The following is a 115343-nucleotide window of genomic DNA, read 5'->3' as shown; positions in this document are numbered from 1 at the left end:
GGTGGCGGCGAGCCAGGCGCGGGCCGTGTGGAAGGCGCGCTCGGCGAAGCCCGCTCCGCCGGGATGGCCGTCGTAGACGAAGACCGTCGGGAGGAGGGTGTCGGGGTGGAGGGGAATGGAGACTCCGCCGATGTCCCAGCGGTCGCAGGTCGCGAAGAGGGGCAGCATGCCGATGGAGGCGTGCTCGGCGGCGTGCAGGGAGCCGCCGAGGATCTCCGGGCTGATCCGGGCCTCGTCGAGCTGGTCCTCGGTGACCGTCCACCACACCGCGCGCGTGCGGAGCGTACGAGGAGGGAGGTCGAGTTTCGTCTCGCCCAGTACTTCACCGGTGATCAGACGTCTGCGGAGGAAGGAGACCACCTGGTTGGTGACCTCGACCGAGCCGTAGCAGAGGCGGCCGGAGCCCCAGGGGATCTCGGTGTCCGTCTCCAGGATGGAGATCGACGTGGTGTCGCGGGCGACCGTCGAGTACGGCGGGTCGGCCTGCTCGACCAGGGCCACCGAGGCCTCCAGGTCGAAGGAGCGCACCAGGTAGGTGCGGCCCTGGTGCAGGTGGACCGCGCCCTCGTGGACGGTGGAGTGCGCGGCGGCCGCGTCGACCGTGCCGAGCAGGCGCCCCGTGCCGGCCTCCACGACCTGCACCGGCGACCCGCCCGAGCCACGGATGTCGGTCAGGTCGGCGGCCCGTTCCCGGCGCGTCCAGTGCCAGGCCTTCGTCCGGCGGCGCAGCAGCTTCGCGGCCTCCAGCTGCGGCAGCAGTTCCGCGCAGGCGGGGCCGAAGAGCTCCAGGTCCTCCTCGGTCAGCGGAATCTCCGCGGCGGCGGCGCACAGGTGCGGGGCGAGGACATAGGGGTTGTCGGGGTCGAGGACGGTGGATTCCACCGGTTGGTCGAACAGGGCCTCGGGATGATGGACGAGGAAGGTGTCCAGGGGGTCGTCGCGGGCGACCAGGACCGCCAGGGCGCCCTGCCCGGAGCGGCCCGCGCGGCCCGCCTGCTGCCACAGGGACGCGCGCGTGCCCGGGTAGCCGGCGATCACCACCGCGTCCAGGCCCGAGACGTCCACGCCCAGCTCCAGGGCCGTCGTGGCGGCGAGGCCGAGGAGCTCGCCGGAGTGCAGGGCGCGTTCCAGGGCGCGGCGCTCCTCGGGGAGGTAGCCGCCGCGGTAGGCCGCGACACGCCCGGCGAGGGAGCGGTCGACCTCGGTCAGCCGCTCCTGCGCGATGACCGAGATCAGCTCGGCGCCGCGCCGGGAGCGGACGAAGGCGACCGAGCGGACGCCCTGGACGGTGAGGTCGGTGAGCAGGTCGGCCGTCTCGGCGGTGGCGGTACGCCGTACGGGTGCGCCCTTCTCGCCGTGCAGCTCGGTGAGCGGGGGCTCCCACAGGGCGAAGACGAGTTCGCCGCGCGGGGAGGCGTCGTCGGCGACCTCGACCACCGGCAGGCCGGTCAGCCTGCGGGCGGCGACGGCGGGCTCGGCGGCGGTCGCTGAGGCCAGCAGGAAGACGGGCGAGGCGCCGTAGCGCGCGCACAGCCGGCGCAGCCGGCGCAGCACCTGGGCGACGTGCGAGCCGAAGACGCCCCGGTAGGTGTGGCACTCGTCGACGACGACGTACTTGAGCGACTTCAGGAAGGAGGACCAGCGGGGGTGGGAGGGCAGTATGCCGCGGTGCAGCATGTCGGGGTTGGTGAGGACGTAGTTGGCGTACTGGCGGATCCACTCGCGTTCCTCGAAGGGCGTGTCGCCGTCGTAGACCGCCGGGCGGACCGCCGTGCCGAGGGGTTGTGAAAGTTCCTTCACCGACCGGCACTGGTCCGCCGCGAGCGCCTTCGTGGGGGACAGGTACAGGGCGGTGGCGCCGCGGCCGTTGGGGGCCTCGGAGCCGTCCAGGAGGGCGGAGAGGACGGGGACGAGGTAGGCGAGGGACTTGCCGGAGGCGGTGCCGGTGGCGACGACCACCGAGTCGCCGTCCAGGGCGTGCTCGGCGGCCAGCGCCTGGTGGGCCCAGGGGTGCTCGATGCCGCACGTCTGCACGGCCGCGATCACTTCCGAGCGAATCCGGTCAGGCCAGACGGCATGGCGACCCGCGCGCGGGGGCAAGTGCTCCGTATGAGTGATGCGCGCAGACCGGCTCGGCCCGGAGGCGAGCCGGTCCAGGACCGTGCCCGGAGACGGGCGCGATGCCGGGTCAGCCGGGGATCGATCGGATCGGTGATTCTTGGCCATCGGCACCGAGTGTGTCACTGGCTTGACGGACAATGGAGCCAAGGCGTCGTGCACGCCTGCCGGTAAGTGATTGAATGCCATCGCGGCTGGCGATGCGTCCCGGGGGCCGCAAGCCGAGGTGTCCCGAGGGGCGACCGCTCGATAGCAAGGTGCTGGAGGATCCGTGGACCTGTCCCTGTCGACCCGTACCGTCGGCGATCGTACGGTCGTCGAGGTCGGTGGCGAAATCGATGTATACACCGCGCCCAAGCTGCGCGAGCAGTTGGTCGAGCTGGTGAACGACGGGGCGTTCCACCTCGTCGTCGACATGGAGGGCGTGGACTTCCTCGACTCCACCGGACTCGGCGTGCTGGTCGGCGGCCTGAAGCGCGTGCGTGCCCACGAGGGCTCGCTGCGCCTGGTCTGCAACCAGGAGCGCATTCTCAAGATCTTCCGCATCACCGGCCTCACCAAGGTGTTCCCGATCCACACCTCGGTCGAGGAAGCGGTGGCGGCCACCGACTGACCCCTGGGCCGTCCGTGGGTCCGGGCCGGTGGGTCCGGACGCCGGTCGACCCCGCCCCGGGCCGGTGGGTCCGGGGCACGGAAGTTCATCAGGGGGTGCGGCTTTCGGCGGCCCCGCCTCCGCACCGCACGCCCGTAAGTCGCGAGGGGGATGCATGGCCACCGTCGAACTCCGCTTCAGCGCGCTGCCCGAGCACGTCCGGACCGCCCGGCTGGTGGCGGCAGCGGTGGCGCGCAGGGCCGGAGTGGACGAGGCCGCCCTGGACGAGGTCCGGCTCGCCGTGGGCGAGGCCTGCTCCCGTGCCGTGGGGCTGCACCAGGTCAATGACATCACCGCACCGGTGAAGGTGGCGCTGATCGAGGAGGAGAAACAGTTCTCCATCGAGGTCGGCGACGAGGCCCCGCACGCCGTGCCCGCCGAGCGGGTGGCCGGCGGAGCCGCCGCGGACGCCGACGTGGAGGCCGAGGAGGACGAGATGGGCCTCGCGGTCATCAGCGGCCTCGTTGACGACGTGAAGGTCACCACGGGCCAGAACGGCGGCCTGATCCGCATGTCCTGGCCGACCGTTCCACCGGCCACCGAACTCGTCTGAACCCGGCCGCGCGGCGCCGAGACCGCCCCGTACCACTCCTGGAGGGCCCTGCTGAGCAGGGCCTTTCTTGTTTTTTCCAGCACTCCGGGAATTCGTGAAGCAATTCACGATCAATAGCCCGATAATTCGATCAAGCATCAATGTGGCCGTCAATGCCTTTGGGGCGTTACCTCTTTCGGGTTCCGTGGCGTGTCCTCGATCATTTGCTGAAGTGGGCACGAAGGCCAATTCTGTTTACCGTCCCCTGTTTAGATCACTCGGGGGTACCTACAATCCGTCCACATCTTGAGCTCAGCCCAAGCGTCAAGGAGGACGAATGGCGGGGCTTTCTACCCCTCATCAGTTGGGCCACCCCACATCCCTCGCAGCCGCGGTCCTGACCGACGACAACCGGATCATCGTGGCGGTGATCGCGGCCGTGGCCCTGGCCGCGCTGGCGGTCGCGGGCGTCCTGGTGCGCCAGGTGCTGGCGGCGGGCGAGGGCACCGACAGCATGAAACAGATCGCCGAGGCGGTCCAGGAAGGCGCCAAGGCGTATCTCGCCCGGCAACTGCGCACGCTGGGTGTTTTCGCCGTCGTCGTGTTCTTCCTGCTCATGCTGCTGCCCGCGGACGACTGGAATCAGCGTGCCGGACGATCCGTGTTCTTCCTGATCGGTGCCGCGTTCTCGGCGGCCACCGGTTATATCGGCATGTGGCTCGCCGTGCGCAGTAATGTGCGCGTCGCCGCCGCGGCCCGGGAAGCCACTCCGGCCCCGGGCGAACCGGAAAAGGATCTCACCACCGTCTCGCACACCGCGATGAAGATCGCATTTCGCACGGGCGGCGTCGTCGGCATGTTCACGGTGGGTCTCGGCCTGCTGGGTGCCTCCTGTGTGGTGCTGGTGTACGCGGCCGACGCGCCGAAGGTGCTGGAGGGCTTCGGCCTCGGCGCCGCCCTGATCGCGATGTTCATGCGTGTGGGCGGCGGCATCTTCACCAAGGCCGCCGACGTCGGCGCCGACCTGGTCGGCAAGGTCGAGCAGGGCATTCCGGAGGACGATCCGCGCAATGCCGCGACCATCGCCGACAACGTGGGCGACAACGTCGGAGACTGTGCGGGCATGGCGGCCGACCTCTTCGAGTCCTACGCCGTCACCCTGGTGGCCGCGCTGATCCTCGGCAAGGCCGCCTTCGGCGACTCCGGACTCGCGTTCCCGCTGCTGGTTCCGGCCATCGGCGTCGTCACCGCCATGATCGGCATCTTCGCGGTCGCCCCGCGGCGCGCCGACCGCAGTGGCATGACGGCGATCAACCGCGGCTTCTTCATCTCCGCGGTGATCTCCCTGGCGCTGGTCGCGGTCGCGGTCTTCGTCTACCTGCCCTCGAAGTACTCCGACCTCGACGGCGTCACGGACGCGGCGATCCGGGGCAAGGACGGCGACCCGCGGATCCTCGCCCTGGTGGCGGTCGCCATCGGCATCCTGCTCGCCGCCGTCATCCAGCAGCTGACCGGCTACTTCACCGAGACCAACCGCCGCCCGGTCCGGGACATCGGCAAGACCTCCCTTACGGGCCCGGCCACCGTCGTCCTGTCCGGCATCTCGGTCGGCCTCGAATCCGCCGTCTACACCGCGCTGCTCATCGGCCTCGGCGTCTACGGCGCGTTCCTGCTCGGCGGTACGTCGATCATGCTGGCGCTGTTCGCGGTCGCCCTGGCCGGCACCGGCCTGCTCACCACGGTCGGTGTGATCGTCGCCATGGACACCTTCGGACCGGTCTCCGACAACGCGCAGGGCATCGCCGAGATGTCCGGCGACGTCGAGGGCGCGGGCGCCCAGGTGCTCACCAACCTGGACGCGGTCGGCAACACCACCAAGGCCATCACCAAGGGCATCGCGATCGCCACGGCCGTGCTCGCCGCGTCGGCGCTGTTCGGGTCGTACCGCGACGCGATCACCACCAACGTGCAGGACGTCGGGGCGAAACTCAGCGGTCCGGGCTCGCCGATGAGCCTGTCGCTGGACATCTCGCAGCCCAACAACCTCGTCGGCCTCATCGCGGGCGCGGCGGTCGTGTTCCTCTTCTCCGGACTGGCCATCAACGCCGTGTCGCGGTCGGCCGGTTCGGTGGTCTTCGAGGTGCGGCGGCAGTTCCGCGAGAAGCCAGGGATCATGGACTACACGGAGAAGCCCGAGTACGGCAAGGTCGTCGACATCTGTACCAAGGACGCCCTGCGAGAGCTGGCCACGCCCGGTCTGCTCGCCGTCATGGCGCCGATCTTCATCGGGTTCACGCTCGGCGTCGGCTCGCTCGGTTCCTACCTCGCGGGCGCGATCGGCGCGGGCACGCTGATGGCGGTGTTCCTCGCCAACTCCGGTGGTGCCTGGGACAACGCGAAGAAGCTGGTGGAGGACGGTCATCACGGCGGCAAGGGCAGCGAGGCCCACGCGGCCACGGTGATCGGTGACACGGTCGGCGACCCCTTCAAGGACACCGCGGGGCCGGCGATCAACCCGCTGCTGAAGGTCATGAACCTGGTCTCGCTGCTCATCGCGCCCGCGGTGATCAAGTTCTCCTACGGCAGCGACAAGAGCATCGGCGTAAGGATCGCGATCGCGGTCCTCGCGCTTCTGGTGATCGTGGTCGCGGTGTACGTGTCCAAGCGGCGCGGCATCGCCGTCGGCGACGACGACGAGAGCTCAGAGCGGGTCGCCAACTCGGCGGATCCGGCGGTGGTTTCGTAGGCCGTCCACGGAGGGCCTGCTCAACGGGTGGGCGGGTGGCGCGTACTGACGCGCCGCCCGCCCGTTCGCGTGTGTGGGCTCGCCCACGCCGTGAGCCTTCTCTCTCTTGGTGCATAGAGTCGCAAAATCGCACTTATAGTGCGTTCGGTGGCGGAGGCCCTCGGTCCGCCGTGTAGATTCCGTGGGCCGAGAGCCATGGAAGGGACCAATCCGGTGAACAAGAAGCTCGCGGCCGCACTGTCCGGCGGTGCGGTACTGGTAGTGGCGCTGTCGGGATGCAGCAGCAAGGACAGCGGCCCCGACCCCAAGCTGGTCGCCTGGGCCAAGTCGGTGTGCGACGCGGTGCCCGCGCAGGACGCGAAGATCCGGGCGGCGAACGCCTCGATCGCCAAGATCGCCACGGACAGCAACCTGCCGCCCAAGACCGCCAAGACCACGTACGCCCAGGCCTTCCAGGACATGGCCGACGGCTACAAGGCGATCGCCGCCGCGATCAGCGGCGCCGGGACGCCGCCCGGGGTGGACGGCGGTGCCAAGAAGCAGCAGGACGCCGTCAAGAACCTCAACAGCCTCTCCGCGTCGTACGCCGACCTGAAGAAGCAGGTCGACGGGCTCGACACCAAGGACCAGGGCAAGTTCGCGAAGGGTCTGCACGAGGTCGCCGACCAGACCAAGCAGATCGGCGAGCAGAGCAGCAGCGGCACGGCCGCGCTGAAGCGGCTGGAGGAGGGCGACGTCAAGGAGGCGATCGCCAAGCAGCCCAGCTGCAAGGTCAACGCGTCTCCGTCGGCGGCGACCGGCTGACAGCGGCGGACTCCCACGGGCGCACATGGTGGGCACCCACTGACACCGGCGCACGGCCCGCGCTGCGGCGGCCTCCGGCTGCCCTCGCGGGCCACAATGGGGGGCGTGACTGACTCAGGCCCCGCCCTCCTGCCCGCCTCCGACCGGCCCGACGTCGCCGCACGCCTGCGCGACGCCCTGCTCTCCGCCTCCTTCACCGCGGACGGCCTGCTCGACCTGCTCGGCGCCCCCGCGTACGCGGCGCTGGCCCGCAGCGAGACCGTGCCCGCGCTCCGGGCGACCCGCGGCGACACACCGCTGGAGACGCTCGTCCGGCTGTTCCTGCTCCAGCAACCGGTGCCCCACGCGCGCGTGGCGGCCGTTCTGCCGGTCGAGGACGCCCTGGAGGCCGGCTGGCTCAGGCGCACGGGCGGCGACGAGGTGGCCGCGACCGTGGACGTACGGCCCTACGGCGGCCCGGCGGGCGAGGACTGGTTCATCGTGTCCGACCTCGGCTGCGCGGTCGGCGGCGCGGGCGGCATCGGACAGCGCGAGGAGAGTGTCGTCCTGGGCGTCGGCGGCGCCTCCACGACCCTCGCCGGCATCACCGTCCGCACGCCCGTCGCCGCCGCGCTCGACCTCGGCACCGGTTCCGGCATCCAGGCGCTGCACGCCGTCCAGCACGCGACGCGCGTGACGGCCACCGATCTCAACCCGCGCGCGCTGCACATCACCGCGCTCACCCTCGCGCTCTCCGGGGCACCCGCCGCCGATCTGCGCGAGGGCTCGCTGTTCGAACCGGTCCGGGACGACGAGACGTTCGACCTCATCGTGTCCAACCCGCCCTTCGTGATCTCCCCGGGCGCCCGGCTGACGTACCGCGACGGGGGAATGGGCGGGGACGATCTGTGCCGCTCGCTCGTTCAGCAGGCGGGGGAACGGCTGAACGAGGGCGGGTTCGCGCAGTTCCTCGCCAACTGGCAGCACGTCGCAGGGGAGGACTGGCAGGACAGACTCAGGTCATGGGTGCCGCGCGGGTGCGATGCCTGGATCGTGCAGCGCGAGGTGCAGGACGTCACGCAGTACGCCGAGCTGTGGCTCCGGGACTCCGGTGACCACCGCGGGGACCCGGCGGAGTACCAGGCGCGGTACGACGCCTGGCTCGACGAGTTCGAGGCGCGCAAGGTCAAGGCGGTCGGCTTCGGCTGGATCACCCTGCGCAAGACGGGCGCGGCCGAGCCCACGGTCACCGTGGAGGAGTGGCCGCACCCGGTCGAGCAGCCCCTCGGGGAGGCGATCCGGGCCCACTTCGACCGCCTCGACTACCTCCGGGAGCACGACGACGCGGCCCTGCTGGAGGGCTACTTCAAGCTGGCCGCCGAGGTGGTCCAGGAGCAGGTCGGGCTGCCCGGCGCCGAGGACCCGGAGCACGTGGTGCTGCGCCAGCACCGCGGGATGCGCCGCGCCACGAAGGTCGACACGATCGGCGCGGGCTTCGCGGGCGTGTGCGACGGCACGCTGAGCGCCGGCCGCATCCTGGACGCCATCGCGCAACTCGTCGGCGAGGACCCCGTGTTGCTGCGCGACCGCACGCCGGCGCAGATCCGGCTGCTGGTGGAGCAGGGCTTCCTGGAGCCCGCGGGGTGAGTCGGGTCCGGTGCCTGGAGCCTGCGGGGGTGAGGCGGGTGCGGCGCCTGGGGCCCGCGGGGTGAGGTGGGTCCGGCGCGCGAGTCGGGCCACGGTCGCTCCGGCCGTCGTATCCGGGATCCCCGCGTCGTCGTAGCCGCGCCCGGATCATCGTCGTATGACGATGGCACGGGCCCCCGGCACGCCGCCGCCGGGAAGACGGCCGGAAAAATTCGGACGCCGGGTCCGGCCCGGGCTGCGTTCGGTCGTACGTTCGATGACGCCTCGGTCTTCCGTTCACCCCGATGTCGCCCGCCCGTCTCCCGCGCGTGCCACCCTCCCGCACGGGAGACGGGCGGACGACGCGGAAGGGGCGGGCGCGGTGGAGAGCGGACCGGCGATCTTCGCGGGAGTGGTGTTCGCCCTGTTCGGGGGCGCTCTGCTGGTGTGGACCGGCACTCGGGTCCGGCGGCACGAGCCGGTCGCCCAGGGTGTGAACCAGGTCGCATCGGCCACCCTCGCCGGCGCCGTCGGAATCGTCGCGCTGGGGCTCGGCGCGTACTGCCTCACCCGCCTCTGACGTCGGCGGGCGTGATTCCGCCCGGGTCAGGGGAGCACCACGCTCCGGACATGGGGCGAAGACCTGCCGTGCGGTCCGGGCGGCAGGAATGCCGGTAGTCGGGTTACCGTTCGAGTGGCCGTTGTGGGCTTTTCCCGTTTGACACGGGGGCGGGATGTACCGTCACACTCCGCAGCGTCACACGAGCCAGAAGCACGCCGCGACCCCGGGACCAAGGCCCTGGGGAGGCCACAGCGTCGACCGGAGAGAAGAGCGAAGTTGTCCCCGACCAGCGAGACCGCACAGGGCGGCCGCCGACTCGTCATCGTCGAGTCGCCTGCCAAGGCGAAGACGATCAAGGGCTACCTCGGCCCCGGCTACGTAGTCGAAGCGAGCGTCGGGCACATCCGTGACCTTCCCAACGGCGCCGCGGAGGTGCCCGAGAAGTACACCGGCGAGGTCCGCCGCCTCGGCGTGGACGTCGAGCACGACTTCCAGCCGATCTACGTGGTCAACGCCGACAAGAAGGCGCAGGTCAAGAAGCTCAAGGACCTGCTGAAGGACTCCGACGAGCTGTTCCTCGCCACCGATGAGGACCGGGAGGGCGAGGCGATCGCCTGGCACCTCCAGGAGGTCCTCAAGCCGAAGATCCCCGTCAAGCGGATGGTCTTCCACGAGATCACCAAGGACGCGATCCGCGAGGCCGTCGCCAACCCGCGCACCCTCAACCAGAAGCTCGTCGACGCCCAGGAGACCCGCCGCATCCTCGACCGCCTCTACGGCTACGAGGTCTCGCCGGTCCTGTGGAAGAAGGTCATGCCGCGCCTGTCGGCCGGCCGTGTCCAGTCCGTCGCCACGCGACTCGTCGTGGAGCGGGAGCGCGAGCGCATCGCGTTCCGTTCCGCCGAGTACTGGGACCTGACGGGCACCTTCGCGACCGGCCGCGCGGGGGACTCCTCGGACCCGTCGTCGCTGGTCGCCCGCCTGCAGACGGTCGACGGCAGGCGGATCGCGCAGGGCCGCGACTTCGACTCCCTCGGGCGGCTCAAGAGCGAGAACACCCTCCACCTCGACGAGGCGAACGCCCGCGCCCTCGCCGCCGCGCTGGAGAACACGCGCTTCTCCGTGCGTTCCGTCGAGTCCAAGCCGTACCGCCGCTCGCCGTACGCCCCGTTCCGTACGACGACGCTGCAGCAGGAGGCCAGCCGCAAGCTCGGCTTCGGCGCGAAGGCGACCATGCAGATCGCGCAGAAGCTGTACGAGAACGGCTACATCACGTACATGCGTACGGACTCCACGACGCTGAGCGACACCGCGATCGCCGCGGCCCGCGCCCAGGTCACGCACCTCTACGGCGCGGAGTACCTGCCGGACGCCCCGCGCACGTACGCCGCCAAGGTCAAGAACGCACAGGAGGCCCACGAGGCGATCCGCCCCTCGGGTGATCGTTTCCGCACGCCCGCCGAGACCGGCCTCACCGGTGACCAGTTCAAGCTCTACGAGCTGATCTGGAAGCGGACCGTCGCCTCTCAGATGAAGGACGCGACCGGGAACAGCGTGACCGTGAGGATCGGTGGCACCGCCGCCGACGGCCGGAACGTCGAGTTCACCGCCTCCGGCAAGACGATCACCTTCCACGGCTTCCTGAAGGCCTACGTCGAGGGCGCCGACGACCCGAACGCTGAGCTGGACGACCGCGAGCGCCGGCTGCCGCAGGTCGCCGAGGGTGACGCGCTGGCCGCCGAGGAGATCACGGCCGACGGCCACGCCACCAAGGCCCCGGCCCGCTACACCGAGGCCTCCCTGGTCAAGGAGCTGGAAGAGCGCGAGATCGGCCGCCCGTCGACGTACGCGTCGATCATCGGCACGATCCTCGACCGCGGCTACGTGTTCAAGAAGGGCACGGCCCTGGTGCCGTCCTTCCTGTCCTTCGCCGTGGTCAACCTCCTGGAGAAGCACTTCGGGCGGCTCGTCGACTACGACTTCACCGCCAAGATGGAGGACGACCTCGACCGCATCGCCCGCGGCGAGGCCCAGTCCGTGCCGTGGCTGAAGCGCTTCTACTTCGGCGAGGGCGTCGACAACGGCAGCGCGGCCGAGGCCGGCAACGGCGACGGCGACCACCTCGGCGGCCTCAAGGAGCTCGTGACCGACCTGGGCGCGATCGACGCCCGCGAGGTGTCCTCGTTCCCGGTGGCCAACGACATCGTGCTCCGTGTCGGCCGCTTCGGCCCCTACATCGAGCGCGGCGAGAAGGACACCGAGGAGCACCAGCGCGCCGACATCCCGGCCGACCTGGCACCGGACGAGCTGACCGTCGAGCTGGCCGAGAAGCTGCTGGCCGAGCCCAGCGGAGACGTCGAGCTGGGTACCGACCCGGACTCCGGCCACGCGATCGTCGCCAAGAAGGGGCGTTACGGCCCCTACGTCACCGAGGTGCTTCCCGAGGGCACGCCGAAGACCGGCAAGAACGCGGTCAAGCCGCGCACCGCCTCCCTCTTCAAGTCCATGACGCTGGAGACGGTGACCCTCGAGGACGCGCTCCGGCTGATGTCGCTGCCGCGCGTCGTCGGCACCGACGCCGACGGTGTGGAGATCACCGCGCAGAACGGCCGCTACGGCCCGTACCTGAAGAAGGGCACGGACTCGCGTTCGCTGCAGTCCGAGGACCAGCTCTTCACGATCACGCTGGAGGAGGCCCAGGCGATCTACGCCCAGCCGAAGCAGCGCGGTCGGGCCGCCGCCAAGCCGCCGCTGAAGGAGCTGGGCGAGGACCCGGTCTCCGGCAAGCCGGTCGTGGTCAAGGACGGCCGCTTCGGCCCGTACGTCACCGACGGTGAGACCAACGCGACGCTGCGTTCTGGCGACAGCGTCGAGGCGATCACCCCGGAGCGCGGCTTCGAGCTGCTCGCCGAGAAGCGTGCGAAGGGGCCCGCCAAGAAGACGGCGAAGAAGGCCACCGCGAAGAAGACGGCTCCGGCGAAGAAGACCGCCGCCAAGAAGACGGCGGCGAAGAAGACGACGACGGCCGCCAAGAAGACCGCTGCGAAGAAGACGACGGCCGCCGCGAAGAAGACAGCGGCCTCCAGCACGGAGGACTGAGGCGCGGAGGGCTGAGGCGCGGAGGCACGGAAGGCAGAGGCGCGGAGGCACGGAAGGCTGAGGCGCGGAGGCACGGAAGGCTGAGGCGCGGAGGGCTGAGGCTCGGACTCGGGCTTCGCGAGTGCGCGCCTCGGCATCGCTTTGGTGTCGGGGTGGGCTCGGGTCCGGGTGACCGGGGCCGTGGTGTCGGTGGCTGCCGATAGGCTGAACGCATGACGCGAGCCGAGCAGCCAACGGCCCCCACCACCACACCGGACGACGCCCTGGTAGCGGATTCCCGCGAGCGCGCCGTCCGTTCACTGCTGCGCCGACCCGAGCTGAGGCGCCTGTGGAGCGCACAGCTCGTGAGCGGTGTCGGCGACGCCCTGGCGCTGCTCGTGCTGGTCGTCCTCGTCCTTCAGGCGGCCATCGCCGAGGGGTCGTTCGGCGGGGGCTACCGAGGCGTGGCGTTCGCAGTGGCGACGGTCTTCGCCGCGCGCGTCCTCGCCACCCTGCTCTTCGGCGCCGTCCTCCTCGGCCCGCTGAACACGCTCACCGCCCAGGACGGCCCGCTCGACCGCCGCTGGACGATGGTGGGCGCCGACGGCCTGCGCGCCGCGCTGCTGATCGTCGCGCCCCTGTGGATCGACTGGACCCCGGACAACGCGCTCGCCGTCCTGCTGGTCACCGCCTTCGTCGCCGGTGTCGCCGAGCGGCTGTGGACGGTGTGCCGGGAGGGCGCGGCCCCCGCCCTGCTGCCCGCGCCGCCCCCGGAAGGCGCGACGGTACGGCCGCTGCCGGACCACCTGGACGCCCTGCGCCGCCTCGCGCTGCGGACCAGCTTCCTGGCCGTCCCGCTGGCGGCGGCCACCCTGGTCGTCGCCGGCCTGCTCAACAACCTGCTCGGCACCGGCGTCGCCTGGTTCGACCAGCACCACGCCGCCCTCGGGTCGTACGTGGCGGCGGGGCTGTTCGCCGCGTCCCTGTCCGTGCTGACCGCCCTGGAGCTGCCCGGCACCCGCACCCCCCGCGCGCGGTCCCCGCTGGAGGGCCTGCGCCGCCCGCGCACCGGCACCGGCGTCGACAAGGGCCGTACGGGCGCCGTCCCGCTGCTCGTCACCGCCAGTGCCGCCGTGGCCGGCGCCATCGCGGCCGCCGTCGCCGTGTGCGTGCTGCACGCCACCGACCTGGGCGGCGGCCCGGTGCTCTACGGCCTGCTGGTGCTCGGCCTGACCGGTGGCGTCGCCGTCGGCATCCGTACGGCGCCCGCACTGCTGCCCTCGCTCTCTCGCCGCCGGCTCCTCGCCCTCGCGATCGCCTTCACCGGTGTCGCCCTGCTGGCCGCCGGACTGGTCCCGGACGTGACCACCGTCCTGCTGATCGTCACGCTGGCCGGCGTCGCCGCGGGCGTGGCCGCGAACACGGGACACGCCCTGCTCGACCAGGAGACCGAGGAATACCGCAGGGCGCGCGTCACCGAGCACCTGCACGCGGTGGTGCGGGTCTTCATAGCGCTCGGCGCGCTGGTCGCCCCCGTGGTCGCCGGGCTCATCGGCCGGCACCGCCTGGAGAACGGCAGGTTCGTCTTCGCTCACGGCGGCGCCTCGTTCACGCTGATGCTGGTCGGCGCGCTGCTACTGCCGGTGGCCGTGCTGGTGCTCGCCAAGGTCGACGACCGCTCCGGGATCCCGCTGCGGCAGGACCTCAAGGACGCGCTGCTCGGCGGCGACGACCCGGTCACCGCCCCGGCCGCGACCGGATTCTTCATCGCCCTGGAGGGCGGTGACGGCGCCGGCAAGTCCACCCAGGCCGAGGCCCTCGCGGAGTGGATCCGCGCCAAGGGCCACGAGGTCGTGCTCACCCGCGAGCCGGGCGCCACCCCCGTGGGCAAGCGGCTGCGCTCGATCCTGCTGGACGTGTCCTCGGCGGGCCTGTCGCACCGCGCGGAGGCGCTGCTGTACGCCGCCGACCGGGCCGAACACGTCGACACCGTCGTACGGCCCGCCCTGGAGCGCGGCGCGGTCGTCATCTCGGACCGCTACATCGACTCGTCCGTCGCCTACCAGGGCGCCGGACGCGACCTGTCCCCGACCGAGATCGCCCGCATCAACCGCTGGGCGACCCACGGCCTCGTCCCGCACCTCACCGTCCTGCTGGACGTCTCCCCGGAGGCCGCCCGCGAGCGGTTCACGGAGGCCCCGGACCGCCTGGAGTCGGAGCCGGCCGAGTTCCACGCGCGCGTGCGGGCCGGTTTCCTCACCCTCGCCGCCGCCGACCCCGGCCGCTATCTGGTGGTCGACGCCGGCCAGGACCCCGAGGCCGTCACCACCGTGATCCGTCATCGGCTCGACACCGTGCTGCCGCTCTCCGAGGCCGAGATCAAGGCCCAGGAGGAGGCCCGGAAGAAGGCCGAGGAGGAGGCGCGCCGCAAGGCCGAGGAAGAGGCCGCCCGCAAGGCCGAGGAGGAGCGGCTGGAGCGCGAGCGCCAGGAGCAGCTGGCCCGGCTGCGCGCCGAGGAGGAGGAGCGCAAGCAGCGCGAGCTGGAGGAGGCGCAGCGCCGCGAGGCCGAACGGCAGGCGGAGGAGGCCCGGCGGCGTGCCGAGGAGGCGCACCGGCGTGCCGAGGAGGAGCGCAAGCGGCTGCTCGCGGAGGAGAAGGCCCGCGCCGAGGAGGAGGCCCGCCGCAGGGCCGAGGAGGAGCGGCGGCGCAAGCAGGCCGAGGAGGAGGCCCGGCTGCGCGCCGAGGCCGAGGCCCTGCGCCTGGAGAAGCAGCGCCGGGCCGAAGAGGCTCTGCTGCGTGCCGAGCAGGCCCGCCGGCAGGCGGCCGAGGCCGCGTCGGCGGCCGACGCGGCGGCCCGCCGCCCGGGCGCACCGCAGTCGGCGGTACCGGGTGTGACCCCGGACGCGGCGACCGTGCCGGCGCCGGTGGTCTCGCCCGGCATGGGGGAGCCAGACCGCCCGCGCAGGCCGGAGGCCTCGGCGGGTGCGGAGGAGACGGTCCCGACGCCGGTCGTGTCCCCGGGTACGGACGAGACGACGGTGCTGCGGCCGGTGCGCGAGGAGCGGGACGCGGACGCCAAGGACGCCGAGAGCGACACTGGCGCCCAGAACGACACGAACGCCGCCGGCCGGGGTGGGACGGACCCGAGAGGCGGGGCGGATCCCGACTCCCAGGTGACGGCGGAGCTGCCGCAGCCGCCGGACGCCCCGGGCGCGGCGGACGAGACCACGGTGCTGCCGTCGGTCACCCCGGGTGCCGCCGACGAGACGACGGTGCTGCCGCCTGTCTCGGACACGGCCGCCGACGAGACGGCCGTGCTGCCGCCGGTGTCCCCCGGCGCCGCCGACGAGACCGCCGTACTGCCTCCCGTGCGGGGCGAGGCGCCGACGGACCGGGTACCGCAGGGCTTCTTCCGGGACGAGCGGCCCGCCGCGGGTCCTGACGGCTCCGAGGACCGCACCCGCGAGATGCCCCAGCTCGGCGCCGACGGCAGGCCCCGGCGCCGTCCGCGCCCCGACTGGGCCGAGGAGACCCCGCTGGACGACCTGCCGTCGCTGGCGGACGAGCTGCTGGGCTCGTACGACGAGCGGGAGTACGGCGACCACGAAGACCCGGACCGCCGGGGGAGGGGCCGGGGCCGACGCGGCTGAGCGAGGACACCGGGCGGTGCCCGTCGGAGCGATCGAAGGCTTCGGCGGGCGCCGCTCTGCGTCCGGGTGGGTCTTGGCGGATCCGGGCGGGTCCTGGCAGGGCCGGCGGGACTGAGCACCGCGCGGGACGCCGGGCAGGTCCTGTTGGTCCTCGCTGTCAGTGCCCACCCGCACAATGGATCCCGGAACACGGAATGTGACGGAAGGGCGGCGTGACCCATGAGCGTGTGGGACGACCTCGTCGGGCAGGAGAAGGTGAGCGCGGTGCTCGAAGCAGCCGCGCGGGACGCCGACGCCCTCGTCACGGCCGCCGCGGCGGACGAGCCGCTGCCGGAGGCGTCGAAGATGACGCACGCCTGGCTGTTCACGGGCCCGCCCGGCGCGGGGCGGAACCAGACGGCGCGTGCCTTCGCCGCCGCCCTGCAGTGCGTGAGCCCCGACCGTGCCCTCGGCGGAGCCCCTGGCTGCGGCTTCTGCGACGGCTGTCACACCGCGCTGCTCGGCACCCACGCGGACGTCACCACGGTCGCCGCCGTGGGCTCCGAGATCCTGGTCAAGGACATGCGGGACACGGTCCGCAAGTCGTTCACTTCCCCGGCGAACGGCCGCTGGCAGATCATCCTGGTCGAGGACGCCGAGCGGCTGAACGAGAAGTCGGCCAACGCCGTCCTCAAGGCCGTGGAGGAGCCCGCCCCCCGCACGGTCTGGCTGCTGTGCGCCCCCTCCATCGAGGACGTCCTGCCGACCATCCGCTCCCGCTGCCGCCACCTGAACCTGCGCACGCCCACGGTCGCCGCCGTCGCCGACATGCTCGTACGTCGCGACGGCATCGAGCCCCAGGTTGCCGAGGCGGCCGCTCGCGCCACCCAGGGCCATGTCGACCGGGCCCGCCGCCTCGCCACCGACCCGGCGGCCCGCGAGCGCCGCGCCGCCGTGCTCAAGCTGCCCCTGCGCCTGGACGAGGTCGGCGCGTGCCTCAGGGCGGCCCAGGAGCTGGTCGACGCGGCGTCCGAGGACGCCAAGCAGCTCGCCGAGGAGATGGACGGCAAGGAGACGGAGGAGCTGAAGGCGGCGCTGGGCGCGGCCCAGGGCGGCCGGCTGCCGCGCGGTACGGCGGGCGTGATGAAGGACCTCGAGGACATGCAGAAGCGCCGCAGAACCCGCACACAGCGCGACAGCCTGGACGTCGCCCTCGGCGACCTCACCGGCTTCTACCGCGACGTCCTCGCCCTCCAGCTCGGCTCCCGCATCGCGCTCGCGAACGAGGACGCCGAGGACGCCCTGGCGCGGATCGCCCGCGGCAGCTCCCCGGAGTCCACCCTGCGCCGCATCGAGGCGATCGCCGCCTGCCGAGAGGCCCTGGACCGCAACGTGGCCCCGCTGCTGGCCGTGGAGGCGATGACGATGGCCCTGCGGGCGGGCTGAACCGAGGCCTGCGGGGGAAGTGACCCGAGGCTTGCGGGCGGGCTGGAGCCGAAGTCTGCGGGTGGGGTGAGCCGAGGCTTGGGGGCGGCTAGAGCCAAGGCCGGCGGGCGGCCTGGGCCGAGGTCTGCGGGTGGGGTGAGCCGGGCGTACGGTGGTTGACGCACGGCGTCCCTCGTACGAGGCCACCGTCCGTACGTTCGGCATCCATCCCATCGCCCAGGGTTACGCTCGCCTGATGCAGACCAGGCCATCGCCCCGCCGCTCCGCCCGGCCCCCGCGGACGCTCCGGACGCCCCGGATCGCTCCGCTCGCCGGGATGCTCCGCGCCCCCGGACCCCGTCCGACCCCGACCCGTGCCCGCACCCGCGCCACGGCGCGCGTCACGGCGGCCCTCCTCGCGGCCGCCGCGCTGCTGGTGTCCGCGTGTTCCTCCGGGTCCTCCGGGAGTTCGAGCACGTCGGCCGGCGGGACGGCGGAGGCGGCGCTGGCCGCGCTGCCGCCGGCGACACCGTCGGCGCTCGCGCCGTACTACAAGCAGAAGCTGAGCTGGCACAGCTGCGGTGCCCCTGGCTTCCAGTGCGCGACGATGAAGGCGCCGCTCGACTACGCCAAGCCCGGCTCGGGGGACGTCAAGCTCGCCGTCTCCCGCAAGAAGGCGACCGGCAAGGACACCCTCGGCTCGCTGCTGGTGAACCCGGGCGGCCCGGGCGGCTCGGCGGTGGCCTATCTCCAGCAGTACGCCGGCATCGGCTACCCGGCCGAGGTCCGCGCCGGCTACGACATGGTCGCGGTGGACCCGCGGGGCGTCGCCCGCAGCGAGCCCGTCGAATGCCTCGACGGGCACGGGATGGACACGTACACGCAGACGGACGTCACCCCCGACGACCAGAAGGAGACGGACGCGCTGGTGGGCGCGGACCGGACGTTCGCCGAGAGCTGCGGTGCGCACTCGGCGCGGCTGCTGCGGCACGTCTCCACCGTCGAGGCGGCGCGTGACATGGACATCCTGCGGGTGCTGCTCGGCGACAAGAAGCTGAACTACGTGGGCGCCTCGTACGGCACGTTCCTCGGGGCGACGTACGCCGGGCTGTTTCCGCAGCGGGTGGGGCGCATGGTGCTGGACGGGGCGATGGACCCCTCCCTCGACGCCCGCAGGCTCAACCTGGGCCAGACGGCAGGCTTCGAGACGGCGTTCCAGGCGTTCGCGAAGGACTGCGTACGGCACTCCGACTGCCCGCTCGGCGGCAGGGGCACGACACCCGCCCAGGTCGGCGACCACCTCAAGGCCTTCTTCCGCAAGGTCGACGCCCACCCCCTCCCGGCGGGCGACGCGGGCAAGCGCAAGGTCGGCGAGTCGCTGGCCACCACCGGGGTGATCGCGGCGATGTACGACCAGGCCGCCTGGGAACAGCTGCGCGAGGCGCTGACCTCGGCGATGAAGGACAACGACGGCGCCGGCCTGCTCGCCCTCTCCGACAGCTACTACGAGCGGGACGCGAGCGGCCGCTACAGCAACCTGATGAGTGCCAACGCGGCCGTGAACTGCCTGGACCTGCCGCCGGCCTTCACTGGCCCCGAGCAGCTGAAGAAGGCCCTGCCCGCGTTCGAGAAGGCGTCCCCGGTGTTCGGCGACAGCCTGGCCTGGGCCACGCTGAACTGCACGTACTGGCCGGTGCGGGCCACGGGTGAGCCGCACCGCATCGAGGCGAAGGGCGCGGCCCCCATCGTGGTGGTCGGCACCACCCGCGACCCGGCGACCCCCTACCCCTGGGCCCAGTCCCTGGCCGCCCAGCTCTCCTCGGGACGCCTGCTCACGTACGTCGGCGACGGCCACACCGCCTACGGCCGCGGCAGCGCCTGCATCGACTCGGCGATCGACACGTACCTCCTCCACGGCACCCCACCGGCCCGCGGAAAGCGCTGCTCCTGACTCTCCCCGCCGGCCCCGGCCCCCTGGGCGCCGGGGCTGGTACGAAGCACCCCCGGAAACTGTGTAGACTTACCGACGTTGCTGATCGCACCATAGTGCGGACAGCGTGCCGCTTTAGCTCAGATGGCCAGAGCAACGCACTCGTAATGCGTAGGTCTCGGGTTCGAATCCCGAAAGCGGCTCCGGCGAAGGCCAGGCCACGTAGTTCGTGGCCTGGCCTTTTGGTTTTCTTGATCGAGCTTGGTCGAACTTCGTCGACCGGACCCGATCGAAGGCACGCGAGCGTCTCGGCCTGGTCGGCGGTCGCTCCAGCGTGCCGAAGAGGGTGGCTCAACGTGGGAAGCCGTGCCGGCCGCCCACGTGCGGGCGCACCTAGTGCCGGCGAAGCCCAGGGGCGACCAGCACGGCCATGCCAACACCGCGCGTGGCGGTGACGGGCAGAGGCAGGGGAAGGTCGCGGGCGTCCGGCCGGGCGCCGGCCGGCTTCGCTCCGTCGAGCGCCGGCGGCGGTGCGGTCTCGCAGGCGGTCCGCGCGATCTCCGCCTTCACTTCGGTGTCGGTGGCGGGCAGATTCGGGTCGGTGGCGGACATGCAGGTGTGGTTGGCGGACATGTTCGAGTCGGCGGTGAACACGTACGGGTCGGTGGTGAACGGGTACCGGCGGGTGATGCTCATGCGGCACCTCCCGGCCTCGGCCAACCGCGGGCGCGGTAGCAGCCCTGAGGAGTGACGATGTGGCTCATGGGGTGGTGATCTCCGTTGCTCTCCGTCGTTCTCCGGCTTTCCTTCGACGCTGTCGGTGCAGGTCAGCTTGTTGGTACAAGCTGATGAAGTAATCCTCTCGCGACGCACCGTGAGCAGTCAAGGATTCCGGTACCACCTGTACCAACAAGTTGCACGACTGGGTCATGATGGCGACATGAACAAGCAGCCGAAGTATCGGCAGGTGGCCGACGTCCTGCGTCGCGAGATCGTGGACGGCGTGCACGCACCGGGATCGCGGCTGCCCTCCGAGAGCGAGCTGCAGCAGCGTTTCGGCGCCTCCCGGAACACCGTCCGCAGCGGGCTGAGCCTGCTGGTCGGCGAGGGGCTGATCACGTCCAGCCAGGGGCTGGGATACGAGGTCAGGTCGCACGAGGTGTTCGAGCTGAACGCGTCACGCTTCGAGAACCTGACCTTTCCGTACAACGGCGACGCGTACAACACGGACGTGACGAACGCGGGCCGGCGCCCGCACCAGACCTGCCGCGTCGAGATGCTGCCGGCCTCCGCGGAGGTGGCCGAAAGGCTCAGGGTCCCGGCGGGTACGACGACCGTCCTGCGGTTCTGTCACCGCTATGTGGACGACGCCCCCTGGTCCACCCAGGCGACCTACTACCCGTCCTGGCTCGTGGAGGAGACGCCCCGCCTCGCCGAACCGGGAGACATCGACGAGGGAACGACGCGATACCTGGCCGACCGGGGCATCGCGCAGGTCGGGTACTTCGACGAGATCGCGGCCCGCATGCCGACGCCCGAGGAGGCGCGCCTGCTGGAGATCGGCGCCGGCGTCCCGGTGCTGCTCTGGACGCGCACGGGCTACTCGGCGGACCGGCCCGTCCGCTGCACCGTCACGACGTTCCGGGGCGACCTGAACCGCATGACCTACGAGATCGGCGAACTGTCCGCCCGGAGCGAGAACGAGCCGCAGTGAGACCACGGTGAGAATCGTCCCCGCCGAGCCCGAGGACGTCTCCGCGCTGCTCGCCTTCCGCGAGGAGGCGGCGGCGTGGCTGTCGCGTCTCGGCACGGATCAGTGGCAGCGTCCGTACCCTGCCGCCAAGCTCCTGGAGACGATCGAGGCCGGGACCGTCTTCATGGTGAGGGACGACGACGTCACCGTCGCGACCATCACGCTGACTCCGGAGGCGGAGGACGGGCTGTGGTCCGAGCGGGAACTCGGCGAAACGTCCCTCTTCGTCAACAAGCTCACCGTGGCCCGTACGCACGCCGGCCGGAACCTCGGCGGACGGCTCCTGGACTGGGCCGGTGACCGGGCGTTCCGCGGCGGCGTCAAGTGGCTGCGGCTGGACGCCTGGACGACCAACGAGGGTCTGCAGGAGTACTACCGGCGTCAGGGATTCGCGCACGTCCGGACGGTGCGTGACGGCGTCGCGGTCAACGGCGGGCCGCGTGTCTCGGGGTGGCTGGCGCAGCGGGCGACGCGGCCCGCCGAGCACGGCTTCGCCGAGGAGCCGGTGGGCAAGGAGCCGAGTGGCCGATGGGCAAGGAAATGTGTGGACAAAACCTGAGCAAAAGGGCGTCCAAATGAATGGGCGTCAGGCGAACCGGCGGATCTGAGGCAACATCTTGGTGAACGGCGAGCACCCCGTGGTCAGGGCGGGGTGCCGCCGCCGGCCGGATGGGGTGAGGGACATGGCGCAGCCGAGGATCGCCGTCGCCGTGGTGACCATGGGCAACCGGCCCGCCGAGGTCGACGCCCTGCTGGAGTCCGTGGCCAAACAGGACGTGGCTCCCGACCGGATCGTGATTGTCGGCAACGGCTGCCGGCTGCCCGAGTTCGCCCGACGGCTCTCCCTGCCCGGCGAGGTCACCACCATCGACGTCGAGGAGAACCTGGGCTGCCCGGGCGGCCGGAACGTCGCCCTCGCCCGGCTGCGCGCGTACGGCGACATCGACGTGGTCGTGGAGCTGGACGACGACGGGCTGCTCGTCGACGCCGACGTGCTGCGGCGGGTGCGCGAGCTGTACGCGGCCGACCCGCGCCTCGGCATCGTCGGCTTCCGTATCGCCGACGAGCACGGGGAGACCCAGCAGCGGCATGTGCCGCGCGTGGGCAAGTCCGATCCGATGCGCGGCGGCTACGTCACCGGCTTCCTCGGCGGTGGCCACGCCCTGCGCATGGAGATGCTGGCCGAGACCGGGGACTGGCCCGACGCGTTCTTCTTCGCGCACGAGGAGACCGATCTCGCCTGGCGGGCCGCCGACGCCGGCTGGAAGATCCGCTACGTTCCCGAGCTGCTCCTCCAGCACCCCAAGACCTCGCCCGCCCGGCACGCCATCTACTACCGCGTCAACGCCCGCAACCGCGTCTGGCTCGTCCGGCGTCGGCTTCCCCTGCCGCTCATCCCGGTTCACCTCGGCGTGTGGACCCTGCTCACCCTCGCCCGCACCCGGTCGGCGGCGGGGCTGCGGGCCTGGTTCGGCGGGTTCGTGGAAGGACTGCGGGAGTCGGCCGGGGAACGCCGGCCCATGCGCTGGCGGACGGTGTGGCGGCTGACCCGCCTGGGACGCCCGCCTGTCATCTGAGTGGGTGGCGAAGGGCGACGGGAGAGTCGCGGGTCACCGAACTGGTCGCCGGGCCGGTCACCGGGCTCGTGGGCGCGGGACGGGGCCCCGGTCGTTCACCTCCGCCGACCGGGGCCCGATGGACGCCCCCGGATCCGGTCTGCGGCGACACTCCCCCGAGTTACGCGATATTCGCGCGCGCCGTCGGACCGGATCCGATGGAATGATCACACCAGGACCCACCAACGGATCGCTAACATGTGGCCAATGGTTCGTCCGTCGGTCGCGGACCGGTTGGCCGGAAGTCGCCCGTCGGCGACGGTGACAGGCCCGGACCCTAACGGAATCCGGCCCCGACCGGCAGAGGGCGGATGGCGGAAATCCGCTGAGGAAGGGCGGAATTCCGCCAGGAACGGTGGACACCCGTCCGCCGCGGAGCACGGTCGGACAGGGCCGCGCGGAGAGGCTGGAGCGGCGTGATGCGGCGGTGCGAGCTGCGGTTCGGACTGCTGGGACCGCCCGTCCTGTACGACCGACAGCCGTACGGGATTTTGTACGACACCTCCCGCCATCCCGCCTTCGACGCCGGCTCCGCCGCTGCCTCCGAGGGCACCCCTGTCACCCCTGTCACCCCCGGCACTCCCGATACCCCCGACCAGCTCGTCCGGTCCATCGGCAGCCCCAAGGTGCGCGCGCTGCTCGCCGCGCTGCTGCTGGAGGCCGGCCGGGTCGTGTCGGTCGAGTCACTCAAGGACGCCCTGTGGGGCGGGGCGCCGCCGGTCTCCGCGCAGGCGTCGCTGCACAATCACGTCGCCCGGCTGCGCCGGCTCCTCGACGACTCGGAGCGGCTCAGGGCCGTACCACCCGGCTATCTGCTGCGAGTCGACGACGGCGAGCTGGACGTGCACGTGTTCGACGCCGCAGTTGCCGAGGCGCGGGCCGCGCATGCCCGCCGGGACTGGGCGGGCGTCGTACGCGCCTGCACCGGCGGACTGGCGCTCTGGCGCGGCACACCGCTCAGCGGACTGCCCGCGGACTTCGGCGGCTACGCCCTCGTGCAGCGCCTGTCGGAGGCGCGGCTGCTCCTGCTGGAGTGGCGTTACGACGCCGAACTCGCCCTGGGCGGGGCCCGGCTGACCGGGCTCGTGCCCGAGCTGGCGGCACTCGTCGCCGAGTATCCGCTGCGCGAGCCCTACCACCGCCAGCTGATGCTCGCCCTCCACCGCACCGGCCGCCAGGCCGAGGCCCTCGCCGTCCACCGCGACCTGCGCACCCGCCTGATCGAGGAACTCGGCATCGAGCCGGGCCCGGCCGTCCGCGACGCCCACATCGAGGTACTCCGCGACTCGGTACCACCGCTGAACACCGACCAAGGAGCGGAGAGCAACCCCGCCCCGGAAGTGGGCACCCCCCACAACGCACCCGAACCCCTCCGGGCCCCGACCACCGACAACACCCGCACGCCCGCAGCCGATTCGCTGACTCACCTCGCTCCCGCACCCGCCGACGGCGATTCCAACCCACAGGAGCCACACGCACCCGACGGCGAAACTGTCATGGGTGGCGCGGGTGCGAAATCCATCCCAGCCGAAGGCCGCGCAACCCCCGCCCCCGCCCAACTCCCCCCACCCCCGGCCAACTTCACCGGCAGAGCCACCGAACTCGCCGCCCTGCAGCAAACCCTCACCGTCGGCGGAAACCATCTCGCCGTGATCAGCGGCATGGCCGGCATGGGCAAAAGCGCCCTCGCCCTGCACGCCGCCCACACCCTGCGGAACCGTTTCCCCGACGGCCAGCTCTACGTCAAACTGCACGGCGCAACCCCCGGAGTGGCCCCCCTCACCCCCGCCCAGGCTCTCTCCGCCCTCCTCCGCGACCTCGGCGCCGAACCCCGCACCATCCCGGAACACCCGGACGCCGCCTCCGCGTTGCTCCGCTCGTTGCTCGCCCCGGCCCGCGTCCTGCTGGTCCTGGACGACGCGGCGAGCGCCGCCCAGGTACGACCCCTGCTCCCGGCCGGACCCGGCTGCGCGGTGATCGTCGCCAGCCGCTCCCCGCTGGCCGCCCTGGACGGCGCCCGCCGCTTCCCGCTCGGCCCGCTGACCGGGGAGGACAGCGCCGCGCTGCTGCGCGCGGTGAGCGGACGCGAGGGACTCGACGCGGGCCATGCGCTCGTCGAGCTGACCGGCAGGCTCCCCCTCGCGCTGCGCGTCGTCGCCGCCCGGCTGGCCGCCCGCCGCGCCCTCAACCCGGATGTACTGGCCGGTCAACTGGCCGCCACGGAGGGCCGGTTGCACCACCTGGAGTACGACGACCTGAGCGTCCGCCGCTCCCTCGCGGTCGCCCATGACGCCCTTGCCGCCGCCGAACGGGAGGCCGACCGGGACGCCGCCCTCGCCCTGCGCCGCCTCGGCGCGCTCGACCTGCCGACCTACGGCGCCCCCCTGGTCGCCCGCCTGACCGGCACCGACGAACGCCGTGCCGAGGCCGCGCTGGACCGCCTGGTCGACGTGGCCCTGCTGGAGGAGACGGCGTACGGCCGCTACACCCCCCACGACCTCGTCCGCGACTTCGCCCGCGAACTGGCCACCACAAACCCGAAGCCCGCCGCCGACCTCCCCATCTCCACCGACCTCCACACCCCGACCGGCTCCGGCTCCCCGGGCCCGGCCCCCACCGGCCCCGACACGCCGGGCCCCGCCCCCACCGACCCCGATCCCGAGCTCGCCGCCCTCCGCTGGTTCGCCGCCGTCGCCGAGCGGGCTCTCGTCGCCATCGTGGAGCCCGGGCTCGACCAGGACGACCGGCGGCGGCCCACCTCCGCCCAGCCCCCGGAGCACGCCGCGGACGTGGCGGCCCTGCGGCACTTCCACTCCGCGGAGGAGGCGTTCGCCTGGGGGGACGTGGAGCTGGAGAACATCGTGGCGCTCGTGGAGCGCAACGCGGACACGACCGACGAGTGCCGGGCCGCGTACCTCTCCACGCTGGTCCGGCTGTTCTTCCCGTATGCGCGGCGCAGCGGCCGGGTCGCCGAGATGGAGGTGCTGGGGCAGTCCGCGCTGGGCGCGGCGCGGCGGCTCGGGGACGCTGCGGCCGAGGCGTACGCGCTGAGCGACCTCGCCGGCGTGCACTTCCTGACCGGCCGGCAGAACGACGCCCTCGCCCTCACCGACCAGGCCCTGGACATCTGGCGCCGACTCGGCATCGTCTCCTGGATCCGGCGCTGCCTGAACAACCGGGGCCTCCTGCTGGAGGGGCTCGGTCGCTTCGCGGAGTCCGGGGACGCGCTGCGGCAGAGCCTGGAGTACTCCCGGCGGCTGGACGATCCCTACGGCGAGGCCGTCACCCACAGCCACCTCGGCAACCTCTACGAGCACACCGACCCGCGCGCCGCCATCGAGCAGCACCGGCGTTCACTGGCGATCGGGGACGCGATCGGCGCGGTCATCGTCCAGCACTCGGCGCACTGCAACATCGGCTACGCCCATCTCAGCCTCGGCGAACCGGCGGCCGCCGCCCAGCACTTCGAGGAGAGCCTGCGCATCCTCGGCGGCCACGGCGACTGGCACGGCGAGTCCCAGACCCGGCTTGGCCTGGTCCGCGCGCTGCGGCAGCTGGGGGAGACCGAGCGGGCCACCGGCGAGTGCGCCGAGCTGCTGCGCCGGGCCGACGCCCGCGCCGACCGCTACATCGGCGGTCTCGCCCGCCACCAGCTCGGTCTTCTCCTGTGCGAGCAGGGGCGCCGGACGGAGGCGCAGGACGCCTGGCGCGCGGCCCTCGCGGCGCTGGACGGCACCGACGAGCAGGCGCTGCTGGAAGAATTGCGGGCTCTCCTGGACGGCTGAACTCCACCCCGGGGCGGTTCACTTGGCGTCGGCATAGCACTCCACCACCGCCGTCGTGAACGGGAACCGCACCGGTGTCTCGCCGAAGGTCAGCCGGCCGGCGAGGTCGGCGGCCTCCCGGATGGCCCGTACGACCGTGTCGGCCTCCTCGGCGGGACAGTGCACGATCACCTCGTCGTGCTGGAAGAAGACCAGCTCGGCCGCGAGGTCCGCGCAGGCCCGGCGCAGCGCGGCGAGCAGCAGCAGGGCCCAGTCGGCGGCGCTGCCCTGCACCACGAAGTTCCGCGCGAAGCGGCCCCGCGCGCGGGAGTTGGTGGACGCGTAGCCCGGGACCCACCCCTGGTCGTCCCCGTGACCGTCCTGCCGGCCGGAGTCGTCCGTGCCGACGGGGATGCCCGCCTCCTCCGCCGCGTCCTCGCCCGTCCCTGCGGCGGGCGGGCAGGTACGGCCCAGCCAGGTCCGCACGAGCCGGCCTTCCTCGCCTGCGCGCGCGGCCTCGTCCACGTAGGCCACCGCCTTGGGGAAGCGGCGGCGCAGCGCGGCGAGGTTCTTCAGGCCGTCGCCCGAGGTCTGGCCGTAGACCGCGCCGAGCACGGCGAGCTTGGCCTGGTCACGGTCGCCGGAGAAGGCGCGGTCGGAGACGGACTGGTAGAGGTCGCTCGCGCGGCCGGCCACTTCCATCAGCCCGGGGTCGCGGGAGATCGCCGCCAGGACGCGCGGTTCCATCTGGTCGGCGTCGGCCACGACCAGTCGCCAGCCGGGGTCGGCGACGACGGCCCGCCGGATCACCTTGGGGATCTGCAGCGCGCCCCCGCCGTTGGTCACCCAGCGCCCGGTGACCGTGCCGCCGGCGTGGAACTCGGGCCGGAAGCGGCCGTCGCGCACCCAGTCCTGCAGCCAGGACCAGCCGTGCGCCACCCAGATGCGGTACAGCTTCTTGTACTCCAGCAGGGGAGCGACCGCCGGGTGGTCGATGGACTGGATCTCCCAGCGGCGGGTCGAGGTGACCTTGATCCCGGCCTGCGCGAAGGCCTTTATCACGTCGGCGGGCAGGTCGGGCCGCACGCGCCGGCCGAAGGCCGCCGAGACCTCGTCCGCCAGCTCGGCCAGGCGGCGCGGCTCGCCGCCGCCCGCGTACCGCTCGCCGAGCAGGTCGCGCAGCAGTTCCCGGTGGACCTCGGTGCTCCAGGGCAGGCCCGCGCGGTTCATCTCGGCGGCCACCAGCATGCCGGCCGACTCGGCCGCGGTCAGCAGCCGCATTCGGTCGGGGTGGGCGGTCTTCTCGTGCCGCCGCAGCTGGTCGGCGTAGACGGCGAGGAGGTCCGCCAGGGGCAGGCGGGTGCCGGTCGGTTCGAACAGCGGGGACTGGGCGCCCGGTTCGGCCGAGCGCTGCGGCGGGTCGGGCGGTACGGGGCCGCCGCGGAGGCGGGCCAGGGCGGCGGCGGCCGAGCGTGGCTCGCCGTACCGGCCCTCGTGGCCCAGCAGGAGTGTCTCGGCGTCCTCGATGTCGTAGCACCGCTCCACTCGCACCCCCGTGGCGAGCAGACGCGGGTAGACATCGGCGGTCGACCGCCACACCCAACGCGTCACCTCCGGGCGGCTCCGCACCGCCCCGGCGAGATCGCTCTCGCGCCGCACCGGTCCGGCGGGCAGCCCGTCCGGACCGAGGGGGGCGACGTCCACGCCACCGTCCTCGGCCGGAGCGAGCGCCCACCGGTCGGCCATGTCCACGAGTGTGGCAGGCGGGTCTGACAATGGCCCCGACCTGCGGTTTCACCGAGAGGGGCGCCAGTTCGGCGGGGTCATGGTTCCGGGACCGTCACAGTGCTCAGTCCTGCGAGCCGTCCGTCGCCGACTCCTCGGCTGCCACCTCCGGTGCTCGGGGCGGCCCTCGGGGTTGCCGGCGGCCAGGGCCTCGTTGTGCGCGGCCATGACCACGTTCCGCGCGAGCGGGGTGCAGCGGCTGAAGCCCTGGCTGGGGTCGAGGTCGACCGACTCCCTCGGGACGAACCGCTTCTGCGCCGCCTGCCGGGTCACGCCCATGCTCTTGAGGCGCGGCCCTACGGCCGCGTGTGCTCGTACATCACCACCATCACGCCATGTACCGGCTGATCCGCCCCGTCCTCCTCCGTCCCGTCGAGCAACTCGGTCAACGCGTCCCGCAGTTGCCGCGCCCGGTCGTCGCTCAGGCGTAGATGGCGGAGGCCGAGGAGGTGCTCGGCGGGGGAGCGGTCCAGCTCCTGCGCGACCGCGCCGAGCAGTGCCGCCGTACCGGCCGGCTGCGGCTCGGCGACCCGCAGGCGCCGGCCCGTGCGCCGGTAGCGGTGCTCGGTGCCGCCCCGGACCTGCCGGGTGTCGGTGATGTGCACGAGCCCCGCCGCGTGCAGCACCTTCAGGTGGTGCGCCACGCTGCCCTTGGCCACCCGCAGCCGCACCGCCAACCGGCTGATCGTGGACGCCTCGTGGGTCAGTGCGAACAGCAGCCGCTGGCGCAGGGGATGCGCGAGCGCGGCGAACTGTTCGGGTGTGGAGATGTCCAGTACGCCGTCGCCGTCGAGGTGCGGTTCCGGCGCGCCTTGTTCCGTCATGCGCTAAGCGTCTAATTATCTTGACGCTTTGGCAAGCCCGGTGCTCTACTCCCCGTCATGACGACACTGACGCCCAGTTCCGTTCCAACTCCCGCCCCGGTCACCGACGTTGCCGCCGTCGTCGAGGAGACCGCCCGTCTTGTCACCGAGCACTACGTCTTCCCGGAAGTCGCCGGCCGCATCGCCGCCCTGCTGCGTCGCCGTCTCGCCGAAGGGGCGTACGAGACCGACGTCGCCGAGGAACTCGGCGCCAAGCTCACGGCGGACCTCCAGTCCGAGAACAACGATCTGCACCTGTGCCTCAAGTACCACCCCGAGCCGGTGTCCCCGGAGCAGGGCGAGGCCACCATGGCCGCCATGCGCCGCCGGTTCGACGCCTCCCTGGGCGGTGTCCCGCGCGTGGAGCTGCTGGCCGGCGGGACCGCCCTGCTCGAACTGGCCCCCGCGCTCTTCCCGCTCGCCTGGGCGGCCGAGCCGCTCTCCGCCGCGCTCACCCTGGTCTCGCGCGCGGACCGCCTGGTCCTGGACCTGAGGGGTAATGCCGGCGGTGATCCGGAGACGGTGGCCTTCGTGTGCAGCTACCTGCTGGACGAGCGCACGCACCTGAACACCCAGTACGCGCGCGTGGGGGAGCGGTACGACCAGTTCTGGAGCCTGCCGTACGTCCCGGGCGCCCGCTTCGGCGGCACCAAGCCGGTGTACGTGCTCACCAGCGCGAACACCTTCTCCGCCGCCGAGGAGCTGAGTTACAACCTCCAGCAACTGGGCCGCGCCACGATCGTGGGGGAGACCACCCGGGGTGGCGCGCACCCGCGCGAGGGCTGGACCGTCCACCCGCACCTGGAGGCCTCGATCCCGGTCGGCCGCTCGATCAACCCCGTCTCCGGCACCAACTGGGAGGGCATCGGCGTTCGCCCCGACGTCCCCTGCTCGGCCGCCGAGGCCCTCGACCGCGCCCTGGAGCTGGCCGCCGGCGCCTGACCGCCCCGGCGGTTGTCCACAGGGTGTGGACGGCCGTCGCCCGACTGTCGGTGCCGCGTGGCACGATCGACAGCGTGACCAGCACTGCCAGCACCGTCGAGCGGGCCTTCCGGGCCGCCATCTACGACGACACCGACTCCGGACTCGACACGGGCGCGTCCCTGCTCGCCTCCGACCCCGCCGCGGACACCGAACTCGCGCGGCGGGGCGAGGAGTTCGTGGCCACGGCCTGGCAGCGCGGCTGGCAGCCCGCCGACGTCGTACGGCTGGTGCGGCGCGAGCTGGACGACGTCCATGTGCGCCTCGCCGCCGCGCTGATCCGCGCGCAGGCGGGCCGGGACCGTGCGCGCGGGCGCCGCTGGGCCGCCCAGCTCGACGCCCTGGAGGAACAGGCGGCGGCTCCCGCGCGCGGAAGCGACCGCTTCTCGCACGCCACCGCCGTCCTGGAGCTGTACCGCCTGCTGCTGCGCCTGCCCGCTCTGGAGCCCCTGGAGGAGCCCCGTCACGCCCCCGGCCCCGGCGCCTCCCGCATGCTCACCCGCATCCGCGCGCTGCTCGCCAAGGCCGAGGCCACCGGCTACCCGGAGGAGGCCGAGGCCCTCACCGCCAAGGCGCAGGAGCTGATGGCCCGGCACAGCGTGGACGAGGCGCTGCTCGCCGCGTCGGCCCCCGCGCCGGACGCGCCCGGAGCCTGCCGGATCGGCGTCGAGCCGCCGTACGAGCAGGCCAAGGCCGTGCTGCTGGACGCGGTCGCCCGCGCCAACCACTGCCAGGCGGTGTGGAACGAACCGCTCGCCTTCTCCACGGTCGTCGGTTTCGAAGCCGACCTGGAGGCGGTCGAGCTGCTCTACACCTCGCTGCTGGTGCAGGCCACGCATGCGATGACCAAGGCGGAGGCCGCCCAGAGAGCCGGGGGCCGCAAGCGCACCAAGACCTTCCGCCAGTCGTTCCTCGCGGCCTACGCCCACCGCGTCGGCGACCGGCTCGCGGCCGCCGCCGAGACCCAGGTGACCCAGGACCTGCTGCCGGTGCTGGCCACGCGCGCGATAGCCGTCACCGACCGCCTGGAGCGCATGTTCCCGCAGACCACCACGACCCGGCTGCGCGGCGTGAGCGACGCGGCCGGCTGGACGGAAGGCGCCCGGGCGGCGGACGAGGCCCAGGTCAAGGCCCGGCCCAGACTGCCGTGAGGCCGCCCCCGACCTGATCGGTCCTCGACCTGATCGGTCCCCGACCTGGTCAGTCCCCGACCTGGCCGATCCCCAAGGACCGGCTTCCGGCCTCCGGGTCAGTCCCCGACCTGCTGGAAGGCGCTGACGGAGGCGTCCGGAGTCGTCGGGGAGCCCTTGGTGGCGACAGGGCCGTACGACCACGGGAAGCTGCGGGCGGACTTGGCGCCGGGCAGGGCGATCTTCACGGTCTTCGCCTCCAGGCTCGCCTTGTCGCCCGCCTTGCCGCGCACATAGCTGATGGTGAAGGACGCCGAGTCCCCCTTGGCGAGCTTCAGCTTCTGAGCCTTGGCGCCCTGCTGCACGGGCACGGTGACCTCGGCGGTGCCCGTGTTCAGCACCGCGCTCGGGAACTTGTCCAGGGTGCAGGGGGTGCTCTGGTTGGTGATGCTGACGGGCACCTCGCCCGTGTCGCCGGCGGCCGGGGCCACGCTCGCCGACCCGATCTGCACCGACACCCCGCCGATCTCGCAGACGGAGCTGCTCTTTCCGTTCTTGCCGCCGCCGCTGTCGTCGCAGGCGGTCAGCAGGAGGGCGGCGGCGAGAGCGGTGACGGTGAGCGGAATGGCGCGCATGAGCAAGTCCCATCGAGGTCGTGACGGTCTCCTCGCATCATGGCGCCTGCGCCCGCCCCACGATCACGCGCCCCTCCCGAATCACCGGTTCGGGCCCGCAGCGGCGGCCCGGAGGATCACTGGCCGAGGTCGGTCGGCAGCCCGGAAGGCAGCTTGCCGCCCTCCGCCTTGGTGTACGTCTCCTGGCCGAGCTTCCCGGACCAGGTCACCTTCAGGCCGCTCGCGGATACCGAGTCGACCATGCCGCTGACCCGGTTCTTGCTGCCGTCCGTGCAGGTCAGATGGATCATCTGCATGCCCGCCTCCATGCCCGCGGTGCCGCTGCACACGGTCCCGCCGGTGGCGAAGAGGCCGGCCTGCTTGCCGTTGATCACCAGGGCGACGACCTTGCCGCTGCTGGTGGTGACCCAGCTGCCCTGGAGCTTGTCGGAGGCGCCCGTCACGGTGCCGGACCCGTCGGCCGAACTCGCGGTGGACGTGGGGGCCGCGGAGGGCGAGGAGTTCTTCCTGGAGTCGCCCTTGGAGTCGCCGCCCCCGCTGCACGCGGTCAGCGCCAGCGCGCCCACCAGCCCCGCGGCCGCGGCAGCGGTCCGCACCCTTGCAGTCGCCGTAGTCACGTCACGCTCCCAGCTGTCGCCGTTCCCTCTGGCCCGGAGGGTCCGCAGCAAGCTACCAGCCGTCGGCCGGAAGACCTCCGCAGCCCGAACGGGAAACCGTCGCGAGCGTGCTCACGCCGGTTCACCGGGTCGAGGTGACGCACCTCCCACAGAACAACTATTGGCAATGGGATTCATTTTCAGCTAATATCGCCGGCATGGCACGCAACGAACTCCGCCCGGTCACCAAGCTCCGGTCCACGGCCGGAACCGGCTTCACCTACGTGACCCGCAAGAACCGCCACAACGACCCCGACCGCATGACCCTGCGCAAGTACGACCCGGTCGTCGGCCGGCACGTCGACTTCCGAGAGGAGCGCTGAGGCGCCGCCGGCGCACGCAGGTGAGGCAGCCATGGGTAGGCAATCCCCTACGTTTGACGCGTAGGGGATTGCCTACCTATTCTTGAGGCATGGCCATCACACACGCCTCGTTCGTCACGCTTCCCGTCTCCGACCAGGACCGCGCCCTGCGCTTCTACCGGGATGTCCTCGGCTTCACCGTCACCGCCGACCGGGACATGCCCCAGGGGCGCTGGCTGCAGGTGGCCCCCGAGGGGGCCCAGACCGTCTTCACACTCTCCGGGCCGGGCATGGGCGGTTTCGAGCCCGGCTCCGCGCGGGGGATCATGTTGGTCACGACCGACGTCGACGCGGACTGCGCCCGGCTCACCGAAGCCGGGATCCCCGTGCAGGGACCGGACGAGCTGCCCTGGGGGCGGATGGCCTCCTTCACGGACCCCGACGGCAACGGTCTGATGCTGCTGACGGAGAAGGAAGGCTTCTGACCGCTCCATGAACGGTACGGGTACCGCCGCCGAGGACCGTGTCTTCGCCGCGCTCGCCAACGCCACCCGCCGCGAGGTGCTGCGGCTGCTGCGCGAGCGCGGGCCGCAGCCCGTACAGGCACTCGCCGACCACTTCGACATGCGCCGGCCCAGCCTCTCGGAACACCTCAAGGTGCTCCGGGAGGCCGGTCTCGTCTCCGAGCAGCGCTCCGGCCGGCAGCGCATATACCGTCTGGAGGCGGCCCCGCTCGCCGACGTCCAGGACTGGCTCCATCCGTACGAGCGGTTCTGGCGCGACCAGCTGAAGGGCCTCGGCGATCTGCTCGACCGCATGCCCGACGATGACCAGCCATGAGCACACCACCTGCGCCCGAAGCGGATGACGACCTGACCACCATCCGCGTCGACCAGTTCTTCCCGCACCCTCCCGCCAAGGTCTGGCGCGCCCTGACCGAGCCCGAACTGCTCACGTCCTGGCAGATGCCCGGCGCCGAGAACTTCCGGCTCGAGGTCGGGCACACCTACCGGATGACCTCGGTCCCGCGTCCCAACACCCGCTTCTCCGGCGTCGTCGACGTGCGGGTCCTGGCCTACGACACCGGCCGGATGCTGTCCCTCCGGTGGGCCGACGCCGATCCGGCCAATCCCACGGACTGGACCATCACGTGGACCCTGGAACAGGAAGGGCGCGGAACGCGTCTCTTTCTAGTGCACCAAGGATTCGATCCGGACGATCCGGCGCAGATGATGGCGCGGAAGATCATGGGCGGGGGCTGGAGGGGGCATGTGCTGCCGTCTCTGGGGCAGACGCTGGAACGGCTTCGGTAAAGCGGACGTCAACCCTGTAACCGTGGGAACACCCCCCGTGCACGTGCATCTGCTCATGCATCTGCACATGAACAAGGTTATGATCCAGGTCAGTTGAGCACAGCATCTATGGCCACATCAGCCAGTGCACCACCGGGGAGCGACCTGTGGACCGCGACGTTGACAGCGTGTACGGGGGGTACGACGTGTACAACGGCATGGCTGCCACGCAGCTGGACGGAGTGGCCTGGCAGAAGAGCAGGCACAGTAACTCGCAGGGGTCCTGCGTGGAGTTCGCGAGACTGCCCGGCGGCGACGTGGCCGTGCGCAACTCGCGCTTCCCGGACGGACCCGCGCTCGTCTACACGCGCGCGGAGATCGAGGCGATGCTCCTCGGCGTCAAGGACGGCGAGTTCGACCACCTGATAGCGAGCTGACACCCTCGCCCGGGCCCCGGGCCCGGCGGCAAAGCCCGTGGTGAAGGCTGGTGGCAACGATGTCCAGAGGACGGCGTGTCCCGTACGGGCCTCGTGGCGACGCGCGTAGATCGGTGACGCACGCCTGTGCCGTACGTCCTCAGTCGACCGGCCCCAGCCGGAACAGCGCCCAGACCACCTTGCCGCTGAGCGTCCCCGCGAGCGGGTGCCAGCCCCAGCTGTCGGCGAAGGAGTCGACCAGGAACAGGCCGCGCCCGGACTCGGCCGAGAAGTCGTCCGAGTCGCGCGGGACCGGGGACTCGTGGCTGGGGTCGCGCACCGCGCACACCAGCCGCCCGGTCCAGCGCATCAAGTGCAGCCGTACACACGGCGGTTGGTCGGCATCACAGGCCGCCTCGGCGGGCAGTGCATGACGTAGGGCGTTGGTGACGAGTTCCGAGACGACCAGGCATATGTCGTCGAAGTGGTCACCTGTGTCCCACTGGTCCAGGGTGTCCCGGGTGAAGCGCCGGGCCTCGCGCACCGCTTCGTAGCGGGCGGGCAGAGCACAGGAGGCGGCATCGGAGACGGCCGAGGGGTCCAGCGGAGGAAGGCCCTGCCGTAACGGCTTGAGCATGGTCGATCCATTCGTCCCCATGCGAGGCACTCCCGGGAATTCGCGGTCGTAGCGATGCAGCGGTGGCGCGGGACCATGGTTTCGGATGCGAAGAGCAGATGCAAGGGCAGATGCACGTGCACGCGACCGAATTGGCCCTGACCGTACCGCTTCTTGGCCATTTTTTCCGCCATCTTCATCCTCCTGTTCGCCAGAGGTCAGGACCTCTTGCAGGCAGAAACGGCCGACCTCTTTCCGTTTCCGTAACCGCACGAGTACTGCTCGAAGTGTTTTAGTGGCAGACTTCGGGCCCTGAAGACGGTTGGGGAGGCTGGCGAACGTGAGCGCGGGAGAGCCCGGATCGGTGGTGCGGCGCATGCTGCTCGGCTCGCAACTCAGGCGACTGCGTGAGGCACGGGGGATCACGCGCGAGGCGGCGGGATACTCCATTCGCGCCTCCGAGTCGAAGATCAGCCGGATGGAGCTGGGCCGGGTGAGCTTCAAGACCAGGGACGTGGAAGACCTTCTGACGCTGTACGGCATCAACGACGAGGCCGAGCGCGAGTCGCTGCTCTCCCTCGCCCGTGAGGCCAACGTGGCGGGCTGGTGGCACAGCTACACCGACGTGCTGCCCAGCTGGTTCCCCACCTATGTGGGCCTGGAGGGCGCCGCCTCCCTCATCCGCGCGTACGAGGTGCAGTTCGTGCACGGCCTGCTTCAGACGGAGGAGTACGCCCGCGCGGTGGTCCGGCGCGGCATGAAGGGCGCGAGCACGGCCGACGTGGAGCGGCGGGTCGCGCTGCGCATGGAGCGGCAGAAGCACCTGCTCGCCCCCGACGCACCGGAGTTCCACATCGTGCTCGACGAGGCCGCGCTGCGCCGGCCGTACGGCGACCGCGAGGTGATGCGCGGCCAGCTCCAGCACCTGATCGACATCTCCGGGCGGCCCAACGTACGGCTGCAGATCATGCCGTTCGGCTTCGGCGGGCACTCCGGCGAGAGCGGCGCCTTCACCATCCTCAGCTTCCCCGAGTCGGACCTGTCCGACGTGGTCTACCTGGAGCAGCTGACCAGCGCGCTCTACCTCGACAAGCGCGAGGACGTCGCCCAGTACGAGCAGGCGCTGAAGGAGCTGCAGCAGGACAGTCCGGGCCCGGACGAGAGCCGTGATCTTCTCCGAGGTCTCCTTCAACTCTCTTGAAACACAAGTACGATGACGCGTGATCAGCACTGACGTGGATCTGGTGTCCGCTAGCGATTGAGGGATCACATGTCGTCCTACTTCAACGACCTGGCCCAGCAGTACATCGACGGTGAGTGGCGCCCGGGCACCGGTTCCTGGGACGTCATCGACTTCAACCCGTACGACGACGAGAAGCTGGCCTCGATCACCGTGGCCACCGTCGACGAGGTCGACCAGGCCTACCAGGCGGCCGCCCGCGCCCAGAAGCAGTGGGCCGAGACCAACCCCTACGCCCGGCGCGCGGTCTTCGAGAAGGCGCTCAGGCTGATCGAGGACCGCGAGCAGGAGATAGCCGACCTGATCATCGCGGAACTCGGCGGCACGCGCGTGAAGGCGGGCTTCGAGCTGCACCTCGCCAAGGAGTTCCTGCGCGAGGCCGTCCACCTGGCGCTGCGTCCCGAGGGCAGGATCGTGCCCTCCCCGATCGACGGCAAGGAGAACCGCGTCTACCGGGTCCCGGTGGGCGTCGTGGGCGTGATCAGCCCGTTCAACTTCCCGTTCCTGCTGTCGATCAAGTCGGTCGCCCCCGCGCTCGCCCTCGGCAACGCCGTGGTCCTCAAGCCGCACCAGAACACCCCGATCGCCGGCGGCACCCTGGTCGCCAGGATCTTCGAGGAGGCCGGCCTGCCCGGCGGCCTGCTCAACGTCGTCGTCACCGACATAGCGGAGATCGGCGACGCCTTCATCGAGCACCCGGTCCCCAAGGTCATCTCCTTCACCGGCTCCGACCGGGTCGGCCGGCACGTCGCGACCGTGTGTGCCAGGAACTTCAAGCGCTCGGTGCTCGAACTGGGCGGCAACAGCGCGCTGGTGGTCCTGGAGGACGCCGACATCGACTACGCGGTGGACGCGGCGGTCTTCAGCCGGTACGTCCACCAGGGCCAGGTCTGCATGGCCGCCAACCGGGTGCTCGTGGACCGCTCGGTCGCCGACGAGTTCACCGAGAAGTTCGTCGCCAAGGTGAAGTCCCTCAAGGTCGGCGACCCGCGCGACCCGGAGACCGTCATCGGCCCGGTGATCAACTCCGCGCAGGCCAACGCCATTTCGGGCGCCGTCGAGCAGGCGCTCGCCGAGGGCGCCACGGCCCTGGTGCGCGGCGCCACCAACGGCAATCTGGTCGAGCCCAGCGTGCTCACCGACGTCCCCGCCGACTCCGCCCTGCTCGAACAGGAGGTCTTCGGCCCGGTCGTCTTCCTCGTCCCGTTCGACGGCGAGGAGGAGGCGGTCCGGATCGTCAACGACACCCCGTACGGCCTCAGCGGTGCCGTCCACACCGGTGACATCGAGCGCGGTGTGGCCTTCGCCAAGCGGATCGACACCGGCATGTTCCACGTGAACGACGGCACCGTGCACGACGAGCCGATCGTCCCCTTCGGCGGTGAGAAGCACTCAGGTCTCGGCCGGCTGAACGGCGAGACGACCCTGGAGGCCTTCACCACGATCAAGTGGATCTCGGTCCAGCACGGCCGCAGCCGCTTCCCGTTCTAGGCCTCTCCCTGCCTCTCCCTCATCTCTTTCCTTCGCCTTTCCCTCGTCTTTCCCGTCCGCGCCGGGCCCTTGCGGACAGAAGCTGACCGCAAGGGCCCGTAGCGTCGTCGGTGTCAGGGGGGAAGCCCCTGGGAGACCCGACGAAAGGCGGCCGGTCATGGTCACGCACGTGGCGGCGGAGGCGCAGGGTGACGAGCGCGGAGCGCTGCTCGCGTTCATCGAGGAGCAGCGCGGCGGGGTCCGCAGGGCGCTGCTCGGACTGACCGAGGAACAGGCCCGCACCCGTCCCAGCCCGAGCGAGCTGTCGCTCGGCGGACTGCTCAAGCACGTCGCCGAGGTCGAGCAGAGCTGGATCGCACGGGCGAAGCAGGAGCCTCCGGCGGTCCGGCGCGACGAGTCGAACTGGCACGAGTGCTTCCGGCTGGCCGAGGGCGAGACGGTCGCCTCTCAGCTCGCGTACTGGGAGCAGGTCGCCGCCGAGACGGAGAAGTTCATCCGCTCCGCGCCCAGCCTGGACGAGACCTTCCCGCTGCCGCCCGACCCCTGGTTCCCGCCGGAGGGCCGCGTCTCCCTGCGCTGGGTGTGTCTGCACCTGATCCGCGAGACGGCCCGGCACGCCGGCCACGCCGACATCATCCGCGAGTCCCTGGACGGGAAGACCGCGTTCGAACTCGTCGCCCTGGAGCAGGCGGGCTAGGCCCTGTCGTCTGGATCAGGCCGGCTGTGAGGTACGGCGCCTTCCAGCCGACCCGAGCGGGGTCTGGTGCGTGCAGCTGCAAGGCGGAGGAGGGAGTCGACGCGGAGCGTCGGCGAGTGACGACAACGCCGCAGATGGGCGTGCCAGGCCCCGCGACGCCGGGATGATCCAGATGACAGGGCCTAGCCGTACGGCAATAACCTGGCCGCATGTCAGCGATCCGTCTCCTCGTGCTCGGCGCGGTCCGCCAGCACGGGCGGGCCCACGGCTACCAGGTCCGGGGCGACCTGGAGTACTGGGGCGCGCACGAGTGGTCCAACGCCAAGCCGGGCTCGGTCTACCACGCCCTGAAGCAGATGGCGAAGCAGGGGCTGCTGCACGTGCACGAGACCGCGCCGTCCACGGCCGGGGGCCCGCCGCGCACCGAGTACGAGATCACGGACCGGGGGACCGAGGAGTACTTCCGGCTGCTGCGCGAGGCGCTCGTCTCCTACGACCAGAGGACGGACGTGAAGTCGGCGGCGATCGGCTTCATGGTCGACCTGCCGCGCGCCGAGGCGGTGGCACTCCTGAAGGAGCGGATCCGGCGGACCGAGGAGTGGCGCTCCACCGTCACCGAGCACTACGTCCCCGAGGACGGCCCCGAACAGCTGGGCCACATCGGCGAGATCATGAACCTCTGGGTCCACACGGCCGATGCCGAGGCCGAGTGGACCCAGGGACTGATCGGGCGGATCGAGGGCGGGGCGTACACCTTCGCCGGCGAGGGCGAGCCGTTCGTCGGCGTCCTGGGCGAAGGCGAGGAGAACCCGTACGCGAGGGGGGAGCGGCATCCGGAGGACGACCGCTGACGACGCCCCGACGGTGGAGGAGGCCGGTCGCCTAGTGGTGGAATCCGGTGGCCGCTTCCTTGTCGTGGGTCAGGGGATGCGGCTGCCGGCGCAGGTCCGGCAGCAGGCGGGTCAGGTCCTCGACGAACAGGTCGGCGAGGTCGTGCGAGAAGCCGTTGCGGCACACCACGCGCAGCACGGAGAGGTCCTCCCGCTTCGGCGGGAAGGTGTACGCCGGGACCAGCCAGCCGCCCTCGCGCAGCCGCCGGGAGACGTCGAAGACGTCGTACGACGACACGTGGTCGGCGATGGTGAAGGCGAACACCGGGAGCTGGTCGCCCCTGGTGAGCAGCTTGAAGTCGCCGAGCGCCTCGACCCGCGCGGCGAGCGACATCGCCACGTCCCGGGTCGACTGCTGCACCGCGCGATAGCCCTCGCGGCCCAGCCGCAGGAACGTGTAGTACTGGGCGACCACCTGGGCGCCGGGGCGGGAGAAGTTGAGCGCGAAGGTCGGCATGTCACCGCCCAGGTAGTTGACCCGGAAGACCAGCTCCTCGGGCAGCGCCTCCTTGTCCCGCCACAGCGCCCAGCCGACGCCCGGGTACACCAGGCCGTACTTGTGCCCCGAGGTGTTGATCGAGGCCACGCGCGGCAGGCGGAAGTCCCACGCCAGGTCCTCGTCCAGGAAGGGCGCCACCATCGCCCCGGAGGCCCCGTCGACGTGTACCGGAATGTCGAGGCCCGTGCGCTCCTGGAGGGCGTCCAGGGCCGCGCACAGCTCGGCGATCGGCTCGTACGACCCGTCGAAGGTCGAGCCGAGGACGCCGACGACCCCGATGGTGTTCTCGTCGCACAGCTCGGCCGCCGCCTGCGGATCGAGGTGGTAGCGGTCGCCCTCCATGGGGACCAGCCGGGCCTCCACCTCCCAGAAGTTGCAGAACTTCTCCCAGCAGACCTGGACGTTGATGCCCATGATCAGGTTCGGGCGCGCTCCCGGATAGCGGTCGGTGTTGCGCGCGGCCCAGCGCCGCTTGAGCGCCATCCCGGCGAGCATGCACGCCTCGCTGGACCCGGTCGTCGAACAGCCGATGACGGCCGACGGGTCCGGCGCGTTCCACAGATCGGCGAGCATCGCCACACAGCGCCGCTCCAGCTCGGCGGTCCGCGGGTACTCGTCCTTGTCGATCATGTTCTTGTCGCGGCACTCCGACATCAGCACCCCGGCCTGGGGTTCCATCCAGGTGGTGACGAAGGTGGCCAGGTTCAGCCGGGCGTTGCCGTCCAGCATCAGCTCGTCGTGCACCAGTTGGTACGCCGTCGTCGGCGGCAGCGGCGCGTCCGGGAGCCGGTGGGTGGGCGGCGCCTCGGTCATCCCGCCGACCGGGTTCGCCTCCCCGAAGAACGGGTTGACGGACATCGGTCGCGCTTCGTGCTTCGCGGGTCCTTTGTGCAGGGCCATGGATGTGCCTCCAGAGGGATTCAGCGGATCGCGGTGCCGTCCGCGCGCAGTTGCATCTGCGGCCGCCCGGTGACCAGCAGCCAGGCCGGCAGCGACGCGATGCACAGCAGGGCCAGAACGGCCGGCGAGGCGACCAGGACGGCCGCGGTGAACAGGCTCACCCAGCCCTGGCGGGTGATCGCCAGAAGCATGCCCAGGACACCCGTCGCCACCCCCACCGAGGGATGGACGGCGGGAACCAGGGCGTGGGCGCACAGGCCCAGGGCGGCACCGATGAACACGGACGGGAAGATGCGCCCGCCCCGGAAGCCGCAGGACGCGGCGACGAGCAGCGCGGCGAGCTTCACGACGGTCAGCACGGCGAACTGGCCGGCCGAGCGGCCCTCGGGGTCACGGGCCAGCTCCCCGATCTCGTTCAGCCCCTTGAAGAGCGTCAGATGGCCGCCGACGGCCGCCAGCGCGCCCAGGACGGCCCCGCCCGCCGGGAGCATCAGCATCGGGTGCCGCAGCCAACGGAAGGCCCGGTGGACGTACGGGAAGGCGTACACGGCGCACATGCCGAGCACCGCGGCCACCGAGGCGATCACCAGGGCCGCCAGCGCATCACCCCAGCGGGGGTGACCGAAGGGCGGCAGGCCCAGGTCGAACGTCGGATGGGCCACCAGGGTGGTCGTCAGGGCGCCGACCGCGCCGGCCGTCAGCGGGGCGAACAGGTTGTCCCACAGCCGCCCCCGCATCGGCTGCCCGGCCAGCGCCTCGGAGATGACCAGCGCGGCCGCCACCGGCGTGCCGAACAGCGCCCCGATCGTGCCCGCCTCGGCCAGCGCCGGCCACAGGCTGTCCGCCGCCCGGGGCAGGAGCCGCCGGCCCAGCCACACCGCGAGGGCGACGTTCACGGCGATGATCGGGTTCTCCGGCCCCAGGCTCGGCCCGCCGGCCAGCATCAGCCCGGTCGCCACCACCAGCCCGGGGAGCACGACCGGCGGCAGGACGCGCGCGTCGAGCCCGAGGCAGGCCGGGTCGGGACCGGCGTGCCCCGGCACCTTCCAGACCACCAGGCCGACCGCGACGCCGGTCGCGATCAGCATCACGAACATCCACAGCACGGAGTACCGGCCGACCCCCAGCGCGTCCGGCACGGGCCCCCACAGCACGTGCTGCAGTTGTTCCGCCGCCGCGCTCACCCCGACGAAGACCAGGCTGGCCGCGACCCCCACGGCGACGGCGGGCAGGATCAGCGGGAGCAGCGCCCGTGCCGGGGCCGTCGGAGCGGTCGGGGGCGGCGGCTGCGCGGAGTCCTGGGCCACGGGCTCACCATAAGCGGACAAAAGGCACGAAACATCCGGAAGGAAATGCGACTTGCACCTCACGTGGCGTGAGGCCTCAGCGTGGAGGTCGTACCGACGACGAAGGAGCGGAAAGTGAGCTACTCCGTGGGACAGGTCGCGGGGTTCGCCGGGGTCACGGTGCGCACTCTGCACCACTACGACGAGATCGGGCTGCTCGTGCCCAGCGAGCGCACGCACGCCGGCCACCGGCGCTACGCGGACGCCGACCTCGACCGGCTGCAGCAGATCCTGTTCTACCGGGAGCTCGGCTTCCCGCTCGACGAGGTCGCCGCCCTGCTCGACGACCCGGAGACGGACCCGCGGGTCCACCTGCGCCGCCAGCACGACCTGCTGACGGCCCGGATCGAGAAGCTGCAGAAGATGGCCGCGGCCGTGGAGCACGCCATGGAGGCACGCACGATGGGCATCAATCTCACCCCCGAGGAGAGGTTCGAGGTCTTCGGGGACGAGGACCCCTTCAAGGAGGAGTACTCCGAGGAGGCGGAGCAGCGCTGGGGCGACACCGAGGCGTGGGCCGAGTCCCAGCGCCGGGCCGCGCGCTACACCAAGGAGGACTGGAAGCGGATGAAGGCCGAGGTCGACGGCTGGGGCGAGCGATACGTCGCCCTGGTGGCCTCCGGCGCCCCGGCGACCGGCGAGGCCGCCATGGACATGGCCGAGGAGCACCGGCAGCACATCAGCCGCTGGTTCTACGAGTGCCCGCCCGGGATGCACCGCTGCCTGGGCGCGATGTACGTCGCCGACGAGCGCTTCAAGGCGTACTACGACGCGATGGGCGAGGGTGTCGCCGAACACCTCAGCGAGTCCATCGCCGCGAACGCCGACCGGCAGACGGCCTGATCCCAGGCCCGGGATCCGGCGGTCTGGCCCGGAGTGGGAAGCGACTTCAGATACCGCCGTAGTCATCGAGTACCTGGCTCACAGCTTCGCCCCGGTTGTCGCACAGTGCATCCCGGGGTCACCCGTGGAACCTGGGGCGGCCACATCGCGTTGATAGCGTTGTGCGGCAGCCGACGTTCAGCCGCCGCAGCCGCCCTCGTCCCCCCAGGAGCCCGGACCCGTGATGACACTCGCCCTCGGCCCGAGCTGGCTCGATCCCAACTATCTGCTCGACACGTACAGCATCTGGGGTCTGCTGCTCATCGTCTTCGCCGAGTCCGGCCTGCTCATCGGCTTCTTCCTGCCGGGTGACTCGCTGCTGTTCACCTGTGGACTGCTGATCACGTCCGGGGACCTGGACTTCCCGCTGTGGGGTGCCATCGCCCTGATCTGCCTCGCCGCGATCCTCGGCGACCAGGCCGGCTACATGTTCGGCAAGAAGGTCGGCCCGTCCCTCTTCAACCGCCCGGACTCCCGCCTCTTCAAGCAGGAGAACGTCACCAAGGCGCACGAGTTCTTCGAGAAGTACGGCCCGAAGTCCCTGGTCCTGGCCCGCTTCGTGCCGATCGTGCGCACGTTCACGCCGATCATCGCCGGCGTCAGCGGCATGAAGTACCGCTCGTTCCTGATCTTCAACGTCATCGGCGGCTGCCTGTGGGGCGCCGGTGTCACCCTGCTCGGCTCCTGGCTCGGCAACATCGACTTCGTCAAGAAGAACATCGAGGCGATCCTCATCCTGATCGTCCTCGTCTCAGTCGTCCCGATCGCGATCGAATACCTCCGCGCGCGCGGCAAGAACAAGAAGGCCGCGCAGGAGACGCCGCAGCCGCCCCGGCAGGAGACCCCTCAGCCTCCCCAGCAGCCCGTGTACCAGCAGCAGCCGCCGGTCATGGACGACGCGACGACCCAGCTGCGCCGCATCGAGCCGGAGGACCCCTACCAGCAGCAGTACCAGCCGCAGCAGCCGCAGCAGTACGAGCAGCCGTATCAGCAGCAGGACCAGCAGTACTGGAATCAGGGCTACGACAACCAGTACTACGACCAGCAGCAGCAACCGCAGCAGGCGTACCCGCAGCAGCAGTACGACCAGAACGGTTACCCGTACGACCACCGTCACCAGTGACGACCCGGGGCGCGGGGCCACCCGAGCTCCAAGACGGCGCCCCGCTCAGAACCCGCGGGTGCGCTTCGCGGCCTTCCGCTTGCCGGCGGAGCCGACCCGCAGGGTCAGCCGGGAGATCTCCGACCCCAGGTTGACCCCGATGGCGATGGCCATCGCCAGGGACGCGGCCTTGGCCAGCGACACCAGCCCCTTGTCCACCTCGTTCTGGGCGATGGACAGCAGGCCGAAGTACGTGGCCGAACCGGGCAGCAGCGGCCCGATCGCGGCCGTCGTGTACGGCAGCGCCGACGCGAACCGGTACCGCGACAGCAACTGCCCGAACAGCCCCACCAGTCCCGCCGCCACCGCCGTGGACGCCACCGGCGAGAAGTTCGCGGCGTAGTGCATCGCGCCGTACACCGACCACGCGACGCCTCCGTTGAGCGTCACCCACAGCACGGTGGACCGTTCCTGCTGCAGCAGCACCGCGAAGGTCAGCGACAGCACCATGGAGGCCGCGATCTGCACCAGCGGCCGCTCGTTGATGATCAGCGCCGCGTCCGGGTTCAGCTTGCCGCCGATCTGGACACCGAAGTACAGGACGACCAGCACGCCGATGACGATGCCGACGAAGAAGTACATGACCTCCAGCAGGCGCGCGGCCGCGGTGATGTAGAAGCCGGTCAGCCCGTCCTGCACCCCCGCCACCAGCGCCCGTCCGGGCAGCAGCGCGAACAGCCCACCGGTGACCACGGCGGACGCCTTCACGTCGACCTGGGCCAGCGCGAACGCCACGCCGATCGCCGCCGGCGGCATCGCGGCCACCGTGAACTGGTAGAACTCCGGCAGCCCGCGCCCCGCGCACAGCCACGCCAGCCGGTCGCCGAGCATCGCGCCCAACGCCGCCGCGACGAACACCACCAGGTCACCGCCGACCAGCACCGAGGCCGCACCGGCCAGCAGCCCGCTCGCCAGGGTCAGCGCCCAGCCGGGGTAGGGGTGCCGGTTGCGGCGGATCTCCGCGAGGCGCCGGTAGGCCTCCTCCAGGGAGACGTGCGTCTCGGGGTCGGTCAGGTCCGCCACGAGGTGGTAGACGGCCGCGAGCCGGGTGTAGTCGGTGCCGCGCCGGCGCACCGTGCGGGACGCCGTCACTGGATCCTCCACCAGGGACGGCTGGTGCGAGATCGACAGCAGCGTGAAGGTCACGGTCGGTTCGCAGCGGTCGAGCCCGTACGACCGGCAGACCGCGAACATCGCGGCCTCCACGTCCTCCGCACCCTCACCGCCGGCCAGCAGCAGCTCGCCGATACGCAGGGTCAGGTCGAGGACGCGCGGGATCGCCGGGCCCCCCTCCTCCGCGCGCTGCACGTGCTCCGGGGCGGGCCGCTCGGCCACCGGCATGCGCAGCATCGTGCGCATCCGGTCCTGCCAGGGGGCGTCCTTGACGAGGCTGACCAGGGGCACGCCCAGCGCCGGGGTGAACACGGGCGGGGCGTCCTTGGCGCTGTAGGTGCGCGGCACGCTGAACGCCGAGCCCTCCGGCTCGGCACTCGGCGGCTGGGGCGCCTCCATGCCCTCCGGCACGGCGAACTCGGACGTGGTCTCGGGCTCGCCGCCGCCCTCGGGGACCTCGATGCCCTCGGGGACGGCGAACTCGGACGTGATCTCCGGGTCGTAGCGCGCCTCGTCCGACCGGGGCTTCCTGTCCGCCGGCTCCATCACCTCGTACCGCTCCCTGAACGACACCTTCCGTCAGCCCTCAGTATGCGCATGGGCATGCGAACGGGCCGCACGCGTGCGCGTGCGGCCCGTGAAAAGCAGGGCTCAGTGACCGCCCTGCTCCTTGAAGCGCTTGTACGACCGCTCGATCTCCGCCTCGGCGTCCGTGCGGCCCACCCAGTTGGCACCCTCGACCGACTTGCCGGGCTCCAGGTCCTTGTACACCTCGAAGAAGTGCTGGATCTCCAGCCGGTCGAACTCGGAAACGTGGTGGATGTCGCGCAGGTGCTCGACACGCGGGTCGGTGGCCGGAACGCACAGCAGCTTGTCGTCGCCGCCCGCCTCGTCCGTCATCCGGAACATGCCGATCGCACGGCACTTGATCAGGCAGCCCGGGAAGGTCGGCTCGTCCAGGATGACCAGCGCGTCCAGCGGGTCGCCGTCCTCGCCGAGGGTGTTCTCGACGAAGCCGTAGTCGGTCGGGTAGGCGGTCGAGGTGAAGAGGCGACGGTCCAGGCGGATCCGACCGGTCTCGTGGTCCACCTCGTACTTGTTCCGCGAACCCTTCGGGATCTCGATCGTGACGTCGAACTCCACCGGTGGCTCCTCCATGATCAGCACATAGTTCTGGTGGTTAAGTGTCCCTCACGCAGGTGTGTGATCGCGAAAGGGGCTGGTGGTCGTGCCAGAGCTGAGGCCTTGGCGAGCCGCGAGACCGCAGGTGGTGCGGCTCGCGAACGCCGTACGACCGCGTCTGGCGCGCGCCGCGAAGGCCGTGAGGCCGCGGGTCCCACGGCTCACGCGGGCCGTGAAACCGCAGCTCGCGCGGGCTCCCAGGACCACGACCGTCCGGACCTGGCAGTACACCGCGGTCGCCGCCACGGCCGGGCTGGCGCTGGCCGCCGGGGTGGTGACCGTCGCCGGCCCCTGGGACGCCAACGGTCAGCGTACGGCCGAGCGGGACCGGGCGGCCGCCCTGGAGCGGCCAGGTGGCGCAGATCACGGCGGCTCCGGCGGCTCCGGCAGCTCGGGTACGGAGGCGGGGGCGCCCCGGCCCGCCCCGAGCGCCCCCTCCGTCCTGGCCGGCCTGGGCGGTGTCACGGCCGCGGTGAGCACCAAGAAGGGCCCGCCCACCGGAGAGGCCCTCGCGGACGTCCTGGAGCCCCTCCTGGGCGTCCCCGCGCTCGGCGACGCCCACGCGGCGGCGGTCGTCGACATGAGCACCGGCAAGCTGCTCTACGGCACCGGAGGCGACCAGGCCGTCACGCCCGCCTCCACCACCAAGATCGCCACCGCCGTGGCCGCGCTGTCCGCCCTCGGCCCCGACCGCCGCCTCACCACCCGTACCGCCCTCGAACCGGACACCGGCGAACTGATCCTGGTCGGCGGCGGCGACCCCACCCTCACCGCGCACCCGAAGGCCGGGGGCTGGGCGAGCCTGCGCACGCTGGCCGCCGACACCGCCGCCGCCCTCGAGCAGCGCGGCATCGACAAGATCACGCTCTCCTACGACAGCACGCTCTACGCCGGCCCCGCCCTGCACCCCATCGGCGTCAACGAGAACCTCGCCCGCGTCAGCGCCCTCACCGTCGACGAGGGCCGCATCAACAACTCCGCGAGCGGCCCGGCGGCCCGCGTCGGCGACCCGGCGGCGGACGCGGCCGCCAAGTTCGCGGGCCTCCTCAAGGCGGCCGGCATCAGGACCACGGCCCCCGGCCCCTCCAAGGCCACCAGCCGCGCCGAGACCCTCGCCAGCGTCTCCTCGCCGCCGCTGTCCGACCTGGTCGAGCGCATGCTCACCAACAGCGACAACGACATCGCCGAGGCCCTCGCCCGCCAGACCGCCCTCGGGACCGGCCGCTCGGCGAGCTTCGACGGCGGCGCGAAGGCCATCGCCGCCCAGCTGAGGAAGCTCGGCCTGCCGCTGACCGGCGCCGCCTTCCACGACGGCAGTGGCCTCAACCGCGACGACCGGCTCACCGCGAACCTCCTCACCGCCCTCCTGGTCAAGGCCGCCGACCCGGCCCACCCAGGCCTCCGCCCGGTCCTCACCGGCCTCCCCGTGGCCGGCTTCACCGGCACCCTGGCCACCCGGTACACCGACGGGGCCGCCGGACTCGTCCGCGCCAAGACGGGCACCCTCACCGGCGTCAACACCCTGGCCGGCACGGTCGTGGACGCCGACGGCCACCTCCTGGCCTTCGCCTTCCTGGCCTCGAACACGGCCAACCCCCTGGAGGCCCAGGCTGCCCTGGACAAGACAGCGACAGCCCTGGCGGGCTGCGGCTGCAGCTAGCCTCCACCGCGGCGCCGGGTGGCGGTGCAACACCGCGCAGCCCTGCCAACCCCACGGCCTGCCCCAAGTGGCAACGCTCACGTACGGTTGACACATGACGAGCTTCGGTGGCACCGCATCTCCCGGGATGGTCGACTGGAACCTCGCGGTGGCGACCGCGACACGGCTCGTACGCCCGGGTCCCGAAGTCAGCCGCGACGAGGCCCGGGCCGTCGTCGCGGAGCTGCGCCGGCACGCGAAAGCCTCGGAGGAACACGTCCGGGGCTTCACTCGTATGGGCACCGACCAGGCCCACGACACCCCCGTCCTCGTCGTCGACCGCCCCGGCTGGGTCCGCGCGAACGTCGCAGGCTTCCGCGAGATCCTCAAGCCCCTGCTGGAGAAGATGCAGGAACGCCGCGCCGGCAGCCCGGGCAGCGCCGTCCTCAGCGCCGTCGGCGGCAAGGTCACCGGTGTCGAACTCGGCATGCTGCTGTCGTTCCTGTCCTCCCGCGTCCTCGGCCAGTACGAGACCTTCGCGCCCGCCGGCCGCGACCTCCCGGCCGGCGGCCCGCCCGACGCGCCTTCAGGCGGCGGCCGCCTGCTGCTCGTCGCGCCCAACATCGTCCACGTGGAGCGCGAACTCGACGTCCAGCCGCACGACTTCCGGATGTGGGTGTGTCTGCACGAGGAGACGCACCGCACCCAGTTCACCGCCGTCCCCTGGCTGCGCGCCCACCTCGAGGGCGAAATCCAGTCGTTTTTGGCGGAGACGGACGTCGATCCGATGACCTTCCTGGAGCGCATCAGGGAAGCCGCCCAGTCCCTCGCCGGGGGCCGGCCCGAGGGCGAGGAGGACGACGGCGGACGTTCGTTCGTCGAACTCGTGCAGACCCCGGCCCAGCGCGAGATCCTCGGCCGCCTCACGGCGGTCATGTCCCTGCTGGAGGGGCACGCCGACTTCGTCATGGACGGAGTGGGTCCGGACGTCGTACCGACCGTCTCCGAGATCCGCGAGAAGTTCCAGCAGCGCCGCGCCAAAGGGGCTTCCCGCCTGGACCTCGCCCTGCGCAAGCTGCTGGGTCTGGATGCCAAACTCAAGCAGTACCGGGACGGCGAGCGGTTCGTACGGGCCGTCGTCGAGCAGGTCGGCATGGACGGCTTCAACCGTGTGTGGACATCACCCAACACCCTGCCCACCAAGGCGGAGATCGCCAAACCGGCGGACTGGGTCGCACGGGTGCATCGCAAGGCCGAGTCGTGAACGGCACCGGAAGGTCGTGACACGAATCCGGCCGACGGCAGGCGGACGCCCCGCCAATCACCCGTCCGAGGGACCGTGAGGCATGGGTAGGCGTGCAATGCTCGGGGAACGGCCCGCTTCTGTCACCATCTACACACTCTGAGTGACCGACCTTCGGGCTCACCCCCGAAAACTTCATGAAGGGAACCGGACATGGGTCCCCATCCTGCGGTCGCGGCGATACGCCTGGCGGTCCGCCGCGTCCTCCACGACATCCTCACCCACAACAGCCCCACCCCCGCGGCGGCGACAGCCGCCATGGCGGCCACCGCGGCGGCCCGCGAGCCGAGCCGGCCCGAGCGAACCCCCTCCCCGCTCGTGCTCGTCGCGTGCTCCGGCGGCGCCGACTCCATGGCACTCGCCTCCGCCCTCGCCTTCGAGGCCCCCAAGCTCGGCATCCGCGCCGGCGGCATCACCGTCGACCACGGCCTCCAGCCAGGCTCCGACCTGCGCGCCGCAGAGGTCGTCGTCAGGCTGCGCGAACTCGGCCTCGACCCCGCCGAGTCCATCGCCGTGACCGTCGGCCGCGAAGGCGGGCCCGAGGCAGCCGCCCGCGACGCCCGCTACGCCGCCCTCGACGCCGCCGCCGAACGCCACGGCGCCGCCGCGATCCTGCTCGGCCACACCCGCGACGACCAGGCTGAAACCGTCCTGCTCGGCCTCGCCCGCGGCTCCGGCATCCGCTCCCTGTCCGGAATGGCCGCGGTCTCGGGGGCCGGCGGCCGTTACCGGCGCCCGTTCCTCCAGCTGGACCGGCAGACCGCCCGCAAGGCCTGCATGGTCCAGTCCCTGCCGGTCTGGGACGATCCTCACAACGCGGACCCGGCCTACACCCGCTCCCGGCTCCGCCACGAGGGCCTGCCCGCGCTGGAGAAGGCCCTCGGCAAGGGCGTCGTCGAGGCGCTCGCCCGCACCGCCCAGCTCTCCCGCGACGACGCCGACGCGCTCGACGCCTGGGCCAGTCAGGCCGAGGCCTCCGTGAGGGACGCCACGGGTCTGCTGGAGTGCGCCAAGCTCTACGCCCTGCCGCCCGCCGTCCGCCGCCGCATCCTGCGCCGGGCCGCCATCGAGGCCGGTGCCCCGGCCGGATCTCTCTTCGCCCGGCACATCGAGGAAGTCGACCGGCTGATCACCGGCTGGCGCGGCCAGGGAGCCATCAATCTCCCGGGCAAAGTCGTCGCTCGGCGCCAGGGTGGCAGACTGGTGATTCGGCAAGGCTGAATCCCGACCCTCGGAGCGACCTCCGACAGCGGCCCGGGACCTGCCGGTGGCTGTAAGTGCGGGACGACCGAAAGTGATGCGGGTGGACGCGAAAGACATGGGTGCCGACCTCCAGCAGGTGCTCATCACCAAGGAAGAGATCGACGCGAAGCTGGCCGAGCTGGCCGCGAAGATCGACGCGGAGTACGCGGGCAAGGACCTGCTCATCGTCGGTGTCCTCAAGGGCGCCGTCATGGTCATGGCGGATCTGGCCCGGGCGCTGTCCACCCCCGTCACCATGGACTGGATGGCCGTGTCCTCGTACGGCGCGGGCACCCAGTCCTCCGGTGTCGTGCGGATCCTCAAGGACCTCGACACCGACATCAAGGGCAAGCACGTCCTGATCGTCGAGGACATCATCGACTCCGGCCTGACCCTGTCCTGGCTGATCAACAACCTCGGCTCCCGCGAGCCCGCCTCGCTGAAGGTGTGCACGCTGCTGCGCAAGCCGGACGCCGCCAAGGTCGCCATCGACGTCGAGTGGGTCGGCTTCGACATCCCCAACGAGTTCGTCGTGGGCTACGGCCTCGACTACGCCGAGAAGTACCGCAACCTGCCGTTCGTCGGTACGCTCGCGCCTCACGTCTACGGCGGCTGAGCCCAGGCAGGGCCAACAGGGCGAGCCCTTGTAAGACGATCGGGAACCCCAGCGGGTTTCGCGGCGTTGGAGCAAGCAAAGACGGGATTGCCGGCCGTCGATGCCGCTCCGTGCGGCCTCGGGCAACAATGCTGGGGTACCGTCAGAAGAACTGTCTTATCAAACTCACTATGGCAGGAGGGACGGGGCGGCACCGCTCCGTATGGATGGACGTGAAGCGATACTTCCGTGGGCCGGTCATGTGGATCGTGCTGGCCGTCCTTGCCGTGGTCGTGTTGATGCAGGTCGTCGGCTCGTCCGGCGGCTACAAGACGGTGGACACCGGCCAGGTCGTGGCGGCGATCAACGCCAACAAGGTCGAGTCGGCCAAGCTCACCACCGGTGACGAGCAGACCGTCAAGGTCACGCTCAAGGACGGCCAGAAGGTCGAGGGCAGCTCGAAGATCCAGGCGAGCTACATCGGCGACCAGGGCGTGACCATCGCCAACACGCTGCAGACCAAGTACCAGGACAAGCAGATTCCGGACGGCTACACGGTCTCGCCGTCCAAGCAGAACCCGTTCGTCGGCGTCCTGCTCTCGCTGCTGCCCTTCGTTCTGATCGTGGTCGTCTTCCTGTTCCTGATGAATCAGATGCAGGGCGGCGGCTCCCGGGTCATGAACTTCGGCAAGTCCAAGGCCAAGCTCATCACCAAGGACACCCCGAAGACCACCTTCTCCGACGTCGCCGGCTGCGACGAGGCCGTCGAGGAGCTCCACGAGATCAAGGAGTTCCTGCAGGAGCCGGCCAAGTTCCAGGCCGTCGGCGCCAAGATCCCCAAGGGCGTGCTGCTCTACGGCCGCCCCGGTACGGGCAAGACCCTCCTCGCGCGCGCCGTCGCCGGCGAGGCCGGGGTGCCCTTCTACTCGATCTCCGGTTCCGACTTCGTCGAGATGTTCGTCGGTGTCGGTGCCTCCCGAGTCCGTGACCTGTTCGAGCAGGCCAAGGCGAACGCCCCGGCGATCGTCTTCGTCGACGAGATCGACGCGGTCGGCCGCCACCGCGGCGCCGGCCTCGGCGGTGGTCACGACGAGCGCGAGCAGACCCTGAACCAGCTGCTCGTCGAGATGGACGGCTTCGACGTGAAGGGCGGCGTCATCCTGATCGCCGCCACCAACCGGCCCGACATCCTCGACCCGGCGCTGCTGCGCCCGGGCCGCTTCGACCGGCAGATCGCGGTCGACCCGCCGGACCTGCAGGGCCGTCTGGAGATCCTCAAGGTCCACCAGAAGGGCAAGCCGGTCGCGCACGACGTCGACCTGGCCGCCGTCGCCCGCCGGACCCCGGGCATGACCGGTGCCGACCTCGCCAACGTGCTGAACGAGGCCGCGCTGCTCACCGCCCGCAGCGACCAGAAGCTGATCGACAACAAGGCGCTGGACGAAGCGATCGACCGCGTGGTCGCGGGCCCGCAGAAGCGGACCCGGATCATGTCGGACAAGGAGAAGAAGATCACCGCGTACCACGAGGGCGGCCACGCCCTGGTCGCGGCGGCCTCGCCGAACTCCGACCCGGTCCACAAGATCACGATCCTGTCCCGCGGCCGCGCCCTCGGCTACACGATGGTGCTCCCGGACGAGGACAAGTACTCGACCACGCGCAACGAGATGCTCGACCAGCTCGCCTACATGCTGGGCGGCCGGGCGGCCGAGGAACTGGTCTTCCACGACCCGACCACCGGTGCCGCCAACGACATCGAGAAGGCCACCAACCTGGCCCGCGCGATGGTCACCCAGTACGGCATGACCGAGCGGCTCGGCGCCATCAAGTTCGGCGGCGACAACAGCGAGCCCTTCCTCGGCCGTGAGATGGCTCACCAGCGCGACTACTCGGAAGAGGTCGCCGCGCTGGTCGACGAAGAGGTCAAGAAGCTCATCGAGACCGCGCACAACGAGGCCTGGGAGATCCTGGTCGAGAACCGCGACGTGCTCGACCAGCTCGTCCTTCACCTGCTGGAGAAGGAGACCCTGGGCAAGGAGGAGATCGCCGAGATCTTCGCCCCGATCGTCAAGCGCCCGCCGCGGCCCGCCTGGACCGGCTCCTCCCGCCGCACCCCGTCCACCCGTCCGCCGGTGCTCTCCCCCAAGGAGCTGGCCCTGACGAACGGTGCGAACGGCGCGACGGCGGCGATCAGCACGGCCAAGTCCACGGCGTCGGAGTCAGCCCCGCTGACGGACCAGACCCCGGAGGACCGCTCCGAGGGCTGATGGCTTTCGGCCACGGCGGCCCGGAATGAATGCCGCGCCCCCCAGGTTTTAGCCTGGGGGGCGCGGCATTTCCGCATGTCCGCACAGAGAACGCGTGGCCGCACGCGTGAGAGGCACAGGAACGAGGAACCAGATGACCGACCCCGTGACCCTGGACGGTGAGGGAACCATCGGCGAGTTCGACGAGAAGCGCGCCGAGAACGCCGTACGGGAACTGCTGATCGCGGTCGGCGAGGACCCGGACCGGGAGGGCCTCAGGGAGACGCCGGCGCGGGTGGCGCGGGCGTACAAGGAGATCTTCGCGGGCCTGTGGCAGCGGCCCGAGGACGTCCTGACGACGACGTTCGACCTGGGACACGACGAGATGGTCCTCGTGAAGGACATCGAGGTCTACAGCACCTGTGAGCACCATCTGGTGCCGTTCCGGGGCGTCGCGCACGTCGGCTACATCCCGTCCGTGACAGGGAAGATCACCGGCCTGTCCAAGCTGGCCCGGCTGGTCGACGTCTACGCCCGCCGCCCGCAGGTGCAGGAACGACTCACCACGCAGATCGCCGACTCCCTGATGGAGATACTCGAGCCCCGGGGCGTGATCGTGGTCGTCGAGTGCGAGCACATGTGCATGTCGATGCGGGGCATCCGCAAGCCCGGGGCGAAGACCATCACCTCGGCGGTGCGTGGACAGCTGCGGGACGCGGCGACGCGCAACGAGGCGATGAGCCTCATCATGGCGCGCTGACCGGCCCGCTAGGGCGCTGGCCGGTCCGCCGGGGCCCGGAGCGCCGACCGGCCGGCCGGGGCGCCGAACTCCGGGCTGAGCCGGTCAGGCCGCCGGCTCGGCGCCCTGGTGGTTCTGGTCCTCGTCCTCCGGGAGCTTGCAGACCCGCTCCAGGAACAGGGCGGCCGCTATGACGGCGATGCCCGCGAGGACCGAGAATCCGGCGTAGAAGGCCTGGTCGCGGCGGGCGGGGATGTCGAGGAGCTCCAGCAGGAGGACGCCCGTGCCGCCGTACATCCCGGCGACGAGGGCGGCGACCAGGGCACTGGCCTGGCCGAAGACGACCGCGCGGGCGGCCATCAGGGGGTCGACGCCCTTCGCGCCGGGGCGGCGCTCGCGCTGCGCCTTGAGACGGGCGCGCAGGGAGAGCGCCGTGGACAGCAGGACCACCGCGATCAGGGTCAGCACGATGGGGGCGGCCAGCGGGACACTGGGCAGGGTCCCGATCGAGTTCCAGAGGCGGGCTCCCGCCCAGGACAGGACTCCGGCCACGACGAACACGCCGGCCAGCACCCTGATGCGCAGCTGTTTCACGGTGTCCCTTCAGCTCCCCCGGACCGGTCCCGGACTGTGGTCGTCTTGACCTTAACGACTACTCGGGCAGTCGGAGTTCCAGGTCGGCGCGGGGCGTGATGCCGTTGCGGGTCACGGCCGCCAGGAGTTCGGCCACCGCGCCGCGGCCGGGCAGCTGTGCCCCCGGGTCCACGTCGTACCAGGGGGCGAGGACGAAGGCGCGTTCGTGGGCGCGCGGGTGGGGGAGGGTCAGCTGCGGGTCGTCGGAGGTGACGTTCGCGTAGGCGACGATGTCGACGTCCAGCGTGCGCGGGCCCCAGCGTTCGTCGCGGACCCGGTTGAAGGCCTCCTCGACGGCGTGCGCCCGCTCCAGCAGGGAGGACGGCGGGAGGGTGGTCTTGAGGACCACGACCGCGTTGAAGTAGGAGGGCTGGCTGCCGGGCTCGACGCCCCACGGCTCGGTCTCGTACACCGGGGAGACGGCCTTGACGCGCACGCCCGGGGTGTCCTCCAGGGCGTCGACGGCGCCCTGGAGGGTCTCCAGGCGGTTGCCCAGGTTGGAGCCGAGGGAGATCACGGCCCACTTGGGGTTCTGAAGGGTCGTGTCGGCGTCGTCGACCTTCTTGACGACGGAGGCGGGCACCGGCTGGACGGTCGGGTCGCTCTGACCCTGGGCGAAAGGTCGGGTCATACTCGGCTCCGGATGATGGTGACGGTCACGTCGTCGAAGGGGACGGTGATCGGGGCGTCCGGCTTGTGGACGCACACCTCGACCTCCTGGACCCCTTCGTGCTTCAGGCAGGTCTGGGCGATCCGCTCCGCGAGCGTCTCGATCAGGTTCACCGGCTCGCCCTCGACCACGGCCACGACCTCCTCGGCCACGATGCCGTAGTGCACGGTCTTCGCCAGGTCGTCGTCCGCCGCGGCCGGCCGGGTGTCCAGGCCGAGGACGAGGTCCACGATGAAGGTCTGGCCCTCCTCGCGCTCCTTGGGGAACACACCGTGGTGCCCGCGGGCCTTCAGGCCGCGCAGCGCGACACGATCCACGCGAATCACTCCTGCAATCGTCGGGAACGGCCGGTCGGTGTCGCGTGCGGGCGGCACGCCGGCCTCAGACGAATCTACCTGCGGGCACTGACACGGCCGGGTTTCCAGGGCGTGGGCCGGGGCCGGGACGGGGAGGGTTCACCGTCCGTTTCCCCAGGAGAACCCGGACGTGCCATGGGCTGGTAGCCGCACCTACCCCGCGGTTCGTGATTCCAACCACTTCTTGGTCCCCGCGGCCCACTTCCCGTGCCCCGCGGGGGTACCGGACCGCTCAGGCGAGGGGACCGCCGTCGGGGTCGACGCCGTTCACGCCATGCTCGTCGCCCTCCTCGTCCTCGTCGGTCTCGGCCAGCACGGGGGAGGCGTGGTGGGACCAGATCTTCCAGCCCTGGGGGGTGCGCCGGAACACGTTGGTGGCGACGACGAGCTGTCCGACCAGGGGGCCGAGTTCCGCGCCGTCCGCGGGGGCGGGGCCACCGCTGAGGATGTTCTCGGTGCAGGTCACCAGGGCCGTGTCGCCGGTGACGGAGACATGGACGTCGGTGAGGAAGAACTGGATGTAGTCGGTGTTCGCCATGATCAGGGCGTACGACCTGAGGACCTCGCCGCGGCCGGTGAGCACCGGCCAGCCGGGGTGGACGCAGGAGATCACGCCGGTGTCCGTCGGGTCGTGGTACTCCTCGTCGACGCCCAGGTCGGCGGGGGTGAGCCAGAGGGCGGAGAGTTCCTCGAAGTCGCCGCGCTCCATCGCCTCGTAGAAGGCGGTGTTGGCGGCCTCCACCTGCTCGACATCGGTGTGCGGGGCGCTCACCGGGCTCCTTCCGCGGGGGGTGCCTGCGGTGCCGGGGCGGGGGAGGGTGCGGTGCGCGCCTCTTCCACGGCCCGCGCGACCCGTACCGCGTCGGCCGTGGCGCGCACCTCGTGCACGCGTACCGCCCACGCGCCGGCCTGTGCCGCGAGCGCGGAGACGGCGGCGGTGGCGGCGTCGCGCTCGCGGGCCGGCGGGGGTGCGCCGTCGGGGCCGGCGAGGACACGGCCGAGGAACCGCTTGCGGGAGGCGGCGACGAGCAGCGGGTGGCCAAGGGCGCGCAGCCGGTCGAGGCGGGCGAGCAGGGCGAGGTCGTGCTCGGCCTCCTTGGAGAAGCCGAGGCCGGGGTCGACGACGATCCGGTCGGGGGCGATGCCGCCCGCCAGCACGGCCTCCACGCGCGCGTGCAGTTCGTCCACGACTTCGGTGACGACGTCCTCGTAGACGCCCTTGACGTTGCCGTCCTGGAGGAAGCCGCGCCAGTGCATGACGACGAAGGGGGCGCCGGCGGCCGCGACCACGGGGATCATCGCGGGGTCGGCGAGACCGCCGCTGACGTCGTTGACGAGGGCGGCACCGGCGGCGAGGGCCTGCTCGGCGACGGAGGCGCGCATGGTGTCGACGGAGACGACCACGCCCTCGGAGGCGAGGCCGCGCACGACGGGGATGACCCGGCGCAGCTCCTCGGTCTCGTCGACCCGGGTGGCGCCGGGGCGGGTGGACTCACCGCCGACGTCGACGAGGTCCGCGCCCTCGGCGACCAGGTCCAGGCCGTGCTTGACGGCGACGGTCGTGTCGAACCAGCGGCCGCCGTCGGAGAAGGAATCGGGGGTCACGTTGACGACTCCCATGACCGCGCACCGGTCCCATGCCGGAAGGCCCGCCACTCGTCCGCGCCCGCTGTGGTTGTTCATACGTTCAGCGTAGGCCCAGGGGGGCGCCGCGAACGCGTCGCGGCCCGGACGGAGGCCCCTGTGCCGGAGGGGGCGGGCTTCCGTCCGGGCCGCCGGGACACGGACCGGGGGGGGCGAAGAGCCGGATCGGTCCGCGAGCCGGTCCGTGCGGCGAGTCGGTTCAGGCCGCGCGGACGTCGTGTTCCGCGACCGCGTGCGCGCAGGGGCGCGCGGCGGCCACTTTGCGCCGGCGCAGAGCGCGCGGCAGCGGGAGGGCGAGGTTGACGAAGCCCTCGGCCTGCATCGCGGCGAAGCCGATGCGGGGCAGGTCGGCGGAGGCGCGGTAGACCACGAAGCGCGGTTCCCAGCGCGGCTGGAACTTGGCGTTGAACTTGTACAGCGACTCGATCTGGAACCAGCGCGAGAGGAACACCAGCAGCCCGCGCCAGGCGCGCAGCACCGGCCCGGCGCCGATCTTCTCCCCGCGTGCGAGGGCGGAGCGGAACATCGCGAAGTTCAGCGAGACCCGGGTGATGCCGAACTTCGGGGCGGCCTGGAGGGCGGCCACGATGAGCAGTTCGTTCATGCCGGGGTCGGCGGTGCGGTCCCGGCGCATCAGGTCCAGGGAGGCGCCGTCCGGGCCCCAGGGCACGAAGTGCAGGATCGCCTTCAGGTCGCCGTACTCCCCGGGCTCGTCGTCCTGCTTGTGGGCGGTGGCGATCAGACAGTCGCCGTCGGCGGGGTCGCCGACGCGGCCGAGCGCCATGGAGAAGCCGCGCTCGGTGTCGGTGCCGCGCCAGTCCTCCGCGGCCCGCCGGATGCGCGCCAGTTCGGGCTCGCCGAGGTCACGGATGCGCCGTACCCGGGTTTCGTAGCCGGCTCGCTCGATGCGCTTGACCATCTGTCGCACGTTGCGCATCGCGCGTCCGGCGAGCGAGAAATCCGCCACCTCGACCACCGCCTCGTCGCCCAGCTCCAGGGCGTCCAGGCCGGTCTCGCGGGTCCAGACCTCGCCGCCGGTCTCCGAACAGCCCATGACCGCAGGGGTCCAGGAGTGGGCCTTGGCCTCGTCCATGAAGCGTTCGATGGCGCCGGGCCAGGCCTCGACGTCGCCGATCGGGTCGCCGCTGGCCAGCATCACCCCGGAGACGACGCGGTAGGTGACGGCCGCCTTGCCGCTGGGGGAGAAGACGACCGCCTTGTCGCGGCGCAGCGCGAAGTGGCCGAGGGAGTCGCGGCGGCCGTGCTTGTCCAGCAGGGCGCGGAGTTTGGCCTCGTCCTCCTCGGTGAGGCGGGCGGCCGGGTGTTCGGGCCGGAAGGCGAGGTAGATGGTGGTGACCGCGGTCAGCCAGCCGAGGGCGCCGAGGGAGAAGGCGACCGTCCAGGACGTGGTGCCGTCGTAGTCCAGGGGGCCCTCGAAGCCGAACAGGCCGTAGACGACGTGCGTCAGCCGGTCGGCCAGGCTCGGGTCGCCGACCATGCGGTTCGGGTGGGCGCTGACGATGACCAGGCCGAGGACGAGCGAACCCGCCGCCATGAGAACGAAGTTGGCCAGTGCCCGCCAGCGGCTGCGTGGGTCGGGCAGGGCCGCGAACTCGTCGCGGTGCCGTAGCAGCACCACCAGGAGCGCCGCCGAGATGAGCGCGCCGGCGACCGAGTGCCGGTACACGAACTGGGCGACGGCGCCGGCCGGCAGCAGCACGGCCGCGGCACGCCACGCCCGGCGCTTGCGCCGCCTGAGCCCGTGCGCCAGCAGCAGCAACAGCACGCCGTCCGCGAGCGAGACGGCCGCCGCGAAGGGCCCGAAGGAGCCGGGCAGCACCTCGGCCATCGCGTGCATACGGCTGTGGCGGAAGCGGGGGAAGACACCCCCGGCGATGTCCAGGACGCCCACGAGGACGCACGCCCTGGCGATGAGCGTGGGAACGGCCTCGGGGCGGGGGCCGCGCAGTATGCGCCGCGCCCGGCTTGATCGGCCCGGAACCCCACCCGACATTTCCCCATCTATCCTGACAGACATCGCATCCCGTAGTTCTGCGAGAGACCTTGAAACCCGGTGCCGATCAGGGCATCCGGCGACATTGCGCCCTCTAGGACGGTGTCTCGGGGAGTGAGGTTCATTCCCCTCCGGAAAGTCGGGTCAAAGGCCAAGGAAAGCCTCGGGCAAGCCCTCGCAACGAATGTGTGGGCAGGTCAGGGCGGAAAGCGCAGGCAGGAAACAGCCCATGGGACTCACGAGCAACAAAGTGCTGGTGCTGGCGGTCGCGTTGGCGGCGGTGCTCTTCGTCGCGACGGTGTGGTGGTGGCCGCGGCTGGCCCGGCGGACCTGGTGGTCCGTCAGCGGACGCGTCGGGATTCTCCTCGCCACCCAGCTGGCGCTCTTCGGTTCCCTGGGGATCGCCGCCAACCAGGCTTTCGGCTTCTACGCCAGCTGGGCGGACCTGTTCGGCCAGGAGACCGACCAGGGTGTCGTCATCGACCACAGCACCAACGGCGGTACGGGCGGCCCGCTCCAGGTGATCTCCACCTCCAAGGTGCAGGGCGTGAACGGCTCGCGGCCGCAGACGACCGGTCAGATCCAGAAGGTCGACATCGTGGGCCGCAAGACCCACCTCGCCACACCGGCGTACGTCTACCTGCCGCCCGAGTACTTCCAGCCGCAGTACCGCACGCGTACGTTCCCGGCGGCCGTCGTCCTGACCGGCTACCCCGGTACGGCCCAGGCGCTGGTGAACAAGCTGCACTACCCGCAGACCGCGCAGAGCCTCGCCAAGGACGGGCGGATGCAGCCGATGATCCTGGTGATGCTGCGGCCGACCGTGGCGCCGCCGCGGGACACCGAGTGCGTGGACATCCCGGGCGGCCCGCAGGCGGAGACGTTTTTCGCCAAGGATCTGCCGGACGCCGTGCTCGCCCACTACCGGGTCGGCAAGCGGCCCGGCAGCTGGGGCATCGTCGGCGACTCCACCGGCGGCTACTGCGCGCTGAAGCTCGCCATGCACCACCCGAACGTCTACGCCGCCGCCGCGGGCCTGTCGCCGTACTACAAGGCGCCGATCGACCCCACGACCGGTGACCTCTTCCACGGCGACAAGACCCTGCAGAATCGTGCCGACCTGTGGTGGCTCCTGCAGCACGAGGCCGCGCCCGACACCTCGCTGCTCGTCACCAGCAGCAAGATCGGCGAGCACAACTACAAGGACACGCTCAGGTTCATAGAGCGGGTGCAGGCCACGAACCGGACCCGGATCTCGTCGATCATCCTCGACAGCGGCGGACACAACTTCAACACCTGGCGACGGGAGATCCCGGCGACCCTGCAGTGGCTCAGCGGACGGCTGTCCGACCGCTGAGCGGACGCCGCGGACGCGCTGTGCGGACAACGCCGACGCATGTGCGGCCCGCGGTGTGGCCGTGTTTTTACGGTGCGGGGGTCCACGATTCCCCTACGCGCGGTAAGTTTCTGGCCATGCCACGTGGACGCCACCGCCATTCCCCGCCTTTGCACCGGCTGTTGCCGCCCTCGGTGATCGCCGGTGTCTCCGTCGTCTGCGCGCTGGGTCCCTGGGTGTTCTCCGAGGCCACGGTGCTGCGCCTGCTGGCCGGGGCCGCCGCGGTGACGGCGGTCCTCGGCGCGGTCGTGATGCGCCGCTGGGACGCGCAGGCCGGCAAGCAGGTCGCCGACCTCACGCGCGCGCGTGCCAGCGACGAGTGGCGGTTCGAGGAACGGGTCGCCGAACTGGAGACCGACCTGGAGGAGTCGCGCGAGCTGCGCACCCGGCTGGAGCAGCGGCTGCGCGCCAAGCGCGCCGAGCTGGCCGGGCTGCGCAACGAGCACGCGGCCCTGCTGCGCCGGTACGCCACCGCGGAGACCGAGCGCGCGAGCGCCCTGGAGGGGCGCCGGCTGCTGGAACTCGAGACGGTCGCGCCGTCCGGTGTGCCCGCGCTGCCGCCGGCGCGGCAGCCGGAGGCGCCGGCGGTGGAGGCCGAGGAGAAGCAGGACGAGCCGGACCAGCCGGAGCACCCTGCCGTGTTCTCGGCCGAGGGCGCGAGCCTGTACCGGCGGGCCGCGGAGGCGCTGGCAGGGTTCGACGGCGAGGCGTCCGGGATGCCGGAGTCCGAGGCGGCCGGGTCCGTGGAGTCCGAAGCTGCTGAGCCGGGGTCTGCTGAGCCCGAGGCCGCCGAGTCCGAGGTCGCTGAGTCCGTGGCCGCCGAGTCCGAGTCGGCTGACCCTGAGTCCGCCGAGCACGAGGCCGTCGCCGAGGTCGCCGTAGTCGCCAAAGGAGCCAAAGGAGAAGGCGCTGCGGAGGGCGTGAGCGAAGCGTCCGTCGCTGTCGGGGACGAGGGCCGGGATCTGGAGTCGGCCGATCCGGCCGTTGCAGTCGACGCAGGCGGCGCGGCCGACGCGGCCGAAGGGCATGCGCGCGTGGCCGCCCCGGAGCGGCCCGCCCTGCCCGCCACGTCCCAAGTGCAGCAGCCCGCCGGGCACTTCACGGTGCCGACCGCCGTGGCCGTCGTACCGGCCGCGCCCGCTCGGCGCCCGATGGTCGAGGGCGGGTTCGATTTCTTCGGCACCCAGAAGCAGACGTCGTCCGCCGCGCTGGACTCCGTGCAGAACGAGGACCTCGCGGACGTCGTGGGCCAGGAGGCGCTCGCTCTGCACAAGGCCGAGACCGAGGCCGAGTTCAAGCCCGCCGACGCCGGGTCGCGCGGCATCGGCCAGGTCATCGACCTCACCGCACACGACGAGACCGAGCAGATCGACATCCAGGGCCTGCGCAGCGCGGCGTCCTGAACCGACCGGCCCGACCGGCCCGACGCACCCAAGAGCCCGGCTCCCCCACGGGGGTGAGCCGGGCTCAGGCGTTCCCAGAGGCCTGCCGGGGCCGGGGGCCCGGGAATGCCGAGGGTCAGGCCATCCAGCGGTCCGGGCGGGCCGTCCTGCGGCCGGTACGGGAGCGGGCCGCCTGGGCGTGGAGGAGGCGGGCGGCCTCCTCGGCGTCGCGCAGGCGGGCCGTGACGGTCTTGTCGGCCCCGGTGTCCACATGGACGTCGGCGAGGCGCCACAGGCGCCCCCAGGGGCCCTGAGTGAGCCGTACGCTCTGCACCTTCGCGTGCGGGACCAGGGACAGGCGGCGGCGCAGCAGGCCGTGCCGCGCGGCGAAGACCGTGTCGGTGACGGCGAGGCCGTGTCCGCGCCACCACACCGGCACGCACCGGCCGGCCCGCCGCGGCGGGCGGGACAGGGACGCGGGGACGGCCACGCCGGGCAGCACGCGCGCGACGACGGACTCGGCGACCGCGCGCGGGGCGACCGGGACCAGCACGGAGTTCGCCGACCCGGCCACGTCCAGCTCCACCCGCACCCAGCCGAACGGCCGCCACAGCAGCGGCTCCACGATCCGCACCGTCTGCACGCGCCCCGGCGGCACCGTCTCGTGCGTGCGGTCGAGCAGGCCGTGGTCGAGGCGCAGTCCGTCTGGGGACTCGCTCACCGTCCAGTCGTACTCGGTGGCGAACCGCCCCGCGCTGCTGCCCACCGCGCCGCCGAGCAGCGGGACGGCGGCGGCGAGAACGGTCCACACGCTGTGCAGGGTGAGCCACAGGACGGGCGGTACGACGAGCCCGGCGGCGAGGTAGAGCCAGGTGGCGCCCGACAGCGTCAGGGAGAGCGCGAGCCCGCGCGGGGGCACGTGCAACAGCTCGTGCGCCGGCGCCTCGCCGACCTCGTGCGCCGTCTCGGGCGCGAAGCCGGCCGCGCGCGCGAGCAGCTCCGCACGCAGGGCGCTCGCCTCCTGCTCACCCAGGAAGGCGAGTTCGTCCTTCTTCTCGGCCCCGAGGACATCGATCCGCAGCTTGGCGACGCCCGCCACGCGCCCGAGGAGCGGACGCGTGAGGTCGACGGCCTGGATGCGCTCCAGCCGGATGTGCGCGGTGCGCCGGAACAGCAGCCCGGTGCGGATGCGCAGCTCGGTGTCGGTGACCGCGAAGTGCGTGAACCACCAGGACAGGAAGCCGTACAGCCCGGCCGCCGGGACCAGCACGCTGAGCCCCACCAGGAGCATGGTGCCGGTCAGTCGCGTCAGCTGCTCCTGCGCGGCGTTCGGGTCGTGCGCGGCCCACCCGAAGAGCACGGCGACCGGCGCCCACGCCCGCCGGAAGGGCGTGACGGGATGCAGCCGCCGCTCGGCTATCGCCTCGCCGTCCGGTGCGCCGGGCTCCGCGTCCGGGGTCGTCACAGGCCCGCCGATCGGGCCTCGCCCAGCTCGGTGAGGCGGTCGCGCAGCCGTTCGGCCTCGGCCGGGTCGAGGCCCGGGATGGTCGCGTCGGTCGCGGCGGCCGCGGTGTGCAGCTGTACGCCGGCCAGCCCGAAGTACCGCTCGACCGGCCCGGAGGTGACCTCCACCAGCTGCATCCGCCCGTACGGCACCACGGTCTCCTCGCGCCACAGCACGCCCCGGCTGATCAGCAGGTCGTCGGCGCGCTCGGCGTACCGCCAGGAGCGCCAGTTGCGGCCGAGCAGCCGCCAGCACCAGGCGCCGAGCGCCAGGGGCACCAGCGCGAACGCCGCCCACGCGGGCCCGGCGAGCAGGCCGGGCAGCAGCCCCACCACCAGGGCGATCAGCCCCGTCCACACCACCAGCAGCAGCCGGCGCATGCGCAGCAGACCGGGCGGCAGCCCGCGCCACTCCGGTTCGTCCTGCCCCGCCTCCGTGTTTTCCGGGCTCCCCGTCTCCATGGGGCCAGGGTACGTAGGGGAGACTGGGGCCATGACTGCGACGGAGACCACGGTCGGCATCGGCGGCGCCGCCGAGAGCACCGACATGGTGCTCAACATCGGCCCTCAGCACCCGTCCACGCACGGGGTGCTGCGCCTGCGGCTCGTGCTGGACGGCGAGCGCATCAGGCACGCGGAGCCGGTGATCGGTTACATGCACCGGGGCGCGGAGAAGCTCTTCGAGGCGCGCGACTACCGCCAGATCATCATGCTCGCCAACCGCCACGACTGGCTGTCGGCGTTCTCCAACGAGCTGGGCGTGGTCCTCGCCGTCGAGCGGATGCTCGGCATGGAGGTCCCCGAGCGCGCGGTGTGGACGCGCACGCTGCTCGCCGAGCTGAACCGGGTGCTGAACCACCTGATGTTCCTCGGGTCGTACCCGCTGGAGCTCGGCGGTATCACCCCGATCTTCTACGCCTTCCGGGAGCGCGAGGAGCTCCAGCACGTCATGGAGGAGATCTCCGGCGGGCGCATGCACTACATGTTCAACCGCGTCGGGGGCCTGAAGGAGGACCTGCCGGCCGGATGGACCGCACGCGCGCGTGCCGCCGTGGCGGACGTGCGCTCGCGCATGGACCGGTTCGACGACCTGGTGCTCGGCAACGAGATCTTCCGGGGGCGCACGCGGGACGTGGGCAGGCTCGCGCCGGAGACCGTGCACGCCTACGGCGTGAGCGGGCCCATCGCGCGCGCCTCGGGCGTCGACTTCGACCTGCGCCGCGACGAGCCGTACCTGGCGTACGGGGAGCTCCAGGACACGCTGAAGGTCGTCACCCGGAGCGAGGGCGACTGCCTCGCCCGCTTCGAGTGCCTGCTGGAGCAGACCCACAACGCGCTGGACCTCGCCGACGCGTGCCTGGACCGGCTCGCCGAGCTGCCGCCCGGCCCGATCAACCAGCGGCTGCCCAAGGTGCTGAAGGCACCCGAGGGGCACACGTACGCGTGGACCGAGAACCCGCTCGGGATCAACGGCTACTACCTGGTCAGCAAGGGTGAGAAGACGCCGTACCGGCTGAAGCTGCGCTCGGCCTCGTACAACAACATCCAGGCGCTGACCGAGCTGCTGCCGGGGACGCTGGTGGCGGACATGGTGGCGATCCTGGGGTCGATGTTCTTCGTGGTCGGCGACATCGACAAATAGGGCACCCCGCAGCCCGACAGCGGGCCTAGAGGAGTGGGTCCGGGATTCCAACCGGCTGGAGAAGCCAGCCGAAGTCGCCGAGGCCGCCCGGTGCGGTGAGTTCGGCGGCCTCCCCGGCGCTCGCGAGGGCGCGCACGTAGGCCGTGGGGTCCGTGGAAGCGAGCGTGAGGGGAGGGCGTGCGCCGGTGACGTCCAGGGCGCGCAACGCGTCGCGCTGGCTGAGGAGCCGCGCGGCGGGGAGCGTGCGCGCTGTGTCGCTGGGCGCGCGGGGAGCCGTGTGCGCCGCTTCGGAGGGCGTGCGCGCCGTGTTCGGGTCCCTACGACAGGACTCGCCCGCCGCTTCAGGGAACGCGCGCGCCGTGCGGGCCGCCGCGACGGCGTCCAGCGCGACGTGCGCCGTGATGTCGCACGACCCGTCCGGCACGGGTGCCGTCTCGCGCCCTTCCCGGAAGCCGGTGAGGGTGCCGTACGGGGGGCGCGCGTCGGCGGTGTGCGCGTAGTCCACGGCGACCGCGAGTCCCCGGACGACCCGGTCCACGACGGCAGCCCACGCCAGGTCCCGGGGCCGCCCGATCTCCGCCCGCAGCCCCTCCTCTGGCGGCAGCGGCCACCACCGCGCCAGCCAGTCCGCGTCCGCGCCCGCCACCGGCTCCCCGAGCCGCTCGGCGCCGTCCGCCGCGACCAGCACCAGGCGGGGCACGCCCGCGGAGTCCACCTCGGCGACGTCCACGGGCACGTTGTCCAGCCACTCGTTGGCGAACAGCAGACCCGTCACCGCCTCCGGCGGTTCGCTCAGCCAGGTGATCCGTTCGTCCAGGTCCGCCGGACGGTCGGCGATCTCGACTGCGTATCCGCGCGCGCGGGCGGCCACGTCGGCCGGCAGGGCGGCGAGGACGCCGGTGACCAGCTCGCCCCGTCCCGCCCCCATGTCGACGAAGTCCAGCACCTCGGGCCGGCCCAGCGCCTCGTCGACCCGGCACAGCAGCCGGGCCACGGCCCCGGCGAACAGCGGCGAGGCGTGCACGGACGTACGGAAGTGCCCGGCCGGTCCCTCGGGCCGCCGGTAGAAGCCGCCGGGGCCGTACAGCGCCGCCTCGGTCGCGGCCCGCCAGCCGCGCCGGGCGCCGTGCCCGCCGCCCCGCCGGCCTCCCGACGCCGCGCCGGCCCCGGTTTCCCCCGCCCCGATCGCCCTCGCCGTCTCATCCGTCACCGGAACAGACTAGGCGCACAGGTGATCACTGCATCCACCTTGCGGAGTACGCGCGCCCGGCGCGGATCGGCCCTCCGGTTGACCCCTGCACGCATCCGGTTTCCCTACTCTGGGTTACGTGCAGCGCCTCTATGACTTCCTCCGCCGCCACCCGACCTGGGTCGACTCCTTCTGGGCCGTCGTCCTGTTCGGGCTCTCCGGCGTGAGCGTGGTGAACCTGAACGGGGCGCCGGACCACCACGGATCCATCGCCGCGGGCATGGCCGTGTCCGCCGTCCTGTGCGTGGTCGTCGCGCTGCGCCGCCGCTTCCCCGAGGCGATGCTGCTGCTGGCCCTGGCGACCGGGCTCGCCCAGCTGATCATGAACGTCGAGACGATCATCGCCGATTTCGCGATGCTGGTGATCACCTACACGGTCGCCACGATGGGCGCCCGCTGGGCGTCCCGGCTCTCGCTCACCGTGAGCCTGGGCGCGGCGACGCTGGCCCAGATCCGCTGGCCCGCCCAGCACACGAGCTTCCTCGGGCAGATCGCGATAGCCGTGTTCCAGACCGTCCCGTTCGCCCTCGCCTGGGTCCTCGGCGACTCCATGCGCACCCGCCGGGCCTATTTCGCCCAGTTGGAGGAGCGCGCCGCCCGGCTGGAGAAGGAGCGTGAGGCGCAGGCCAAGGTCGCGGTCGCCGCCGAGCGCGCCCGGATCGCGCGCGAGCTGCACGACGTGGTCGCGCACAACGTGTCGGTGATGGTGGTCCAGGCCGACGGCGCCGCCTACGTCCTCGACGCCGCCCCCGACCAGGCGAAGAAGGCCCTGGAGACGATCTCCTCCACCGGCCGCCAGGCCCTCGCCGAGATGCGGCGCCTGCTGGGCGTGCTGCGCACCGGCGAGCACCAGGAGAGCGGGGAGTACGTCCCCCAGCCCGACGTCGAGCAGATCGACGAGCTCATCGAGCAGTGCCGCAGCTCCGGCCTGCCCGTCGACTTCAAGGTCGAGGGCACCCCGCGCCCGCTGCCCAGCGGGGTGGAGCTGACCGCGTACCGCATCGTGCAGGAGGCGCTCACCAACACCCGCAAGCACGGCGGGCCCAACACGGGCGCGAGCGTGCGGCTGGTCTACTTCGACGACGGGCTCGGCCTGCTCGTCGAGGACGACGGCAAGGGCGCCCCGCACGAGCTGTACGAGGAGGGCGGCGCCGACGGCCAGGGGCACGGCCTGATCGGCATGCGCGAGCGGGTCGGCATGGTCGGCGGCACCCTGGACGCCGGCCCGCGCCCGGGCGGAGGATTCCGCATCAGCGTGCTGCTGCCGCTCAAACCGGCGCACTGACGCTGCCGCGCGCTCCCTGTTGACGCCTGTAACACCCCTGCCGCCGAAGATGCCAAAGACACGGAAGAGGACCCGATGACGATCCGCGTGATGCTCGTCGACGACCAGGTGCTGCTGCGCACCGGGTTCCGGATGGTGCTCGCCGCCCAGCCGGACATGGAGGTCGTCGCGGAGGCGGGCGACGGCGTCGAGGCCCTCCAGGTGGCGCGCGCCACCGACGTCGACGTGGTCCTGATGGATGTCCGCATGCCCAAGCTGGACGGCGTCGAGGCCACCCGGCGGATCTGCGCGGAGCCCAATCCGCCGAAGGTGATCATCCTGACCACCTTCGACCTGGACGAGTACGCCTTCTCCGGGCTGAAGGCGGGCGCCTCCGGCTTCATGCTCAAGGACGTGCCGCCGGGCGAGCTGCTGACCGCGATCCGCGCGGTGCACAGCGGCGACGCGGTCGTGGCGCCCTCCACCACCCGGCGTCTGCTGGACCGGTTCGCACCGATGCTGCCCTCCGCCGGCCGGGAGCCCCAGCACAAGGAGCTGGAGCGGCTGACCGACCGTGAGCGCGAGGTCATGGTGCTGGTCGCGCAGGGCCTGTCGAACGGCGAGATCGCCGCCCGGCTGGTGCTGTCCGAGGCGACCGTGAAGACCCACGTGGGCCGCATCCTGACCAAGCTCGGGCTGCGGGACCGGGTGCAGGTGGTGGTGCTGGCGTACGAGACGGGGCTGGTCCGCGCGGGCGGCAACGGCTGACCCGGACCGCGCGCGGGCGCGACACGGCCCGCGGTCCGCAGTGGTTGGCCAGCGTCAGCCGTGGCCGGACGCCGACCGCCCGGACCTCGACCGCTCGGATCCCGGCCGCCTGAACGTCGGCCGCCCGGACCTCGACCGCTCGGACCCCGGCCGCCTGAACGTCGGCCGCTCGGACCTCGGCCGCTCCGGGCCCGCGTCAGCGCAGTACGCCCTCGATGAAGTCGCTGCCCAGTCGGGCCACCGCCGACAGGTCCAGCTGGTGCTGCACGTACCGGCCCCGGCGGCAGTTGGTGATCAGGCCCGCCTTCTTCAGCACCGCGAGGTGCCGGGATATCTCGGGCGCCGACATGCCGTGCGCGTCGGCCAGCTCGCTCGTGGTGTGCGGGGCGCGGGCCAGGTGCCGGCACAGCCGGATCCGCACCGGGTGGGCCAGCGCCTCCAGCCGGCGTGTGAGCTGTTCGACGGAGGGTGCCTGCGGGCGGGAGCGGCTGACCGGGTAGGTGATCGTGGGCTGCCAGCCGAAGCGGTGCAGGACCATCAGATGCGGCTGGCCGAGGCTGGTCGGCACCAGGACCAGGCCGCCGTCGCCGGTCGCCGTGCGGCCCACGACGAGCTTGTCGATCGTGATGAGCGCGGCTTCCTCGTCGAGCGAGACGGCACCCGAGAGCGAGGACAGCGCCTCGCCGAGGCCCTTGTGCCGCAGCAGCTCGGTCTTGTGCCGGGCGTCCGCGGCGAGTTGGGGCTGGATCCGCGCCCATGTGTCGGCGAAGAAGGCCTCGTCGCAGTCGAGCACGAGCTTGCGGAACCAGGCGCGCACGGCCGGCGGATCCTCCAGCAGCTGCCGGGCGATCCGCTCCTGCGCGGTGCCGCGCGCGGCGGCCAGTTCCAGGACGCGCCGCCGCAGTGCCGGGTCGTCCAGCGGCCCGTCCTCCTGGACGTCGTAGCGCAGCAGGCAGGTGAACTCCAGGGCGGCGTCGACGAACTGTTCGTCCGTCAGCTTGTCCAGCAGGTCCAGCTCCTCGGCGAGCGTGGCGCCCGGGAGCGTGCGCAGGCCGGGGATGCCGGCGAACGGGGCGAAGACGTCCGAGAACGTCGTGCGCCACAGGAAGTCGGCCTCGCACAGCCGGTCGGCCAGGCACGGGTCCATCCGGGAGGAGACGGCGGTCGCCCAGCCCTGCAGCTCCGGGTGGTGGCCGGGCTCGCTGAGCGCGTGCAGGGCCATCCCCAGCTCCGCCAGCGGAGAGGGCACGACGGACACCCGCTCCGACGGCAGCCCGGTGATGTCGATGGTCACGCTCATGGCTCCCATCGTGCACCCGGCCACTGACAGCGCCCGCGCCGATTGACGACAGCCGTCAATCCACGCGACATCCGCCCCGGCCGGGAGCAGGCTGAGGGCACCGGGGCAGCCGCGGAGCCCGATCAGTCAGTGATCAGTCCACGTCCCGAGAAGGCGATCCGCCATGAGCATCACCGAGCAGTACCTCCTCGACGTCTACCGTGCCCGCCTGCACGGCGAGCCCGAGCCGCCCGCGCCGGGCCGCCACGACCTCGACGTGCTGCGCGAACTGCGCGACTACCGGCGCTTCCGCGCGGTCGTCGCCGAACGCCCGGCCCGGGGCCGGCTCCGCCACGCCCTGAGCCGCCTGCTGCGGCCCCGCGCGCTGTGAGCCGTACGGACACCCCCCGGCGGGCACCCGGCCCCGAAACCCGCGCCTGCTACTCCTTGCCGGGCAGCCGGCTCACGAAGTCCATGACGGCGGCGCGGACGTCGGCCGCCGTCCACTCCAGGCCCGCGGAGCGCACGGTGACCTCGGTGACGGCAAGGCCCGGCCCGCCGCGGTCCCAGCCGTTCGCGAAGAGCATCACCGAGGTCTCCTCGGCCTGGCGCACGGCCGCCTCCGCCACCACCTCGGGGTCGTACGGCAGCCAGACCTGGAACTCGTGGGTGTGCGGCGTCTCCGGGTGCACACGGGCCCAGGGCAGCCCGGCCTCCGCGAACCCCTCGCGCAGCGCGGCGGCCACCACGCGCGCGTGCCGCACGTAGTCCGGCAGCCGGGGCAGCTCCCGCTCCAGCCCGGCGAGCGCGGACAGCGCGGTCGGGAACTGCTGGAAGACCATCCCGCCGTACCGGTGCCGCCAGGTCTTCGCCTCCTCGACCAGGGTCTTCGGACCGGCGAGCGCGGCGCCGCCGAAGCCGCCGAGGGACTTGTAGAACGACACGTAGACGCTGTCCGCGAGGCTCGCGATCTCGTCCACAGGACGGTCGAAGTGGACGGTCGCCTCCCACAGGCGGGCCCCGTCGAAGTGGACCACCGCGTCGCGCGCCCGTGCCGCCTCGACGACCTCCGTCAGCTCCTCCCAGGTGGGCAGCACGAAACCGGCGTCCCTGAGGGGCAGCTCCAGCATCAGCGCCCCGAACGGCTCGTCGAGGTCGCGTACCTCGGCGGCGGTGGGCAGCCGGGGCTCGCTCGTCACGGTCACCGGGCGCAACCCGCTGACCTGGCTGAACGCATGCCGTTCGTGCACCTCGGGGTGGGCCAGCGCGTGCAGCGCGACGGTGGGGTTGCCGGTGCGGCCCGCCCAGCAGCGCAGGGCGATCTGCTGGGCCATCGTGCCGGTCGGGAAGAACGCGGCCGCCTCGGTGCCGAGCAGCGCGGCGACCCGTTCCTCCAGGGCCGTCACGACCCCGTCGCCGTAGATGTCGGCCTGCTCGTCCAGGTCGTACACCTGCGGTGCCTCGTCCCGCAGCTGCGCGAGCCGCTCGCCGATCGTGCCTCCCCAGCCCGCGCGCGACAGGTTGCGTCGCGCCGACCGCTGCGCGGCCCTGCGCCGCTCCCGTATCCGCTCCTGCGCCGACCGGTCCTCGCCGGGTTCGGCCGGCCGCTTCTCGCCCGGTTCCTCGGACCGCTCCGCGCCCCGCTCTCCCAGCGGCTGCTCGCCCTCGTCCGCCACCCGCTCTTCGCCCTGCCCAGCCGTATCCGTCATGCCCGGATCATGCCGTGCGCGACGCCGCCGGGGCAGCGGATTTTCGCTGCCGTAGCCCCCTCCCCGGCGCGTGGCGAAACCCACAGCCTGTGGACGACCGGCCGCCCCCGGACCGGGATAGCGTTAACATGACGAGAAATCGTCCGGTACCCAGAGCGGACTGGAACGGGAAGGCCGCCGTCGCGTGAGTACAGTCCACCAGTCAGATATCCAGGACCGCCCCGCGCGGCTCACTGTCGGCGTCGTCGGCGCCGGACGCGTGGGCCCCGCGCTGGCCGCGTCCCTCCAGCTCGCCGGACACCGTCCGGTGGCCGTCTCCGGTGTCTCCGACGCCTCCCGTAGGCGTGCCGAGACGATGCTCCCCGACGTCCCGCTGGTGCCGCCCGCCGAGGTCCTGGAGCGTGCCGACCTCGTCCTGCTGACCGTCCCCGACGACGCCCTGCCCGGCCTGGTCGCCGGCCTCGCCGAGACCGGCGCGGTACGGCCCGGCCAGCTGCTCGTGCACACCTCCGGCCGGTACGGCACCGCCGTGCTCGACCCCGCCCTGCGCGCGGGCGCGCTGCCGCTCGCGCTGCACCCCGCGATGACCTTCACGGGCACCCCCGTGGACGTCCAGCGCCTGGCCGGCTGCTCCTTCGGCGTGACCGCGCCCGAGGAGCTGAGGCTGGCCGCCGAGGCGCTGGTCATCGAGATGGGCGGCGAGCCCGAGTGGATCAGCGAGCAGAACCGCCCGCTCTACCACGCGGCCCTCGCGCTCGGCGCCAACCACCTGGTCACCCTGGTCGCGCAGTCCATGGAGCTGCTGCGCGCGGCCGGGGTCGAGGCTCCCGACCGGATGCTCGGCCCGCTGCTCGGCGCCGCCCTCGACAACGCCCTGCGTTCCGGCGACGCCGCCCTCACCGGGCCCGTCGCGCGCGGGGACGCCGGCACGGTCGCCGCGCACGTCACCGAGCTGCGCAAGCACGCCCCGGGGACCGTCGCGGGCTATCTGGCGATGGCCCGCGCCACCGCCGACCGCGCCCTCGCCCACGGCCTGCTGAAGCCGGAGCTGGCCGAGGACCTGCTCGGCGTCCTCGCCGAGGGGCACGACGTGACCGACGGTAGGAACGGCACCGAGGGGAACGCCCGATGACCACCACCCTGCTGAGCACCGCCGACGAGCTGCACGCGCGCGTGCGCCACGGCCGCCGTGCCGTCGTGATGACCATGGGCGCGCTGCACGAGGGCCACGCCACGCTGATCCGCACCGCGCGCGAGATCGCGGGACCGGACGGCGAGGTCGTCGTCACCGTCTTCGTCAACCCGCTCCAGTTCGGCGCCGGCGAGGACCTGGAGCGCTACCCGCGCACCCTGGACGCCGATCTGAAGCTCGCCGACCAGGCGGGCGCCGACGCCGTGTTCGCGCCCTCCGTGGACGAGGTCTACCCGGGCGGCGAACCCCAGGTGCGCATCAGCGCGGGCCCCATGGGCGAGCGCCTGGAAGGTGCCTCGCGGCCCGGCCACTTCGACGGGATGCTCACCGTCGTCGCCAAGCTGCTGCACCTCACCCGGCCCGACGTGGCCCTGTTCGGGCAGAAGGACGCCCAGCAGCTGGCGCTGATCCGGCGCATGGTGCGCGACCTGAACTTCGGCATCGAGATCCTCGCCGTCCCGACCGTGCGCGAGGCGGACGGGCTGGCCCTCTCCAGCCGCAACCGCTACCTCTCCCCGCAGGAGCGCCGCACCGCCCTCGCCCTGTCCCGCGCCCTGTTCGCGGGGCGCGACCGGCACGCCGCGCAGGAGGCCCTGCGCGCGCGGGCGCTCGAAGTGCCCTCCACGCACGCGCGTGCCGAGGCGCTCAGCGCCCTGGGAGAATCCCGCGCCGCCGCCGACGCGCACGCCGTGGCCACGGCCGTGCCCGGCGCCGCGGCCGCCGTCCGCGCGGTCGCCCGCCAGGTCCTGGACGAGGCCGCCCGCCTCGACCCGCCGCTGCGCCTGGACTACCTGGCCCTGGTCGACCCGTCCGACTTCACCGAGATCGGTGACGACTTCACCGGCGAGGCCGTCCTCGCGGTGGCCGCCCGGGTCGGCACGACCCGGCTGATCGACAACCTGCCCCTCACCTTCGGAACCCTCGGAGCCGCCTCGTGACCAGCACAGGCATACGACTGCACGCGCCCGCACCCGGGTGGTCCATCTCCGCGGACGTGGTCGTCGTCGGCTCCGGAGTGGCCGGCCTGACCGCCGCCCTTCGCTGCGAGGCCGCCGGCCTGACGACGGTCGTCGTCACCAAGGCCCGCCTCGACGACGGCTCCACCCGCTGGGCCCAGGGCGGCATCGCGGCCGCCCTCGGGGAGGGTGACACGCCCGAGCAGCACCTGGCGGACACCCTGGTGGCGGGCGCGGACCTGTGCGACGAGGACGCCGTACGGATCCTCGTCACCGAGGGCCCCGACGCCGTGCGCCGGCTCATCGAGACCGGTGCGGAGTTCGACACCGACGAAGAGGGCGACATCCAGCTCACCCGCGAGGGCGGCCACCACCGGCGCCGGATCGCGCACGCGGGCGGCGACGCCACCGGCGCGGAGGTCTCCCGGGCGCTCGTGGAGGCCGTACACGCGCGCGGGGTGCGCACGATCGAGAACGCGCTCGTGCTGGACCTGCTGACCGACGCCGAGGGCCGCACGGCCGGTGTCACCCTGCACGTGATGGGCGAGGGCCAGCACGACGGCGTGGGCGCCGTGCACGCCCCCGCGGTCGTCCTCGCGACCGGCGGCATGGGCCAGGTGTTCTCCGCGACCACCAACCCGTCCGTGTCGACCGGTGACGGCGTGGCGCTGGCACTGCGCGCGGGCGCCGAGGTCTCCGACCTGGAGTTCGTGCAGTTCCACCCGACCGTGCTCTTCCTCGGCCCCGACGCCGAGGGCCAGCAGCCGCTGGTCTCCGAGGCGGTGCGCGGCGAGGGCGCCCACCTGGTCGACGGCGACGGCGTGCGCTTCATGGTCGGGCAGCACGAGCTGGCCGAGCTGGCGCCCCGGGACATCGTCGCCAAGGGCATCCTGCGGCGGATGCTGGAGCAGGACGCCGAGCACATGTACCTCGACGCCCGGCACTTCGGCGCCGACATGTGGGAGCACCGTTTCCCGACCATCCTGGCCGCCTGCCGCGCCCACGGCATCGACCCGGTCACCGAGCCCATCCCGATCGCCCCGGCCGCCCACTACGCCTCCGGGGGCGTGCGCACCGACGCGTGGGGCCGGACGACCGTGCCCGGCCTGTACGCGTGCGGCGAGGTCGCCTGCACGGGCGTGCACGGCGCCAACCGGCTCGCCTCCAACTCCCTCCTCGAAGGCCTCGTGTACGCCGAGCGCATCGCCGCCGACATCGCCGCGGCCCACGCGGACAGCGGCCTGCACGCGCGCGTGCCCGAACCGGTCCCCGACCCCGAGAGGCCCGCGCACCCGCTGCTCGCCCCCGAGGACCGCTTCGCCATCCAGCGGATCATGACCGAGGGCGCGGGCGTACTGCGCTCGGAGGACTCCCTGGCGAAGGCCGCCGAGCAGCTGCAGCGGCTGCACAGCGACGCCCGCGACGCCCTCCACGAGAACGGCAAGACCGCCGAGCCCGGCGTCGACACCTGGGAGGCCACCAACCTCCTGTGCGTGGCCCGGGTCCTGGTCGCCGCCGCCCGGCTGCGCGAGGAGACCCGCGGCTGCCACTGGCGCGAGGACCGCGCCGAGCGCGACGACGAGGGGTGGCGGCGCCACATCGTGGTACGGATCAATCCCGACCGGTCCCTGGCCGTCCACACCACGGACACCGCAGACTTCCCCCCGACCCGGCCCACCCGGCACCACCCCCGCCCCCAGGAGCAGTGAACTGTGAGCACCGACGACCTTCCCCTCGCCCCGACCGGCGGCTGCGGTGACGGCTGCGCCTGCGGCGCCGAGGGTGACGAGGAGTACCTGGAGTGCGGGCTCGACCCCGCGCTCGCCGCACTGCTGGCGGAGGCCGGCCTCGACCCCGTCGAGGTCGAGGACATCGCCAACGTCGCCATCCAGGAGGACCTGGCCGGCGGTGTGGACGTGACGACCGTCGCCACCATCCCCGAGGACGCGGTGGCCACCGGCGACTTCACCGCCCGTGAGGCGGGCGTGGCGGCCGGCCTCCGGGTCGCCGAGGCCGTGCTCTCCGTGGTCTGCACGGACGAGTTCGAGGTCGAGCGGCACGTGGAGGACGGCGACCGCGTGGAGCCCGGGCAGAAGCTGCTGTCGGTCACCACGCGCACGCGTGACCTGCTCACCGCCGAGCGCAGCGCCCTCAACATCCTGTGCCGCCTGTCCGGCATCGCGACCGCCACGCGCGCGTGGGCGGACGCCCTGGAGGGCAGCCGCAGCCGGGTCCGCGACACCCGCAAGACCACCCCGGGCCTCAGGTCCCTGGAGAAGTTCGCGGTCCGCTGCGGCGGTGGCGTCAACCACCGCATGTCGCTGTCCGACGCGGCCCTGGTCAAGGACAACCACGTGATCGCCGCCGGCGGTGTGGCGCAGGCCTTCAAGGCCGTCCGGGAGGCCTTCCCGGAGCTGCCGATCGAGGTCGAGGTCGACACCCTGCACCAGCTGCGCGAGGTCGTGGACGCGGGCGCCGACCTGATCCTGCTGGACAACTTCACGCCCGGCGAGTGCGAGGAGGCCGTCGCGATCGTGGGCGGGCGCGCCCTGCTGGAGGCCTCCGGCCGGCTCACGCTCGACAACGCGCGCGCGTACGCCGAGACCGGCGTGGACTTCCTGGCCGTCGGCGCACTCACCCACTCCTCGCCGATCCTGGACATCGGCCTGGACCTGCGCGAGGCGGAGTAACGGCGATGCTGCTCACGATCGACGTCGGCAACACGCACACCGTTCTCGGCCTGTTCGACGGCGAGGACATCGTCGAGCACTGGCGCATCTCCACGGACGCGCGCCGCACGGCGGACGAGATGGCGGTGCTGCTCCAGGGCCTGATGGGCATGCACCCGCTGCTCGGCGAGGAGCTGGGCGACGGCATCGACGGCATCGCGATCTGCGCGACCGTGCCGTCCGTGCTGCACGAGCTGCGCGAGGTCACCCGGCGCTACTACGGCGACGTGCCCGCGGTGCTGGTCGAGCCGGGCGTGAAGACCGGCGTGCCGATCCTCACCGACAACCCCAAGGAGGTCGGCGCGGACCGGATCATCAACGCGGTCGCGGCCGTGGAGCTGTACGGCGGCCCGGCGATCGTCGTCGACTTCGGCACGGCCACGACGTTCGACGCGGTCTCCGCGCGCGGGGAGTACGTCGGCGGCGTCATCGCGCCCGGTATCGAGATCTCCGTGGAGGCGCTCGGCGTCAAGGGCGCGCAGCTGCGGAAGATCGAGGTGGCCCGGCCGCGCAGCGTGATCGGCAAGAACACCGTGGAGGCCATGCAGGCGGGCATCGTGTACGGGTTCGCCGGGCAGGTCGACGGCGTGGTGAGCCGGATGGCCCGGGAGCTGGCCGACGACCCGGACGACGTCACGGTGATCGCCACGGGCGGCCTGGCGCCGATGGTGCTGGGGGAGTCCTCGGTGATCGACGAGCACCAGCCCTGGCTGACGCTCATCGGGCTGCGCCTGGTGTACGAGCGGAACGTGTCCCGCATGTGACGCATGTGACGCAAGTGGCGCATGTGGCGCATGTGGCGCATGTGAGGAGACCGGCGCCCCTGAAGGCGCCGGTCTTCTTTTCGCCCTGGTCACGGGTGGCCCCAGTCGGGGGAACCCGGGAGCGACACGCGGCGACATAACGCCCCGATCCGTCACTTTTGTCCGATTAGCGGTAGCGTCGCCGCATGCCCACGCCATACGGATCCCGCGGCGGCATGGCGTTCGGCACGGAGGAGCTGCGTGTGCTCCGCCGCGCCCTCGCCCTCGCCCTTCACCCCGGCCACGCGTCCACCGAGGACGTGCAGGACTGCTACCACCTCGCCGAGTCGCTCGACGAGGCGATGCGGGAAGGGGTCAGACTGCGCGCCTTCCTGGTGGCCGATCTCGGCCGGTACCGCGCCGCCCTGCCGGGCACCGCCGCCGGGTACCTCGCGCTCCTGGAGGAGGCGCTGGGCGCCGGGCACCGGCCGGCCCCGGACGACCTCGCCGCCCTCCGCGCGCTGCGCGGCAACCCCGCGGCCGCCGCCCTGCTCGACCGCTGCCAGGTCCTCGCCGAGCAGGACGTACGGGCCCGCTTCGTCCAGGGCGCGCGCACGGTCCCGCCTCCCGCCGTACCGGCCTGCCGAAGCCGCCTGACGGCCCTTCCGGGCGGCGCCGACGAGTTTTGGGGCATGGCGGCCGAGGGCGGCGAGAAACCCGCCCAGAAGCCCGCTCAGAAGCCCGCTCAGAAGCCCGGACGGACCCCGCCGGAGCGCCCCACCGAGCGCCCGGCCACCGAACCGGCGACCCCGAAGCGGCCCATCCCCACCCCGGGCGAAGTCTTCCCGCGCCGCAAGCCGCCGACGGCACCGGCCGACCCGCCGCGGCCCCAGCAGCTCGCCGCCGGCTGAACCGGAGGCGGGCTCGCCCCCGCCTCCCCCGCTCGCCGCACCTCCCCCACTCGCCCCGCCTGCCGGCCCGCCCGCCGCGCTCCCCGGCTCGCCCCGCCCTGTGGCCTGCTCGTCCAGCCCCGGCCCCGGCTCGCCTCGCTCCGTCCGCCGAGCCGTTGCCCTCCGTCTCCCTCTCGCTGGCCTCGCTCGCTGGCCCGCTCGCTCGCCGGCCGAGCCGCTGCCCTCCGCCTCCCCCCGCCAGCCCCGCTCGCCCACCCCCGGTCCGCTCACCCCGCTCACCCCGCTCACCCCGCTCGCCCCAGCCGCCCGCCCCCGCCTGCCGGCTCGTCCGCCGCGCTTCCCGGCTCGCCCCGCCCTGTGGCCTGCTCGTCCAGCCCCGGTCCCGGCCCCGCTCGCTCCGCCCGCCGAGCCGCTGCCCTCCGCCTCCCCTCCCGCTGGCCCCGCTCGCCCACCCCCGGTCCGCTCGCCCCCGGTCCGCTCACCCCGCTCGCCCCCGCCCGCCGCGCCTCCCCCGCTCGCCCCGCCCTGTGGCCTGCTCGCCCGCTCTCGGTCCGCCCGCCCCGCTCGCCCGCCCGCATCCTGGCCCATTCGCTCCACTGGCCCATTCGCCCCACCCCGCCGATCCTTATCCGCCCACCCCGCCCCTTTCGCCCCGGCCCGCGTGGCTACTCTGGAGCCATGGACTACGTCTCCGCGCTCGTGCCCCCGGTCGTCATGGCCGTGTTCTTCATCGGTGTGGTCAGGGTGATCGTGAAGACCCAGGGCGGGGCCGCCAAGGCCAAGGAGGACGCGGCCGTCGACGCCGCGCTCGCCCGCATGGAGGGCGCCGGCAAGTCCTCCACCGGCGACGCCTGAGCCCTCGGCGTACGACTCCCCGCACCATCGGTGCTTTCGAGTCGTGCGCCCTTTTTGTTCGCTTTTGCTGACAAAGTGCACGTCCGGCACGCCATTGACCGGTTCTCCCACTATTGTTCTGAGTTGTGCCTCGCCCATTGGGAGAACTCGAAGACGCCGTCATGACGCGGGTGTGGAAGTGGAACCGCCCGGTGACCGTTCGAGAAGTCCTGGAAGACCTGCAGCAGGAACGGTCCATCGCGTACACCACCGTGATGACCGTTTTGGACAATCTCCACCAGAAGGGCTGGGTGCGGCGCGAGGCGGAAGGGCGCGCCTATCGATATGAGGCCGTCTCGACCCGTGCCGCGTACGCCGCCGCCCTGATGAACGACGCGTGGTCGCAGAGCGACAACGCGGCGGCGGCTCTCGTCGCCTTCTTCGGGATGATGAGCGACGAACAGCGCCAGGCCCTCCGGGACGCGGTGCGCATCGTCCAGGGACCGGAAACACTGCAGGCCCCACAAGCCCCGCAAGAGGAGAACCCCGGCTCGGCAGGGGACGCCGACGAGCGATAGCGTCCGCTCATGTCAGCAGAGCGTCCCGAAGCCACCGCAAAAGCCATCACCGTCCGGCGGGCCCGGACCAGCGATGTCCCCGCCGTGCGCCGCCTCCTCGACGACTACACCCATGACCGCATCCTGCTCGACAAAGCCACGGTCACGCTTTACGAGGACATCCAGGAGTTCTGGGTCGCGGAACGCGACGACAACGCCGAGGTGGTCGGCTGCGGCGCGCTGCACGTGATGTGGGAAGACCTCGCGGAAGTCCGCACTCTCGCGGTGAAGCGGGGCCTCAAGGGCGCCGGAGTCGGGCATCAGTTGCTGGAGAAGTTGCTGCAGACCGCGCGCTGGCTCGGCGTTCGCCGTGTTTTCTGCCTGACCTTCGAAGTCGACTTCTTCGGGAAGCACGGCTTCGTGGAGATCGGCGAGACGCCGGTCGACACCGATGTGTACGCGGAGCTGTTGCGTTCCTATGACGAGGGCGTCGCGGAGTTCCTCGGTCTCGAACGAGTGAAACCGAACACCTTGGGCAACAGCCGGATGCTTCTGCATCTGTGATCGTCATTGCCCCGGTTCCCTATGTCCGAAACGCGCATGTTTCCGGGCCGGGGCGGGTCCCTGGGTCTCTCCCAGGGGTTTGTGTTTTTCCGGCAAAAGCGGTTTGCTTTCCGACGTACTGCAGTACTGCATATAACAGGGGCGGCGAAACGGCGGACGCCGCACACCCCCTGACCCTCACGTTATCGATGAAAGGAAATCCGGTGGCACAGAAGGTTCAGGTCCTTCTTGTCGACGACCTCGACGGCGGCGAGGCCGACGAGACCGTGACGTTCGCGCTGGACGGCAAGACCTACGAGATCGATCTCACGACCGCCAATGCGGACACGCTGCGCGGCCTTCTCGAGCCCTATGTGAAGGGCGGTCGTCGCACCGGAGGCCGTGCCTCGGGTGGACGTGGAAAGGCGCGCGCCGCTTCCGGCGGCAGCCAGGACACCGCGGCGATCCGCGCCTGGGCGAAGGAGAACGGTTACGAGGTCAACGACCGCGGCCGTGTTCCCGCGTCCATCCGCGAGGCCTACGAGAAGGCCAACGGCTGATTTCGCCGGCAGGCGGGCGGCCTGGCGCAAAGGCGCCGAAGCCGGACCCGGTGGCACTGCGCTGCCACCGTGTCCACCAGTCGTACGAGATCGGGGGCGCCCCCCACACCCCCCATGGCCGGCAGTGCCGGCAGCGAAGCCTCCAGCTCGCACCCCGGCCCGGGGGGCCGCAGCCATACGGCGGCCCCCTGCGTGGAACCGGCACACTCCCCGGCGTACTCCCCGGCGGCCGAAGCCGCCGCCGCGCGGTCGCGCACCGGCGAAGGAGTCCCGCCGCGGGATCGCTCGGGCGGAGCCGGCGCCTCCATCAGGCCGCCGGCGCCCAGCGCCCGCAGGTCAAGGGCCAGCGGCCCCCACTCCAGCCAGTCCAGCAGCTCCGGCAGCTCCTCCGCGCTGCCCGCGGCCACCAGTAGCCGCATCCGCTCGCCCCGCAGGGCCACCGGAGAACCCGGTACGAGATGTCGGAGCGCGACCGCGCCCGCCTCGGCCGGCACGTCCAGGACGTCGAACCGCACCCCCGTGACCAGCCGTAGCGGCCGGCCGGGCACCGTGACCCACCCCAGATCGTTCTCGTACCAGTGCCGGGCCCCGGCATCGGGGCCGGGGTCCGGGGGGCGACGGGGAAAGGGGACCGTGGAGGTCGCGGGGACCGAGCCAGCCATGCCACGTGCAACCGCCGAAACACACCGGGGGTTACGCTGGGTGTTCTGATGATTGCGCAGAGTGCCCAGGAGGGGGGCGCGTGAGGCCCTGGGGAGGCGCATGGTTGTTCGCCCATAGCGGAGTGAACCGGGGCGCGCGGCATGGAGTGTCAGTCCCCGCGGGTAAGAGATGCCTAGTGGGAGGGGGCGACGCGCAGGTCCGGTCGTCTCACGTTCGCCATCGGCGTACTGGCGAGTGGGGTAACTGCCTGGCCTGCGGGAACATCGTCTCGCACCATCGGGTTGGAGCAGATGTCGGCGTTCGGGGTCAGGAGGCCAAGGACGGTGTCGGCAGTTGGAATGAGCGGTCCCCGCTTGCGGGACTAAGCTGCGGAAGGACAGGGAGGGGAAGTTCCCCCCACTGCCTGACCGCTCTGAGGAGCGATTAACGATGTTCGAGAGGTTCACCGACCGCGCGCGGCGGGTTGTCGTCCTGGCTCAGGAAGAAGCCCGGATGCTCAACCACAACTACATCGGCACCGAGCACATCCTCCTGGGTCTCATCCACGAGGGTGAAGGTGTCGCCGCTAAGGCCCTGGAGAGCCTCGGCATTTCGCTCGAGGCGGTCCGCCAGCAGGTGGAGGAGATCATCGGTCAGGGCCAGCAGGCCCCGTCCGGGCACATCCCCTTCACCCCCCGTGCCAAGAAGGTCCTGGAGCTGTCGCTCCGTGAGGCTCTTCAGCTGGGCCACAACTACATCGGCACGGAGCACATCCTGCTCGGCCTGATCCGTGAGGGCGAGGGCGTCGCCGCCCAGGTCCTGGTCAAGCTGGGCGCAGACCTCAACCGTGTCCGCCAGCAGGTCATCCAGCTGCTGTCGGGCTACCAGGGCAAGGAGACCGCCGCAGCGGGCGGCCCGGCCGAGGGCACGCCCTCGACCTCTCTCGTCCTGGACCAGTTCGGCCGGAACCTCACCCAGGCCGCTCGTGAGTCCAAGCTCGACCCGGTCATCGGGCGCGAGAAGGAGATCGAGCGGGTCATGCAGGTGCTGTCCCGCCGTACCAAGAACAACCCGGTCCTGATCGGTGAGCCCGGCGTCGGTAAGACCGCCGTCGTCGAGGGTCTCGCCCAGGCCATCGTCAAGGGCGAGGTGCCCGAGACCCTCAAGGACAAGCACCTCTACACCCTGGACCTCGGCGCGCTGGTCGCCGGTTCCCGCTACCGCGGTGACTTCGAGGAGCGCCTGAAGAAGGTGCTCAAGGAGATCCGCACCCGCGGCGACATCATCCTGTTCATCGACGAGCTGCACACGCTGGTCGGTGCGGGTGCCGCCGAGGGCGCCATCGACGCCGCTTCGATCCTGAAGCCGATGTTGGCCCGCGGTGAGCTGCAGACCATCGGTGCCACCACGCTGGACGAGTACCGCAAGCACCTGGAGAAGGACGCGGCCCTGGAGCGCCGCTTCCAGCCCATCCAGGTCGCCGAGCCGTCCCTGCCGCACACGATCGAGATCCTCAAGGGCCTGCGCGACCGCTACGAGGCGCACCACCGCGTCTCCATCACGGACGAGGCCCTGGTCCAGGCCGCCACCCTGGCCGACCGCTACATCTCGGACCGCTTCCTGCCGGACAAGGCGATCGACCTGATCGACGAGGCCGGTTCCCGGATGCGCATCCGCCGGATGACCGCGCCGCCGGACCTCCGCGAGTTCGACGAGAAGATCGCCGGCGTCCGCCGGGACAAGGAGTCCGCGATCGACTCGCAGGACTTCGAGAAGGCCGCCTCCCTGCGCGACAAGGAGAAGCAGCTCCTCGCCGCCAAGGCCAAGCGGGAGAAGGAGTGGAAGGCCGGCGACATGGACGTCGTCGCCGAGGTCGACGGCGAGCTGATCGCCGAGGTCCTCGCGACCGCCACCGGCATCCCGGTCTTCAAGCTGACCGAGGAGGAGTCCAGCCGCCTGCTCCGCATGGAGGAGGAGCTGCACAAGCGGGTCATCGGCCAGGACGACGCCGTCAAGGCGCTGTCGAAGGCGATCCGCCGTACGCGCGCCGGTCTGAAGGACCCGAAGCGTCCGGGTGGTTCGTTCATCTTCGCCGGCCCCTCCGGTGTCGGTAAGACCGAGCTGTCCAAGGCGCTCGCCGAGTTCCTCTTCGGTGACGAGGACGCGCTGATCTCCCTCGACATGTCGGAGTTCAGCGAGAAGCACACGGTCTCCCGTCTCTTCGGTTCGCCCCCCGGCTACGTGGGCTACGAGGAGGGCGGTCAGCTGACGGAGAAGGTGCGCCGCAAGCCGTTCTCGGTCGTCCTCTTCGACGAGGTCGAGAAGGCCCACCCGGACATCTTCAACTCGCTGCTGCAGATCCTGGAGGACGGTCGCCTGACCGACTCCCAGGGCCGGGTCGTGGACTTCAAGAACACGGTCATCATCATGACGACCAACCTCGGCACCCGGGACATCTCCAAGGGCTTCAACCTCGGCTTCGCCGCCGCGGGTGACACGAAGACCAACTACGAGCGCATGAAGAACAAGGTCCAGGACGAGCTCAAGCAGCACTTCCGGCCCGAGTTCCTCAACCGCGTCGACGACGTGGTGGTCTTCCCGCAGCTGACGCAGGCGGACATCCTGCGGATCGTCGACCTGATGATCAGCAAGGTGGACGAGCGCCTGAGGGACCGGGACATGGGCATCGAGCTCTCCCAGTCCGCCAAGGAGCTGCTGTCCAAGAAGGGTTACGACCCCGTCCTGGGCGCCCGGCCGCTGCGCCGCACGATCCAGCGCGAGGTCGAGGACACGCTCTCGGAGAAGATCCTCTTCGGCGAGCTGCGCCCCGGTCACATCGTGGTCGTGGACACCGAGGGCGAGGGCGAGTCCCAGACCTTCACCTTCCGCGGTGAGGAGAAGTCGGCCCTGCCGGACGTCCCGCCGATCGAGCAGGCCGCCGGCGGCGCGGGTCCGAACCTGAGCAAGGACGCGTAAGCCTCACCGCTGTTCGGCCGAGTTGAAAGGGGCCGGTGCCTTTTGGGCACCGGCCCCTTTCGGTGTCTTCAGGCGTCCCGCTCAGAAGGCGAAGGGCCGGGAGCGTGGAGTCAGCACTTCAACGCCCGGGAAATCCGATGCGTACGCGGTTTTGTCCAGGGTCACGGCGAGGGGCGTGAGCAGCCGGACGGTGCGCACGTTCGGGCACAGCCGGGCCAGCGGGGCCAGATCCTCGGTGCCCTGGATGTCGAACACCCACAGGCTTTCGACGCCGGGCAGCTCAGGCGCTCCGGGGCAGCAGGCCGCCGCACGCGCGGGAACGCCGAGGCGGGTGAGTGCCGGGAGCGCGCTGAGCAGACCGCCCGCCGAGAGAACCCCCGCGTCCAGGCTCAGGTGGGTCAGTGGGGCGGCGTGGGGCAGATCCCGCAGACCGCCGGGCAGCTCACTGCTCACCGTCAGGTATCGCAGGGTGCTGAGACGGTCGAGGCCGGAGATCCGGCCGACACCGTGCAGGTACAACTCGTCCAGACCCAGATCCGCCAGGGGAGACAGGTCACCCACCTCCGGACACATCATCAGGCCCACGCGGTCGAGCGAGCGGAGAGCGGCGAGCGGTCGCAGGTCGTGGAGCAGCGGGTTCTCCGCCAGGCCGATCTTCTGTACGCCCTCCGGCAGGATGTGCATGATGTCCTGCAGGTCGTGTGTCCCCTCGATCGACAGCCGAGGCCGGTGCCCGAGCCGGGGCAGGGCGCACAGCGCCTCGGGCGAGGAGACGCTGATGAAGAAGTCCTGGGAGTCCATGTGGGCCAGCACCTCGTCGGCGTACACGCCCTGGTCGAAGCGATCCCAGGCCCGCATCAGGTTGATCCGTACGCGATATGAGGGATGCCCATTCCAGGATCTGGGCGCAGGCCCACTCGGTGGCTCCGTCCAGGAACAGGTCGGCGTCGCTGGACAGTCCGTCGGCCTTCGGAGCCTCCTGCTTCAGCCGTCGGGCCAGCGCACGGTCACCGAGCTGTACGGCCTGGACGTCGTCCATGTCGAGGTCGCCGAGGGCGAGCAGCCTGCGGGTCAGTGCCACGGCGACAGCTGTCCCCTCTTCTCGGGGAAAGGGGGGCTCACCCGGTGAATCCAGCGCGGTGCCGACCAATTGCGTGGCGAGGGCGCGCATCTCCTTCTCGCCCAGGCTGCGTTTCTCGCCCCGGAAGGACACGAGTTCCTTCAGTCGCACGGGCTTCGCGACCAGACCGGCTCCGGGACCGTCCGCTGGGAACAGCTTCTTCAGCAGCGAGACGATCAGTCCGGACGCCAGTTTGCCGCCGATTGCTGCGGGCTCCATCCGCCACCCCCGTGGTCGTGCAACGGCAGAGGTACGGATGGAGCCTAGCCTGGTGACTCAGGCGCGGGTCAGGACAACTGCCCGTTGTAGTCCGGGAGTTTGAACGTCTTGTCGGCGTGGCCGCCCGAGAGGTCGGTGGCGCTGTTGCCGATGTTCGCGATGATCGTGTAGCCCTGGTTCTCGATGTCGACGCGCTGGGCGGTCTTGTAGGCGGCGACGTCCTTGAAGAGGTCGAAGAAGCCGCGGACGTAGAGGCCGGAGACGTCGTAGCCGTCGTGCTCGAGGTTGTACTCGGTGGGCCAGTAGATGATGCCCGGGCGCGCGGTGACGAAGAAGAGCTTGACGCCGTGCTGCTGGGCGTACTGGGCGACGTTCAGGACGGGCTTGTTGGCCGGCTGCGGGTAGGCGAAGCCGAAGTCGGTCTCCAGCGTGGTGTTGTCGATGTCGAAGACGATCGCCTGCTGCTCGCCCGGCTTGGCGTGGTCGATGCGGTCCTTGAGGTACGGCAGGGCCTGGTCCATGACCGCCTGGCAGTCCTTCTGCCAGGTGGCGTAGTCGACCTTGCCGGTGGTGGCGGTGGCGGTCGTGCTGCCGGCGGCGGCCGGGGCGGCGGAATCACTCGCCTCGGCGGGGGCGGCGAGCGCGGCGAGCGCGGCCACGGAGACGGCGGTGACGGATATCCGGCGCGCCCAGGGGCGTCTGGTCATCGGTGGGGGTCCTCTCACGTCCGTACGCTGCACGGCCTGAAGGGTGAACTGTCAGGGGCATGATCTTTGGTGAGGGTGGCGCGAGGGGAACCGTAGGGTTACCGGACGGTAGGTGCATAGAGGCGTGCGTCACATTTCCCTGCCCGACGGCTTATGGAGCCGGTGACATGGCGCACACCGAAATGTCCGGTACTAACCGGGATAGTGGGAGTCCAAATGTGAATAAAAGGGACATTCCATGCGGAGCTCGGAGGGAAAGACCGACGTCAGGGGGTTGGTGTCCGGACTGAGAGATGTGTCAAGAAGTGGGTGGTTTTGAGAGGTTCTACGGCACAAGGTCGTAGATAGGGGGTATTGAGCCTGGTTGAGGCGGCGGGTTACCAATGAATGGCCCACCCGCCGAGCGGTCAGACAACGGTCCGACATTCGTGCGCCGGGTGGCTCTCTGTCTCCGACAACACGAGGTCTAGATGTTCCAGCGCTTCACGTCCCGTTCCTCCCGTACGTCCTCGCTGCGCAACCGCGTGGCCGTCCTGGCCGCCGGAGTCGGCGCCACGGCCGTGCTGGGTACCGGGATAGCGAGCGCCGCGACCCCCTCCGCGGCCTCCTGGGTCGACCCGGTGAAGAAGTACACCCTGTCGGCCAGCTTCATGCAGGACGGCAGCCACTGGGCCCACAAGCACAGCGGTCAGGACTTCGCCGTGCCGACCGGCACCGAGGTTCTCGCCGCGCACGGTGGCACCGTCGTCAAGGCCGGCCCCAACGGTGCCGGTGACGGCCCCGCTTACGGCAACGCCATCGTCATCCAGCACGGCAACGGCACCTACTCGCAGTACGCGCACCTGTCCCGGATCGACGTCAAGGTCGGTCAGGTCGTGAAGACCGGTCAGCACATCGCCCTCTCGGGCAGCACCGGCAACTCCACCGGTCCGCACCTGCACTTCGAGATCCGGACGACCCCGAACTACGGCTCCGCGGTCGACCCGGTCGCCTTCCTGCGCGCTCACGGCGTGACCGTCTGAGCGAGCCCTCCGGGCTGATTCGGGCCTTCGGGCCCCGGGCTTTCGGGCCTTCGGGCCCGGCTAGGCCCTAGTCCTCGCGGTGGGCGCCCTGGTGTGCCTGCGTGACGAGATCCACGGCGACCTCGAGAACAGCCTCGCGCTTCTTCTCGGGGTCGCCTTCCAGGTCCTGCATCACGAACATCCCGGCGTGCAGCGTGAACAGCGCGCTGACGCTGCGGACCTGGTCGACGAGTTCGGCACCGGGGTCGATGATGATGTCCCTGAGGCCGCGCATGCGGTCCTTGAAGGTGTCGCCGATGCGCAGTTCCCGCACCGTCGCCTGGTTCTCCTGCATGAACCGGAACAGCGGTTCCGCGCCGGCCAGGGCCAGGCTGTAGCGCCGTACGATCTCCTGCTTGGTCTCCAGGGTGTGCGGCTGGCTCCTGCCCCACTCGATGAGGTCCTCGATCGGTTTCGTCAGGTCCTCGAAGAGGCTGACGATGATCTCTTCCTTCGTCTTGAAGTGGTAGTACAGAGCCGCCTTCGTGACGTCGAGACGCTCGGCGATCTCGCGCAGGGAGGTCTTCTCGTAGCCCTGCTCGGCGAAGAGTTCGAGCGCCACGTCCTGAATGCGCTGGCGGGTGTTGCCGCGGCGCTGCTGCTTGGTGCCGTCCATGGTGACGCCCATCCTCGTACTCCTCGCGCTCCGCGGAAACTTACTTGACGCCCGGCTAGTTACGGGGCTACCTTCCCCAGTGTAATGAACTAGCCGGGCGGCAAGTAAGTAGGCGCTCAGGGGGAGTGGAGAGATGGCGGACACACAGATGGCCGAGACCGGCCGGACGGAACCCGAGCAGCCGGAGAAGGCGAATCCGGAGCAGCCCGAGAAGCCGGCGAAGCAGCCGAGGAGCGTGCGGGTCGTCCTGCTCGCGCTCATGATCGCGATGATGCTCGCGATGCTCGACAACATGATCGTGGGCACCGCGATGCCGACGATCGTGGGCGAGCTGGGCGGTCTGGAACACCTGTCCTGGGTGGTGACCGGATACACCCTCGCCACCGCGGCCTCGACCCCGATCTGGGGCAAGCTCGGCGACATGTTCGGGCGCAAGGGTGCCTTCCTCAGCTCGATCGTGATCTTCCTGATCGGCTCCGCGCTGAGCGGCATGGCCCAGGACATGGGCCAGCTCATCGGCTTCCGGGCCGTGCAGGGTCTCGGCGCCGGCGGTCTGATGGTCGGCGTCATGGCGATCATCGGCGACCTCATCCCGCCCCGCGAGCGCGGCAAGTACCAGGGCATGATGGCCGGCGTCATGGCGCTTGCGATGATCGGCGGCCCGCTGGTCGGCGGCACCATCACCGACAACTGGGGCTGGCGCTGGGCCTTCTACATCAACCTGCCGCTCGGCGTCGTGGCGCTCGCGCTGGTCACCGCGGTGCTGCACCTGCCGAAGAAGCGGGCCAAGGCCGGCATCGACTACCTCGGCGTCGCGCTGCTCACCCTCGGCATCACCTCGATCGTGCTGGTCACCACCTGGGGCGGCACCGAGTACGCCTGGACGTCCGCGCGGATCATGGAGCTGATCGGCATCGGCGTGGCCGCGCTGATCGGGTTCGTGTTCTGGCAGACCAGGGCCGCCGAGCCGGTCGTGCCGCTGCACATCTTCAAGAGCCGCAACTTCACCCTGATGTCGATCATCGGCTTCATCACCGGCTTCGTGATGTTCGGCGCCACGCTCTTCCTGCCGCTGTACCAGCAGGCCGTGCAGGGCGCCTCCGCGACCAACTCGGGTCTGCTGCTCCTGCCGATGCTCGGCGCGATGCTGGTGACCTCGATGGTCGCCGGGCGGGTCACCACCAACAGCGGCCGCTACAAGGTCTTCCCGATCGTCGGCGGCGCGCTGATGATCGTCGGGCTGTACCTGCTGTCGACGATGGACACGGACACGACCCGGCTGACGTCCGGCATCTACATGGCCGTGGTCGGCGCCGGCATGGGCTGCCTGATGCAGATCACCATGCTGGTCGCCCAGAACAGCGTGCAGATGAAGGACATGGGCGTGGCGTCCTCGTCCACCACCCTGTTCCGCACGCTCGGCTCCTCCTTCGGTGTGGCCATCATGGGCGCGCTGTTCAACCACCGGGTGCAGGACGTCATGGCCGAGCGGGCCGGCGCGCTGGGCAAGGGCATCACCGAGAAGTCGGCGCAGCTGGACGCGGCGAGCCTCGCGAAGCTGCCGGCGCAGGCGCGGGAGGCGTACCAGTACGCGGTGTCCTCCGGCACGCACTCGGCGTTCCTGCTGGGCGCGGCGATCGCGGTGCTGGTGCTGATCGCCTCGCTGTTCGTCAAGGAGGTGCCGCTGAAGGGCGGGCCCCAGAAGCCGGCAGCCGCGGACGGCGCCGCCGACGCGCCCCCGGCTGCGCTGGCCGAGATCTGATCCGACGAGGTACGGCCTGATCCCCAGAGGAACGGTCTGATCCGTAGCTGAGCCGAAGGCCCCCGGCAGGTGTCCGCCCCGGGGGCCTTCTTCATGCGTTCTGCCAGGTCAGGGGCATTGTCAGTGCCCCGTGCCTCCATCGGGGCATGGACAAGACGCGCCAGTTGCGCCTGGCCAAGGACGCCATGGATCGCGACTGGGCCGATCCGGGGCTCGACCTGGCCGCGGTGGCCGCGCACGCCGGCTACTCGCGGTTCCACTTCGTGCGCGCCTTCAAGGAGACATACGGCGAGACACCCGGCCAGTACCTCACGCACCGCCGGATAGAGCGGGCGGAGGACCTGCTGCGTACGGCCAACCTGTCGGTGACGGAGATCTGCCACCTGGTCGGCTTCAGCAGCCTGGGCACGTTCTCGACCCGGTTCAAGGCGTGGACCGGGCTGACCCCCAGCGAGTACCGGGCGAAGCACGTGGGGCGCGGGGCGGCGCTCATACCCGGGTGCTACGCCATGCTGTGGGCGGGCGGGTTCAGAAGCGGGCCGGGCGGTGCACAGCGCGATCCCGGAGAGCGTGAATCCAGTGAGCGCGAATCCAGTGAGCCCGAATCCGGAGAGCGCAATTCCGGAGAAGCGGAGCGCTGACGCGGCTGCCTACGGTGACAGGGCAAGCACAGATCACCGCGAAATGGAGCGCGCCATGATCAAGGGTCTGAAGATCTCGACCATCTGGGTACTGGACCAGGACCGTGCCAAGGAGTTCTACACCGAGAAGCTGGGCCTCGAGGTCCGTACGGACATGACGATGGGCGAGGGAGGCATGCGCTGGATCACCGTGGGCGCCGAGAGCCAGCCCGACGTCGAGTTCACGCTGATGGTGCCGGGCCCGCCCGCCATGGACCCCGAGTCCGCCGAGATGGTGAAGAAGCTGGTGGCCAAGGGGGCGCTCGGCGCCGGGGTGCTGACCACCGACGACATCCACGGGGACTACAAGCGGCTCAAGGACCGCGGTGTGGAGTTCCTTCAGGAGCCGCAGGAGCGTCCGTACGGCACGGAGGCGCTGTTCCGCGACGACTCGGGGAACTGGTTCTCGTTCACCCAGCCGCGCGAGGGCGGGCTCGACATGGACAAGGACTGGGCCTGCTGAGCGGAGGACGCGGGGGTCACTGCGGCAGCATCGGGTAGCTGCCCGTATTGGTGGGGGCGTGTTCCGGGAGCCAGAGGACGGCCACCGCGCCCTCCGCCGGCACTTCGGGCGGTGCGCCGGCCGGGCGCACGTTGCGGAAGGTCAGGCGGGCGCCGAGCACGCGGGCCTGGCCCGCGGCGATGGTCAGGCCGAGCCCGTGGCCCTTCCCGGCGCGGTCCTTGCTGCCGGTGCGGAAGCGGCTCGGTCCCTCGGCGAGGAGTTCCTCGGGGAAACCGGGGCCGTGGTCGCGCACGCGGATGACCCGGCCCTCGACGGTCACCTCGATCGGCGGCCTGCCGTGCCGGGCGGCGTTGGCGAGCAGGTTGAACAGCACCCGCTCCAGGCGGCGCGGGTCGGTGGTGACCTCCGACTCGTGCACCACCCGTACGACGATGTCCGGGTCCTTCACGGCCACGCGCCGGGCCACGAACTCGCCCAGCATGATGTCCTGCAGCTCGGCCCGCTCGGAGGCGCCGTCGAGGCGGGCCACCTCCAGGACGTCCTCGACGAGGGTGCGCATCGCCTTCGCCCGGTCCAGGACCAGTTCGGTGGGGCGGCCGGGCGGCAGGAGTTCGGCGGCGGTGAGCAGGCCGGTCACCGGGGTGCGCAGCTCGTGCGCGATGTCGGCGGTGACCCGCCGCTCGGCCTCCAGGCGCTGGCGCAGCGCGTCCGCCATGGCGTCCACCGCGCGCGCGAGATCGTCGGTCTCGTCCCGTACGACCCCGCCGATGGCCTTCCGCACCCGGACCTCGGTCTCGCCCTTGGCGACCTGGTTCGCGGCGGCGGCCGCCTTGCGCAGCCGCCGCGACAGCTGCCCGCCGATCAGCACGCCGAGCGCGCTGCCGCCGAGTACGACCGCGACGGAGCCGATGACCAGCGCCTGGTCGAGGTCCTTCATCACATCGGTGGACCGGTCCGGCATGGCGCTGTGCAGGGACAGGACGTGCCCGTCCTTGGTCGGCACGGCCGCCCAGATCTCCGGCGCGCCTCCGCTGACCGTGACGTCGCTGGCCCTGCGGCCCCCCTCGAGCTTGTCGCGCAGCGCGTCCGGCAGTTCGGGGTCGTCGAGCTTGATGTTGGGGAAGTTCGGCCGCCGGTTCAGTTCGTAGTTGCGCTGCGCGATCTGGACGCGCTGATTCGCCAGGTCGCGCGCGTTGTCCAGCATCGAGACGCGGGCCGCGCTGTGCACGACCAGGCTGAGCGCGATCGCGACCAGCCCGGCAACCAGCGCGATCGCCGCGCTGAGCTTCCATCTGAGCCCGGTGTGCAGGCCCGCCCGCTCCATGCGCCGGACCGGGTGCCGAAGAATCCCCCGCATGCCGCCGCCCCGCTCAGGCCTTCAGCTTGTAGCCGAAGCCGCGGACCGTCTCGATCCGGTCCTGGCCGATCTTCTGGCGCAGCCGCTGCACATGGACGTCGACGACCCGGGTGTCCCCGCCCCAGCCGTAGTCCCACACGCGCTCCAGCAGCTTGTCGCGGGAGAGCACGGTGCCCGGCGCGGAGGAGAACTCCAGCAGCAGCCGCATCTCGGTCGGGGTCAGCGCCACCGGCTGCCCGGCCCGGCGCACCTCCATGCCCTCGGTGTCGATCTCCAGCTCGCCGAAGGTCAGCACCCCGCCGGTCATCGCGCCGGCGTCGGCGTCCGTCCGCGCGTCCCGGCCGGCGTGCCCGAAGCGGCGCAGCACGGCGCGGATCCGGGCGACCAGGACGGCGCCGTCGAACGGCTTGGTCACGTAGTCGTCGGCGCCCGCCTCCAGGCCGAGGACGACGTCGATGGAGTCGGCCCGCGCCGACAGCATGATCACCGGCACCGTCGACTCGTCCCGGATGCGGCGGCACAGGCTGACCCCGTCCAGACCCGGGACCATGACGTCCAGCAGCGCGATGTCGGGACGGTTCGCCCGGAACGACTCCAGGCCCGACAGCCCGTCGGGCATGGCGGTGACCGCGAAGCCGTCCCGCTCCAGGGCGAGTTGGGTGGCCTCACGGATGACATCGTCGTCCTCGACGAACAGGACGTGGATCTGGTCTGCCATCCCTGTGCTCTCAGTCCTCATGGGGTGTGGGGGGTCAGTTGTCCGGCGGTCAGGTGTCCGGCGGTCAGTTGTCCGGCGCGGGCGCCGCGTTGCCGCCGGCCTTGCTGTAGTCGGTCTCGTGCTTGTTGATCTGGGCGAACCGGCCCGCCCTCCAGGTGTACGTGATCACGGTCTCCCTGGACGGGTTCGAGACCGTATCGTCCGTGTCGTACACCTGCTTGGTCACGGTCAGGTCGGCGCCGTCGATCTCCGCGTAGACCGGCGACTCCTCCGCCGTGAACACGTTCTTGTACGTGCCGCCGACGTCCCGGTACACGTACGTGCCGATGCCCACCCAGTCGCCGCAGGTCATCACGTTGACGACGACGTCGTTGACGGGTCCGCCGGTCAGATCGCCGTAGGAGACGTCGACCGGGTAGTCGTCGCCGCCGCACGGCTTCAGCTCCCGCTTGATCGTCCCCGAGACCTGCGCGTCCCCCCTCAGCAGCGCGATCGCGTCCACGCGCCGGTAGGTCTCGGAGGGGCTCGCCGACGGCGAGGTGACGGCGCCGGCCATCGCCGAGGCGTGGGCCGGGCCCTCGTCCCGGGCACCCGTGCCGCCGCTGCCGCACGAGGCGACGAAAAGGGCGAGGGCGGCGACCGAGGCCACAGCCGCGATCACCGCCAGAGAACTCCCTCGGGCCTCGCTGGGCCCGGGCCCGGTCAGGCCGCGCAACGCTCCCGCTCCTCACGCTCCAGCGCGCGTGCGTCCAGATCGCGCGCCTCCAGCTCCTCGCGGAGCCGGGCGAGCGCCCGGTGCAGCGTGCTCTTGACCGTACCGGCCGACATGCCGAGGGCGGCGGCCGTCTCCTCCGTGGACATCTGCTCCCAGTGTCGCAGCACCACGACACTGCGCTGCTTCGGTGCGAGCACCTTCATGATGTCCATCAGCAGGGCCCGGTCGGCGTGCTGCTCGGTGGAGTCGTCGATGGACGCCTCCGGAAGCTGCTCGGTCGGGACCTCCTCCAGCTTGCGCGCCCGCCACCACTCGGTCCGGGTGTTGATCATGACGCGGCGCAGATAGGCGTCGGCGAGCCGCTTGTCGGCGATGCCCTCCCAGCGGCCGTACGTCCGCACGAGCGCGGTCTGCAGCAGGTCCTGGGCGTCCACCGGGTCCGGGACCAGCCGGCGGGCGCTGCGCAGCAGCGCGTCCTGCCGGGTGCGGACGTACTCCTCGAACTCGAGCACCTCGCCCTGCGCCATGATCGACCGCCTCCGTTCCCCGTCGCTCCGGATCGTGCCCGGAGTCCTGCCGTTCCGCTGTCCCGGTGGTCGGCCGGGCACGAGACAGAAACTACGGAGCTGTTGTCACGGGGCTGTGCGGAGCAGCCTGCGGCTGGCAATCGGCTGTCCGTCGGTTGTGTAACGGAAGTCGGTACGGGGTAAGGGAGTTGGGCTTTATGTCACAATATGGCGCGTTTTGGTGGGTGGGGGGCGGTCGTGATGAGGACTCACGAAGGCTGCCGAAGGTCACGACGAACGCCGCCGAGGGGCACGACGGGGGCCGGGTGAGGGCCGACGGGAGGCCCTCACCCTGTGACATGGCTGTGCGTCAGCTCAGCGGCAGCCGGTACAGACCGTTCGGCAGCGGCTCCACGAGACCGTCCGTGACGAGCCCGTCGAGCGCGCGGGCGCGCTGCACCGGCTCGTGCCACACCCGGTCCAGCACCGCCTGCGGCACCGGCGCGTGCGCCTCCCGCAACACCGCGAGCAGCTTGCCGCGGACCTGGCGGTCGGTGCCCGCGTACGTCTGCCCGCGCCGCGGCGGCCCCTCGTGCTCCGGTTTGCCGGCCAGCCGCCAGGCGCACTGCGAGGCGATCGGGCACCGCCGGCAGCCCTCGTTCTTCGCCGTGCACACCAGCGCGCCCAGCTCCATGGACGCGGCGGCCCAGCGGGCGGCCGTCCGCTCGTCCTCGGGCAGCAGCTCACGGGCCAGCCGGCGCTCGGCCGCGGTGGTGGCGTTCGGCGGGTACTGCACCCCGGTCACCGCCCGCGCGAAGACCCGGCGCACGTTCGTGTCCAGCACCGGATGCCGCTGCCCGTACGCGAAGGAGGCCACCGCGGCGGCCGTGTACTCGCCGATGCCGGGCAGCGCCAGCAGCTGGGCGTGGTCCGTCGGCACGTCCCCGCCGTGCCGCTCCGTTATGGCCACGGCCGCGCCGTGCAGGCGCAGGGCACGGCGCGGGTAGCCGAGCCGGCCCCAGGCGCGCACCGCCTCGCCCGGCGGCTCCTTCGCGAGGTCGGCCGGGCGCGGCCAGCGCGCCAGCCACTGCTCGTAGACGGGCAGCACCCGGTTCACCGGGGTCTGCTGGAGCATGAACTCGCTGACCATCACGCCCCACGGGCCCGCCTCCGGGCGGCGCCAGGGGAGGTCGCGGGCGTTGATGTCGAACCAGGCGATCACGGGGGCGTGGAGCTTCTCAGTCATGGCCTTTCCGATCCTGCCACGCCGCGCGCGGACATGGCGGTGACCGCGCGGGTGCGGAGCGTTGCGGTGGGTGATCGGCCGGGTGAAGCGCCCGCCGGGGCGTGCAGAAGGTGCCCGCCGTCGACGGAAGTTGCCCGGGATGATGATCCGGAAAAGTTGGCGATCGGGCGGCGGGTGGCGCAAGCGAGCGCCCGGATCTCTCGTACAGTTTGCGCCGTGGGATCTCTGCGCAATCCGGTCGGGCCGCTTCCCTCCTCCATCTACTGGCGAAGGAGGGCCGTACTGCTGTCCCTGGTCGCGCTGTTGGCGCTGCTGGTCACGTGGATCGTCACGGCCGGCGGCGGGGGCGGCAAGAAGAACGCCGACGGTTCGAACGACAAGAATCCCGCGTCCACGATCACGCCGGGCCCCTCGTCCTCCGGGCCCGCGATCAGCCAACACCCGGGCGGGCGCGACGAGTCGGGCAGCGGGGGCGACGGTTCCGGCTCCGGCGACGGCTCCGGCTCGGCCGGTGCGGGCGACTCCGCCTCGCCCGGGTCCTCCGGGTCGTCCGGGTCCGACGACGGCTCGGGCGGCGGCTCCGGTTCGGGCACGGGTTCCGGCGACGTCGGTACGGGCGACGCGCTCCCGGCGTCCTCCACCCTGCCCAACTGCACTGCGGGGGCGGTCTCGTTGACCCTGCGCAGCGAGCACAACTCCTACTCGCCGGACCAGACGCCGACCTTCGAACTCACCGCGAAGAACTCGTCCTCCAGCGACTGCAAGGTCGATCTCGGCCCCAAGCACGCGGTGTTGACCGTGACGCCGGCGGATGGCGCCGACGCGTTCTGGTCCTCCGCCGACTGCCCCAGGGGTGCGGCCAGCCTGGTGTTCCGGGTGGCCGCGGGGCAGAGCATCACGTACACCGTGAAGTGGGACCGGAAGCCGAGTGCTCCGCAGTGCGGGACGCCTGCGGCGGGCTCGGCCAAGCCCGGCACCTACCTGCTCGAAGCGAAGGCCCCCGGCTTCACCAAGTCCCAGGCTTCCTTCGTCCTGTCGGCCGACTAGCGGGGGCGGGCTGCGGCCCGCGCGCCGGGGCGGGCCGGCCGGAACTCAGACGTACCGCTCGAGGATGGAGGACTCGGCCAGCCGGGACAGCCCCTCGCGGACGCTCCGCGCCCGGGCCTCTCCGACTCCGTCCACCGTCTGCAGGTCGTCCACGCTCGCGGCCAGCAGCTTCTGCAGGCCGCCGAAGTGCTCGACCAGCCGGTCGATGATCGCGCCCGGGAGCCGCGGGACCTTGGCCAGGAGGCGGAAGCCCCGCGGGGACACCGCGGAGTCGAGGGTCTCGGGGGAGCCGGTGTAGCCCAGCGCCCGCGCCACCGTGCCGAGTTCCAGCAGCTCGGCGTGGGTGAGGGCGTCCAGCTCGGACAGGGCCTCGTCGACCGTGCGGGACCGCTTGGCCGTCGGCTCGGGGACGTAGTCCCGGACGACCAGCTCGCGGTCCGGCTCGACGCCCGCGATCAACTCTTCCAGCTGGAGGGCGAGAAGACGACCGTCGGTGCCCAGTTCCACCACGTATTCGGCGATTTCGGTGGCGATGCGCCGGACCATCTCCAGACGCTGGGCGACCGCCGACACGTCCCGGACCGTCACCAGGTCCTCGATCTCCAGCGCCGACAGCGTGCCCGCGACCTCGTCCAGGCGGAGCTTGTACCGCTCCAGGGTCGCCAGCGCCTGGTTCGCGCGGGACAGGATCGCCGCCGAGTCCTCCAGCACGCGCCGCTGCCCGTCGACGTAGAGGGCGATCAGCCGCATGGACTGGGAGACGGAGACCACGGGGAAGCCGACCTGCTTCGAGACCCGGTCCGCCGTGCGGTGCCGCGTGCCCGTCTCCTCCGTGGGGATCGTCGGGTCCGGCACCAGCTGCACACCGGCCCGCAGGATCTTCGACAGGTCCGACGACAGCACGATGCCGCCGTCCAGCTTGCACAGCTCCCGCAGCCGGGTGGCGGTGAACTCGACGTCCAGGACGAAACCGCCCGTGCACATCGCCTCGACCGTCTTGTCGGAGCCGAGCACGATCAGCCCGCCGGTGTTGCCGCGCAGGATCCGCTCCAGGCCGTCGCGCATGGCCGTACCAGGAGCCACGGCGCTCAGCGAGGCGCGCATCAGGCCTTCGGAACCGGCACTCCCACCGGACTTTCCGGGAGCTGCTGCCCGGTCGTTGGCTGCCACTGCACTCCTCCGGTCGCAGGTTCTGAGGCGCTCCCGTTCCCGCACTCGGTTCGTACGGACGGGCGAGACCTGCGCAAAGTCTACCGGCGGTCCTCCGCCTCCCGTGGGGCCTCTCGGCGACGCGAGCGCGGCAGGACCCTGAGCGCGTCCCCCATGTCGGCGACTTCCAGGACCTTCATCCCGGTCGGGACCTTGCCCGGGTCGCCTGGCACCAGCGCGTGCGTGAAGCCCAGCCGGTGCGCCTCGGCGAGCCTGCGCTGGACGCCCGTGACCCGTCTCACCTCGCCCGCGAGACCCACCTCGCCGATCGCGACGAGATTCTTCGGCAGCGGGGTGTCGCTCGCCGCCGAGGCGAGGGCGAGGGCGATCGCGAGGTCGGCGGCCGGCTCCGACAGCTTCACGCCGCCCACCGTCGCCGAGTAGATGTCCCGCTTGCCGAGCGCGCTGATCCGGCCGCGCTGCTCCAGCACCGCGAGCATCATCGACACCCGGGACGTCTCCAGGCCCGAGGTGGTCCGGCGCGGGGAGGGGATCTGGGAGTCCACGGTCAGTGCCTGCACCTCCGCCACCAGCGGGCGGCGGCCCTCCAGGGTGACGGTCAGGCAGGTGCCCGGGACCGGTTCGTCGCGACGGGTCAGGAAAAGTCCGCTTGGATCGGCAAGGCCCGTGATGCCCTCGTCGTGCAGTTCGAAGCAGCCGACCTCGTCCGTGGCGCCGTAGCGGTTCTTGACACCACGCACGAGGCGCAGGCGCGCGTGCCGGTCGCCCTCGAAGTGCAGGACGACGTCCACCAGGTGCTCCAGCAACCGGGGGCCGGCGATCGCGCCGTCCTTGGTGACGTGGCCCACCAGCAGCGTGGACATGCCGCGCTCCTTGGAGGCGCGGATCAGGGCGCCGGCCACCTCACGGACCTGGGCCATGCCGCCGGGCGCGCCGTCGATCTCCGGGGAGGCCACGGTCTGCACCGAGTCGAGGATCAGCAGGGACGGCTTGACCGCGTCCAAGTGGCCGAGCACGGCGGCCAGATCGGTCTCGGCGGCCAGATAGAGGTGGTCGTCGAGGGCGCCGATGCGGTCGGCGCGCAGCCTGACCTGGCTCGCCGACTCCTCGCCGGTCACATAGAGGGTGCGGTGCTGCTCGCTCGCGGACTTGGCCGCCACGTCCAGCAGCAGGGTGGACTTGCCGACGCCGGGCTCGCCCGCGAGCAGCACCACCGCGCCCGGTACGAGACCCCCGCCGAGCACCCGGTCCAGCTCCGGCACGCCGGTCGTGCGGGCGGTGGCCTGGCGGCCGTCGACCTGGCCGATGGGCAGCGCGGAGCTGGTGACGCGGCCCGGTGCCGTCGTACGGACCGCGGGCGCGCCGTACTCCTCGACCGTGCCCCAGGCCTGGCACTCGGGGCAGCGGCCGAGCCACTTGGCCGTCTGCCAGCCGCACTCGGTGCAGCGGTAGGACGGTCGGTCCTTGGTGGTCTTGGTACGGGCAGCCATGCGGAAACCGTAGCCCGGGGCACTGACAACGCCCGCCCGGGGCAGGGACAACGCCTGCCGTGGGCAGGGGCAACGCCTACCCGGGGCGCACGTGGGCGGGGTCCGGGCTTCGGCGGGTGATCCGGTATCGGCCACCGCCTGTCGGGTTCGAGCCACGGAATGAGGGGTTCCTGTCCCCTTATGAGGGATCGTTTCACCCGTACGGATTAAAAGTGCTCAAGGTACAACAATGGGCACTCCGCCGCCGCCTACGGTCGCACAGGTGATGAGCAGCAGTCCTCAGACCACGACCCGCACCACCGGCGCGCACCGGGCGCACCGGGAGGCGCGCGACCGCGCCGCCGCGCGCACCCTCGCCCAGCGGCCGCCGGCGCGGTACGAGCCGTACCTGGACGGTCTGTTCACCTACTGCCTGTCGGTGCTGTGCGACCACGACGCGGCCACCGCCGCCCTCCGGGACGTCCTCGCGCTCGCCGAGCGGCGCGGACAGCGCGTCCCGCAGGCCGCCGACGACCGCAGGGCCTGGCTGTACGCGCTGGCCCGCTGGGCGTGCCTGCGCGGCCTCGCCGAGGCCAAGCAGAAACGTCAGGCCACCCACGCGGCGGGCCGTCCCGCGGCCGCGAGACAGGTGCCGGATCCGCCCGTCACCCCGGAGGTCCGGGAGCAGCGCCGCCGCGAACTCGCCCTGCTCGCCTGGCCGGAGGCGGCCGGCACCACCCCCGAGCAGCGCGAGGCCCTGGAGCTGGCCGTCCGCCACCACCTCGCGGCGAACGAGGTCGCCGCCGTGCTCGGCATGGAGCCCGCCGCCGCGCGCGAGCTGCTGGCCGCCGCCGCGTGCGAGGTCGAGCGCACCCGGGCCGCCCTCGCCGTGGTCGAGACCGGAGGCTGCCCGAGTGTGGCCCACCTCACCGGCGACAGCCGGCTCGTCCTCAGCGCGGCCCTGCGCCGCGAGCTGGTCCGGCACGTCGACGACTGCCCGCGCTGCCGCCGCACCGCCGAGCGCGCCGTGCCCGGCCGCTGGCCCGGAGCCACGGTCACCCCGGCCGAGCTGCCCGTCCTGGAGGCGCCCCGCGCGGCCCTGCACGGCGCCCAGGCGCAGCACCCGCGCGCGCGGGGCGCCGCCGTACCACGCTTCGACCGGCGCGGTTTCCCGATGGACCCCAAGGACCGCGCGGCCCGGCGCGACCGCCTGCGCGCGCGTGCCGTCACCACGACCGTCGTCGCCACCGTCGTCGCCGCCCCCGTGCTCGCCCTGTGGGCCGCCTACCGGGGCGAACCCGTCGCCGACGCGGGCGGCCCCACCCCCACCGCGCGCGAGGCGAAGAGCCCCGACGAGCTCGGCAGCGACCCGGCGGGCGGCTACGAGAACGCGGGCAACGCCAGCGTGAAGCCCGGCGCGCGGTTCGACAAGGACGGCAAGGCGGACGTCTCCGTGGAGGTCGTCAGCGTCAACGGGACCGGCAAGAAGGGCGCCGGGGACCTCTCGGTCACCGCGCGCAACGACGGCGACACCACGCTGATCACCCTCACCGCGTCCGGCTCCGCGCCCGTGCGCTGGTCCGCGTCCACCTCGGCGGCCTGGCTCTACCTCAGCCGGTCCTCGGGAACCCTCCGGCCCGGCGACACGTTGACGATCAAGGTGTACGTCGACCACCTGCGCGAGCCGGCCGGCCACTGGCACGCCCAGGTCGCGATCTCCCCGGCGGGCTCCGTGGTCACCATCGACGGCTACGGCACGGCCCCCACCGGCCGGCCCACCCCGCCGGCCTCGCCCCCCGGCACCCCCGGCCCGACCCCGCCGACCACACCCCCGACCACCCCGCCCACGAGCGAGTCCCCGTCCCCGACGGACCCGAGCCCAAGCCCCTCCGACCCGACCCCTTCGGACCCGCCTAGCTCCTCGCCACCTCCGAGCGACGACGGAAGCCCGAGCCCGTCGGGCGGCTAGCGGGATGGAAGGAATACGCGAAAGGACCGCGCGCCCCCGGAAGCCCTCCTCCGTGAAGCCGTCCTCAGCAAGGCCGACCTCGGCGAATCCGTGCTCAGCGAAGCCGTCCTCAGTCCGTCGGCTCCGGGTCCGCCGGATGCGGTGCCACCAGGGGGAGCTGCGACGCCAGTCGCGCCTCGCACAGCTCGACCAGGCGGTCGTACCCCGCCTTGCCCATCAGCTCGGTCAGTTCGGCGCGGTAGGAGACGTAGACCGGCTCGCCGGCGCCGTGTGCCGAGGTCGCCGAGGTGCACCACCAGTGCAGGTCATGGCCGCCCGGGCCCCAGCCCCTGCGGTCGTACTCGCCGATGGAGATCTGCAGGACCCGCGTGTCGTCGGGGCGGTCGATCCAGTCGTACGTCCGCCGGATCGGCAGCTGCCAGCACACGTCCGGCTTGGTCTCCAGCGGCTCGCGGCCCTCCTTCAGGGCCAGGATGTGCAGCGAGCAGCCCGCGCCGCCCGCGAAGCCCGGGCGGTTCTGGAAGATGCAGGAGCCCTGGTAGGGGCGGGTCTGCCGGGACCCCTCCTCGTCCTCCGAGATCCAGCCGCCGCGCGTGCCCTCGTCGTGGTGCTGCCAGATCTCCGGGGTGAGCCGCGCCACGTGCTCGGCCACCCGCTTCTCGTCGTCCTCGTCCGAGAAGTGCGCGCCCAGCGTGCAGCACCCGTCGTCCGCGCGGCCCGCCTGGATGCCCTGGCAGCCGCTGCCGAAGATGCAGTTCCAGCGAGAGGTCAGCCATGTCAGATCGCAGCGGAAGACCTGCTCGTCGTCCGCCGGATCAGGGAACTCCACCCATGCCCGCGCGAAGTCGAGCCCCTTCTCGTCGCTCACCTTCGGGGCCTTCCTGGACGTCGACGCCTTCGCCTGCGAAGAATCCTTCGATCCCTTCGAGGATTTGGTCGCCTTGTCGGCCTTGGCGGCCTTTTGGTCCTTCGCCTTTTTCGTCTTTGGCACGCGTCCAGGGTAAGTGGCCCGGCGCGACTCCGGGGACTGAGCACGGACGATCTGGCAGTAGCGTTCCGTACATGAGACTCGGTGTCCTGGATGTGGGTTCGAACACGGTGCATCTGCTGGTGGTGGACGCCCACCCCGGCGCGCGCCCGCTGCCCGCGCATTCGCACAAGGCCGAACTTCGGCTCGCCCAGCTCCTCGACGATGACGGTGCCATCCACGACCACGGCATCGAGCAACTGGTCGCCGTCGTGCAGGACGCCCTTCAGGCCGCCGAGGACAAGGGCGTCGAGGACCTGCTCCCGTTCGCGACCTCCGCGGTGCGCGAGGCCGTCAACGCCGACGAGGTCCTCGCGCGCGTGGAGGCCGAGACCGGCGTACGCCTCCAGGTCCTCACCGGACCCGAGGAGGCCCGCCTCACCTTTCTCGCCGTCCGCCGCTGGTTCGGCTGGTCCGCGGGACGGCTGCTGGTCCTGGACATCGGCGGCGGCTCCCTGGAGATCGCCTACGGCATCGACGAGGAGCCGGACGCCGCCGTCTCCCTCCCGCTCGGCGCCGGCCGCCTCACCGCCGGCTGGCTGCCCGGCGATCCGCCCGACCCCGAGAGCGTGCGCGCCCTGCGCCGCCACGTCCGCGCGGAGATCGCCCGCACGGTCGGCGAATTCAAGCGCTTCGGCGCCCCCGACCACGTGGTCGCCACCTCCAAGACCTTCAAGCAGCTGGCCCGCATCGCCGGCGCCGCCCGCACCGCCGAGGGTCTCTACGTCCAGCGCGAACTCAAGCGGGAGTCCCTGGAGGCCTGGGTGCCGCGGCTGTCCGGCATGACCAGCGACCAGCGCGCGGACCTCCCCGGCGTCTCCGAGGGCCGCGCCGCCCAGATACTGGCCGGCGCGCTGGTGGCCGAGGGCGCGATGGACCTGTTCGGCGTGGAGAAGCTGGAGATCTGCCCGTGGGCCCTGAGGGAGGGCGTGATCCTGCGCCGCCTGGATCACATGGGTTCGGCCTGAATACCTGAGGGCGCGGGGCCGTATGGACATGCGACCCCGCAGCACGGACAGGCGGCCCCGCAGCACGGACCTGCGGCCCAGCAGCACGGACACGCCTCCCCGCAGCGTGGCCGGGACGAGTCACAAGGCATTCGCATCCACAAAATGACCCATCTCACAACGGCCAACAGGCACCCCGCACCCCCACCGCCCAACCCCGTAAGGTGACGGACGTGGCTGAACCAAAGGACGTGCGCATCGCGCTGTCGACCGCCTCCGTGTATCCGGAGTCGACGGCGACGGCCTTCGAGATCGCCGCGCGCCTCGGCTACGACGGTGTCGAGGTCATGGTGTGGACCGATCCGGTCAGCCAGGACATCGAGGCCCTGCGCCGCCTCTCCGACTACCACGGCGTTCCCATCCTCGCGGTCCACGCCCCCTGCCTGCTGATCACGCAGCGGGTGTGGTCCACCGACCCCTGGGTGAAGCTGCAGCGGGCCCAGGCGGCCGCCGAGAAGCTGGGCGCCTCGACCGTCGTCGTGCACCCGCCCTTCCGCTGGCAGCGGCAGTACGCCCGCGACTTCGTGGACGGGATCTGGCGGATGGCGAACGAGACCGACGTACGGTTCGCCGTCGAGAACATGTACCCCTGGCGCTACCGCGACCGCGAGATGCTCGCCTACGCGCCCGAGTGGGACGTCACCAAGGACGACTACCGGCACTTCACGATCGATCTGAGCCACGCGGCGACCGCCCGCACGGACACCCTGGACATGATCGACCGCATGGGCGACCGGCTCGGCCACGTCCACCTCGCCGACGGCCGCGGCTCCGCCAAGGACGAGCACCTGGTGCCCGGCCGTGGCACCCAGCCCTGCGCCGAGGTGCTGGAGCGGCTCGCGGTCACCGGCTTCGACGGCCATGTCGTCATCGAGGTCAACACCCGCCGGGCCATGTCCAGCGCCGAGCGCGAGGCCGACCTCGCCGAGGCCCTGGCCTTCGCCCGCGAGCACCTGGCGTCCGCGGTGGAGGTGCCCCGCCGATGACCGGGGCCACGGCACGCCGGCGGGGACGGCCCCCGCGCACCGAGTCCGCCGACACCCGCGACCGCATCCTCACCGCGGCCCGCGAGGAGTTCTCCGAGCGCGGATACGAGAAGACGTCGGTACGCGGCATCGCCAAGGCCGCCGGTGTCGACTCGGCGCTGGTCCACCACTACTTCGGCACCAAGGAGCAGGTCTTCGAGGCGGCCGTCGCGGTCGCCTTCGCGCCCGCGCTCGACGCGCCCAAGGCGGTGGCCGAGGGGTCGATGGACGCGGTGGGGGAGCGGCTGACCCGTTTCGTCTTCGGCGTCTGGGAGAACCCCACGACCCGGGCACCCCTCCTCGCGATCCTCCGGTCCGCCGTCAACAACGAGACCGCCGCCGCCGTCTTCCGCCGCCTCGTCGCCTCCCAGCTGCTGCGCCGCGTCGCCGATCAGGTGAACCTGCCGGACGCGGAGCTGCGGGCCGAGCTGGCGGCCGCGCAGATCGTGGGCACGGCGATGATGCGCTACGTGATCAAGCTGGAGCCGCTGGCCTCGGCGGACCTGGAGCAGATCATCGCGCGGGTGGCGCCGGTGGTGCAGAGCCATCTGACGCAGCCCTGACACCAGCGGCCGGCGAAACACGCGTCCCGGCGAAGCGCGCATCCCGGTGAACACGCGCTCCGGTGAAACACGCGTCCCGCATTCCGGACAGCCTTGTCCAGCCCTTGGAGCGGCGGCGTAGGCTCGTAGGGAATCAGAACTCTCTGCCGGAACTCTCCGGCGGATGGTCTTCGAAGGAGCGAGCGACGATGCCCGAGCTGAGGTCCCGCACAGTCACCCACGGCCGCAACATGGCGGGCGCCCGCGCCCTTATGCGCGCCTCCGGTGTACCCGGTGCGGACATCGGCCGGAAGCCGATCATCGCCGTCGCCAACTCCTTCACGGAGTTCGTGCCGGGCCACACCCACCTGCAGCCCGTCGGCCGGATCGTCAGCGAGGCGATCAAGGAGGCCGGCGGCATCCCGCGCGAGTTCAACACCATCGCGGTCGACGACGGCATCGCCATGGGCCACGGCGGCATGCTGTACTCCCTCCCCTCCCGCGACCTGATCGCGGACTCGGTCGAATACATGGTCGAGGCCCACTGCGCCGACGCCCTGGTCTGCATCTCCAACTGCGACAAGATCACCCCGGGCATGCTGATGGCCGCCCTGCGCCTCAACATCCCCACCGTCTTCGTCTCCGGCGGCCCCATGGAGTCCGGCCGCGCCACGCTGGTCGACGGCACGGTCCGCACCCTCGACCTGGTCGACGCGATCTCCGACGCCGTCAACGAGAAGATCTCCGACGAGGACATCCTCCGCATCGAGGAGAACGCCTGCCCGACCTGTGGCAGCTGTTCCGGCATGTTCACCGCCAACTCGATGAACTGCCTCACCGAGGCCATCGGCCTCTCCCTGCCCGGCAACGGCTCGGTCCTCGCCACCCACACGGCCCGCCGTCGGCTCTACGAGGACGCGGCCCGCACGGTCATGGACCTCACCCGCCGCTACTACGAGCAGGACGACGACACGGTCCTGCCGCTCAACATCGCCACCTTCCAGGCCTTCGAGAACGCCATGGCCCTGGACATCGCGATGGGCGGCTCCACGAACACGATCCTGCACCTGCTGGCGGCCGCCCAGGAGGCGGGCGTCCCGTTCGGCCTGGAGCAGATCGACGCCGTCTCGCGCCGCGTCCCCTGCCTGGCCAAGGTGGCGCCCAACGTCGCGAAGAACCGCACGTACTACATGGAGGACGTGCACCGCGCCGGCGGCATCCCCGCCCTCCTCGGCGAACTGCACCGCGCGGGCCTGCTGAACGAGGACGTCCACTCCGTCCACAGCCCGTCCCTGGCCGACTGGCTGAAGACCTGGGACGTCCGCGGCGGATCGCCTTCTCAGGAGGCGGTGGAGCTGTGGCACGCGGCACCGGGCTGCGTCCGCTCCGCCGAGGCCTTCTCCCAGTCCGAGCGCTGGGAGGCCCTGGACGAGGACGCGGAAGGCGGCTGCATCCGCTCGGTCGAGCACGCCTACTCCAAGGACGGCGGCCTCGCGGTCCTCAAGGGCAACCTCGCCGTGGACGGCTGCGTCGTGAAGACGGCCGGCGTCGACGAGTCGATCTGGACCTTCGAGGGCCCGGCCGTGGTCTGCGAGTCCCAGGAGGAGGCCGTCCAGCGCATCCTCACCCACGAGGTCAAGGACGGCGACGTCGTCGTCATCCGGTACGAGGGGCCCAAGGGCGGCCCCGGCATGCAGGAGATGCTGTACCCGACCTCGTACCTGAAGGGCCGCGGCCTCGGAAAGAGCTGCGCCCTGATCACCGACGGCCGCTTCTCCGGCGGCACCTCGGGCCTCTCCATCGGCCACGCCTCCCCCGAGGCGGCCTCCGGCGGCACCATCGCCCTCGTCCAGGACGGCGACCGCATCCGCATCGACATCCCGGGCCGCACGATCGAACTCCTCGTCGACGAGGCCGAGCTGGCCCGCCGCGAGCAGGCCCTCGACGGCGTCTACGCCCCCAGGAACCGCGACCGCAAGGTCTCGGCCGCCCTCCGCGCCTACGCGGCGATGGCCACCAGCGCCGACAAGGGCGCCGTCCGCGACGTGACCAGGCTGGGCTGAGCCGCCGTAACCAACAGGGGCCGCCTCCACCGGAGACGGCCCCTTCGCATGTCACCGGGCGGTCACCAGGCGGAAGGATCCCGCCCGTCCACGGCGAAGACCGTGCCGTCGGGGGCGGCGGCGTAGACGTGGCCGCCGACGACCAGGGGGGCAGGCAGTACGGCGGCACGCTCGTCCGAGTTCGCGCCCAGGCGCGGCGGAGTCTGCCCCACGAGGCGTCCGTGCCGGGCGTCGACGGCGAGCAGACGGCCGTCCGCGGCCGTGAAGTACACATGGTCACCGACGGCCACCGGCGCCGAGCCCCGGCTCACGGACGTCTCGAGGTGCCACAGCCGCTTCCCCGCGTCGACGTCGACGGCTTCCAGCGCACCGTCGGTGGCCAGCAGATAGACGACGCCGCCGTGCACGGCGGCCTGGGGAGCGACGCGCCGGACGGCGAGCGGCACCCGGCGCAGGGTCTTCGAGGCCGGTGCGTAGCGGACAACCCCCTCCGTGGCCCCGGAGGCGCTGTCGACGGAGAGCAGGAACAGCGACCCGCCCTGGCTGCCGACGGGGTTCAGCGTCCCCTTCAGCAGCGCGCTCCAGCGTTCGGCACCCGTGGCCGGATCCAGGGCGGTGACACGCGTGCGGGCTCCGTCCGCGGACGTGGTGACCGCGTACGCCAGCGGGTCACCGGCGAAAGCGGCCAAGGAGGGCGTGCCCGCACCGGAGATCCGCCGGTTCCACTTCGTGTCGCCCGTCCTGCCGTCAAGGCCGGTCACCGATCCGTCGGCCTTTGTGAGCAGGAACATGCCGCCGGCGCAGAGCGCGTCCCCGTGCGCGGGCACGTCCCTCTCCCAGCGCGTCCTGCCCGACGCCGGGTCGAGCGCCATCATGCGCCGGCCTCCGTCCACCGGTACCTGAAGCAGTCCACCCGACAAGGCCGGCGCCGCACTGGTCCGTTGGCGAGCGACCGACCGCCGCCACAGCTGGGTCCCGTCCGTCGGGTCGAGGGCGAGGGCCACCCCGGAGCGGAGGCAGAACAACGTTCCGGAGCCGTAGGTGCATTGGGGCATGCCGGAGCCTTCGCCGACCGGCTTCCCCTGCCAGGAGGCGAAACCGGCCGGGGCGCTCCGTATGCCGGTGCCGTGCGCCGGCGGACCGTCGCCGCTGCCGAGCCACTGCACCAAGGCGGCCGTACCGCCCATGACGAGAGCGAGGGCCCCGGCGACGAGCGCCATGCGCTTGCGGAGGCGACGCTTCGGCCGTCCAGGGCGCGCTGCGGCAGAGCGAGCGGCGGAGTCAGGGGCCGACGCGGAGCCAGGGGCAGGGGACTCGTGCGCCGACTCCTGTTTCGGCGCGTCGGTGCTCGCCCGCTGCGCCGGTATGAACGCCTGTGTGTCGTACGAGGCAGCCACCGACCGGAGCTCCCTCATCAGCTCGTCCGGGGTCGGCCGCTCCTCCGGCTCCTTGGCGAGGCAGCGCCGCACCAGCGGAGCGAGGCTCTCCGGTACCCCGGTCAGATCCGGCTCGTCGTGCACCACCTGGTACGCGACGACGTACGGGCTGTCGGAGTCGAACGGGCCCCGCCCGGTCGACGCGTGCACCATCACCGACCCGAGCGCGAAGATGTCGGCGGCCGGCCCGACCTCCCTCGGCCGCCGGAACTGCTCGGGCGCCATGAACGGCGGCGTGCCGATCAATTTGCCGGTCTCGGTGCGCAGTTCGCTGTCCTTGGGCCGGGAGATTCCGAAGTCGATCACCTTCGGCCCGTCCTCGGCGAGCAGCACGTTGCTCGGCTTGAGATCCCGGTGCACGACCCCGACCCGGTGGATGTCCCGCAGGGCCTCCGCGAGCCCGGCCATCAGCCGCCGCAGCTGTGCCGGTTCCATGGGGCCGTTCCGCTTCACCTGCTCCGAGAGCGTCGGACCGGGAATGAACAGCGTGGCCATCCAGGGCCGTTCGGCCTCCGGATCGGCATCCACGACGGGCGCGGTGAAGGCACCGCTCACCCTCCGCGCGGCCGCCACCTCCTGCCGGAAACGGCCCCTGAACTCGGGATCCCGGGCGAACTCGGCATGGACGACCTTCACGGCGAGCCGCAGCCCCGACGTACTGCGGGCCAGATGCACCACGCCCATGCCGCCCGAGCCGAGGCACGACTCCAGGCGGTAGTGACCGGCGTACTCGGGAAGTTCCGCTTCCGCGCTCGCTCCGGTGTTGCGCTGTGGCGCCATGGACCACCCCCGTGCTCTTCGTCCGCGCGCGCGACGCACGGAGCCTAGTCGATGACTCGTACGAGACAGAGGCGGCTTGCTAACCTCCGCGTGCGAGTTGCGCACACGTGTTTCATGGCGCGTTCCAGGGGAAGCAACGAGCCCCCATCACCGTCGTGGGGCTCAAGGGGGAGGTCCTTCATGTCTGTTGACCGTGCGGAAGAGACGGCAGGCTCCGGGAAGCCGGATGCCGTCGTGGCGGAGGCATCCGTGCGCATGTACGCGGTCGCCCCGGGCGTCCGCGTGAACGTGCGCAACGGCCCCGGCACCAACTACAACATCGTCCGCGTCCTGCCGCTGGGAGCCAAGGTCCCCATCTTCTGCCAGACGCCGGGCACGAGGGTGTCGGGCTACTACGGCACGTCGAACATATGGGACAACATCGACAACGGCGAGTTCGTCTCGGACGCCTATGTGAACACGGGCAGCGACGGCTACGTGGCCGACCGCTGCGCCCTGTGAGCATCGCCGACCGCTGCGGCTGAACGACGCGGTCGGCCGACCCCACGAGGAGCCCGTCGCCGTCCGGCGTCATAATCGTCCCGTGAGCGACGAAACCGGCACCCCGGACACCCCGGCGGGCTCCGCGGGCGACGGCCCCCGCCCCGAGCCCCTGCGCTTCTTCGGCACGTCCTGGGTGAACCACGACGACGGCTACGGGGCCCGCCGCGCCGGCGTCGCCGTCGGCTCCCTCGCCGCGGCCGCCGTGTCCTGCCTGATCCTGCGCTTCGCCTTCGACGGCATCCAGATCGCCGGCACCGGCTCCTTCGTGTCCGTGCTGATCGTCGCCATGTTCGCGATCTGCAGCGCGCTCGCCTTCCGCAACACCTGGGAGGGCTTCGGCAAGCGCCACGACCCCCAGCGCCAGGCCTCCCTGCGCGGCCTGCTCGCCATCGGCTTCGTCGGCTCCCTCCTCGCCTACTTCTTCCGCTCCCTCACCGAGGCCCCGGGCGAGAAACTCCACCGCGAGGAGTACGAGAAGGCCTGCGAGGAGTACGCCCGCCGCACCACCCGACGCACGGGCAACCCGTCGAAGAAGAAGCGCCGCCGCTGAAGAGCCGCCCACCGAAGAGCCGCCGCCGCTGAAGAAGCGCCGCCGCTGAAGGGGACGGGGACGCGGACGTGGGCCCATGGCCGAACGGCGCCACTCCGCCCGCGAAAACCCGCTGTCACCCCTCGCCCCGCTCGACGCACCATGGCGGGATGACGACGCCTCCCGCCACCTCGCCCGAGCCGCCTGCCGCCCTCCGCGCCCAGTCCTTCAACGCCGCCGCGGCCCAGTACGCCGCGAACCGCCCCTCCTACCCGCCCGCCCTGTTCGACACCGTCGAGGAACTGGCCGGGCGTCCCCTCGCCGGTGCCCGGGTCGTGGACGTCGGCGCCGGGACCGGGATCGCGACCGCGCTGCTGGAGGCCCGGGGCGCCGACGTCCTCGCGGTCGAGCCCGGTGACGGCATGGCAGCGGAGTTCCGTCGCTCGTTGCCGCACATCCCGCTCGTGCGCGGCAACGGCAACGCCCTTCCCCTCGCCGACGGCCAGGCCGATTTCCTCACCTACGCCCAGGCCTGGCACTGGACCGACCCGGCCCTGGCGGTGCCGGAGGCGCTGCGGGTGCTGCGGCCGGGCGGGGCGCTGGCGCTGTGGTGGAACACGGACGCGCTCGACGTCGAGTGGATCGCCGGGCAGGCCGACCGCACGGGCTGCTTCCTCGGCATGGACACGGCCGCCGAGAAGCGCAAGGCCGCCGACCGCACGGACCTGGCCGACCCCAGCGGCCGCCTGCGCTTCACCCGGCGCGCCGTCCGCTGGAGCCGCCGCGTCCCGATCGACACCCACCTCGCCAACATCGGCAGTCACTCGGCGCTTCTCCTCATCCCCGAGGCGCGCAGGCACGCGTTCCTGGAGGAGGAGCGCGCCCATCTCCTGAAGGTCTTCCCGGACGGCATCGTCGAGGAGACGTACGACGTGCTCCTGCTCGTCGCGACCAAGCCCTGACCCCCCACCTCTCCAGCTGCGGCGGCCCGGTTCCTTCCGGGCCGCCGCTTTTCGTGTACGGCACAGCAACCGCCGCCACTTGACGACGCAGACGCGCGGGAAGATTATTCATCGCATGATGAATTATGTGCCCGAGCCACTCCGACCCCTGGCACCGGACGCCGTCCACGCCGAGAACCTCACCGTCGTCCGCGGCCCCCGCACCGTCCTCCACGACCTCCACTTCACCGTCCCCCGCGGCCAGATCACGGGCCTGCTCGGCCCCTCCGGCTGCGGCAAGTCGACGCTGATGCGCTCCATCGTCGGCACCCAGGCCAAGGTCACCGGCACCCTCGACGTGCTCGGCCGCCCCGCCGGCCACCCCACCCTCCGCAGCCGCATCGGCTACGTCACCCAGGCCCCCTCCGTCTACGACGACCTGACCGTCCGCCAGAACCTCGAATACTTCGCTGCGATCCTCGACCCCGGCCGCGCCGCCGCCGAACGCCGGCACGACCACGTCACCCGCGCCATCGCCGACGTCGACCTCACCAGCCACGCCGACGCCCTCGCCGGCAACCTCTCCGGCGGCCAGCGCAGTCGCGTCTCCCTCGCCGTCGCCCTCCTCGGCGCCCCCGAACTCCTCGTCCTCGACGAGCCGACCGTCGGCCTCGACCCCGTCCTCCGCCGCGACCTGTGGAACCTCTTCCACGACATCGCCGCCGGCCGGGGCGCCACCCTCCTCGTCTCCTCCCACGTCATGGACGAGGCCGAGCGCTGCCACCGCCTCCTCCTCATGCGCGACGGCCGGATCCTCGCCGACGACAGCCCCGAGGCGCTGCGCACCCGCACCGGCAGCGACACCGTCGAGGCCGCCTTCCTGCACCTCGTCGACGAGGCGGTCGCCGCCGAAGCGGGCGTCACGACAGCAGGCACCGCCGACCGCACCAAGGAGACGACCCGATGAGCACCACGACGCCCGCCACGGCCACCGCCGCCGTCCCGGCCGCGCCCACCAGCGCCCTCAGCGCCGCCCGCACCACCGCCACCGCGGCCCGCGTCCTGCGCCAGCTCCGCCACGACCCGCGGACCATCGCGCTGATGATCCTCATCCCCTGCGTGATGCTGATCCTGCTGCGCTACGTCTTCGACGCCAGCCCGCGCACCTTCGACAACATCGGCGCCTCCCTGCTCGGCATCTTCCCGCTGATCACGATGTTCCTGGTCACCTCCATCGCCACCCTGCGCGAACGCACCTCGGGCACCCTCGAACGCCTCCTCGCCATGCCGCTGGGCAAGGCCGACCTCATCGCCGGCTACGCCCTCGCCTTCGGCGCGCTCGCCGTCGTCCAGTCCGCCCTCGCCACCGGACTCGCGGTCTGGGTCCTCGGCCTGGACGTCACCGGCTCCCCCTGGCTGCTCCTGCTCGTCGCCCTCCTCGACGCCCTGCTCGGCACGGCCCTCGGTCTCTTCGTCTCGGCCTTCGCGGCCTCGGAATTCCAGGCGGTCCAGTTCATGCCCGCGGTGATCTTTCCCCAGCTCCTCCTCTGCGGCCTCTTCACACCCCGCTCCGACATGCACCCCGTCCTGAAGGCCATCTCCGACGTCCTCCCCATGTCGTACGCCGTCGACGGCATGAACGAGGTCCTGCACCACACCGACATGACGGCGACCTTCCTCAGGGACGCCCTGATCGTGGCGGGCTGCGCGGTCCTGGTACTGGTGCTGGGCGCGGCGACACTGAGGCGGCGGACGGCATAGCGGTGGCCCGGGGTGGGCCGGGCCCCACCCCACCCGCCCACCGGCGTTCCGCCCAGCGGACAACCGACTCGCACACCTCGCCCGCGGTGCCAGACTGACCGCATGAGCCAGAAAGTCGCAGTCCTCGGCACCGGCAAGATCGGCGAAGCCCTGCTCAGCGGAATGATCCGCGCCGGCTGGGCGCCGGCGGACCTCCTGGTCACCGCCCGCCGCCCCGAGCGCGCCGCGGAACTCCGCAGCCGCTACGGAGTCAGCCCGGTCAGCAACACCGAGGCCGCCAAGACCGCCGACACACTGATCCTCACGGTCAAGCCGCAGGACATGGGCGCCCTCCTGGACGAACTCGCCCCGCACGTCCCCGCCGACCGCCTGGTCATCAGCGGAGCCGCCGGCATCCCCACCTCCTTCTTCGAGGAGCGCCTGACCGCGGGCACCCCGGTCGTCCGCGTCATGACGAACACGCCCGCCCTCGTCGACGAGGCCATGTCCGTCATCTCCGCCGGCAGCCACGCCACCGAGGAGCACGTCGCACACGCCGAGGGGATCTTCGGCGCCGTCGGCAAGACCCTCCGCGTCCCGGAGAGCCAGCAGGACGCCTGCACCGCCCTGTCCGGCTCCGGCCCGGCCTACTTCTTCTACCTGGTCGAGGCCATGACCGACGCCGGAATCCTGCTCGGCCTGCCCCGCGACAAGGCCCACGACCTCATCGTCCAGTCGGCCATCGGCGCCGCCGTGATGCTCCGCGACAGCGGCGAGCACCCCGTCAAGCTCCGCGAGAACGTCACCTCCCCGGCCGGCACGACGATCAACGCCATCCGCGAACTGGAGAACCACGGCGTACGAGCCGCCCTCATCGCCGCCCTCGAAGCCGCCCGCGACCGCAGCCGCGAGCTGGCCTCCGGCAAGAAGGACTGAACCGACGCAGCTGGAACCGACGCACCGAAGGCGGCGGGTCACCCCGCCGCCCCACGGCTAGCGTGCGGCGCTCAGCGCGGGCTCCGGGGCGGCCGGCAGCAGCCCGATCGCCCGATAGGCCGTATCGACGGTCGGTCGAGCCATCGCCCGAGCCTTCTCCGCACCATCCCGGAGCACCCCCTCCACATACGCGGGATCCGCGCACAACTCCCTGTGCCTGGCCTGCACGGGCTTCAGAACCTCCACCACCGCGTCCGCGGTGTCCTTCTTCAAAGCGCCGTACGACTCGTAAACGTCTGCCAGTGACTCAGGGTTCCCGCCCGTGCACGCTGCGAGAATCTCCAGCAGATTGGCGACCCCCGGCCGCCCCTCCCTGTCGTACACGACCTCCCGCCCGCTGTCGGTCACGGCCCGCATGACCTTCTTGCGCACCACGTCCGGCTCGTCGAGCAGATAGACGATCCCCGGCCCCGAGTCGTCCGACTTCCCCATCTTCGACGTGGGGTCCTGCAGGTTCATCACCCGCGCGGCCACCTTCGGCGGGGTGGCCCTCGGCACCACGAACGTGTGCCCGTACCGCTGGTTGAACCGCACCGCCAGATCCCGCGTCAGCTCGACGTGCTGCGTCTGGTCGTCCCCGACCGGCACCTCGTCCGCGCCGTAGGCCAGGATGTCCGCCGCCATCAGCACCGGATACGTCAGCAGCGACAGCCGCACACTCCCGCCCCGCTCGCGCTCCCGTGCGGCCTTCTCCTTGTACTGGATCATCCGCCGCATCTCACCGTCGGTCGCCACGCACTCCAGCAGGTACGACAGCCTCGTGTGCTCGTCGACATGGCTCTGCAGGAACACGGTGCACAACTCGGGATCGAGCCCGGACGCCAACAACAACGTCGCCGACTGCCGACTGAGCCTGCGCACCCGCGCCGGATCGTGGTCCACCGTCAGCGCGTGCAGATCGACGATGCAGAACAGCGAGTCCGCCCGGTGCTGGTCCACCGCGGCCCACTGCCGCATAGCCCCCAGGTAGTTCCCCAGCGTCAGATGCCCGGTCGGCTTGACCCCGCTGAAGACCCTCGTCATCTCCACTCCACCTCCTGGTCGGGACCGCCGCGCCTGCGGCCGGCCCCCGGAGTCCGGAGGAGATACGAGAACGGCCGCCGAAGCGGCGGCCGTTGAGTGCATACGTGAGTACGGCCGCCGTCAGGCGGCCCACCACAGCTGGGTACACGTACGCGTCGTCATGCGGTCCACGGTACGCCTTGGAGTGACCTCGAAGGCAGAGGTTGACACCCCTCACCCGGATGCGTAGTGTTCTCCGGGTTGTCCGACGTGAGCACCGACCTCGGTCGGTCCCCGGACAGCCATTCCGCAAGGCCCACTCATTCATCGACGCTCCGGTGTCGATTTGTTTGGCGTGCGCATTTGCGAAATGAGGAATCCGTGTTCGAAAGGACGCGGCCCCCGATTAGCTCGGGAGCCGGGAATCCGCTAAAGTCTCACACGTCGGAACGGCCCAGCGGCCGGGAAGACAACCCCCTCTGATTGGGAATCAGACACCGCGAGGATCTGATAGAGTCGGAAACGCCGGAAAGGGAAACGCGAGAGCGGGAACCTGGAAAGCACCGAGGAAATCGGATCGAGAGAAGATCTGATAGAGTCGGAAACGCAAGACCGAAGGGAAGCGCCCGGAGGAAAGCCCGAGAGGGTGAGTACAAAGGAAGCGACCGTTCCTTGAGAA

General features: G+C 71.7%; 102 protein-coding genes, 1 tRNA gene and 2 pseudogenes (1 of these 105 running past the window's edge). 67 read left to right on the top strand and 38 right to left on the bottom strand.

The annotated features are described in order from the left end of the window. A protein-coding gene (locus ABZ865_RS16020) for a DEAD/DEAH box helicase (RefSeq protein ID WP_361230031.1) crosses the window boundary here: on the bottom strand, positions 1-2307 show its 5' portion. 204 nt of this gene lie to the left of the window's left edge; 2307 of the gene's 2511 nt are visible here — the first part of the coding sequence; the start codon lies at positions 2305-2307; its stop codon lies off the left edge, out of view. 82 nt (positions 2308-2389) lie between these two features. On the opposite strand from ABZ865_RS16020, the gene bldG reads away from it, so the two are divergent. From bldG to ABZ865_RS15965, 11 genes are all read left to right on the top strand, one after another. Continuing rightward, positions 2390-2731 carry an anti-sigma factor antagonist BldG gene (bldG, locus tag ABZ865_RS16015; RefSeq protein ID WP_100827485.1) on the top strand — a complete coding sequence of 114 codons (342 nt, stop codon included), beginning with the start codon at positions 2390-2392 and terminating at the stop codon, positions 2729-2731. A 154-nt stretch (positions 2732-2885) separates the two neighbouring features. Further along, entirely contained in the window at positions 2886-3323 is a 438-nt protein-coding gene (locus ABZ865_RS16010; protein WP_361230027.1) for an ATP-binding protein, read from the top strand. A gap of 316 nt (positions 3324-3639) precedes the next feature. Then, a complete protein-coding gene (locus tag ABZ865_RS16005) occupies positions 3640-6048 on the top strand; it encodes a sodium-translocating pyrophosphatase (protein WP_361230024.1) in 2409 nt (802 codons plus the stop codon). Between the two features lie 213 nt (positions 6049-6261). Next, positions 6262-6852, top strand: a complete 591-nt coding sequence (locus tag ABZ865_RS16000; RefSeq protein WP_361230021.1) for a small secreted protein — start codon at positions 6262-6264, stop codon at positions 6850-6852. 96 nt (positions 6853-6948) lie between these two features. After that, positions 6949-8478 carry a class I SAM-dependent methyltransferase gene (locus ABZ865_RS15995; RefSeq protein WP_361230018.1) on the top strand — a complete coding sequence of 510 codons (1530 nt, stop codon included), beginning with the start codon at positions 6949-6951 and terminating at the stop codon, positions 8476-8478. A 361-nt stretch (positions 8479-8839) separates the two neighbouring features. After that, positions 8840-9037, top strand: a complete 198-nt coding sequence (locus ABZ865_RS15990; RefSeq protein WP_361230016.1) for a hypothetical protein — start codon at positions 8840-8842, stop codon at positions 9035-9037. Between the two features lie 258 nt (positions 9038-9295). Continuing rightward, complete coding sequence (gene topA / locus ABZ865_RS15985; RefSeq protein ID WP_361230013.1) at positions 9296-12118, top strand: type I DNA topoisomerase; 2823 nt, start codon at positions 9296-9298, stop codon at positions 12116-12118. 212 nt (positions 12119-12330) lie between these two features. After that, complete coding sequence (gene tmk / locus ABZ865_RS15980; RefSeq protein ID WP_361230011.1) at positions 12331-15747, top strand: dTMP kinase; 3417 nt, start codon at positions 12331-12333, stop codon at positions 15745-15747. Positions 15748-15966: 219 nt separating this feature from the next. Beyond that, positions 15967-17172: a DNA polymerase III subunit delta' gene (locus tag ABZ865_RS15975; protein WP_361230008.1), complete on the top strand. Its 1206-nt coding sequence runs from the start codon at positions 15967-15969 to the stop codon at positions 17170-17172. Between the two features lie 316 nt (positions 17173-17488). After that, positions 17489-19102, top strand: coding sequence for an alpha/beta hydrolase (locus tag ABZ865_RS15970; RefSeq protein ID WP_361231172.1), 1614 nt, complete (start codon positions 17489-17491; stop codon positions 19100-19102). A gap of 108 nt (positions 19103-19210) precedes the next feature. After that, positions 19211-19284 (top strand) — tRNA-Thr (locus tag ABZ865_RS15965). A 190-nt stretch (positions 19285-19474) separates the two neighbouring features. Here ABZ865_RS15965 and ABZ865_RS15960 read toward each other — a convergent pair. Next, entirely contained in the window at positions 19475-19777 is a 303-nt protein-coding gene (locus ABZ865_RS15960; protein WP_361230005.1) for a hypothetical protein, read from the bottom strand. Between the two features lie 244 nt (positions 19778-20021). Here ABZ865_RS15960 and ABZ865_RS15955 point away from each other — a divergent pair, with 244 nt between their 5' ends. The 4 genes from ABZ865_RS15955 to ABZ865_RS15940 all read left to right on the top strand — a co-directional run bounded on the left by ABZ865_RS15955 (position 20022) and on the right by ABZ865_RS15940 (position 26235). Further along, positions 20022-20795 carry a GntR family transcriptional regulator gene (locus tag ABZ865_RS15955; protein ID WP_361230002.1) on the top strand — a complete coding sequence of 258 codons (774 nt, stop codon included), beginning with the start codon at positions 20022-20024 and terminating at the stop codon, positions 20793-20795. Between the two features lie 7 nt (positions 20796-20802). After that, positions 20803-21393: a GNAT family N-acetyltransferase gene (locus ABZ865_RS15950; RefSeq protein WP_361229999.1), complete on the top strand. Its 591-nt coding sequence runs from the start codon at positions 20803-20805 to the stop codon at positions 21391-21393. Between the two features lie 124 nt (positions 21394-21517). Continuing rightward, positions 21518-22411, top strand: a complete 894-nt coding sequence (locus tag ABZ865_RS15945) for a glycosyltransferase (protein WP_361229996.1) — start codon at positions 21518-21520, stop codon at positions 22409-22411. 458 nt (positions 22412-22869) lie between these two features. Next, a complete protein-coding gene (locus ABZ865_RS15940) occupies positions 22870-26235 on the top strand; it encodes a BTAD domain-containing putative transcriptional regulator (RefSeq protein ID WP_361229993.1) in 3366 nt (1121 codons plus the stop codon). A gap of 18 nt (positions 26236-26253) precedes the next feature. Here ABZ865_RS15940 and ABZ865_RS15935 read toward each other — a convergent pair whose 3' ends face one another. The 3 genes and pseudogenes from ABZ865_RS15935 to ABZ865_RS15925 form a co-directional block, all read right to left on the bottom strand. Next, the gene (locus tag ABZ865_RS15935) at positions 26254-27960 is read right to left on the bottom strand and encodes a bifunctional 3'-5' exonuclease/DNA polymerase (protein WP_361229990.1); all 1707 of its coding nucleotides are present in this window, start codon (positions 27958-27960) and stop codon (positions 26254-26256) included. A 150-nt stretch (positions 27961-28110) separates the two neighbouring features. After that, positions 28111-28284: pseudogene (locus ABZ865_RS15930) on the bottom strand (ATP-dependent Clp protease ATP-binding subunit); the annotation flags it as partial. An 11-nt stretch (positions 28285-28295) separates the two neighbouring features. Next, a complete protein-coding gene (locus ABZ865_RS15925; RefSeq protein ID WP_361229987.1) occupies positions 28296-28823 on the bottom strand; it encodes a helix-turn-helix domain-containing protein in 528 nt (175 codons plus the stop codon). A gap of 57 nt (positions 28824-28880) precedes the next feature. Between ABZ865_RS15925 and ABZ865_RS15920 the strand changes: the two genes are divergently transcribed. Together ABZ865_RS15920 and ABZ865_RS15915 are read left to right on the top strand one after the other, a co-directional pair. After that, positions 28881-29804 (top strand): S41 family peptidase, encoded by a 924-nt coding sequence (locus ABZ865_RS15920; protein ID WP_361229984.1) that lies wholly within the window; start codon positions 28881-28883, stop codon positions 29802-29804. A gap of 74 nt (positions 29805-29878) precedes the next feature. Next, positions 29879-30994 (top strand): DUF2786 domain-containing protein, encoded by a 1116-nt coding sequence (locus ABZ865_RS15915; protein ID WP_361229981.1) that lies wholly within the window; start codon positions 29879-29881, stop codon positions 30992-30994. Between the two features lie 98 nt (positions 30995-31092). Here ABZ865_RS15915 and ABZ865_RS15910 read toward each other — a convergent pair whose 3' ends face one another. Together ABZ865_RS15910 and ABZ865_RS15905 are read right to left on the bottom strand one after the other, a co-directional pair. Next, positions 31093-31608: a DUF4232 domain-containing protein gene (locus ABZ865_RS15910; RefSeq protein WP_361229978.1), complete on the bottom strand. Its 516-nt coding sequence runs from the start codon at positions 31606-31608 to the stop codon at positions 31093-31095. Between the two features lie 116 nt (positions 31609-31724). Beyond that, positions 31725-32225, bottom strand: a complete 501-nt coding sequence (locus ABZ865_RS15905) for a hypothetical protein (RefSeq protein ID WP_361229975.1) — start codon at positions 32223-32225, stop codon at positions 31725-31727. A 197-nt stretch (positions 32226-32422) separates the two neighbouring features. On the opposite strand from ABZ865_RS15905, the gene rpmG reads away from it, so the two are divergent. The 5 genes from rpmG (at position 32423) to ABZ865_RS15880 (ending at position 34295) form a co-directional block, all read left to right on the top strand. Then, complete coding sequence (gene rpmG / locus ABZ865_RS15900; protein ID WP_361229972.1) at positions 32423-32587, top strand: 50S ribosomal protein L33; 165 nt, start codon at positions 32423-32425, stop codon at positions 32585-32587. Positions 32588-32676: 89 nt separating this feature from the next. Further along, the gene (locus ABZ865_RS15895) at positions 32677-33051 is read left to right on the top strand and encodes a VOC family protein (protein ID WP_361229969.1); all 375 of its coding nucleotides are present in this window, start codon (positions 32677-32679) and stop codon (positions 33049-33051) included. A 7-nt stretch (positions 33052-33058) separates the two neighbouring features. Further along, complete coding sequence (locus tag ABZ865_RS15890; protein ID WP_361229966.1) at positions 33059-33406, top strand: metalloregulator ArsR/SmtB family transcription factor; 348 nt, start codon at positions 33059-33061, stop codon at positions 33404-33406. Further along, positions 33403-33879, top strand: coding sequence for an SRPBCC domain-containing protein (locus ABZ865_RS15885; protein ID WP_361229963.1), 477 nt, complete (start codon positions 33403-33405; stop codon positions 33877-33879). Before ABZ865_RS15890 ends, ABZ865_RS15885 begins: the two co-directional genes overlap by 4 nt. Before the next feature lie 146 nt (positions 33880-34025). Further along, complete coding sequence (locus ABZ865_RS15880) at positions 34026-34295, top strand: DUF397 domain-containing protein (protein WP_189997865.1); 270 nt, start codon at positions 34026-34028, stop codon at positions 34293-34295. Positions 34296-34434: 139 nt separating this feature from the next. Here the strand turns inward: ABZ865_RS15880 and ABZ865_RS15875 are convergent, their stop codons facing one another. Next, on the bottom strand, positions 34435-34932 hold the full coding sequence (locus ABZ865_RS15875) for an ATP-binding protein (RefSeq protein ID WP_361229959.1): 498 nt from the start codon (positions 34930-34932) through the stop codon (positions 34435-34437). A 334-nt stretch (positions 34933-35266) separates the two neighbouring features. On the opposite strand from ABZ865_RS15875, the gene ABZ865_RS15870 reads away from it, so the two are divergent. The 4 genes from ABZ865_RS15870 to ABZ865_RS15855 all read left to right on the top strand — a co-directional run bounded on the left by ABZ865_RS15870 (position 35267) and on the right by ABZ865_RS15855 (position 39169). Next, on the top strand, positions 35267-36091 hold the full coding sequence (locus ABZ865_RS15870) for a helix-turn-helix transcriptional regulator (RefSeq protein ID WP_361231170.1): 825 nt from the start codon (positions 35267-35269) through the stop codon (positions 36089-36091). Positions 36092-36160: 69 nt separating this feature from the next. Then, on the top strand, positions 36161-37621 hold the full coding sequence (locus ABZ865_RS15865; protein ID WP_361229956.1) for an aldehyde dehydrogenase family protein: 1461 nt from the start codon (positions 36161-36163) through the stop codon (positions 37619-37621). 157 nt (positions 37622-37778) lie between these two features. Continuing rightward, on the top strand, positions 37779-38318 hold the full coding sequence (locus ABZ865_RS15860; RefSeq protein WP_361229953.1) for a DinB family protein: 540 nt from the start codon (positions 37779-37781) through the stop codon (positions 38316-38318). 209 nt (positions 38319-38527) lie between these two features. Continuing rightward, the gene (locus ABZ865_RS15855; protein WP_361229950.1) at positions 38528-39169 is read left to right on the top strand and encodes a PadR family transcriptional regulator; all 642 of its coding nucleotides are present in this window, start codon (positions 38528-38530) and stop codon (positions 39167-39169) included. Positions 39170-39200: 31 nt separating this feature from the next. Here the strand turns inward: ABZ865_RS15855 and ABZ865_RS15850 are convergent, their stop codons facing one another. Together ABZ865_RS15850 and ABZ865_RS15845 are read right to left on the bottom strand one after the other, a co-directional pair. Beyond that, positions 39201-40607: a glutamate decarboxylase gene (locus ABZ865_RS15850; protein ID WP_361229947.1), complete on the bottom strand. Its 1407-nt coding sequence runs from the start codon at positions 40605-40607 to the stop codon at positions 39201-39203. A 20-nt stretch (positions 40608-40627) separates the two neighbouring features. Further along, a complete protein-coding gene (locus ABZ865_RS15845) occupies positions 40628-41914 on the bottom strand; it encodes an ion channel protein (protein WP_361229944.1) in 1287 nt (428 codons plus the stop codon). Positions 41915-42028: 114 nt separating this feature from the next. Here ABZ865_RS15845 and ABZ865_RS15840 point away from each other — a divergent pair, with 114 nt between their 5' ends. After that, positions 42029-42796 carry a MerR family transcriptional regulator gene (locus tag ABZ865_RS15840; RefSeq protein WP_361229941.1) on the top strand — a complete coding sequence of 256 codons (768 nt, stop codon included), beginning with the start codon at positions 42029-42031 and terminating at the stop codon, positions 42794-42796. Positions 42797-43016: 220 nt separating this feature from the next. Continuing rightward, positions 43017-43958, top strand: coding sequence for a VTT domain-containing protein (locus ABZ865_RS15835; protein ID WP_361229938.1), 942 nt, complete (start codon positions 43017-43019; stop codon positions 43956-43958). Positions 43959-44003: 45 nt separating this feature from the next. Here the strand turns inward: ABZ865_RS15835 and ABZ865_RS15830 are convergent, their stop codons facing one another. Then, entirely contained in the window at positions 44004-45656 is a 1653-nt protein-coding gene (locus ABZ865_RS15830; protein WP_361231168.1) for a threonine/serine exporter family protein, read from the bottom strand. 105 nt (positions 45657-45761) lie between these two features. Beyond that, complete coding sequence (locus ABZ865_RS15825) at positions 45762-46253, bottom strand: inorganic diphosphatase (RefSeq protein ID WP_031115900.1); 492 nt, start codon at positions 46251-46253, stop codon at positions 45762-45764. A gap of 124 nt (positions 46254-46377) precedes the next feature. On the opposite strand from ABZ865_RS15825, the gene dacB reads away from it, so the two are divergent. From dacB to folE, 6 genes are all read left to right on the top strand, one after another. After that, a complete protein-coding gene (gene dacB, locus ABZ865_RS15820) occupies positions 46378-47952 on the top strand; it encodes a D-alanyl-D-alanine carboxypeptidase/D-alanyl-D-alanine-endopeptidase (protein WP_361231166.1) in 1575 nt (524 codons plus the stop codon). 94 nt (positions 47953-48046) lie between these two features. Further along, positions 48047-49195: a zinc-dependent metalloprotease gene (locus ABZ865_RS15815; protein ID WP_361229934.1), complete on the top strand. Its 1149-nt coding sequence runs from the start codon at positions 48047-48049 to the stop codon at positions 49193-49195. A gap of 192 nt (positions 49196-49387) precedes the next feature. Further along, the gene (tilS, locus tag ABZ865_RS15810) at positions 49388-50455 is read left to right on the top strand and encodes a tRNA lysidine(34) synthetase TilS (protein WP_361229931.1); all 1068 of its coding nucleotides are present in this window, start codon (positions 49388-49390) and stop codon (positions 50453-50455) included. Positions 50456-50531: 76 nt separating this feature from the next. Continuing rightward, entirely contained in the window at positions 50532-51092 is a 561-nt protein-coding gene (gene hpt, locus ABZ865_RS15805; RefSeq protein WP_031165039.1) for a hypoxanthine phosphoribosyltransferase, read from the top strand. 206 nt (positions 51093-51298) lie between these two features. Then, positions 51299-53338 carry an ATP-dependent zinc metalloprotease FtsH gene (gene ftsH / locus ABZ865_RS15800; RefSeq protein WP_361229926.1) on the top strand — a complete coding sequence of 680 codons (2040 nt, stop codon included), beginning with the start codon at positions 51299-51301 and terminating at the stop codon, positions 53336-53338. Positions 53339-53471: 133 nt separating this feature from the next. Continuing rightward, the gene (gene folE, locus ABZ865_RS15795; RefSeq protein ID WP_361229923.1) at positions 53472-54077 is read left to right on the top strand and encodes a GTP cyclohydrolase I FolE; all 606 of its coding nucleotides are present in this window, start codon (positions 53472-53474) and stop codon (positions 54075-54077) included. 84 nt (positions 54078-54161) lie between these two features. On the opposite strand, the gene ABZ865_RS15790 is transcribed toward folE, so the two are convergent. The 6 genes from ABZ865_RS15790 to ABZ865_RS15765 all read right to left on the bottom strand — a co-directional run bounded on the left by ABZ865_RS15790 (position 54162) and on the right by ABZ865_RS15765 (position 59373). Next, positions 54162-54650 (bottom strand): DUF3180 domain-containing protein, encoded by a 489-nt coding sequence (locus ABZ865_RS15790; RefSeq protein WP_361229919.1) that lies wholly within the window; start codon positions 54648-54650, stop codon positions 54162-54164. A 58-nt stretch (positions 54651-54708) separates the two neighbouring features. Next, positions 54709-55320 (bottom strand): 2-amino-4-hydroxy-6-hydroxymethyldihydropteridine diphosphokinase, encoded by a 612-nt coding sequence (folK, locus tag ABZ865_RS15785; protein ID WP_361229916.1) that lies wholly within the window; start codon positions 55318-55320, stop codon positions 54709-54711. After that, positions 55317-55676, bottom strand: coding sequence for a dihydroneopterin aldolase (gene folB, locus ABZ865_RS15780; RefSeq protein ID WP_100827527.1), 360 nt, complete (start codon positions 55674-55676; stop codon positions 55317-55319). The genes folK and folB overlap by 4 nt, the downstream gene beginning before the upstream one ends. A 271-nt stretch (positions 55677-55947) precedes the next feature. After that, positions 55948-56487, bottom strand: a complete 540-nt coding sequence (locus ABZ865_RS15775; protein ID WP_361229912.1) for a nuclear transport factor 2 family protein — start codon at positions 56485-56487, stop codon at positions 55948-55950. Beyond that, entirely contained in the window at positions 56484-57398 is a 915-nt protein-coding gene (gene folP / locus ABZ865_RS15770) for a dihydropteroate synthase (RefSeq protein ID WP_361229910.1), read from the bottom strand. The genes ABZ865_RS15775 and folP overlap by 4 nt, the downstream gene beginning before the upstream one ends. A 160-nt stretch (positions 57399-57558) precedes the next feature. Further along, positions 57559-59373 (bottom strand): phosphatidylglycerol lysyltransferase domain-containing protein, encoded by a 1815-nt coding sequence (locus ABZ865_RS15765; RefSeq protein WP_361229907.1) that lies wholly within the window; start codon positions 59371-59373, stop codon positions 57559-57561. 229 nt (positions 59374-59602) lie between these two features. Here ABZ865_RS15765 and ABZ865_RS15760 point away from each other — a divergent pair, with 229 nt between their 5' ends. Both ABZ865_RS15760 and ABZ865_RS15755 read left to right on the top strand, forming a co-directional pair. Continuing rightward, positions 59603-60730 carry an alpha/beta hydrolase-fold protein gene (locus tag ABZ865_RS15760; RefSeq protein WP_361229904.1) on the top strand — a complete coding sequence of 376 codons (1128 nt, stop codon included), beginning with the start codon at positions 59603-59605 and terminating at the stop codon, positions 60728-60730. Positions 60731-60846: 116 nt separating this feature from the next. Further along, positions 60847-62172 (top strand): hypothetical protein, encoded by a 1326-nt coding sequence (locus tag ABZ865_RS15755; RefSeq protein ID WP_361229901.1) that lies wholly within the window; start codon positions 60847-60849, stop codon positions 62170-62172. Between the two features lie 115 nt (positions 62173-62287). On the opposite strand, the gene ABZ865_RS15750 is transcribed toward ABZ865_RS15755, so the two are convergent. Further along, entirely contained in the window at positions 62288-63616 is a 1329-nt protein-coding gene (locus ABZ865_RS15750) for a PH domain-containing protein (RefSeq protein ID WP_361229898.1), read from the bottom strand. Next, entirely contained in the window at positions 63613-64116 is a 504-nt protein-coding gene (locus ABZ865_RS15745) for a PH domain-containing protein (protein WP_361229895.1), read from the bottom strand. The genes ABZ865_RS15750 and ABZ865_RS15745 overlap by 4 nt, the downstream gene beginning before the upstream one ends. Positions 64117-64147: 31 nt before the next feature. Here ABZ865_RS15745 and ABZ865_RS15740 point away from each other — a divergent pair, with 31 nt between their 5' ends. After that, positions 64148-65296, top strand: a complete 1149-nt coding sequence (locus ABZ865_RS15740; protein ID WP_361229892.1) for an NADH-quinone oxidoreductase subunit D — start codon at positions 64148-64150, stop codon at positions 65294-65296. A 25-nt stretch (positions 65297-65321) separates the two neighbouring features. Here the strand turns inward: ABZ865_RS15740 and ABZ865_RS15735 are convergent, their stop codons facing one another. Next, entirely contained in the window at positions 65322-66383 is a 1062-nt protein-coding gene (locus ABZ865_RS15735) for an SAM-dependent methyltransferase (protein ID WP_361231164.1), read from the bottom strand. A gap of 241 nt (positions 66384-66624) precedes the next feature. On the opposite strand from ABZ865_RS15735, the gene ABZ865_RS15730 reads away from it, so the two are divergent. Beyond that, positions 66625-67830, top strand: a complete 1206-nt coding sequence (locus ABZ865_RS15730) for a sensor histidine kinase (protein ID WP_361229889.1) — start codon at positions 66625-66627, stop codon at positions 67828-67830. Between the two features lie 75 nt (positions 67831-67905). Beyond that, positions 67906-68577 (top strand): response regulator transcription factor, encoded by a 672-nt coding sequence (locus ABZ865_RS15725; protein WP_361229886.1) that lies wholly within the window; start codon positions 67906-67908, stop codon positions 68575-68577. 196 nt (positions 68578-68773) lie between these two features. Here the strand turns inward: ABZ865_RS15725 and ABZ865_RS15720 are convergent, their stop codons facing one another. Continuing rightward, the gene (locus ABZ865_RS15720) at positions 68774-69877 is read right to left on the bottom strand and encodes a DUF5937 family protein (protein ID WP_361229883.1); all 1104 of its coding nucleotides are present in this window, start codon (positions 69875-69877) and stop codon (positions 68774-68776) included. Between the two features lie 163 nt (positions 69878-70040). On the opposite strand from ABZ865_RS15720, the gene ABZ865_RS15715 reads away from it, so the two are divergent. Then, on the top strand, positions 70041-70247 hold the full coding sequence (locus ABZ865_RS15715; protein ID WP_361229879.1) for a hypothetical protein: 207 nt from the start codon (positions 70041-70043) through the stop codon (positions 70245-70247). Between the two features lie 49 nt (positions 70248-70296). Here the strand turns inward: ABZ865_RS15715 and ABZ865_RS15710 are convergent, their stop codons facing one another. After that, positions 70297-71565, bottom strand: coding sequence for a beta-eliminating lyase-related protein (locus ABZ865_RS15710; RefSeq protein WP_361229876.1), 1269 nt, complete (start codon positions 71563-71565; stop codon positions 70297-70299). Between the two features lie 184 nt (positions 71566-71749). Between ABZ865_RS15710 and ABZ865_RS15705 the strand changes: the two genes are divergently transcribed. The 10 genes from ABZ865_RS15705 to ABZ865_RS15660 all read left to right on the top strand — a co-directional run bounded on the left by ABZ865_RS15705 (position 71750) and on the right by ABZ865_RS15660 (position 80590). Next, complete coding sequence (locus tag ABZ865_RS15705) at positions 71750-72697, top strand: DUF2520 domain-containing protein (protein WP_361229873.1); 948 nt, start codon at positions 71750-71752, stop codon at positions 72695-72697. Continuing rightward, entirely contained in the window at positions 72694-73695 is a 1002-nt protein-coding gene (gene panC, locus ABZ865_RS15700) for a pantoate--beta-alanine ligase (protein ID WP_361229870.1), read from the top strand. Before ABZ865_RS15705 ends, panC begins: the two co-directional genes overlap by 4 nt. Then, positions 73692-75422 carry an L-aspartate oxidase gene (locus ABZ865_RS15695; protein WP_361229867.1) on the top strand — a complete coding sequence of 577 codons (1731 nt, stop codon included), beginning with the start codon at positions 73692-73694 and terminating at the stop codon, positions 75420-75422. The genes panC and ABZ865_RS15695 overlap by 4 nt, the downstream gene beginning before the upstream one ends. A 3-nt stretch (positions 75423-75425) precedes the next feature. Beyond that, entirely contained in the window at positions 75426-76403 is a 978-nt protein-coding gene (nadC, locus tag ABZ865_RS15690) for a carboxylating nicotinate-nucleotide diphosphorylase (protein ID WP_361229864.1), read from the top strand. A gap of 5 nt (positions 76404-76408) precedes the next feature. Continuing rightward, complete coding sequence (locus tag ABZ865_RS15685) at positions 76409-77206, top strand: type III pantothenate kinase (protein WP_361229862.1); 798 nt, start codon at positions 76409-76411, stop codon at positions 77204-77206. A 215-nt stretch (positions 77207-77421) separates the two neighbouring features. Continuing rightward, complete coding sequence (locus ABZ865_RS15680; RefSeq protein WP_361231162.1) at positions 77422-78096, top strand: hypothetical protein; 675 nt, start codon at positions 77422-77424, stop codon at positions 78094-78096. A gap of 678 nt (positions 78097-78774) precedes the next feature. Then, on the top strand, positions 78775-78951 hold the full coding sequence (locus ABZ865_RS15675) for a hypothetical protein (protein ID WP_361229859.1): 177 nt from the start codon (positions 78775-78777) through the stop codon (positions 78949-78951). A gap of 125 nt (positions 78952-79076) precedes the next feature. Then, on the top strand, positions 79077-79508 hold the full coding sequence (locus tag ABZ865_RS15670; RefSeq protein ID WP_361229855.1) for a BlaI/MecI/CopY family transcriptional regulator: 432 nt from the start codon (positions 79077-79079) through the stop codon (positions 79506-79508). Positions 79509-79517: 9 nt separating this feature from the next. After that, positions 79518-80051, top strand: coding sequence for an amino-acid N-acetyltransferase (locus ABZ865_RS15665; protein ID WP_100827546.1), 534 nt, complete (start codon positions 79518-79520; stop codon positions 80049-80051). 203 nt (positions 80052-80254) lie between these two features. Next, positions 80255-80590, top strand: coding sequence for an Lsr2 family protein (locus ABZ865_RS15660; protein WP_361229850.1), 336 nt, complete (start codon positions 80255-80257; stop codon positions 80588-80590). Here the strand turns inward: ABZ865_RS15660 and ABZ865_RS15655 are convergent. Beyond that, entirely contained in the window at positions 80569-81252 is a 684-nt protein-coding gene (locus ABZ865_RS15655; protein ID WP_361229847.1) for an SCO3374 family protein, read from the bottom strand. The two genes, ABZ865_RS15660 and ABZ865_RS15655, sit on opposite strands and share 22 nt — an antisense overlap. 430 nt (positions 81253-81682) lie before the next feature. Between ABZ865_RS15655 and ABZ865_RS15650 the strand changes: the two genes are divergently transcribed. Then, the gene (locus ABZ865_RS15650) at positions 81683-84208 is read left to right on the top strand and encodes an ATP-dependent Clp protease ATP-binding subunit (RefSeq protein WP_361229844.1); all 2526 of its coding nucleotides are present in this window, start codon (positions 81683-81685) and stop codon (positions 84206-84208) included. An 81-nt stretch (positions 84209-84289) separates the two neighbouring features. On the opposite strand, the gene ABZ865_RS15645 is transcribed toward ABZ865_RS15650, so the two are convergent. From ABZ865_RS15645 to ABZ865_RS15635, 3 genes and pseudogenes are all read right to left on the bottom strand, one after another. After that, positions 84290-85066: a hypothetical protein gene (locus ABZ865_RS15645; RefSeq protein WP_361231226.1), complete on the bottom strand. Its 777-nt coding sequence runs from the start codon at positions 85064-85066 to the stop codon at positions 84290-84292. Positions 85067-85097: 31 nt separating this feature from the next. After that, positions 85098-85547 (bottom strand): annotated as a pseudogene (locus ABZ865_RS15640) (ATP-binding protein); the annotation flags it as partial. Between the two features lie 68 nt (positions 85548-85615). After that, a complete protein-coding gene (locus ABZ865_RS15635) occupies positions 85616-86254 on the bottom strand; it encodes an HAD family acid phosphatase (protein ID WP_361229841.1) in 639 nt (212 codons plus the stop codon). 470 nt (positions 86255-86724) lie between these two features. Between ABZ865_RS15635 and ABZ865_RS15630 the strand changes: the two genes are divergently transcribed. Beyond that, positions 86725-87276 (top strand): M23 family metallopeptidase, encoded by a 552-nt coding sequence (locus tag ABZ865_RS15630; protein WP_361229838.1) that lies wholly within the window; start codon positions 86725-86727, stop codon positions 87274-87276. A 67-nt stretch (positions 87277-87343) separates the two neighbouring features. Here the strand turns inward: ABZ865_RS15630 and ABZ865_RS15625 are convergent, their stop codons facing one another. Further along, positions 87344-87943 (bottom strand): TetR/AcrR family transcriptional regulator, encoded by a 600-nt coding sequence (locus ABZ865_RS15625; RefSeq protein WP_361229835.1) that lies wholly within the window; start codon positions 87941-87943, stop codon positions 87344-87346. Between the two features lie 121 nt (positions 87944-88064). Here ABZ865_RS15625 and ABZ865_RS15620 point away from each other — a divergent pair, with 121 nt between their 5' ends. From ABZ865_RS15620 to ABZ865_RS15610, 3 genes are all read left to right on the top strand, one after another. After that, positions 88065-89693, top strand: coding sequence for an MDR family MFS transporter (locus ABZ865_RS15620; RefSeq protein ID WP_361229832.1), 1629 nt, complete (start codon positions 88065-88067; stop codon positions 89691-89693). 146 nt (positions 89694-89839) lie between these two features. Next, the gene (locus ABZ865_RS15615) at positions 89840-90334 is read left to right on the top strand and encodes a helix-turn-helix transcriptional regulator (RefSeq protein ID WP_361229829.1); all 495 of its coding nucleotides are present in this window, start codon (positions 89840-89842) and stop codon (positions 90332-90334) included. Between the two features lie 55 nt (positions 90335-90389). Further along, positions 90390-90836 carry a VOC family protein gene (locus ABZ865_RS15610; protein ID WP_361229826.1) on the top strand — a complete coding sequence of 149 codons (447 nt, stop codon included), beginning with the start codon at positions 90390-90392 and terminating at the stop codon, positions 90834-90836. Between the two features lie 16 nt (positions 90837-90852). Here ABZ865_RS15610 and cseC read toward each other — a convergent pair whose 3' ends face one another. The 5 genes from cseC to ABZ865_RS15585 form a co-directional block, all read right to left on the bottom strand. Then, complete coding sequence (cseC, locus tag ABZ865_RS15605; RefSeq protein ID WP_361229824.1) at positions 90853-92193, bottom strand: two-component system sensor histidine kinase CseC; 1341 nt, start codon at positions 92191-92193, stop codon at positions 90853-90855. Positions 92194-92206: 13 nt separating this feature from the next. Then, the gene (gene cseB / locus ABZ865_RS15600; protein WP_361229822.1) at positions 92207-92911 is read right to left on the bottom strand and encodes a two-component system response regulator CseB; all 705 of its coding nucleotides are present in this window, start codon (positions 92909-92911) and stop codon (positions 92207-92209) included. 64 nt (positions 92912-92975) lie between these two features. Next, a complete protein-coding gene (locus ABZ865_RS15595; protein WP_361229819.1) occupies positions 92976-93572 on the bottom strand; it encodes a hypothetical protein in 597 nt (198 codons plus the stop codon). 41 nt (positions 93573-93613) lie between these two features. Next, complete coding sequence (locus ABZ865_RS15590) at positions 93614-94153, bottom strand: SigE family RNA polymerase sigma factor (protein ID WP_361229816.1); 540 nt, start codon at positions 94151-94153, stop codon at positions 93614-93616. A gap of 349 nt (positions 94154-94502) precedes the next feature. After that, positions 94503-95378: an A/G-specific adenine glycosylase gene (locus ABZ865_RS15585; protein WP_361229813.1), complete on the bottom strand. Its 876-nt coding sequence runs from the start codon at positions 95376-95378 to the stop codon at positions 94503-94505. Between the two features lie 216 nt (positions 95379-95594). On the opposite strand from ABZ865_RS15585, the gene ABZ865_RS15580 reads away from it, so the two are divergent. After that, on the top strand, positions 95595-96425 hold the full coding sequence (locus ABZ865_RS15580) for a hypothetical protein (protein ID WP_361229810.1): 831 nt from the start codon (positions 95595-95597) through the stop codon (positions 96423-96425). Positions 96426-96470: 45 nt separating this feature from the next. Here the strand turns inward: ABZ865_RS15580 and disA are convergent, their stop codons facing one another. Further along, positions 96471-97595 (bottom strand): DNA integrity scanning diadenylate cyclase DisA, encoded by a 1125-nt coding sequence (disA, locus tag ABZ865_RS15575; protein ID WP_361229807.1) that lies wholly within the window; start codon positions 97593-97595, stop codon positions 96471-96473. An 80-nt stretch (positions 97596-97675) separates the two neighbouring features. After that, positions 97676-99085, bottom strand: a complete 1410-nt coding sequence (radA, locus tag ABZ865_RS15570; RefSeq protein WP_361229804.1) for a DNA repair protein RadA — start codon at positions 99083-99085, stop codon at positions 97676-97678. 262 nt (positions 99086-99347) lie between these two features. Here radA and ABZ865_RS15565 point away from each other — a divergent pair, with 262 nt between their 5' ends. Continuing rightward, a complete protein-coding gene (locus ABZ865_RS15565) occupies positions 99348-101033 on the top strand; it encodes a hypothetical protein (protein ID WP_361229801.1) in 1686 nt (561 codons plus the stop codon). A gap of 109 nt (positions 101034-101142) precedes the next feature. On the opposite strand, the gene ABZ865_RS15560 is transcribed toward ABZ865_RS15565, so the two are convergent. Continuing rightward, positions 101143-102024 (bottom strand): hypothetical protein, encoded by an 882-nt coding sequence (locus tag ABZ865_RS15560; RefSeq protein WP_361229798.1) that lies wholly within the window; start codon positions 102022-102024, stop codon positions 101143-101145. Positions 102025-102095: 71 nt separating this feature from the next. Here ABZ865_RS15560 and ABZ865_RS15555 point away from each other — a divergent pair, with 71 nt between their 5' ends. The 4 genes from ABZ865_RS15555 (at position 102096) to ilvD (ending at position 106697) form a co-directional block, all read left to right on the top strand. After that, positions 102096-103028, top strand: coding sequence for a Ppx/GppA phosphatase family protein (locus ABZ865_RS15555; protein WP_361229795.1), 933 nt, complete (start codon positions 102096-102098; stop codon positions 103026-103028). A gap of 212 nt (positions 103029-103240) precedes the next feature. Then, positions 103241-104053, top strand: a complete 813-nt coding sequence (locus ABZ865_RS15550) for a sugar phosphate isomerase/epimerase (protein ID WP_361229792.1) — start codon at positions 103241-103243, stop codon at positions 104051-104053. Continuing rightward, complete coding sequence (locus tag ABZ865_RS15545; protein WP_361229789.1) at positions 104050-104655, top strand: TetR family transcriptional regulator; 606 nt, start codon at positions 104050-104052, stop codon at positions 104653-104655. The genes ABZ865_RS15550 and ABZ865_RS15545 overlap by 4 nt, the downstream gene beginning before the upstream one ends. Before the next feature lie 188 nt (positions 104656-104843). Next, positions 104844-106697 (top strand): dihydroxy-acid dehydratase, encoded by a 1854-nt coding sequence (gene ilvD / locus ABZ865_RS15540; protein WP_361229787.1) that lies wholly within the window; start codon positions 104844-104846, stop codon positions 106695-106697. A gap of 62 nt (positions 106698-106759) precedes the next feature. Here ilvD and ABZ865_RS15535 read toward each other — a convergent pair whose 3' ends face one another. Continuing rightward, the gene (locus ABZ865_RS15535) at positions 106760-108913 is read right to left on the bottom strand and encodes a serine/threonine-protein kinase (protein ID WP_361229784.1); all 2154 of its coding nucleotides are present in this window, start codon (positions 108911-108913) and stop codon (positions 106760-106762) included. Positions 108914-109093: 180 nt separating this feature from the next. Here ABZ865_RS15535 and ABZ865_RS15530 point away from each other — a divergent pair, with 180 nt between their 5' ends. The 6 genes from ABZ865_RS15530 (at position 109094) to proC (ending at position 113602) form a co-directional block, all read left to right on the top strand. Further along, positions 109094-109414, top strand: coding sequence for an SH3 domain-containing protein (locus ABZ865_RS15530; RefSeq protein WP_361229781.1), 321 nt, complete (start codon positions 109094-109096; stop codon positions 109412-109414). Positions 109415-109496: 82 nt separating this feature from the next. Continuing rightward, positions 109497-110006, top strand: coding sequence for an EamA/RhaT family transporter (locus ABZ865_RS15525; protein ID WP_361229779.1), 510 nt, complete (start codon positions 109497-109499; stop codon positions 110004-110006). A 149-nt stretch (positions 110007-110155) separates the two neighbouring features. After that, on the top strand, positions 110156-110947 hold the full coding sequence (locus tag ABZ865_RS15520) for a class I SAM-dependent methyltransferase (protein ID WP_361229776.1): 792 nt from the start codon (positions 110156-110158) through the stop codon (positions 110945-110947). A gap of 115 nt (positions 110948-111062) precedes the next feature. Next, entirely contained in the window at positions 111063-111893 is an 831-nt protein-coding gene (locus ABZ865_RS15515) for an ABC transporter ATP-binding protein (RefSeq protein ID WP_361229773.1), read from the top strand. Beyond that, the gene (locus tag ABZ865_RS15510; RefSeq protein ID WP_361229771.1) at positions 111890-112687 is read left to right on the top strand and encodes an ABC transporter permease; all 798 of its coding nucleotides are present in this window, start codon (positions 111890-111892) and stop codon (positions 112685-112687) included. Before ABZ865_RS15515 ends, ABZ865_RS15510 begins: the two co-directional genes overlap by 4 nt. Before the next feature lie 102 nt (positions 112688-112789). Then, complete coding sequence (gene proC / locus ABZ865_RS15505; RefSeq protein WP_361229767.1) at positions 112790-113602, top strand: pyrroline-5-carboxylate reductase; 813 nt, start codon at positions 112790-112792, stop codon at positions 113600-113602. A 57-nt stretch (positions 113603-113659) separates the two neighbouring features. On the opposite strand, the gene trpS is transcribed toward proC, so the two are convergent. After that, the gene (gene trpS, locus ABZ865_RS15500; RefSeq protein ID WP_361229763.1) at positions 113660-114685 is read right to left on the bottom strand and encodes a tryptophan--tRNA ligase; all 1026 of its coding nucleotides are present in this window, start codon (positions 114683-114685) and stop codon (positions 113660-113662) included. Between the last annotated feature and the right edge of the window lie 658 nt (positions 114686-115343).

This window comes from Streptomyces sp. NPDC047085 (assembly GCF_040643735.1).
Taxonomy (GTDB): Bacteria; Actinomycetota; Actinomycetes; order Streptomycetales; family Streptomycetaceae; genus Streptomyces.
Note: the sequence above shows the minus strand (reverse complement) of the source record. Positions and strands in the feature narration are given on the sequence as shown.

Coding starts and splice junctions, on each gene's coding strand:
- ABZ865_RS15725 (WP_361229886.1), top strand. CDS start 67,906: ATGACGATCCGCGTGATGCTCGTCGACGACCAGGTGCTGCTGCGCACC.
- ABZ865_RS15530 (WP_361229781.1), top strand. CDS start 109,094: ATGTCTGTTGACCGTGCGGAAGAGACGGCAGGCTCCGGGAAGCCGGAT.
- ABZ865_RS15680 (WP_361231162.1), top strand. CDS start 77,422: ATGGCGTTCGGCACGGAGGAGCTGCGTGTGCTCCGCCGCGCCCTCGCC.
- ABZ865_RS15625 (WP_361229835.1), bottom strand. CDS start 87,943: ATGGGCGTCACCATGGACGGCACCAAGCAGCAGCGCCGCGGCAACACC.
- trpS (WP_361229763.1), bottom strand. CDS start 114,685: ATGACGAGGGTCTTCAGCGGGGTCAAGCCGACCGGGCATCTGACGCTG.
- ABZ865_RS15865 (WP_361229956.1), top strand. CDS start 36,161: ATGTCGTCCTACTTCAACGACCTGGCCCAGCAGTACATCGACGGTGAG.
- ABZ865_RS15885 (WP_361229963.1), top strand. CDS start 33,403: ATGAGCACACCACCTGCGCCCGAAGCGGATGACGACCTGACCACCATC.
- folE (WP_361229923.1), top strand. CDS start 53,472: ATGACCGACCCCGTGACCCTGGACGGTGAGGGAACCATCGGCGAGTTC.
- tmk (WP_361230011.1), top strand. CDS start 12,331: ATGACGCGAGCCGAGCAGCCAACGGCCCCCACCACCACACCGGACGAC.
- ABZ865_RS15755 (WP_361229901.1), top strand. CDS start 60,847: ATGCCACGTGGACGCCACCGCCATTCCCCGCCTTTGCACCGGCTGTTG.
- ABZ865_RS15585 (WP_361229813.1), bottom strand. CDS start 95,378: ATGACTGAGAAGCTCCACGCCCCCGTGATCGCCTGGTTCGACATCAAC.
- ABZ865_RS15545 (WP_361229789.1), top strand. CDS start 104,050: ATGACCGGGGCCACGGCACGCCGGCGGGGACGGCCCCCGCGCACCGAG.
- ABZ865_RS15520 (WP_361229776.1), top strand. CDS start 110,156: ATGACGACGCCTCCCGCCACCTCGCCCGAGCCGCCTGCCGCCCTCCGC.
- ABZ865_RS15960 (WP_361230005.1), bottom strand. CDS start 19,777: ATGAGCATCACCCGCCGGTACCCGTTCACCACCGACCCGTACGTGTTC.
- ABZ865_RS15970 (WP_361231172.1), top strand. CDS start 17,489: ATGCTCCGCGCCCCCGGACCCCGTCCGACCCCGACCCGTGCCCGCACC.
- ABZ865_RS16010 (WP_361230027.1), top strand. CDS start 2,886: ATGGCCACCGTCGAACTCCGCTTCAGCGCGCTGCCCGAGCACGTCCGG.
- ABZ865_RS15875 (WP_361229959.1), bottom strand. CDS start 34,932: ATGGGGACGAATGGATCGACCATGCTCAAGCCGTTACGGCAGGGCCTT.
- ABZ865_RS15510 (WP_361229771.1), top strand. CDS start 111,890: ATGAGCACCACGACGCCCGCCACGGCCACCGCCGCCGTCCCGGCCGCG.
- tilS (WP_361229931.1), top strand. CDS start 49,388: ATGGGTCCCCATCCTGCGGTCGCGGCGATACGCCTGGCGGTCCGCCGC.
- ABZ865_RS15610 (WP_361229826.1), top strand. CDS start 90,390: ATGATCAAGGGTCTGAAGATCTCGACCATCTGGGTACTGGACCAGGAC.
- ABZ865_RS15710 (WP_361229876.1), bottom strand. CDS start 71,565: ATGACGGATACGGCTGGGCAGGGCGAAGAGCGGGTGGCGGACGAGGGC.
- ABZ865_RS15860 (WP_361229953.1), top strand. CDS start 37,779: ATGGTCACGCACGTGGCGGCGGAGGCGCAGGGTGACGAGCGCGGAGCG.
- ABZ865_RS15740 (WP_361229892.1), top strand. CDS start 64,148: ATGACTGCGACGGAGACCACGGTCGGCATCGGCGGCGCCGCCGAGAGC.
- ABZ865_RS15975 (WP_361230008.1), top strand. CDS start 15,967: ATGAGCGTGTGGGACGACCTCGTCGGGCAGGAGAAGGTGAGCGCGGTG.
- ABZ865_RS15935 (WP_361229990.1), bottom strand. CDS start 27,960: ATGGCCGACCGGTGGGCGCTCGCTCCGGCCGAGGACGGTGGCGTGGAC.
- cseB (WP_361229822.1), bottom strand. CDS start 92,911: ATGGCAGACCAGATCCACGTCCTGTTCGTCGAGGACGACGATGTCATC.
- ABZ865_RS15685 (WP_361229862.1), top strand. CDS start 76,409: ATGCTGCTCACGATCGACGTCGGCAACACGCACACCGTTCTCGGCCTG.
- ABZ865_RS15650 (WP_361229844.1), top strand. CDS start 81,683: ATGTTCGAGAGGTTCACCGACCGCGCGCGGCGGGTTGTCGTCCTGGCT.
- ABZ865_RS15515 (WP_361229773.1), top strand. CDS start 111,063: ATGATGAATTATGTGCCCGAGCCACTCCGACCCCTGGCACCGGACGCC.
- proC (WP_361229767.1), top strand. CDS start 112,790: ATGAGCCAGAAAGTCGCAGTCCTCGGCACCGGCAAGATCGGCGAAGCC.
- rpmG (WP_361229972.1), top strand. CDS start 32,423: ATGGCACGCAACGAACTCCGCCCGGTCACCAAGCTCCGGTCCACGGCC.
- cseC (WP_361229824.1), bottom strand. CDS start 92,193: ATGCGGGGGATTCTTCGGCACCCGGTCCGGCGCATGGAGCGGGCGGGC.
- ABZ865_RS15645 (WP_361231226.1), bottom strand. CDS start 85,066: ATGCGGGCCTGGGATCGCTTCGACCAGGGCGTGTACGCCGACGAGGTG.
- ABZ865_RS15855 (WP_361229950.1), top strand. CDS start 38,528: ATGTCAGCGATCCGTCTCCTCGTGCTCGGCGCGGTCCGCCAGCACGGG.
- ABZ865_RS15675 (WP_361229859.1), top strand. CDS start 78,775: ATGGACTACGTCTCCGCGCTCGTGCCCCCGGTCGTCATGGCCGTGTTC.
- ABZ865_RS15870 (WP_361231170.1), top strand. CDS start 35,267: ATGCTGCTCGGCTCGCAACTCAGGCGACTGCGTGAGGCACGGGGGATC.
- ABZ865_RS15720 (WP_361229883.1), bottom strand. CDS start 69,877: ATGAGCGTGACCATCGACATCACCGGGCTGCCGTCGGAGCGGGTGTCC.
- ABZ865_RS15635 (WP_361229841.1), bottom strand. CDS start 86,254: ATGACCAGACGCCCCTGGGCGCGCCGGATATCCGTCACCGCCGTCTCC.
- ABZ865_RS15925 (WP_361229987.1), bottom strand. CDS start 28,823: ATGACGGAACAAGGCGCGCCGGAACCGCACCTCGACGGCGACGGCGTA.
- ilvD (WP_361229787.1), top strand. CDS start 104,844: ATGCCCGAGCTGAGGTCCCGCACAGTCACCCACGGCCGCAACATGGCG.
- ABZ865_RS15830 (WP_361231168.1), bottom strand. CDS start 45,656: ATGGAGCCGGCGGACAGGAAGCCCCGGTCGGACGAGGCGCGCTACGAC.
- ABZ865_RS15895 (WP_361229969.1), top strand. CDS start 32,677: ATGGCCATCACACACGCCTCGTTCGTCACGCTTCCCGTCTCCGACCAG.
- ABZ865_RS15590 (WP_361229816.1), bottom strand. CDS start 94,153: ATGGCGCAGGGCGAGGTGCTCGAGTTCGAGGAGTACGTCCGCACCCGG.
- ABZ865_RS15920 (WP_361229984.1), top strand. CDS start 28,881: ATGACGACACTGACGCCCAGTTCCGTTCCAACTCCCGCCCCGGTCACC.
- radA (WP_361229804.1), bottom strand. CDS start 99,085: ATGGCTGCCCGTACCAAGACCACCAAGGACCGACCGTCCTACCGCTGC.
- ABZ865_RS15555 (WP_361229795.1), top strand. CDS start 102,096: ATGAGACTCGGTGTCCTGGATGTGGGTTCGAACACGGTGCATCTGCTG.
- ABZ865_RS15945 (WP_361229996.1), top strand. CDS start 21,518: ATGGCGCAGCCGAGGATCGCCGTCGCCGTGGTGACCATGGGCAACCGG.
- ABZ865_RS16005 (WP_361230024.1), top strand. CDS start 3,640: ATGGCGGGGCTTTCTACCCCTCATCAGTTGGGCCACCCCACATCCCTC.
- ABZ865_RS15890 (WP_361229966.1), top strand. CDS start 33,059: ATGAACGGTACGGGTACCGCCGCCGAGGACCGTGTCTTCGCCGCGCTC.
- folK (WP_361229916.1), bottom strand. CDS start 55,320: ATGACCCGACCTTTCGCCCAGGGTCAGAGCGACCCGACCGTCCAGCCG.
- ftsH (WP_361229926.1), top strand. CDS start 51,299: ATGGACGTGAAGCGATACTTCCGTGGGCCGGTCATGTGGATCGTGCTG.
- ABZ865_RS15615 (WP_361229829.1), top strand. CDS start 89,840: ATGGACAAGACGCGCCAGTTGCGCCTGGCCAAGGACGCCATGGATCGC.
- ABZ865_RS15745 (WP_361229895.1), bottom strand. CDS start 64,116: ATGGAGACGGGGAGCCCGGAAAACACGGAGGCGGGGCAGGACGAACCG.
- ABZ865_RS15955 (WP_361230002.1), top strand. CDS start 20,022: ATGAACAAGCAGCCGAAGTATCGGCAGGTGGCCGACGTCCTGCGTCGC.
- ABZ865_RS15715 (WP_361229879.1), top strand. CDS start 70,041: ATGAGCATCACCGAGCAGTACCTCCTCGACGTCTACCGTGCCCGCCTG.
- ABZ865_RS15995 (WP_361230018.1), top strand. CDS start 6,949: ATGGGGGGCGTGACTGACTCAGGCCCCGCCCTCCTGCCCGCCTCCGAC.
- ABZ865_RS15620 (WP_361229832.1), top strand. CDS start 88,065: ATGGCGGACACACAGATGGCCGAGACCGGCCGGACGGAACCCGAGCAG.
- ABZ865_RS15850 (WP_361229947.1), bottom strand. CDS start 40,607: ATGGCCCTGCACAAAGGACCCGCGAAGCACGAAGCGCGACCGATGTCC.
- hpt (WP_031165039.1), top strand. CDS start 50,532: ATGCGGGTGGACGCGAAAGACATGGGTGCCGACCTCCAGCAGGTGCTC.
- ABZ865_RS15655 (WP_361229847.1), bottom strand. CDS start 81,252: ATGGCTGGCTCGGTCCCCGCGACCTCCACGGTCCCCTTTCCCCGTCGC.
- ABZ865_RS15765 (WP_361229907.1), bottom strand. CDS start 59,373: ATGTCGGGTGGGGTTCCGGGCCGATCAAGCCGGGCGCGGCGCATACTG.
- ABZ865_RS15630 (WP_361229838.1), top strand. CDS start 86,725: ATGTTCCAGCGCTTCACGTCCCGTTCCTCCCGTACGTCCTCGCTGCGC.
- ABZ865_RS15815 (WP_361229934.1), top strand. CDS start 48,047: ATGACGAGCTTCGGTGGCACCGCATCTCCCGGGATGGTCGACTGGAAC.
- ABZ865_RS15940 (WP_361229993.1), top strand. CDS start 22,870: ATGCGGCGGTGCGAGCTGCGGTTCGGACTGCTGGGACCGCCCGTCCTG.
- panC (WP_361229870.1), top strand. CDS start 72,694: ATGACCACCACCCTGCTGAGCACCGCCGACGAGCTGCACGCGCGCGTG.
- ABZ865_RS15760 (WP_361229904.1), top strand. CDS start 59,603: ATGGGACTCACGAGCAACAAAGTGCTGGTGCTGGCGGTCGCGTTGGCG.
- ABZ865_RS15535 (WP_361229784.1), bottom strand. CDS start 108,913: ATGGCGCCACAGCGCAACACCGGAGCGAGCGCGGAAGCGGAACTTCCC.
- folP (WP_361229910.1), bottom strand. CDS start 57,398: ATGAACAACCACAGCGGGCGCGGACGAGTGGCGGGCCTTCCGGCATGG.
- ABZ865_RS15910 (WP_361229978.1), bottom strand. CDS start 31,608: ATGCGCGCCATTCCGCTCACCGTCACCGCTCTCGCCGCCGCCCTCCTG.
- ABZ865_RS15665 (WP_100827546.1), top strand. CDS start 79,518: ATGTCAGCAGAGCGTCCCGAAGCCACCGCAAAAGCCATCACCGTCCGG.